This window comes from Conexibacter sp. JCM 18997 (genome assembly GCF_055391915.1).
Genome location: NZ_AP043885.1, coordinates 4,029,838 through 4,139,356, shown reverse-complemented (window position 1 = coordinate 4,139,356; position 109,519 = coordinate 4,029,838). Strand labels below are relative to the sequence as shown.

The 109,519-nt window shown below is 71.5% G+C and carries 110 protein-coding genes, 3 tRNA genes and 1 pseudogene (2 of these 114 running past the window's edge); 59 read left to right on the top strand and 55 right to left on the bottom strand.

Features of this window, described 5'->3' with window-relative positions; genetic code table 11:
• Nucleotides 1–201, top strand: the end of a protein-coding gene (locus ACZ5UI_RS20850) for a flagellin N-terminal helical domain-containing protein (RefSeq protein WP_464190590.1). The gene continues 603 nt to the left of window position 1, outside the view; the window shows 201 of its 804 coding nt (coding positions 604–804); its start codon lies beyond the left edge, outside the window; its stop codon occupies nt 199–201.
• Nucleotides 202–382: 181 nt separating this feature from the next.
• Nucleotides 383–1,900 (top strand): protein kinase domain-containing protein, encoded by a 1,518-nt coding sequence (locus ACZ5UI_RS20845; RefSeq protein ID WP_464190588.1) that lies wholly within the window; start codon nt 383–385, stop codon nt 1,898–1,900.
• Between the two features lie 291 nt (nt 1,901–2,191).
• Here the strand turns inward: ACZ5UI_RS20845 and ACZ5UI_RS20840 are convergent, their stop codons facing one another.
• From ACZ5UI_RS20840 to ACZ5UI_RS20805, 8 genes are read right to left on the bottom strand one after another with little or no spacing between them, the layout of a single operon-like run.
• Entirely contained in the window at nt 2,192–3,166 is a 975-nt protein-coding gene (locus ACZ5UI_RS20840) for a D-alanine--D-alanine ligase family protein (protein ID WP_464190586.1), read from the bottom strand.
• Nucleotides 3,163–5,091, bottom strand: a complete 1,929-nt coding sequence (locus ACZ5UI_RS20835) for a Stk1 family PASTA domain-containing Ser/Thr kinase (protein ID WP_464190584.1) — start codon at nt 5,089–5,091, stop codon at nt 3,163–3,165. Before ACZ5UI_RS20835 ends, ACZ5UI_RS20840 begins: the two co-directional genes overlap by 4 nt.
• On the bottom strand, nt 5,088–6,542 hold the full coding sequence (locus ACZ5UI_RS20830; protein WP_464190582.1) for a peptidoglycan D,D-transpeptidase FtsI family protein: 1,455 nt from the start codon (nt 6,540–6,542) through the stop codon (nt 5,088–5,090). Before ACZ5UI_RS20830 ends, ACZ5UI_RS20835 begins: the two co-directional genes overlap by 4 nt.
• Entirely contained in the window at nt 6,539–7,840 is a 1,302-nt protein-coding gene (locus ACZ5UI_RS20825) for an FtsW/RodA/SpoVE family cell cycle protein (RefSeq protein WP_464190580.1), read from the bottom strand. The genes ACZ5UI_RS20830 and ACZ5UI_RS20825 overlap by 4 nt, the downstream gene beginning before the upstream one ends.
• A complete protein-coding gene (locus tag ACZ5UI_RS20820; RefSeq protein ID WP_464190578.1) occupies nt 7,837–9,027 on the bottom strand; it encodes a Stp1/IreP family PP2C-type Ser/Thr phosphatase in 1,191 nt (396 codons plus the stop codon). The genes ACZ5UI_RS20825 and ACZ5UI_RS20820 overlap by 4 nt, the downstream gene beginning before the upstream one ends.
• Nucleotides 9,028–9,029: 2 nt before the next feature.
• Nucleotides 9,030–9,521, bottom strand: a complete 492-nt coding sequence (locus tag ACZ5UI_RS20815; protein WP_464190576.1) for an FHA domain-containing protein — start codon at nt 9,519–9,521, stop codon at nt 9,030–9,032.
• A 6-nt stretch (nt 9,522–9,527) separates the two neighbouring features.
• Nucleotides 9,528–10,325, bottom strand: coding sequence for an FhaA domain-containing protein (locus ACZ5UI_RS20810; protein ID WP_464190574.1), 798 nt, complete (start codon nt 10,323–10,325; stop codon nt 9,528–9,530).
• Between the two features lie 43 nt (nt 10,326–10,368).
• Complete coding sequence (locus ACZ5UI_RS20805) at nt 10,369–12,234, bottom strand: serine/threonine-protein kinase (RefSeq protein WP_464190572.1); 1,866 nt, start codon at nt 12,232–12,234, stop codon at nt 10,369–10,371.
• 135 nt (nt 12,235–12,369) lie between these two features.
• Between ACZ5UI_RS20805 and ACZ5UI_RS20800 the strand changes: the two genes are divergently transcribed.
• The 4 genes from ACZ5UI_RS20800 to ACZ5UI_RS20785 all read left to right on the top strand — a co-directional run bounded on the left by ACZ5UI_RS20800 (nt 12,370) and on the right by ACZ5UI_RS20785 (nt 15,560).
• The gene (locus ACZ5UI_RS20800; RefSeq protein WP_464190570.1) at nt 12,370–13,503 is read left to right on the top strand and encodes a hypothetical protein; all 1,134 of its coding nucleotides are present in this window, start codon (nt 12,370–12,372) and stop codon (nt 13,501–13,503) included.
• Between the two features lie 51 nt (nt 13,504–13,554).
• A complete protein-coding gene (locus tag ACZ5UI_RS20795) occupies nt 13,555–14,088 on the top strand; it encodes a DUF4446 family protein (protein WP_464190568.1) in 534 nt (177 codons plus the stop codon).
• A complete protein-coding gene (gene pheA, locus ACZ5UI_RS20790) occupies nt 14,088–14,933 on the top strand; it encodes a prephenate dehydratase (RefSeq protein ID WP_464190566.1) in 846 nt (281 codons plus the stop codon). The genes ACZ5UI_RS20795 and pheA overlap by 1 nt, the downstream gene beginning before the upstream one ends.
• Nucleotides 14,934–15,065: 132 nt before the next feature.
• The gene (locus ACZ5UI_RS20785) at nt 15,066–15,560 is read left to right on the top strand and encodes an HNH endonuclease (protein ID WP_464190564.1); all 495 of its coding nucleotides are present in this window, start codon (nt 15,066–15,068) and stop codon (nt 15,558–15,560) included.
• Here the strand turns inward: ACZ5UI_RS20785 and ACZ5UI_RS20780 are convergent.
• A complete protein-coding gene (locus ACZ5UI_RS20780) occupies nt 15,557–16,552 on the bottom strand; it encodes a GNAT family N-acetyltransferase (RefSeq protein ID WP_464190562.1) in 996 nt (331 codons plus the stop codon). The genes ACZ5UI_RS20785 and ACZ5UI_RS20780 overlap by 4 nt on opposite strands.
• Nucleotides 16,553–16,857: 305 nt before the next feature.
• On the opposite strand from ACZ5UI_RS20780, the gene ACZ5UI_RS20775 reads away from it, so the two are divergent.
• On the top strand, nt 16,858–17,157 hold the full coding sequence (locus ACZ5UI_RS20775; protein ID WP_464190560.1) for a hypothetical protein: 300 nt from the start codon (nt 16,858–16,860) through the stop codon (nt 17,155–17,157).
• Here the strand turns inward: ACZ5UI_RS20775 and ACZ5UI_RS20770 are convergent.
• The 7 genes from ACZ5UI_RS20770 to dnaA all read right to left on the bottom strand — a co-directional run bounded on the left by ACZ5UI_RS20770 (nt 17,154) and on the right by dnaA (nt 27,525).
• A complete protein-coding gene (locus ACZ5UI_RS20770; RefSeq protein ID WP_464190558.1) occupies nt 17,154–18,206 on the bottom strand; it encodes a hypothetical protein in 1,053 nt (350 codons plus the stop codon). The genes ACZ5UI_RS20775 and ACZ5UI_RS20770 overlap by 4 nt on opposite strands.
• Before the next feature lie 30 nt (nt 18,207–18,236).
• Nucleotides 18,237–20,840, bottom strand: coding sequence for a DNA gyrase subunit A (gyrA, locus tag ACZ5UI_RS20765; RefSeq protein ID WP_464190556.1), 2,604 nt, complete (start codon nt 20,838–20,840; stop codon nt 18,237–18,239).
• Nucleotides 20,841–20,872: 32 nt separating this feature from the next.
• The gene (gyrB, locus tag ACZ5UI_RS20760; protein WP_464190554.1) at nt 20,873–23,284 is read right to left on the bottom strand and encodes a DNA topoisomerase (ATP-hydrolyzing) subunit B; all 2,412 of its coding nucleotides are present in this window, start codon (nt 23,282–23,284) and stop codon (nt 20,873–20,875) included.
• A gap of 157 nt (nt 23,285–23,441) precedes the next feature.
• Nucleotides 23,442–23,741: a DciA family protein gene (locus tag ACZ5UI_RS20755; RefSeq protein ID WP_464190551.1), complete on the bottom strand. Its 300-nt coding sequence runs from the start codon at nt 23,739–23,741 to the stop codon at nt 23,442–23,444.
• Nucleotides 23,742–23,746: 5 nt separating this feature from the next.
• Nucleotides 23,747–24,868, bottom strand: coding sequence for a DNA replication/repair protein RecF (gene recF / locus ACZ5UI_RS20750; protein ID WP_464190549.1), 1,122 nt, complete (start codon nt 24,866–24,868; stop codon nt 23,747–23,749).
• A gap of 4 nt (nt 24,869–24,872) precedes the next feature.
• Nucleotides 24,873–26,006 carry a DNA polymerase III subunit beta gene (dnaN, locus tag ACZ5UI_RS20745; RefSeq protein ID WP_464190547.1) on the bottom strand — a complete coding sequence of 378 codons (1,134 nt, stop codon included), beginning with the start codon at nt 26,004–26,006 and terminating at the stop codon, nt 24,873–24,875.
• Between the two features lie 151 nt (nt 26,007–26,157).
• The gene (gene dnaA, locus ACZ5UI_RS20740; protein ID WP_464190545.1) at nt 26,158–27,525 is read right to left on the bottom strand and encodes a chromosomal replication initiator protein DnaA; all 1,368 of its coding nucleotides are present in this window, start codon (nt 27,523–27,525) and stop codon (nt 26,158–26,160) included.
• A 234-nt stretch (nt 27,526–27,759) separates the two neighbouring features.
• Between dnaA and rpmH the strand changes: the two genes are divergently transcribed.
• From rpmH to ACZ5UI_RS20710, 6 genes are all read left to right on the top strand, one after another.
• On the top strand, nt 27,760–27,894 hold the full coding sequence (rpmH, locus tag ACZ5UI_RS20735) for a 50S ribosomal protein L34 (protein WP_464190543.1): 135 nt from the start codon (nt 27,760–27,762) through the stop codon (nt 27,892–27,894).
• Between the two features lie 2 nt (nt 27,895–27,896).
• Complete coding sequence (gene rnpA, locus ACZ5UI_RS20730; protein WP_464190541.1) at nt 27,897–28,265, top strand: ribonuclease P protein component; 369 nt, start codon at nt 27,897–27,899, stop codon at nt 28,263–28,265.
• Nucleotides 28,262–28,525, top strand: a complete 264-nt coding sequence (gene yidD, locus ACZ5UI_RS20725; RefSeq protein WP_464190539.1) for a membrane protein insertion efficiency factor YidD — start codon at nt 28,262–28,264, stop codon at nt 28,523–28,525. The genes rnpA and yidD overlap by 4 nt, the downstream gene beginning before the upstream one ends.
• 3 nt (nt 28,526–28,528) lie before the next feature.
• Nucleotides 28,529–29,581, top strand: coding sequence for a YidC/Oxa1 family membrane protein insertase (locus tag ACZ5UI_RS20720; protein ID WP_464190537.1), 1,053 nt, complete (start codon nt 28,529–28,531; stop codon nt 29,579–29,581).
• Nucleotides 29,578–30,048 carry a Jag family protein gene (locus ACZ5UI_RS20715; protein ID WP_464190535.1) on the top strand — a complete coding sequence of 157 codons (471 nt, stop codon included), beginning with the start codon at nt 29,578–29,580 and terminating at the stop codon, nt 30,046–30,048. Before ACZ5UI_RS20720 ends, ACZ5UI_RS20715 begins: the two co-directional genes overlap by 4 nt.
• A 62-nt stretch (nt 30,049–30,110) precedes the next feature.
• Complete coding sequence (locus ACZ5UI_RS20710; RefSeq protein WP_464190533.1) at nt 30,111–30,479, top strand: hypothetical protein; 369 nt, start codon at nt 30,111–30,113, stop codon at nt 30,477–30,479.
• Between the two features lie 21 nt (nt 30,480–30,500).
• Here ACZ5UI_RS20710 and ACZ5UI_RS20705 read toward each other — a convergent pair whose 3' ends face one another.
• Nucleotides 30,501–30,905 carry an ACT domain-containing protein gene (locus ACZ5UI_RS20705; protein WP_464190531.1) on the bottom strand — a complete coding sequence of 135 codons (405 nt, stop codon included), beginning with the start codon at nt 30,903–30,905 and terminating at the stop codon, nt 30,501–30,503.
• Between the two features lie 28 nt (nt 30,906–30,933).
• On the opposite strand from ACZ5UI_RS20705, the gene rsmG reads away from it, so the two are divergent.
• The 9 genes from rsmG to ACZ5UI_RS20660 all read left to right on the top strand — a co-directional run bounded on the left by rsmG (nt 30,934) and on the right by ACZ5UI_RS20660 (nt 38,187).
• Nucleotides 30,934–31,638, top strand: a complete 705-nt coding sequence (gene rsmG, locus ACZ5UI_RS20700; RefSeq protein ID WP_464190529.1) for a 16S rRNA (guanine(527)-N(7))-methyltransferase RsmG — start codon at nt 30,934–30,936, stop codon at nt 31,636–31,638.
• Between the two features lie 80 nt (nt 31,639–31,718).
• A complete protein-coding gene (locus ACZ5UI_RS20695; RefSeq protein WP_464190527.1) occupies nt 31,719–32,477 on the top strand; it encodes a ParA family protein in 759 nt (252 codons plus the stop codon).
• Complete coding sequence (locus tag ACZ5UI_RS20690) at nt 32,470–33,390, top strand: ParB/RepB/Spo0J family partition protein (RefSeq protein WP_464190525.1); 921 nt, start codon at nt 32,470–32,472, stop codon at nt 33,388–33,390. Before ACZ5UI_RS20695 ends, ACZ5UI_RS20690 begins: the two co-directional genes overlap by 8 nt.
• 34 nt (nt 33,391–33,424) lie before the next feature.
• Nucleotides 33,425–33,498, top strand: a tRNA-Ile gene (locus ACZ5UI_RS20685).
• 42 nt (nt 33,499–33,540) lie between these two features.
• The gene (locus tag ACZ5UI_RS20680) at nt 33,541–35,379 is read left to right on the top strand and encodes a glycoside hydrolase family 97 protein (protein ID WP_464190523.1); all 1,839 of its coding nucleotides are present in this window, start codon (nt 33,541–33,543) and stop codon (nt 35,377–35,379) included.
• 19 nt (nt 35,380–35,398) lie between these two features.
• Nucleotides 35,399–36,016 carry an HD domain-containing protein gene (locus ACZ5UI_RS20675; RefSeq protein ID WP_464190521.1) on the top strand — a complete coding sequence of 206 codons (618 nt, stop codon included), beginning with the start codon at nt 35,399–35,401 and terminating at the stop codon, nt 36,014–36,016.
• Between the two features lie 42 nt (nt 36,017–36,058).
• A complete protein-coding gene (locus tag ACZ5UI_RS20670) occupies nt 36,059–37,042 on the top strand; it encodes an NAD-dependent epimerase/dehydratase family protein (protein WP_464190519.1) in 984 nt (327 codons plus the stop codon).
• A 45-nt stretch (nt 37,043–37,087) separates the two neighbouring features.
• Nucleotides 37,088–37,558, top strand: a complete 471-nt coding sequence (locus ACZ5UI_RS20665; RefSeq protein WP_464190517.1) for a hypothetical protein — start codon at nt 37,088–37,090, stop codon at nt 37,556–37,558.
• 98 nt (nt 37,559–37,656) lie between these two features.
• The gene (locus ACZ5UI_RS20660) at nt 37,657–38,187 is read left to right on the top strand and encodes a hypothetical protein (protein WP_464190515.1); all 531 of its coding nucleotides are present in this window, start codon (nt 37,657–37,659) and stop codon (nt 38,185–38,187) included.
• On the opposite strand, the gene ACZ5UI_RS20655 is transcribed toward ACZ5UI_RS20660, so the two are convergent.
• Nucleotides 38,184–38,567: a hypothetical protein gene (locus ACZ5UI_RS20655; protein ID WP_464190513.1), complete on the bottom strand. Its 384-nt coding sequence runs from the start codon at nt 38,565–38,567 to the stop codon at nt 38,184–38,186. The two genes, ACZ5UI_RS20660 and ACZ5UI_RS20655, sit on opposite strands and share 4 nt — an antisense overlap.
• 88 nt (nt 38,568–38,655) lie before the next feature.
• On the opposite strand from ACZ5UI_RS20655, the gene ACZ5UI_RS20650 reads away from it, so the two are divergent.
• Nucleotides 38,656–39,114, top strand: a complete 459-nt coding sequence (locus ACZ5UI_RS20650) for a nucleoside 2-deoxyribosyltransferase (RefSeq protein ID WP_464190511.1) — start codon at nt 38,656–38,658, stop codon at nt 39,112–39,114.
• A gap of 159 nt (nt 39,115–39,273) precedes the next feature.
• Here the strand turns inward: ACZ5UI_RS20650 and ACZ5UI_RS20645 are convergent, their stop codons facing one another.
• The gene (locus tag ACZ5UI_RS20645; protein ID WP_464190509.1) at nt 39,274–39,576 is read right to left on the bottom strand and encodes a DUF3817 domain-containing protein; all 303 of its coding nucleotides are present in this window, start codon (nt 39,574–39,576) and stop codon (nt 39,274–39,276) included.
• A 104-nt stretch (nt 39,577–39,680) separates the two neighbouring features.
• Here ACZ5UI_RS20645 and ACZ5UI_RS20640 point away from each other — a divergent pair, with 104 nt between their 5' ends.
• Entirely contained in the window at nt 39,681–40,163 is a 483-nt protein-coding gene (locus ACZ5UI_RS20640; protein WP_464197850.1) for a bifunctional nuclease family protein, read from the top strand.
• Nucleotides 40,164–40,178: 15 nt separating this feature from the next.
• On the opposite strand, the gene ACZ5UI_RS20635 is transcribed toward ACZ5UI_RS20640, so the two are convergent.
• Both ACZ5UI_RS20635 and ACZ5UI_RS20630 read right to left on the bottom strand, forming a co-directional pair.
• Nucleotides 40,179–41,120 (bottom strand): D-alanine--D-alanine ligase family protein, encoded by a 942-nt coding sequence (locus tag ACZ5UI_RS20635; protein ID WP_464190507.1) that lies wholly within the window; start codon nt 41,118–41,120, stop codon nt 40,179–40,181.
• Nucleotides 41,117–42,412, bottom strand: a complete 1,296-nt coding sequence (locus tag ACZ5UI_RS20630; RefSeq protein WP_464190505.1) for an aminotransferase-like domain-containing protein — start codon at nt 42,410–42,412, stop codon at nt 41,117–41,119. The genes ACZ5UI_RS20635 and ACZ5UI_RS20630 overlap by 4 nt, the downstream gene beginning before the upstream one ends.
• A gap of 139 nt (nt 42,413–42,551) precedes the next feature.
• Here ACZ5UI_RS20630 and ACZ5UI_RS20625 point away from each other — a divergent pair, with 139 nt between their 5' ends.
• Genes ACZ5UI_RS20625 through ACZ5UI_RS20605 form a run of 5 tightly spaced genes read left to right on the top strand, consistent with a single transcriptional unit; the run spans nt 42,552 to nt 48,418 of the window.
• Nucleotides 42,552–43,142, top strand: a complete 591-nt coding sequence (locus ACZ5UI_RS20625) for a DUF4126 family protein (RefSeq protein WP_464190503.1) — start codon at nt 42,552–42,554, stop codon at nt 43,140–43,142.
• A gap of 17 nt (nt 43,143–43,159) precedes the next feature.
• A complete protein-coding gene (locus ACZ5UI_RS20620) occupies nt 43,160–44,617 on the top strand; it encodes an alkaline phosphatase family protein (RefSeq protein ID WP_464190501.1) in 1,458 nt (485 codons plus the stop codon).
• The gene (locus ACZ5UI_RS20615) at nt 44,614–45,462 is read left to right on the top strand and encodes an alpha/beta hydrolase (protein WP_464190499.1); all 849 of its coding nucleotides are present in this window, start codon (nt 44,614–44,616) and stop codon (nt 45,460–45,462) included. The genes ACZ5UI_RS20620 and ACZ5UI_RS20615 overlap by 4 nt, the downstream gene beginning before the upstream one ends.
• A 26-nt stretch (nt 45,463–45,488) precedes the next feature.
• Nucleotides 45,489–47,252, top strand: a complete 1,764-nt coding sequence (locus ACZ5UI_RS20610) for a hypothetical protein (protein ID WP_464190497.1) — start codon at nt 45,489–45,491, stop codon at nt 47,250–47,252.
• Entirely contained in the window at nt 47,249–48,418 is a 1,170-nt protein-coding gene (locus ACZ5UI_RS20605; protein ID WP_464190495.1) for a hypothetical protein, read from the top strand. Before ACZ5UI_RS20610 ends, ACZ5UI_RS20605 begins: the two co-directional genes overlap by 4 nt.
• Here ACZ5UI_RS20605 and ACZ5UI_RS20600 read toward each other — a convergent pair.
• Complete coding sequence (locus ACZ5UI_RS20600) at nt 48,339–49,133, bottom strand: TIGR00282 family metallophosphoesterase (protein ID WP_464190493.1); 795 nt, start codon at nt 49,131–49,133, stop codon at nt 48,339–48,341. The genes ACZ5UI_RS20605 and ACZ5UI_RS20600 overlap by 80 nt on opposite strands.
• Nucleotides 49,134–49,172: 39 nt before the next feature.
• On the opposite strand from ACZ5UI_RS20600, the gene ACZ5UI_RS20595 reads away from it, so the two are divergent.
• From ACZ5UI_RS20595 to ACZ5UI_RS20585, 3 genes are read left to right on the top strand one after another with little or no spacing between them, the layout of a single operon-like run.
• Complete coding sequence (locus ACZ5UI_RS20595) at nt 49,173–49,871, top strand: ABC transporter ATP-binding protein (RefSeq protein ID WP_464190491.1); 699 nt, start codon at nt 49,173–49,175, stop codon at nt 49,869–49,871.
• Nucleotides 49,871–51,214 carry an ABC transporter permease gene (locus tag ACZ5UI_RS20590; RefSeq protein ID WP_464190489.1) on the top strand — a complete coding sequence of 448 codons (1,344 nt, stop codon included), beginning with the start codon at nt 49,871–49,873 and terminating at the stop codon, nt 51,212–51,214. Before ACZ5UI_RS20595 ends, ACZ5UI_RS20590 begins: the two co-directional genes overlap by 1 nt.
• A 2-nt stretch (nt 51,215–51,216) precedes the next feature.
• Nucleotides 51,217–51,777 carry a GNAT family N-acetyltransferase gene (locus ACZ5UI_RS20585; RefSeq protein ID WP_464190487.1) on the top strand — a complete coding sequence of 187 codons (561 nt, stop codon included), beginning with the start codon at nt 51,217–51,219 and terminating at the stop codon, nt 51,775–51,777.
• Nucleotides 51,778–51,858: 81 nt separating this feature from the next.
• Here the strand turns inward: ACZ5UI_RS20585 and ACZ5UI_RS20580 are convergent, their stop codons facing one another.
• Together ACZ5UI_RS20580 and ACZ5UI_RS20575 are read right to left on the bottom strand one after the other, a co-directional pair.
• Nucleotides 51,859–52,260 carry a hypothetical protein gene (locus tag ACZ5UI_RS20580; protein WP_464190485.1) on the bottom strand — a complete coding sequence of 134 codons (402 nt, stop codon included), beginning with the start codon at nt 52,258–52,260 and terminating at the stop codon, nt 51,859–51,861.
• 12 nt (nt 52,261–52,272) lie between these two features.
• Entirely contained in the window at nt 52,273–52,674 is a 402-nt protein-coding gene (locus tag ACZ5UI_RS20575; protein WP_464190483.1) for a hypothetical protein, read from the bottom strand.
• A gap of 38 nt (nt 52,675–52,712) precedes the next feature.
• On the opposite strand from ACZ5UI_RS20575, the gene hemB reads away from it, so the two are divergent.
• The 9 genes from hemB (at nt 52,713) to ACZ5UI_RS20530 (ending at nt 60,347) form a co-directional block, all read left to right on the top strand.
• Nucleotides 52,713–53,678 (top strand): porphobilinogen synthase, encoded by a 966-nt coding sequence (gene hemB, locus ACZ5UI_RS20570; RefSeq protein ID WP_464190481.1) that lies wholly within the window; start codon nt 52,713–52,715, stop codon nt 53,676–53,678.
• Nucleotides 53,663–54,739, top strand: coding sequence for a siroheme decarboxylase subunit alpha (gene ahbA, locus ACZ5UI_RS20565; RefSeq protein ID WP_464190479.1), 1,077 nt, complete (start codon nt 53,663–53,665; stop codon nt 54,737–54,739). The genes hemB and ahbA overlap by 16 nt, the downstream gene beginning before the upstream one ends.
• Entirely contained in the window at nt 54,739–56,022 is a 1,284-nt protein-coding gene (gene hemL, locus ACZ5UI_RS20560) for a glutamate-1-semialdehyde 2,1-aminomutase (protein ID WP_464190477.1), read from the top strand. The genes ahbA and hemL overlap by 1 nt, the downstream gene beginning before the upstream one ends.
• Nucleotides 56,019–56,456: a hypothetical protein gene (locus ACZ5UI_RS20555; RefSeq protein WP_464190475.1), complete on the top strand. Its 438-nt coding sequence runs from the start codon at nt 56,019–56,021 to the stop codon at nt 56,454–56,456. The genes hemL and ACZ5UI_RS20555 overlap by 4 nt, the downstream gene beginning before the upstream one ends.
• A gap of 128 nt (nt 56,457–56,584) precedes the next feature.
• A complete protein-coding gene (locus tag ACZ5UI_RS20550) occupies nt 56,585–57,166 on the top strand; it encodes a QcrA and Rieske domain-containing protein (RefSeq protein WP_464190473.1) in 582 nt (193 codons plus the stop codon).
• Nucleotides 57,163–57,960 (top strand): cytochrome b, encoded by a 798-nt coding sequence (locus ACZ5UI_RS20545; RefSeq protein WP_464190471.1) that lies wholly within the window; start codon nt 57,163–57,165, stop codon nt 57,958–57,960. Before ACZ5UI_RS20550 ends, ACZ5UI_RS20545 begins: the two co-directional genes overlap by 4 nt.
• The gene (locus ACZ5UI_RS20540; RefSeq protein WP_464190469.1) at nt 57,957–58,691 is read left to right on the top strand and encodes a c-type cytochrome; all 735 of its coding nucleotides are present in this window, start codon (nt 57,957–57,959) and stop codon (nt 58,689–58,691) included. Before ACZ5UI_RS20545 ends, ACZ5UI_RS20540 begins: the two co-directional genes overlap by 4 nt.
• A 64-nt stretch (nt 58,692–58,755) precedes the next feature.
• Nucleotides 58,756–59,400, top strand: coding sequence for a class I SAM-dependent methyltransferase (locus ACZ5UI_RS20535; protein ID WP_464190466.1), 645 nt, complete (start codon nt 58,756–58,758; stop codon nt 59,398–59,400).
• Nucleotides 59,397–60,347, top strand: a complete 951-nt coding sequence (locus tag ACZ5UI_RS20530; RefSeq protein ID WP_464190464.1) for a polyprenyl synthetase family protein — start codon at nt 59,397–59,399, stop codon at nt 60,345–60,347. The genes ACZ5UI_RS20535 and ACZ5UI_RS20530 overlap by 4 nt, the downstream gene beginning before the upstream one ends.
• Here the strand turns inward: ACZ5UI_RS20530 and ACZ5UI_RS20525 are convergent.
• On the bottom strand, nt 60,344–60,760 hold the full coding sequence (locus tag ACZ5UI_RS20525; protein ID WP_464190461.1) for a hypothetical protein: 417 nt from the start codon (nt 60,758–60,760) through the stop codon (nt 60,344–60,346). The two genes, ACZ5UI_RS20530 and ACZ5UI_RS20525, sit on opposite strands and share 4 nt — an antisense overlap.
• 107 nt (nt 60,761–60,867) lie before the next feature.
• On the opposite strand from ACZ5UI_RS20525, the gene ACZ5UI_RS20520 reads away from it, so the two are divergent.
• The 6 genes from ACZ5UI_RS20520 (at nt 60,868) to ACZ5UI_RS20495 (ending at nt 66,654) form a co-directional block, all read left to right on the top strand.
• Nucleotides 60,868–61,134 (top strand): Sec-independent protein translocase subunit TatA/TatB, encoded by a 267-nt coding sequence (locus tag ACZ5UI_RS20520; RefSeq protein ID WP_464190459.1) that lies wholly within the window; start codon nt 60,868–60,870, stop codon nt 61,132–61,134.
• Nucleotides 61,135–61,143: 9 nt separating this feature from the next.
• On the top strand, nt 61,144–62,151 hold the full coding sequence (tatC, locus tag ACZ5UI_RS20515; RefSeq protein WP_464190457.1) for a twin-arginine translocase subunit TatC: 1,008 nt from the start codon (nt 61,144–61,146) through the stop codon (nt 62,149–62,151).
• Nucleotides 62,151–62,861 (top strand): hypothetical protein, encoded by a 711-nt coding sequence (locus ACZ5UI_RS20510; protein ID WP_464190455.1) that lies wholly within the window; start codon nt 62,151–62,153, stop codon nt 62,859–62,861. The genes tatC and ACZ5UI_RS20510 overlap by 1 nt, the downstream gene beginning before the upstream one ends.
• 42 nt (nt 62,862–62,903) lie before the next feature.
• Nucleotides 62,904–62,976, top strand: a tRNA-Lys gene (locus ACZ5UI_RS20505).
• 140 nt (nt 62,977–63,116) lie between these two features.
• Entirely contained in the window at nt 63,117–64,853 is a 1,737-nt protein-coding gene (locus ACZ5UI_RS20500; RefSeq protein WP_464190453.1) for a hypothetical protein, read from the top strand.
• A gap of 1 nt (nt 64,854) precedes the next feature.
• Nucleotides 64,855–66,654, top strand: coding sequence for a CHASE2 domain-containing protein (locus tag ACZ5UI_RS20495; RefSeq protein ID WP_464190450.1), 1,800 nt, complete (start codon nt 64,855–64,857; stop codon nt 66,652–66,654).
• Here ACZ5UI_RS20495 and ACZ5UI_RS20490 read toward each other — a convergent pair.
• Complete coding sequence (locus ACZ5UI_RS20490) at nt 66,628–67,443, bottom strand: hypothetical protein (RefSeq protein WP_464190448.1); 816 nt, start codon at nt 67,441–67,443, stop codon at nt 66,628–66,630. The genes ACZ5UI_RS20495 and ACZ5UI_RS20490 overlap by 27 nt on opposite strands.
• The gene (locus tag ACZ5UI_RS20485; protein ID WP_464190446.1) at nt 67,440–69,572 is read right to left on the bottom strand and encodes a PI-PLC domain-containing protein; all 2,133 of its coding nucleotides are present in this window, start codon (nt 69,570–69,572) and stop codon (nt 67,440–67,442) included. The genes ACZ5UI_RS20490 and ACZ5UI_RS20485 overlap by 4 nt, the downstream gene beginning before the upstream one ends.
• Nucleotides 69,573–69,616: 44 nt before the next feature.
• Here ACZ5UI_RS20485 and ACZ5UI_RS20480 point away from each other — a divergent pair, with 44 nt between their 5' ends.
• Complete coding sequence (locus ACZ5UI_RS20480) at nt 69,617–70,294, top strand: hypothetical protein (protein WP_464190444.1); 678 nt, start codon at nt 69,617–69,619, stop codon at nt 70,292–70,294.
• A 7-nt stretch (nt 70,295–70,301) separates the two neighbouring features.
• On the opposite strand, the gene ACZ5UI_RS20475 is transcribed toward ACZ5UI_RS20480, so the two are convergent.
• The 7 genes and pseudogenes from ACZ5UI_RS20475 to rpsF form a co-directional block, all read right to left on the bottom strand.
• The gene (locus ACZ5UI_RS20475; protein WP_464190442.1) at nt 70,302–71,618 is read right to left on the bottom strand and encodes an adenylosuccinate synthase; all 1,317 of its coding nucleotides are present in this window, start codon (nt 71,616–71,618) and stop codon (nt 70,302–70,304) included.
• A gap of 6 nt (nt 71,619–71,624) precedes the next feature.
• Nucleotides 71,625–72,329 (bottom strand): ATP-binding protein, encoded by a 705-nt coding sequence (locus ACZ5UI_RS20470; RefSeq protein ID WP_464190440.1) that lies wholly within the window; start codon nt 72,327–72,329, stop codon nt 71,625–71,627.
• Nucleotides 72,326–75,508: a replicative DNA helicase gene (gene dnaB / locus ACZ5UI_RS20465; protein ID WP_464190438.1), complete on the bottom strand. Its 3,183-nt coding sequence runs from the start codon at nt 75,506–75,508 to the stop codon at nt 72,326–72,328. The genes ACZ5UI_RS20470 and dnaB overlap by 4 nt, the downstream gene beginning before the upstream one ends.
• Nucleotides 75,509–75,657: 149 nt before the next feature.
• Entirely contained in the window at nt 75,658–76,110 is a 453-nt protein-coding gene (gene rplI, locus ACZ5UI_RS20460) for a 50S ribosomal protein L9 (RefSeq protein WP_464190436.1), read from the bottom strand.
• Between the two features lie 84 nt (nt 76,111–76,194).
• Nucleotides 76,195–76,455: pseudogene (gene rpsR / locus ACZ5UI_RS20455) on the bottom strand (30S ribosomal protein S18); the annotation flags it as partial.
• Between the two features lie 236 nt (nt 76,456–76,691).
• Entirely contained in the window at nt 76,692–77,186 is a 495-nt protein-coding gene (locus ACZ5UI_RS20450) for a single-stranded DNA-binding protein (protein ID WP_464190434.1), read from the bottom strand.
• A 145-nt stretch (nt 77,187–77,331) separates the two neighbouring features.
• Nucleotides 77,332–77,703: a 30S ribosomal protein S6 gene (gene rpsF, locus ACZ5UI_RS20445; protein ID WP_464190432.1), complete on the bottom strand. Its 372-nt coding sequence runs from the start codon at nt 77,701–77,703 to the stop codon at nt 77,332–77,334.
• Between the two features lie 62 nt (nt 77,704–77,765).
• Here rpsF and ACZ5UI_RS20440 point away from each other — a divergent pair, with 62 nt between their 5' ends.
• Complete coding sequence (locus ACZ5UI_RS20440) at nt 77,766–78,200, top strand: hypothetical protein (RefSeq protein WP_464190430.1); 435 nt, start codon at nt 77,766–77,768, stop codon at nt 78,198–78,200.
• A 7-nt stretch (nt 78,201–78,207) separates the two neighbouring features.
• Here the strand turns inward: ACZ5UI_RS20440 and ACZ5UI_RS20435 are convergent, their stop codons facing one another.
• The 4 genes from ACZ5UI_RS20435 to ACZ5UI_RS20420 are packed head-to-tail and all read right to left on the bottom strand — an operon-like array spanning nt 78,208 to nt 83,081.
• Nucleotides 78,208–79,683, bottom strand: coding sequence for an alpha,alpha-trehalose-phosphate synthase (UDP-forming) (locus ACZ5UI_RS20435; protein WP_464190428.1), 1,476 nt, complete (start codon nt 79,681–79,683; stop codon nt 78,208–78,210).
• Nucleotides 79,683–80,921 (bottom strand): glycosyltransferase, encoded by a 1,239-nt coding sequence (locus ACZ5UI_RS20430; protein WP_464190426.1) that lies wholly within the window; start codon nt 80,919–80,921, stop codon nt 79,683–79,685. The genes ACZ5UI_RS20435 and ACZ5UI_RS20430 overlap by 1 nt, the downstream gene beginning before the upstream one ends.
• Before the next feature lie 31 nt (nt 80,922–80,952).
• Complete coding sequence (locus ACZ5UI_RS20425; protein ID WP_464190424.1) at nt 80,953–82,362, bottom strand: sensor histidine kinase; 1,410 nt, start codon at nt 82,360–82,362, stop codon at nt 80,953–80,955.
• Nucleotides 82,359–83,081: a response regulator transcription factor gene (locus ACZ5UI_RS20420; RefSeq protein WP_464190422.1), complete on the bottom strand. Its 723-nt coding sequence runs from the start codon at nt 83,079–83,081 to the stop codon at nt 82,359–82,361. The genes ACZ5UI_RS20425 and ACZ5UI_RS20420 overlap by 4 nt, the downstream gene beginning before the upstream one ends.
• 27 nt (nt 83,082–83,108) lie before the next feature.
• Between ACZ5UI_RS20420 and ACZ5UI_RS20415 the strand changes: the two genes are divergently transcribed.
• A complete protein-coding gene (locus ACZ5UI_RS20415; RefSeq protein WP_464190420.1) occupies nt 83,109–84,866 on the top strand; it encodes a M28 family peptidase in 1,758 nt (585 codons plus the stop codon).
• Entirely contained in the window at nt 84,863–85,567 is a 705-nt protein-coding gene (locus ACZ5UI_RS20410; RefSeq protein ID WP_464190418.1) for a sortase, read from the top strand. The genes ACZ5UI_RS20415 and ACZ5UI_RS20410 overlap by 4 nt, the downstream gene beginning before the upstream one ends.
• 147 nt (nt 85,568–85,714) lie before the next feature.
• Here the strand turns inward: ACZ5UI_RS20410 and thiL are convergent, their stop codons facing one another.
• The 3 genes from thiL to ACZ5UI_RS20395 are packed head-to-tail and all read right to left on the bottom strand — an operon-like array spanning nt 85,715 to nt 89,218.
• Nucleotides 85,715–86,680 carry a thiamine-phosphate kinase gene (gene thiL / locus ACZ5UI_RS20405; protein ID WP_464190416.1) on the bottom strand — a complete coding sequence of 322 codons (966 nt, stop codon included), beginning with the start codon at nt 86,678–86,680 and terminating at the stop codon, nt 85,715–85,717.
• Nucleotides 86,681–86,686: 6 nt separating this feature from the next.
• Nucleotides 86,687–86,905, bottom strand: a complete 219-nt coding sequence (infA, locus tag ACZ5UI_RS20400; RefSeq protein WP_464190414.1) for a translation initiation factor IF-1 — start codon at nt 86,903–86,905, stop codon at nt 86,687–86,689.
• A 27-nt stretch (nt 86,906–86,932) separates the two neighbouring features.
• Nucleotides 86,933–89,218, bottom strand: coding sequence for a transglycosylase domain-containing protein (locus ACZ5UI_RS20395; RefSeq protein WP_464190412.1), 2,286 nt, complete (start codon nt 89,216–89,218; stop codon nt 86,933–86,935).
• 110 nt (nt 89,219–89,328) lie between these two features.
• On the opposite strand from ACZ5UI_RS20395, the gene ACZ5UI_RS20390 reads away from it, so the two are divergent.
• The 7 genes from ACZ5UI_RS20390 to ACZ5UI_RS20360 all read left to right on the top strand — a co-directional run bounded on the left by ACZ5UI_RS20390 (nt 89,329) and on the right by ACZ5UI_RS20360 (nt 94,145).
• On the top strand, nt 89,329–90,495 hold the full coding sequence (locus ACZ5UI_RS20390) for a mannosyltransferase family protein (protein ID WP_464190410.1): 1,167 nt from the start codon (nt 89,329–89,331) through the stop codon (nt 90,493–90,495).
• Nucleotides 90,488–91,180, top strand: a complete 693-nt coding sequence (locus ACZ5UI_RS20385) for an HAD family hydrolase (protein WP_464190408.1) — start codon at nt 90,488–90,490, stop codon at nt 91,178–91,180. Before ACZ5UI_RS20390 ends, ACZ5UI_RS20385 begins: the two co-directional genes overlap by 8 nt.
• A gap of 10 nt (nt 91,181–91,190) precedes the next feature.
• The gene (locus ACZ5UI_RS20380) at nt 91,191–92,060 is read left to right on the top strand and encodes a lysostaphin resistance A-like protein (protein WP_464190406.1); all 870 of its coding nucleotides are present in this window, start codon (nt 91,191–91,193) and stop codon (nt 92,058–92,060) included.
• A 38-nt stretch (nt 92,061–92,098) separates the two neighbouring features.
• Nucleotides 92,099–93,133 (top strand): L,D-transpeptidase family protein, encoded by a 1,035-nt coding sequence (locus ACZ5UI_RS20375; protein WP_464190404.1) that lies wholly within the window; start codon nt 92,099–92,101, stop codon nt 93,131–93,133.
• On the top strand, nt 93,130–93,693 hold the full coding sequence (gene pyrE / locus ACZ5UI_RS20370; RefSeq protein WP_464190402.1) for an orotate phosphoribosyltransferase: 564 nt from the start codon (nt 93,130–93,132) through the stop codon (nt 93,691–93,693). The genes ACZ5UI_RS20375 and pyrE overlap by 4 nt, the downstream gene beginning before the upstream one ends.
• 21 nt (nt 93,694–93,714) lie before the next feature.
• Nucleotides 93,715–93,786: transfer RNA gene (locus tag ACZ5UI_RS20365), tRNA-Arg, on the top strand.
• Nucleotides 93,787–93,788: 2 nt separating this feature from the next.
• Nucleotides 93,789–94,145: a hypothetical protein gene (locus ACZ5UI_RS20360; protein WP_464190400.1), complete on the top strand. Its 357-nt coding sequence runs from the start codon at nt 93,789–93,791 to the stop codon at nt 94,143–94,145.
• On the opposite strand, the gene ACZ5UI_RS20355 is transcribed toward ACZ5UI_RS20360, so the two are convergent.
• The 10 genes from ACZ5UI_RS20355 to ACZ5UI_RS20310 form a co-directional block, all read right to left on the bottom strand.
• Nucleotides 94,142–95,290 carry an ABC transporter ATP-binding protein gene (locus ACZ5UI_RS20355; protein ID WP_464190398.1) on the bottom strand — a complete coding sequence of 383 codons (1,149 nt, stop codon included), beginning with the start codon at nt 95,288–95,290 and terminating at the stop codon, nt 94,142–94,144. The genes ACZ5UI_RS20360 and ACZ5UI_RS20355 overlap by 4 nt on opposite strands.
• Nucleotides 95,287–96,324: an ABC transporter ATP-binding protein gene (locus ACZ5UI_RS20350; RefSeq protein ID WP_464190396.1), complete on the bottom strand. Its 1,038-nt coding sequence runs from the start codon at nt 96,322–96,324 to the stop codon at nt 95,287–95,289. Before ACZ5UI_RS20350 ends, ACZ5UI_RS20355 begins: the two co-directional genes overlap by 4 nt.
• Before the next feature lie 2 nt (nt 96,325–96,326).
• Nucleotides 96,327–97,280: an ABC transporter permease gene (locus tag ACZ5UI_RS20345; protein ID WP_464190394.1), complete on the bottom strand. Its 954-nt coding sequence runs from the start codon at nt 97,278–97,280 to the stop codon at nt 96,327–96,329.
• Nucleotides 97,280–98,323, bottom strand: coding sequence for an ABC transporter permease (locus tag ACZ5UI_RS20340; RefSeq protein WP_464190392.1), 1,044 nt, complete (start codon nt 98,321–98,323; stop codon nt 97,280–97,282). The genes ACZ5UI_RS20345 and ACZ5UI_RS20340 overlap by 1 nt, the downstream gene beginning before the upstream one ends.
• Nucleotides 98,324–98,389: 66 nt before the next feature.
• Nucleotides 98,390–100,072 (bottom strand): ABC transporter substrate-binding protein, encoded by a 1,683-nt coding sequence (locus ACZ5UI_RS20335; RefSeq protein ID WP_464190390.1) that lies wholly within the window; start codon nt 100,070–100,072, stop codon nt 98,390–98,392.
• Nucleotides 100,073–100,304: 232 nt separating this feature from the next.
• Nucleotides 100,305–100,919 (bottom strand): hypothetical protein, encoded by a 615-nt coding sequence (locus ACZ5UI_RS20330; protein ID WP_464190388.1) that lies wholly within the window; start codon nt 100,917–100,919, stop codon nt 100,305–100,307.
• A 12-nt stretch (nt 100,920–100,931) separates the two neighbouring features.
• Nucleotides 100,932–101,351, bottom strand: a complete 420-nt coding sequence (gene dtd / locus ACZ5UI_RS20325; protein ID WP_464190386.1) for a D-aminoacyl-tRNA deacylase — start codon at nt 101,349–101,351, stop codon at nt 100,932–100,934.
• Nucleotides 101,348–102,277, bottom strand: coding sequence for an AEC family transporter (locus tag ACZ5UI_RS20320; RefSeq protein ID WP_464190384.1), 930 nt, complete (start codon nt 102,275–102,277; stop codon nt 101,348–101,350). The genes dtd and ACZ5UI_RS20320 overlap by 4 nt, the downstream gene beginning before the upstream one ends.
• A 9-nt stretch (nt 102,278–102,286) precedes the next feature.
• Entirely contained in the window at nt 102,287–103,273 is a 987-nt protein-coding gene (locus tag ACZ5UI_RS20315; RefSeq protein ID WP_464190382.1) for a galactose-1-phosphate uridylyltransferase, read from the bottom strand.
• On the bottom strand, nt 103,266–103,853 hold the full coding sequence (locus tag ACZ5UI_RS20310) for a TlpA family protein disulfide reductase (RefSeq protein ID WP_464190380.1): 588 nt from the start codon (nt 103,851–103,853) through the stop codon (nt 103,266–103,268). Before ACZ5UI_RS20310 ends, ACZ5UI_RS20315 begins: the two co-directional genes overlap by 8 nt.
• 199 nt (nt 103,854–104,052) lie before the next feature.
• Between ACZ5UI_RS20310 and ACZ5UI_RS20305 the strand changes: the two genes are divergently transcribed.
• On the top strand, nt 104,053–107,148 hold the full coding sequence (locus ACZ5UI_RS20305) for a DEAD/DEAH box helicase (protein WP_464190378.1): 3,096 nt from the start codon (nt 104,053–104,055) through the stop codon (nt 107,146–107,148).
• Here ACZ5UI_RS20305 and ACZ5UI_RS20300 read toward each other — a convergent pair.
• The 4 genes in view from ACZ5UI_RS20300 to ACZ5UI_RS20285 are tightly spaced (at most 37 nt apart) and all read right to left on the bottom strand, a layout consistent with a single transcriptional unit that may run on beyond the window.
• The gene (locus ACZ5UI_RS20300) at nt 107,145–108,380 is read right to left on the bottom strand and encodes a protein kinase domain-containing protein (RefSeq protein WP_464190376.1); all 1,236 of its coding nucleotides are present in this window, start codon (nt 108,378–108,380) and stop codon (nt 107,145–107,147) included. The genes ACZ5UI_RS20305 and ACZ5UI_RS20300 overlap by 4 nt on opposite strands.
• Before the next feature lie 14 nt (nt 108,381–108,394).
• On the bottom strand, nt 108,395–108,859 hold the full coding sequence (locus ACZ5UI_RS20295; RefSeq protein WP_464190374.1) for a nuclear transport factor 2 family protein: 465 nt from the start codon (nt 108,857–108,859) through the stop codon (nt 108,395–108,397).
• The gene (locus ACZ5UI_RS20290) at nt 108,859–109,332 is read right to left on the bottom strand and encodes a nuclear transport factor 2 family protein (RefSeq protein ID WP_464190372.1); all 474 of its coding nucleotides are present in this window, start codon (nt 109,330–109,332) and stop codon (nt 108,859–108,861) included. Before ACZ5UI_RS20290 ends, ACZ5UI_RS20295 begins: the two co-directional genes overlap by 1 nt.
• Before the next feature lie 37 nt (nt 109,333–109,369).
• Nucleotides 109,370–109,519 carry the end of a biotin--[acetyl-CoA-carboxylase] ligase gene (locus tag ACZ5UI_RS20285; RefSeq protein ID WP_464190371.1) on the bottom strand. 543 nt of this gene lie beyond the right edge of the window, so the window shows 150 of its 693 coding nt (coding positions 544–693); its start codon lies beyond the right edge, outside the window — the gene reads right to left on this strand; the stop codon is at nt 109,370–109,372.

Sequence of the window (109,519 nt, the reverse complement as noted above, 5' to 3'; positions counted from 1 at the left end):
AACCGCCTCGAGCACTCCGTCAACGCCGCCGCGGCGTACTCGGAGAACCTGGTCGCCGCCGAGTCGCGCATCCGCGACGTCGACATGGCCGAGGAGATGATCGACTTCACCCGCCTGCAGGTGCTGCAGCAGGCCGGCACGTCGATGCTCGCTCAGGCCAATCAGTCCACGCAGAGCGTGCTGTCGCTGCTGCAGGGCTGACCCTGACATGACGAACATCACAGGCCCGGGCCGGGAGCGCGTCACGAACATCGTGATCGTTCCCGGCCCCCCGGGGCCCGCCTGTTCGTCGGCGCGCAAGACCGCGCCCTAACGTAGGTGTTCGTCGGCCCACCGACGAACCACTTCGCATCACGTCGTCTCCCGTCAACATAGAAGGCGAATGACGACCCTCGTCGGCACGCTGCTCTCTGACCGCTACCGCCTCGACGCCGAGATCGGCGCCGGTGGGATGTCGACGGTCTATCGGGCCTTCGACACGGTCCTCGAGCGGCCCGTGGCGATCAAGCTCATGCACCGCGAGACGGCGCGTGACTCCGACCAGCTGGAGCGCTTCCGCCGCGAAGCGCGCGCGGTGGCCCAGCTCAACCACCCGCACGTCGTCCAGGTGATCGACGCCGGCGAGGAGGGCGACGACGCCAACCCGACGCCCTACATCGTGCTCGAGTACGTCGAGGGCGAGACGCTCAAGCAGCGCATCCGCCGCCTGGGGCGCCTGCCGGTCACCGAGGCCGTGGCCTACGCGATCGAGATCGCCCGGGCGCTGGGCGCCGCGCACGACCGCGGGATCGTCCATCGCGACATCAAGCCCCAGAACGTCCTGATCGACCCCGAGGGCTCGGCCAAGGTCACGGACTTCGGCATCGCCCGCATGCTGGTCGACGAGGGGCTGACCGTGGACGGCCGCGTGCTGGGCACCACCGACTACGTCTCCCCCGAGCAGGCGCTCGGTCACGCCGTCAACGGGCAGTCCGACATCTACTCGCTGGGCGTCGTGCTCTACGAGATGCTGACCGGTGAGGTCCCGTTCCGGGGCGAGAACCAGGTCGCGGTGGCCATGAAGCACGTGCGCGAGGACCTGCCCGACGTGCAGATGCGCCGCCCCGAGGTGTCCGCCGCGCTGGGCGCCGTGCTCGACCGGGCCACCGACAAGGACCTCGGCCGCCGCTACCCCGATGCCGCGTCGTTCGCGATGGACCTCGAGGACGTGCTGGCCATCGAGAGCTCGCGCGCCGGCCAGATCACCGGCGAGGCGACGTCGGTGATCCGCTCGCTGCCGGCCAAGACGCGCCGCCGGGTCCCGCTGCGCGCCCGCGTCCCCCACCTGCTGGTGATCCTGGCCCTGGTGCTCGTCGTGGGCGCGGTCGCCGCGGTGATCCTGCTGGCCCGCGACCACACCACGCGCGGCGTGCAGGTGCCCAACGTCAAGCCGACCACGCCGAACACCGAGGTCGTGCCGCTGAAGACCAAGGCGGCCGAGGACTTCGACCCCGAGGGCGGCGACGGCGAGCACCACGCCGAGGCCTCGGCGGCGATCGACGACGACTCGAAGTCCGCCTGGTCGACCGAGACCTACGAGAACGGCGTGCTGAACAAGAGCGGCGTCGGGCTGTACGTCGACGCCTCCCCGGGCGTCGCGGCCACCCAGATGGAGGTCCGCACCACCACGCCGGGCTGGAGCGGCGAGATCTACGCGGCCAAGAGCGGCCCGCCCAAGGACAGCCTCGACGGCTGGACCAAGGTCGGCTCGATCGCCGACGCCAAGAAGTCCCAGCAGGTCGAGCTCGACACCGCCGGCGAGAAGTTCCGCTACTACCTCGTGTGGATCACCCAGCTGCCCGAGGGCGAAGAGCGCGCGACGATCAGCGACCTCGCGCTGCTGTCCAAGCAGACGGGCTGAGCGCGGCGCCCGCTCCAGCGCCGCGTGGCACGTTCCCGCTCTCCGCGCGCGCCGTTGTCCGCTTGAGCCCGCAGTGCGGGCTCGAGACGACAACGGCGGCGGCAAACGAGCGGCCCGCGGCGCCTCCCAGGGCGAATTGCGTCTCAGTTGCGCTCAGCGCCACCCATTCGCGTTTGGGTCCCGCTGGGCGGGACCAAAATGCGGCTCGGCGCAGTGAGCCGCGGTTTCCGCCGATGCGAAGGCCCGCTCGCCTTCGATGCCGCCGTAAACGCTGGAACCGCGGCGGCGAACCTAGTGGGAGTAGCGCGCGAGCGCTACGGCGCGCTCGATGCCCAGCTCGCAGAGCTGCTCGACCAGGCGGGGGTATGTCACGCCGGAGGCGGCCCAGAGCTTGGCGTAGACGCTGGTCGGCGTCTGGCCGGGCATCGTGTTGAGCTCGTTGACGATCACGTCCTCGCCGTCGACGAAGAAGTCGACGCGGGCCAGGCCCTCGCAGCCGACGCGCACGAAGGTCTCGACGGCCAGCTCGCGCACGCGGTCGCGGGCGGTGGCCGAGATGCGGGCGGGGATCACCAGCTCCATGCCGCCCGGCGTGTACTTGGCCTCGTAGTCGTACCAGCCGCTGGCGCTGGCGTTGAGCTGGATCTCGCCCGGCTCGCTGGCCTGCGGTGCGGCGTTGCCCAGCACCGAGCACTCGATCTCCAGGCCGTGGGCCATCGCCTCGACGATCACCACCGGGTCATGGGTGAAGGCCTGCTGAAGCGCCGCGTCGAGGTCCTCGGCGCGGTCGACCTTGACGATCCCCACCGACGAGCCCAGCCGCGCCGGCTTGACGAACACGGGCAGCCCGAGCGCGTCGATCGCCGCGCGGTCGACGGCGCCGTCGCGGACCGCGGCGTAGGCCACCTGCGGCATCCCGGCGGCGGCCAGCACGTCCTTGAACAGCACCTTGTCCATGCACAGCGCGGCGGCGAGCACGTCGGCGCCGACGTAGGGCACCGACAGCATCTCCAGCAGCCCCTGGACCGTGCCGTCCTCGCCGAACGGCCCGTGCAGGACCGGGAAGACGCAGTCGGCGCCGAGCAGCCCGCCGCCGGCGCGCAGCGCGACCTCCGCGCCATCGAACCACCAGGTGCCGTCGCGCTCCAGGCGCACGTCGAGGACGTCGTGGCCGCCCTCGGCCAGGCCCGCCCGCACCGCGGCACCGGAGGAGAGCGAGACCTCGTGCTCCGACGAGCGCCCACCGGACAGGACCGCGATCCTCATGGCGTGGGCGTGGTGGTGGTCGGCGTGGTCGTGGGCGCCGTCGGCGTGGTGGTCGGCGTGGTGGGCGTCGTCGTCGGGGTCGTCGGGGTCGTGGTCGGCGTCGTCGGCGTGGTCTGCGGCACGTAGCGACCGACCGTGATCGTCACGCGCGCCCCGGTGTCGGAGGTCGTGCCACCCGACGGGTTCTGGGCCAGCACCTTGCCGTCGTCGGCCCGGGTGGTCACCGTCTGGGTGACCTGGTTGGGCACGAAGCCCGCGTCGGAGAGCAGGTTGGCCGCCTCGTTGACGCCCTGGCCGACGACGTTGGGCACGGCCGCGGTGGTCGGCTCCTTGGCCACGGTGATCGTGATCGTCTCGCCCTCGGCCAGCTTGGTGCCGGCCGCCGGGTCCTGGCTGAGCACGGTGCCCGGGTCGGCGGTGTCGTTCTCCTCCTGCTTGGCGTCGACGACGAACCCGGCCCCCTCCAGCTGCGAGCGCGCGTCCTCTCGATCCTGGCCGACGACGTCGGGCACGTCGACCTTCTCGGGCCCGGTCGACACCATCACGATCACAGTCGCGCCGACGTCCAGCGGCGTGGCCGCGTCCGGGCTGGTGGAGATCACCCGCCCCTTGGCGATGTCGGCGCTGGGCTCCTCGCGCTGCTGCACCTTGAACCCCGCCTCGGTCAGCGTCTTGACCGCCTGCTTGACGGGCTGGCCGGTGACCTCGGGCACCGGTTTGGTGCCCGGCCCGTCGGAGACGACGAGCGACACCTCGTCGCCCTCCTGGGCCTTGACGCCCGGCTGCGGGTCCTGGCGCAGGACCGTGCCCTCGTCGGCGTCGGCCGGGGTGCGCTCGACGTTGGGGTCGAAGCCCGCGTTCTGCAGGATGGCCAGCGCGGCCTGCACCGGCTTGCCGGTGACGTTGGGCACCTCGCGCTTGTCGGGGCGCGTGAGCGCGTAGGCCAGGCCCGCGCCGCCGATCAGCAGGACCAGCACCAGCAGCGCGATCCACCAGGCGCGCCCGTTGCCGCCGCTGTCGACCACCTCGTGGGTGCCGGTCGGCGGGCCCACCGGGGCGAACGCGGCGGTCATCGAGTCGGGCGAGCCCTCGAGGATGTTGTTGCGCGCGCGGTCCAGCGCGAGGATGAACTCGTCGGCGTCGGAGAAGCGGTGCGCCGGGTTCTTCTCCAGCGCGTGCAGGACGACGCCCTCCAACTCGGGCGTGACCGCCGGGTTGAACGCGCTGGGCGGCAGCGGCGCCTCGTTGACCTGCTTGAGGGCGATCGTCACCGCCGACTCGCCGTCGAACGGCAACCGGCCGGTGAGCATCTCGTAGAGGATGATCCCGATCGAGTACAGGTCGGACTGCGGGGTGACGGCGTGACCCTGGGCCTGCTCGGGCGACAGGTACTGCGCGGTGCCCATGATCGAACCGGTCTGCGTCATGTCCGACGCGCCGGCCCGGGCGATGCCGAAGTCGGTGACCTTGGCGCGGTCCTCGGCGTCGACCATCACGTTGTGGGGCTTGAGGTCGCGGTGGATGATCCCGCGCTTGTGGGCGAAGCGCGCCGCCCGCAGGATCTGCACGGTCAGGTCGATCGAGCGCACCGGATCCAGCGGCGCCTCCTGGATGATCAGCTCCTTGACCGTGCGCCCGTCCAGGTACTCCATCGCGATGTAGCTGGTGCCGTCCCACTCGCCCCGGTCGAACACGCCGACGACGTTGGGGTGCGACAGACCGGCCGCGCTGGAGGCCTCACGGCGGAAGCGCTCGACGAACTCGCGGTCCTCGGCGAACCGCCGGTGCAGCAGCTTGACCGCGACCTGGCGCCCGAGCTGGGTGTCCTGCGCCAGGTACACGTCGGCCATGCCGCCCGAGCCGACGCGCTCGACCACGCGGTAGCGCTCGTCGATCAGGGTGCCGGCCGGGACGTCGCGGATCATCCGCCGGCCTCCGCGCCCAGGAGCTGCTCGAGGACCGCCTTGGCGATCGGGGCGGCGACCGTGCCGCCGAAGCCGCCGTCGCTGCGCTCGACCGTCACCGCGATCGCCATCTTCGGGTCGTCGGCCGGCGCGTAGGCGATGAACCAGGGCTGGGTGATGTTGCGGTCCGGGTCGATCTGCGCGGTGCCCGTCTTGCCGGCCACGTCGATGCCCGACAGCGCCGCCGCGGTGCCGGTGCCCTCGCGCACGACGTTCTGCATCATCTCGCCGAGCTCGCGCGCCGCCTTGGACGACATCACGCGCTCCTCCTCCTGGGGCTCGATGCGGTCGACCACGCGCCCGTCCGGATCGACGATCTTGTCGGTCAGCCGGGGCGCGACGCGCACGCCGTCGTTGGCCACGGTCGCCGCGACCGTGGCCATCTGCAGCGGCGTGACCTGCAGCTTGTCCTGCCCGATCGACATGCGGCCGACGTCGACGCGCGGCGAGGTGGTCGGCAGCAGCCGGCCGGTCTTCAGGTCGTATTCGCCCGACGCGAGCATCTGATCAGCGGGGTAGTCGAGAGGGGGTTTCGCGTCGAAGCCGAAGCGCTTCATGTACTTCGCCATCGTGGCCTTCCCCAGATCCTCCCCGATCTGGGCGAACGCCGTGTTGACCGAGTGGGTGAGCGCGGTGGTGAGCGTGATGTCCCCGTAGCTGACGTCGTCGTCGTTGGCCAGCGGCACGCCCGAGACGACCTTCGGCGAGTCGCCGTCGACGATCGTGTCCGGCGTGTACTGGCCGCTGTCCAGCGCCGCCGCCGCCGTCACCACCTTGAACGTCGAACCGGGCGGATAGGAGGCCTGGGTGGCCCGGTTGAACAGCGGCGAGTCGCCGTCGCGGTTGAGCTGGCGGTAGGTCTTGGGGTCGCGCACGCTGTTGGCGTCGAAGCCGGGGACGCTGACCATCACGCGCACCTTGCCGGTGTCGGGCTCCATCGCCACGACCGCCCCCTTGCGCCCGGCCAGCTGCTGGAGGGCGACGCGCTGGGCGTCGAGATCCAGCGTCGTGGTGACGTCGTTGCCGACCTGCTCCTTGCCCAGCACCTGGTCGACGAACGACTCGATCCCGTTCGTCTCCCCCACCAGCTCGTCGTTGCGGTACTTCTCCAGTCCGACCTGGCCGAGGTTCGTGTAGGAGTAGCCGACCGCGTGCGAGGTGTCGTTGTCGTCGGACGTGTAGCGGCGCGTCCAGGTGCCGCCCGGGCCAGGGATCGACCGGGCCAGCACCGTGCCGTCGGCGGCGCGGATCGTGCCGCGATGGATGCGCTGCTGCTCCAGCAGCGCCCGCTTGTTCTCCGTGTTGTCGCGCAGCTGCTCCGGGCGCGCGACGGTCCACCACGCGGTCGCGAAGACCAGCAGCGCGAACAGCGCGCTGATGAAGATGTAGAGGCGGCGGGCCGGGGCGTTCACGCCTGGCGCCGAGCCTTGTCGGAGACGAGCAGCAGCAGGGCGAGCAGCACGAAGTTGGCCAGGATCGACGACCCACCGTAGGAGACGAACGGCAAGGTCACGCCGGTCAGCGGGATCACCTTGGTGACGCCACCGACGATCACGAACACCTGCAGGCCGAACACAGCGCCCAGCCCGGCGGCCAGCAGCTTGGAGAACGAGTCGCGCGCCATGATCGACGTCTTGATCGCCCGCTCGACGATCAGCAGGCACACGCACAGCAGCCCGACGGCGCCGGCCAGGCCGAGCTCGTTGACGATCACCGCGTAGATCAGGTCGGTGTGCGCGGCGGGCAGCAGCTGGCTGTCGGTCCCGGGGATGTCGAGGATCGACTGGCCGAAGCCGCGCCCGAACAGGCCGCCGTCCGCCTGGGCGAACAGGGACTGGGCGATCTGGTAGCTGCCGCCGACGCGGTTGTAGAGCTCGGGGTCGAACGGGTCGCGCCAGGCGTCGAAGCGGCTGGCGATGTGGCTGGTGGCGTGACCGACGAGCCAGGCGCCGATCGCGAAGGCGACCAGCCCCACGGCGACGAACGTGAACCGGTTGGTGGCCACGTAGACGAGCGCCAGGAACGCGCCGAAGAACATCACCGAGGTGCCGATGTCGCGGATCCCGAAGAGCAGCAGCATGGCCAGCACCCAGATGGCCAGCATCGGCCCCCAGTGCTTCAGCGGCGGGAGCATCACCGGCCCGATCCGCCGGCCCGCGCTGACCAGCAGCTGGCGCGTGTCGCGCAGGTAGCTGGCCAGGAAGATGACGATGCCGATCTTCGCGAACTCGGCGGGCTGGAAGGCGATCGGGCCGAGCTTGATGCCCAGGTAGGCGCCGTTGACCTGCGCCGAGATGCCGGGCACCAGCGGCAGCACGAGCAGCAGCAGCGAGACCGCGGCGATCGTGTAGCGGTAGCGCTCCAGCACCGCGATGTCGCGCACCAGGATGATCGTCGCCGCGAACAGGATCAGCCCGAGCACGAACCACTGGGCCTGCTCGCGGGCCAGCGTCTCGTCGATCCGGTAGATCATCACCAGGCCGAAGCACGACAGCGTGGCGGCCAGCGGGAACAGGTACGGGTCCGCGTCGGGCAGCGTCAGGCGGATGACCAGGTGCCCGGCCACGCACAGGCCCAGGAAGATCGCGCCGTAGGTCAGCGACACGTTGGACAGCACGTCCTCGCGCTGCACGAAGACGGCCGCGAACCCGGCCGTCAGCAGCAGCGAGGCCGGCACCAGCGCCAGCAGCTCGCGGTTGCGCGCGGTCACGAGCCCTGCAGCTGGCCGAGCTCGAGCTGGCGGACCAGGTCGACCGCGTCCGCGTGCGAGCGCAGCTTGTGGTCCAGCAGCGTCTGGCGCCGCTCCTCGGTCAGGGACGCGGCGGGGATCCCGGAGCGGTACTGCGTCGTGTAGAGGTCGACGCCGAGCGGCAGCTCGTAGGGCAGGCCGCGGAACAGGGCGACGCGGCCCTCGTCGTCGGTGCCGACGAAGTAGACGGAGTTGATGCCCGCGTAGACGCCCAGCGCGATCGCGAACACGATCACGCCGAGGATCAGCGAGACGGTCAGGCGCTTGCCCCAGTTGCGGCGCTTGCCCTCCGGAGCGACGGGGGTGCGCGGACGGGCGACGCGCTGCTGCACCGCGGCCGGCCCGACCGGCTCCGCGTCGACGATGTCGTGGGAGGTCGTGTCCTGGTCCAGCGGCGCCTGCGCGGTCAGCGGACCGGTCGACAGCTCGTCGACCTCCTCGACGCGGAACAGGACGACGGTGATGTTGTCGCGCCCGCCGGCCTCGTTGGCGGCGGCGATCAACGCGCGGACCATGTCGCGCAACGTCCCGCCCTGAGCCAGCACGCGAGCCAAGCCGGCCTCGCCGATCATGCCGGTGAGCCCGTCGGAGCAGAGCAGGAACAGATCGCCGTCCTTGGCCGGCGCGGTGCGCGTGTCGACCTGCACGTCGGGCTCGGGACCCAGTGCGCGCGTGATGATCGACCGCTGCGGGTGCTCCTCGGCCTCCTCGGCGGTGAGCTTGCCCTGCCGGATCAGCTCCTCGACCAGCGAGTGGTCGTCGGTCAGGCGCTCGAGCTCGCCCTCGCGCCAGCGGTAGGCGCGCGAGTCGCCCACGTGCGCGATCGCCACCCCGTCCACGTCGACGTAGGCGGCGGTCACGGTCGTGCCCATGCCCGCCTGCTCGGCCGTCGTGCGCGAGCGCTCGTGGATCGTGCGGTTGGCGGAGTGGACGAGCTCGGCCAGGCGGTACTCGGGCCCGTCGCCGCCGTCGGGCAGACCGCCCCGGAAGGTGTCGACGGCGATGCCGGAGGCGACCTCGCCGGCCTGCGCGCCGCCCATGCCGTCAGCCACGACGAACAGCGGCGGCTGGACGAAGAAGGCGTCCTCGTTGCCGCGGCGCTGCTGCCCGCGATCGGTGTCGGCGTACTTGTCGGCGACCCTGAGCACGTCTACCGATCCTCGAAGGTGAACTCGGAGTCGCCGATGCGGATGCGGTCGCCGGAGTGCAACGGCTGCGGGCCCTGCAGCAGCTCCTCGTTGAGGTAGGTGCCGTTCGTGGAGCCGAGATCTTCGAGCACGATGATCGAACCCTGACGCACGAGGCGGGCGTGACGCGAGGAGGAGAACGGGTCCTGCAGGCGGATCTCGGCGCTGTCGCCGCGCCCCATGACCGCGCCGTCGCCGATGTCGAAGGCCATGCCCGGCTGCTGGCCCGGACCGCGCTCGACCACCAGCTGCGGCTCCGAGCCGTCGCCCTCGGGCGTCAGCGAGTGCAGGCCGGTGGCGTCCATCGGGGTCGCCGCCGGCACCGGGGCGTACCCGGTCGCCCCCGCGCGCTTGCCCCGCAGGTCGCGCAGCGCGTTGCGCGACACCCAGGCCAGGAACAGGAAGAGGATGATCAGGAAGCCGTACTTCAGCAGGACGGAGGCGGGTTCGACCATCGCTCGTCAGTCGATCTCGAAGGTCATCTGGGCGGTGCCGAGCTCGACCTGGTCGCCGTCGTTGAGCGGCGCAGGCGATCCCGTGACCGGCCGGCCGTTGACGCGCACGCCGTTGGTGCTGCCCAGATCGGCGATCATCCATCCGTGACTGCCGGGACGGACCTCGGCGTGCTTGCGCGACACGTTGGCGTCGTCGACGACGATGTCGCACTCGCGCGAGCGCCCGAGCGTGGCCCCGGCAGCGCCGACCAGCATGCGGCGCCCGTCGAGCACGATGATCGCCCGGCCGGCCCGGTTGGCCCGCACCTCGGAGAGCTGCTCCTGGTGGCGGTCGGAGGTCGAGTAGACCATCGTGTTGCCGTGGCCGGCGGGCTCGACGGGCGGCGGCGGAGGAGGCGCGGCGGCCGCCGGACGCGGGGCAGCGGGCGCCTCGGCCTCGCGCACGAGGCGGGCCTGGATGCCGAACTCGCCCAGCGACAGGCGCTCGTCGGTGCGGAACTCGATCTGTGGCCGCGACACCAACGCCAGCCGCTCGCGGCGCGCGTGCTCGAGCAGGTAGGCCGACAGCTCGTCGGCGATCTCGTGCTCGACGCCGTCGTAGCGCTCGCGGTCCTGGGCCGACAGCCACACGGTGTACTCGTTGGGCACGTAGGTGCGCGAGACCGACACCGTGCGGTGCTCGTCCATCTCCTTGGCCAGCTTGCGGGCGAGCTCGACCGGGCGCACTTCGGACTTGAAGACGCGACCGAACGTGCCTTCGACCAGGCCAGCGAGGCGGTTTTCGAGGTTGCGAAGGACGCTCATGACCGTGGATCCCGCTCGTCCGGGGTCGCGACGGTGCGGGCTGTCATGGTAGGCGAGGCGCGGCCGGACGGGCGGCACGGCGCGCCGCACGAAGCCCGACCGCTCCAAGCGCCCCGACCACAGCACCCAGCGCCAGGCCACGCGGCCCGTGCGCGGGATGCGGCGCGACCGCGTCCAACATGGCCTGCGTGCCCACCGCCAGCGCCGCGGCCCACACCGCGGCGGCGCCCAGGTCCAGGGCGGCGCTGCGCCCGCGCACGACCCACGGGAGGATCGCCGCGGCGACCGCCCACAGCACGGCGACGGCGATCGTCCCCGAGGTGATCATCGGCCCGAGCGCGTCGCTGATCGCCCGGCCGGCGCTGTCCTCCCATCCGGGGCGCTGGCCGGTGCCCTTGGGCAGCCCGACCAGCAGCTGGTGTCCGCTGAGCAGCTCGGCCACGCACACCCACCAGAACCCCAGGGCGCCGAGCGCGGCCCGGCGCGTGACCGTGGCGGCCTGTCCGGCCAGCACCGGGAAGGCGGAGGCCAGGCCGATCGCCCCCAGCAGCGGCCCGCCGGCGGGCAGCGACCACAGCCCCCCGGCCAGCGGGAGCATCAGCGGCACGGGCGCCAGCGCGGCGGCCAGCACCAGCGCGGTGCCGTAGCCGCCGGCGGCGACCAGCCACAGCTCGATCGCCCAGGCGCACAGCAGCCAGCCGGCGCGGGGCAGCACGAGGACGAGCGCGGCGGCGACCAGCGCGGCCAGGCCGGTGCCGATCGGGGCGGCGTCGCCCGACGGGCCCAGCTGCGCGACGGCCAGCGCGGTCAGCGGCGCGGCGGTGGCCGCGGCGAAGCCCCGCAGCAGCAGGCGCCGGGGCAGCGGTGGCGGCGCGTCGTCGAGGACCGCGGGCGGCGGTTCGGGGGCGAACGGCGCGTCGGCGGCCTCCTCCCAGTCGGCCGCGCCGGCCCGGGTCAGCCCGGTGCGCAGGCCCCGCAGCCAGCCGGTCTCGCCGGGATCGCGGTAGCGGCGCTGGACGGCGGTCCAGGTCTGGGCCAGCCCGCCGATCGCCGAGCCTTCGACCACGCCGGGCTCGTCGTCGACCAGGTCGCGGGAGGCGACCAGCGCGGCGCGCAGCCGTGCCGGGGTCGGGCGGTCGCGCGCGTCGACGCTGACCGCGGCGTCGATCGCGGCGCACAGCTCGTCGGGCAGGTCGCGGCGCAGGCGCGACAGCTCGGGCAGCTCCATGCCCACGCGCCGGGCGGTGTCGGCCGGACCGCTGCCGCGCACGGGGTTGGTGCCGCTGAGCGCCTCGTAGAGCACCAGGCCGAGCGCGTAGACGTCGACGGCCGCGGTGATCTTGCGCCCTTCGGCCTGCTCGGGGGCCATGTAGGCCAGCGTCCCGACGACGTCGCCGGTGCGCGTGAGCGCCTCGCTGCCCACGATGCGGGCGATGCCGAAGTCGCAGATCTTGGCCACGGGCGCGTCGTCGGCGTGCTGCTCGCAGACCATCACGTTGCCGGGCTTGACGTCGCGGTGGATGACGCCGCGCGAGTGTGCGTGGCTGAGCGCCTCGCACAGACCGGCGCCGATCACCACGACGTCGCGGTCGGAGACGGCGCCCGCGTCGAGCAGCTCGCGCAGCGTCTCGCCGCGCACCAGCTCGGAGACCAGGTAGCAGGCGTCCTCGTCCGCTCCGGTCTCATACAGGGCGACGATGCCCGGGTGGCTCAGGCGGGCCGCGGCCTGGGCCTCGCGCTGCGCCCGGTCGGGATCGGTGTCGTCCAGCGGGATGCGCTTGACGGCGACGTCGCGCTGCAGCCGCTCGTCGTGGGCGAGCCAGACCGTGCCGAATCCGCCCGAGCCGAGCCGGCGGACAAGCCGGTACCGTTCGAGCAGCAGATCGGCCTGTGAAGCCGATTCACGCATCGTTTCCGCGTGCTGCACCGGTTTCTCTTTCGCCCACAGGGAAGGAGATCCCGCGTGTGAAGGGAATCGTGCACGTGGCATCTGCCGCCATACTGGCGATCAGAGGCCCCTTCGCACGGAGCTTCACCAACTGCGATGTCGTTCTTCGACGACGACGAACCACCCACCCGCACCTCGCGCACACCCCGGCCCCGCCGGGCTGCTGGCGGTGCCCCGAGCACGGGCGGATCGGGCGGCGGGCGCAGCGGTCCGAGCGACAGCCAGCAGCTGATGATCCGCCGCGCGGGCGCGCTGGCCGTGCTCGTGGTGGTCCTGATCATCATCGTCCTGGGCTTCCGCAGCTGCCAGAACAACGCCAAGAAGAACAGCCTGCGCGACTACAACAGCAGCGTCGCCACGCTGATCCAGGACTCCGACTCGCAGGTGTCCAAGCCGTTCTTCGACCTGCTCAACTCGCAGGACCAGCAGTCCCCCGTGACGCTGGAGACGCAGATCAACCAGTACCGCGTCGTGGCCGAGGACCAGGCCAAGCGCGCTCGGGGCCTCAGCGTGCCCGACGAGATGGTCGGCGCCCAGCGCGACCTGCTGCTGGTGCTCGACTTCCGGGCCGAGGCGCTGGGCGCCGTGGCCGACAACATCCGCACCGCGCTGGGCTCGGCCGAGGCCTCCCAGGGCGCGACGAGCCAGATCGCCGGGCAGATGCAGAAGCTGCTGTCCTCCGACGTCGTCTACTCCCAGCGCGTGGCGCCGCTGATCAAGCAGGAGCTCGACGCCAACGACATCACCGGCCAGACGATCGCCGGCTCGAAGTTCCTGCCCAACCTGGGGTGGCTGGCGCCCGACACGGTCGCCGCGCGCATCGGTGGCACCTCGACGACCGGCACCAAGACGCCCACGACGCCCGGCCCGCACGGCCACGGGCTCGTCTCGGTGGCGGTGGGCGACGTCACGCTGCAGCCCCAGCCGGCGGTCAACCGGATTCCCGCGGGCTCGGACACGACCTTCCTCGTCACCTTCCAGAACCAGGGCGCGTCGGATGAGACCGACGTCAAGGTGACCGTGCGCATCACCGGCGCGGGCGACCCGATCGTCGTCAACAAGACCGTCCCGCAGACCGTGGCGGGCGCCAACGCCGAGGTCGAGATCCCGCTCGGGCAGTCGCCGCCGATCGGCACCCCGGTGACGATCAAGGTCACCGTCAACAAGGTGGCCGGCGAGCAGAAGACCGACAACAACACGGCCGACTACACCGCGCTGTTCACGCGGTAGAGCCACGCCGGCACCCCGAGAAATGCCGCTCCGCGCGGTACGGTGAAGCCCGTGGACGACCTGTCGACGACCACGGGGATCGTCGCGCTCATCGCGCTGATCCTCGCCGCCGCCGCGCTGATCGTCGGCGTCGTGCTCCTGGTGCAGCTGCGCCGCCTGCGCGCCGCCCAGCGGATCGTGCTCGGCGGGGCCCAGGCCCGCGACCTGGTCGGCCACGCCGCCGACCTGGGCACCGCGTTCGAGGCCCTGCGCTCCTACATGGAGGAGGCCGCGCTGCGCCTGGACGGGCGCCTGGGCACGGCCGAGGATCGCATCGACCGCGCGATCTCCTACCGCGGCGTGCTGCGCTACGACGCCTACAACGAGCTGTCCGGCCGCCAGTCGGCCTCGATCGCCCTGCTCGACGCGACCCGCTCGGGCGTCGTGCTGTCGTCGATCCACCACCGCGACCAGGCGCGCCTGTACGTCAAGCAGGTGCGTGACGGCGCCGCGGAGATCGCGCTGTCGCCCGAGGAGGAGGAGGCGGTGCGGCTCGCCTTGTCCGGCGAGGTGCAGGAAGCGCCGCGCGGGGTTCCCCAGGACTGATGCGCGTCGGCTACTTCGGGCCGCCGGGCACGTTCACCGAGGAGGCGCTGCTGTCCAGCGCCGCCGAGGGCAGCGAGCCGGTGCCCTTCCCCACGATCCACGCGACGATCGCCGCGTTGGCCGACGGCACGGTGCGCCGCGCGGTCGTGCCCATCGAGAACGCGCTGGAGGGCTCGGTCGACGCGACGCTGGACGCGCTCGCCGTCGACTTCGAGGGCGTGGTGATCGTCGACGAGGTGGTCCGCCCGATCACGCACTGCCTGATCGCCCGGAGCGCGCTGGCGCTGGACCAGGTCGAGCTCGTGACCTCGCATCCCCAGGCGCTGGGCCAGTGCCTGCAGTTCCTGCGCGGCGAGCTGCCCGCGGCGCGGCTGCAGCCCGCCGAGGGGTCGACCGCCGACGCGGTCCGCCTGGTCACGACGCCCGGGCACGAGCGGTCGGCCGCGATCGGCACGCGCCTGGCCGCGCAGCTGTACGGCGCGACGGTCCTGCGCGAGGCGATCGAGGACCACCCCGGCAACGAGACGCGGTTCGTGTGGCTGGCCCGCCGCGGCGACGAGCCCGCCGGCGCCGCCGAGCGCTGGAAGTCCTCGGTGGTGTTCTGGGGCGGCGGCGACGCCTCGCCGGGCTGGCTGGTGCGCTGCCTGTCCGAGCTGGCCTTCCGCGGCATCAACCTGACGCGCATCGAGTCGCGCCCCCGCCGCATGGGCCTTGGCCACTACATGTTCTTCGTCGATCTCGAGGGTGCCGCCGACGCGCCAGGCGTCGCGGAGGCGCTCACCGCGCTCGAGGTGCACTGCCAGGGCCTGCGCACGCTGGGCAGCTATCCGGCCGCACGTCGGTAACAGGGAATCGTCCGGGCCGTCGCTAGACTCCGCCGCAGATCAGCGATGGCAGGAGTCGTAGAGACGATCCCCCCAGCGCCGTCCACGCCGCCCGACGAGCACCAGCGGCGTGGACAGCAGTCTGCTGGCCGGGTGCTCGTGCTGAATGCGACCTATGAGCCGATCAACGTCTGCACGGTTCGGCGCGCCGTCGTCCTGCTGCTGAAGGAGAAGGCCGAGCTGGTCGAGCGGTCCACCTGGGACCTGCACGCCGAGTCGGTGACCTTCGCCCGCCCCGTCGTCATCCGCCTGGTGTCCTACGTGAAGGTCCCGCGCGACACCCACAAGCGCAAGATCACCCGCCGCGCGGTGTTCGCCCGCGACGGCTGGATGTGCCAGTACTGCGGGTCGCGCTCCAACCTGACCGTCGACCACGTGATCCCTCGCTCCAAGGGCGGCGGCTCATCGTGGGAGAACATCGTCGCCGCCTGCGCGCCCTGCAACCGCCGCAAGGGCGACCACATGCCGACGGCGATCGGCATGGTCCCGCGCAACGCCCCGCGCACGCCGCATCCGGCGATCTTCATCCACGTGGCCAGCCCGACGATCCCCGTCGGCTGGCGCCAGTACCTGCCCGAAGCCGCTTAACCGCTTAGCCAGCCGTCGCGCAGGAGCGAGAGCAGCAGCAGGTCGTGCCGGCGCCCGTCGACGAGCATGGCGCTGCGCAGGATCCCGTCGGTGCGGAAGCCCACCGACGTGTAGAGGCCCCGGGCGCGCTGGTTGTCGATGCGCACGTCGAGCCAGATGCGGTGGGTGTCGTGCTGCTCGAAGGCCCGGCGCACCACCAGCTCGACCGCGGCGCGGCCGATGCCGACGCCGGGCCGCGTGACCACGATCCGGCGCAGCTCGACGCCCGTCCCGGCGTCGCCGAGCCCGGCCAGCAGCACGTAGCCGGCGAACGCCCCCGCCGCGTCGACGACCAGCAGCTCCTGCGTCGGGTCCGCGATCGCCGCGGCGTGGCGCTCCCGCGTGGACTGGCCGACGAACGGCCGGGCGGCGTCTGAGCGCTCGGCCGCGACCACCGCGTCGAGGTCCGCGTCGGTGGCCGGGCGCAGCGTGACGCCGGACGCGCGCGACGCCGGGTGCGGCTCCAGGCGGACCTGCTCCATCAGCAGCGCGTCGTGCCAGCGCGCGCCGTGCGGCTCGCGCTCGTAGGCCTGCAGCACGCCGACCGGCGTGAAGCCGACGCCCGCGTAGCAGGCGATCGCCGCCGCGTTGTCCAGCGCGGGATCGATCGTGACGCGGTGGTGGCCGCGTTGCTCGAAGAGGTGCGCGACCAGGATCCTCAGCGCCTCGGTGGCCACGCCCTGGCGATGGTGGTCGGGGCCCACGAACAGGTCGATCGCCGCGTAGCGGTAGCGCGGGTCGGTCTCCTCCCAGAACTGGATGAACCCGGCGATCGCCCCGTCCCGCCACATGGCCAGCAGCGTCAGGCCCGGCTCGTCTTCCTCCAGCGGCCAGCCTGGCTCAGGCGAACCCCACCAGCGGGCGACCGCCTCGGTGGCGTGCAGCGCGCGCAGCGCCGGCACGTCGGCCGGAACCACCTCGCGCAACGTCAGTCGCGGGCCGCGGATCTCCATGCGCTGATTGTCCCCACAACGCACGAAGGGCGCCTCTGGAGAGACGCCCTTCGCGGTGAATCGAGACTGGATTTGGATCGTGGGCAATGCTGCGCGCGAGGTGATCGCGTGCGCCGGGGGGACCAGCTCCGGCCTGCCTTCCGACGGTGTCCCGGGTTGGATTCCGCAAGGCGGTTCCAGCCTGTACCGGTCCTAGCGGCCGGTCACCTCCAGGGTCCCGAAAATACTGTCGCTACAGATACGGACCACCTCCTTTCTCTGGTGAAACCAGAGTATCGAAGGAGCAGGACGGGGAAAAGGGGACCGTGGGCTATCGCCATCCGACCCTGTGGATGCTCGCGATGCACGTGCCGCTGCCGGCCTTGGCGATCGTCCTGCTGGCCGGCGGCAGCGCCGGCGACGGGTGGCTGCTGGCCGGCGGCCTGGTGTCCGTTCTGGTCGGGCTGCGGGCGATCGCCGACCTGTGGACGTCGGACGCCGTGGACGAGGAGCGACGACCACTCTGGGTCGCCGCGATGTTCCTGGTCGCGCCGCTCGCGCTGCCGGCCTACTGGTGGCTGCACGTGCGCCACCGCGCGCCGACCCGCTTCGCATCGCAGCACTAACCGCGGGGGGACAACGCAACGGCTTCGGCGGTTCCGATCGGGTCGACCGTCGGCAACGGGCCGTCGGGCAGCTCGATCACGGCGGCCGGGCCGGGTCTGGACACCTTCGCGGCGCCGATCCGCGCACGCACCGACGGCGTGTCGACGGCGGCGAGCACCGCGTAGCTGTGGTCCTCGGTCCGCACCGCACCCGCCGCCACGGCACCCTTCCCGCCCGGCGAGAAGCCCGCACCCAGCAGCTGCGCGCCGCCCGGGTGGCCCACCGCGATCGCGTCGTAGCCGCCCCGGCCGAAGTTCACCACGACGTCCTCGTTCACGTACGGGTCGAAGTCGAGCACGTGCAGGAAGCGGACCTCGGAGCGCAGCGGCTCGCCCTTGCGGTCCAGCGCCGCATCCGCGGTACGCACCGCGTCCCACACCGGCCCCGCCATCGGGCCGGCGAACACGCGGGCGAGTGTGCGCGCCGTCTGCAGGTCGACACCGACGGGCCCGATCCCGACGCCCCACATGACCGAGATGTCGGCCGGGCCGGGCGGCGATCCGCGCAGGAACCCGCGGGTGCCGGCCACCGCGAAGAGCCCGTCGTTCTCCAACGGCTCGGGACTGCCCGCAGCGCCACGCCAGGCGTACAGGTCGTTGTCGGGGACCACGACGCTGTCCCCCACCCCGACGGGCGTGCCGGCGTCGGACGCGCTGCCGTCGTAGGCCGTGGCCCGCACAGTCCAGTCCGCGCCTCGGCGCACGAGCTCGCTGACCAGCCGGCCGCCGCCCAGCACTGCGACGTCTTCGCGCCGGCTGCGGCCGATCCACACGACCGTGACGTCGTCGTCCGCGCCCAGGCGATCCTCCGCCCCGCGCCAGGCCGCGACCGCGCCTCCGATGGCGTCCTCGTCATGCGCCAACGACCCGCGCAGCGGGAAGCCCCGGGCCGCGTCCCCGCGGACGGTCTGGCCCGAGCCGTCGTCACCCCCGGTGAGCAGGACCACGCCCACAACGACGACGAACGCCACGAGGGCGGTCGTCAGAAGCAGGAGGACTCGGCGGGACATGGGAGCGCCCATACCCGCCGAGTCGGGAGATCACTGCTGATCCGGCTCCTCGGTCTCAGGCTCGGCGTCCTCGGGGCCGTCGTCGACGGGCTCATCGGACTCGACCATCGGCGGATCCAGCGAGAACGTGGGATCGCTGTCGGGGCCGGTCTGCACGGGCAGCTCGTCGGCCGAGTCGTTGCTGCCGGAGTCGACGATCAACGCGACGGCGGAGACGACGTCGTCCTCCTTCATGTTCATCACGCGCACGCCCTGCGACAGGCGGCCGTAGCGGCTGATGCCGCGCACCGCGGTGCGCTGGACCATGCCGCCCACGGAGATGAACACGAGCTCCTGGTGCTCGCGCACCACGAGGGCGCCGGCCAGCGCGCCCTTGGCCTCGGTCAGCTTGATCGTGCCGACGCCCTTGGCGCCGCGGTTCGTCTTGCGGTACTCGCTGATCGAGGTGCGCTTGCCGTAGCCGTTCTCGGTCACGACCAGCAGCTCCTGGTCGTCGCGGGCGACGTCCATGGCCAGCACCGCGTCGTCCTTGCCGCTGACGTCCATGCCGCGCACGCCCGACGTGTCGCGGCCCATGGCCCGCGCGCCGTCCTCGTGGAAGCGGACGGCCTGGCCCTTGCGGGAGACCATCAGGATGTCGTCATCGCCGGAGGTCCGGCGCACGGCGACCAGCTCGTCGTCGTCGCGGATGTTGATGGCGATGATGCCGTCGGCCTTGATCGGCGTGTTGTAGGCCTGGAAGTCCGTCTTCTTCACGACGCCCTTCTTCGTGGCGAAGATCAGGTAGGGGCCCTCGTTGAAGTCGCGTGTCGACAGCACGGACTGGATCCGCTCGCCTTCGCGCAGGGGCAGGACGTTGACCAGCGCGCGGCCCTTGGCCGTGCGCTGCGCCTCGGGGAGGTCGTAGACCTTGGACCGGTAGACCTTGCCGCGGTTGCTGAAGAACAGCAGGAAGTCGTGGGACGACGTGACGAACAGGTGCTCGATGTAGTCCCCGTCCTTCATGTCCATCCCCGTCACGCCCCGTCCGCCGCGTTGCTGCTGGCGGTAGGTGACGAGCGGCAGCGACTTGATGTAGCCCGACTTGGTGATCGTGATCACCATCTGCTGGTCGGGGATCAGGTCCTCGATGTCGATCTCGTCCTCGGAGTGCGTGATCAGCGTGCGGCGCTCGTCGCCGTAGGCGTCCACGATCTCCGTGAGCTCGTCCTTGATGATGTCCAGGACGCGCTGCTCGGACCCCAGGATCGCCCGGAACTCGGCGATCTGCTCGACCAGGTCGTCGTACTCGGCCTGGATCTTGTCGGCCTCCAGGGCGGTCAGGCGACCGAGGCGCAGGTCGACGATCGCCTGGGCCTGACGACGGGTCAGGTCGAAGCGCTCCATCAGGCCGGCGCGGGCCGCGTCCGTGTCGCGCGAGGCGCGGATCAGCGCGATGACCTCGTCGATGTTGCCGATCGCGATCAGCAGGCCCTCGAGGATGTGCGCACGCTCTTCGGCCTGCTGCAGGCGGTACTTCGTGCGCCGCACGATCACGTCGCGCTGGTGGTCGACGTAGTTCTTGATCAGCGAGAGCAGCGACAGCGTGCGCGGCACCCCGTCGACCAGCGCCACGGTGTTGACGCCGAACGTCGTCTGCATCGCCGTGTGCTTGTAGAGCTTGTTCAGCACGACCTTGGGGATCGCGTCGCGCTTGAGCTCGATGACGATCCGCATGCCGGAGCGGCCGTCGGTGTAGTCCTGGATCTCGGTGATCTCCGGGATCTTCTTCTCCTCGACCAGCTCGGAGATCTTCACCAGCAGGCCGTTCGGGCCACCCTTCTTGACCATGAAGGGCAGCTCGGTGACGATGATCGCCTCCTTGCCGCGCCCGATGTCCTCGATGTGGGCCTTCGCGCGCACCCGGACGCGGCCGCGGCCGGTCTCGTAGGCGTCGCGGATGCCCTGGCGGCCGAGGATGATCCCGCCGGTCGGGAAGTCCGGGCCCTTGACGTGCTCCATCAGGCCCTCGACGCCGATCTCCGGATCGTCGATGAACGCCTTGACCGCGTCGACCACCTCGCGCAGGTTGTGCGGCGCGATGTTCGTGGCCATGCCCACGGCGATGCCCGAGGAGCCGTTGACCAGCAGGTTCGGGAAGCGCGCCGGCAGGACCGTCGGCTCCTGGCTGCGCCCGTCGTAGTTGGGCGTGAACGTGACGGTGTCCTCGTCGATGTCACGCAACATCTCGGTGGCCATCCGCGAGAGACGGGCCTCCGTGTAGCGCATCGCCGCCGCGGGATCGTCATCGATCGAGCCGAAGTTGCCCTGCCCGTCGGCCAGCTCGTACCGCATGGAGAAGTCCTGCGTCATGCGGACCAACGTGTCGTAGATCGACGAGTCGCCGTGCGGGTGGTACTTGCCCATCACGTCGCCGACGATGCGGGCCGACTTCGAGTAGGGCCGGTTGGGCTGCAGGCCGGCCTCCTGCATGGCGAACAGCACGCGGCGATGGACGGGCTTGAGGCCGTCGCGCACGTCGGGCAGCGCGCGCCCGACGATCACCGACATGGCGTAGTCGAGATACGCGGTGCGCATCTCGTCCTCCAGCGCGCGCGGCTCGATGTTCCCGCCGCCGATCAGGTCAGTTCCCATGCGTCACCTCCTTCGCGTAAGCGTCGTGAAACTCAGACATCGAGGTTGACGACCTGGCGGGCGTTCTCCTCGATGAACGCGCGCCGGGGCTCCACGACATCGCCCATCAGCATCGAGAAGAGCAGGTCGGCCGCGGTCGCGTCCTCCATCGTCACCTGGGCCAGCGTGCGCGTCATCGGGTCCATCGTCGTGCTGCGCAGCTGCTCGGGGTTCATCTCGCCCAGCCCTTTGAAGCGCTGCAGCTGAACGCGCTTGCTGCACAGGTCGAGCACCGCCCGGCGCAGCGCGTCGAACGACAGCGCCTCCTGGCTGTCCTCGCCGAACGAGATGTTGAACGGCGCCACGCCGGCCTGCTCGAGCAGCTGGGTGTGCACGCGCACGAACTGGCGGTACTCGTTGGCGTCGAACAGCGCCCGCGGCAGCTTGTGCGTGCGGGCCAGGCCGGTCTTCGTCTCGACCGCGCGCACGACGAGCGAGTCGGGCGCGGCGTCGATGATCTCCATCTGGAAGGGCTCGTTCTCCAGGCCCTCACGGGACAGCAGCGCGATCGCCGCCTCCGGGGTCATGGCGCCCTCGTCGAGCAGCGACGACTCCTCCAGGAACCCGACCGTGTCGTGGCCGAAGCCGGCGCGCAGCGCCGAGGACCAGCCCTCGTACTGCTTGAGCAGGCGCGTGAAGCGCTGCCAGCGCGTCTCGGTCAACGAGAAGCGCTTGCCGTTGCGATCGAGGACCTCGACCTTCTCGAGCTTGTCGCCGAGCAGGATCTCCTCCAGCTCGGACTCCTTCTCGATGTAGCGCTCCTGGTTGCCCTGCTTGATCTTGTAGAGCGGCGGCTTGGCGATGTAGATGTAGCCGGCGTCGATCAGCTCCGGCATCTCGCGGAACAGCAGCGTCAGCGCCAGGGTGCGGATGTGCGCCCCGTCGACGTCGGCGTCCGTCATGAGGATGATCTTGTGGTAGCGCGCCGACTCGATGTTGAACTCGTCGCGCACACCGGTCCCGATCGCCTTGATCAGGGCCTGGATCTCCTCGTTCTTGAGGACCTTGTCGATGCGGCTCTTCTCGACGTTGAGGATCTTGCCGCGCAGCGGGAGCACCGCCTGCGTGTTGCGGTCGCGGCCCTGCTTGGCCGAGCCGCCGGCGGAGTCGCCCTCGACGATGAACAGCTCGGCCAGCGACGGATCGCGCACCGAGCAGTCGGCCAGCTTGCCCGGGAGGCCGGCGCCACCGAGCACCGACTTGCGGCGCGTCAGGTCGCGGGCCTTGCGGGCGGCCGCGCGGGCCTGGGAGGCCGAGATCGCCTTGTTGACGATCGCCCGGCCCTCGGTCGGATGCTCCTCGAGGTACTCGGCCAGGCCCTTGTTGACGACCTGCTGGACCAGGCCCTCGATCCCGGGGTTGCCGAGCTTGGTCTTCGTCTGGCCCTCGAACTGCGGGTCGGCCAGCTTGACCGAGATGACCGCGGTCAGCCCCTCGCGCACGTCCTCGCCGGAGAGGTTGTCGTCCTTCTCGCGCAGACGCTGCTGGTCGCGCGCGAAGGCGTTGAGCGTGCGCGTGAGCGCCGAGCGGAAGCCCGACAGGTGCGAGCCGCCCTCGTGCGTGTTGATGTTGTTGGCGAAGCTGTGGATCGACTCCTGGTAGGTCGTGTTCCACTGCATCGCCACTTCGACCGCGCCCTCGTCGGACTCCGCGGTGAAGTAGATGACGTCCTTGGTGATCGGCTCCTTGGAGTCGTTCATGTAGGCGACGAAGTCGGCGATGCCGCCCTCGTACTGGAACTCGACCTTCTTGCCCTCGCCGCGCTCGTCGATCAGCGTGATGTGCAGGCCGGCGGTCAGGAACGCCGTCTCACGCAGCCGCTGCTCGAGCGTGGCGAAGTCGTAGTCGGTGGTCTCGAAGATCTCGGCGTCGGGCAGGAACGTGATGGCCGTGCCCGTCTCGCTGGTGGGCTCGCCCTTGACGACCGGCCCCTGGGGCACGCCGCGCTTGAAGGACTGCGTCCAGGTGAAGCCGTCGCGCCGGACCGTGGCGGTCAACTCCTCCGACAGCGCGTTGACCACCGAGACGCCGACGCCGTGCAGACCGCCGGAGACCTTGTAGCCGCCGCCGTCGCCGAACTTGCCGCCGGCGTGCAGGACCGTGAGGACGACCTCGAGGGCGGACTTGCCCTCCTTCTCCATCGTCGCGACCGGAATGCCGCGGCCGTCGTCGACGTTGGTGATCGAGTTGTCCGGATGGATCGTGACCTCGACCTTGGTCGCGTTCTTGGCCAGCGCCTCGTCGACGGAGTTGTCGAGCACCTCGTAGACGAGGTGGTGCAGGCCGCGGACACCCGTCGACCCGATGTACATGCCCGGCCGCTTGCGCACCGCCTCGAGCCCTTCGAGGACGGTGATGTCCTGAGCGTCGTAGCTGTTCGCAGGGTTGGGATCGTCAGCGGCCAAAAGTCCTCCGATTACGCGAGAACGCCCCGGTCGCGCATTCGCCTGCGGCGGCCCGGGGCGACAAGAAGTAGTTGACAGAATAATAGCACAAACCGGGGTTGGAACCCCCGGTCGCGCGCCCGTTTATCTCCTGCAAATGACGTATTTCCTGGGCACCTCAACGGGGCGTTGCGGTGGTCCGGATCTCGCGCACAAGCTCATCCCCGAGCGCGGTGTTCAGACGCGCCGTCAATTCCACTCCCATCAGCGTGATCTCCTGGGCCCACACCGACTGGCGGCAGTAGACCGTCAACACGCCTCCGCGCTCGCGCAACGGCTCCGCGTTCTCGGCGATCACCGCACCCACGGCCTCCCCCCAGGCGGCCTGGATACGGGCCAGCGGCGTCAGCGGCGCGACGCTCGAGGCGAGCGAGTCCAGCGCGTGCGTGAGCGGACGCGGGCCGCGGCGGCGCTGCATCCCGGTCAGGCCGCGCGCGCTTGGGTGGCGTCCAGCAGATCCGGTTCGAGCTGCCCGTCGGCCACCGCCACGCGCGTGACCGCCGCGTCGTCCGCGCCGGGCACGAACGACAGGTCCGTCGTGGTGATCACCGTCTGGCCCTGGCGAGCGATGCGCTCGGCCAGGCGGCCGCGGCGGTCGGGATCGAGCTCGCTCATCACGTCGTCCAGCAGCAGCAGCGGCACCGCGGAGCGCACCTGGGCCAGCGCCTCGCGCTCGGCCAGCAGCAGCGCCAGCAGGCCCAGTCGCTGCTCCCCTTGTGAGCCGTAGGCGCGCAGCTCGCGGCCGTCGCGGCGGAACAGCAGGTCGTCCCGGTGGGGGCCGTGGCCGGTGAAGCCGCGCTCCAGGTCGGAGTCCGTGCGCTCGGCCAGCTCCGCGGCCAGCTCGTCGGCCGTCGCCGCCGTGGAGCGCGGCCGGAAGCGCAGCGTCGCATCCCCGGTCAGCCCCAGCTCCGCCGCCAGCACGCCGAACGGCTCCTGGATGCGCTCCACCGCGGCGGCCCGATCGTCGCGCAGCGCCACCCCGTGGCGGGCCACCTCGGCGTCCCAGGCCGGCAGCGAGGCGCGAGAGGCGCGCCCGGCGCGGATGCGCTGCAGGAGCGCGTTGCGCTGGGCCAGCGCGGCGCTGTAGGCCCGGCGGGTGTCGGTGCGGGCCGGCCACAGCGCCGAGACCAGCTGATCCAGGTGCGCGCGGCGCAGCGACGGCGCGCCCTTGACCAGCTCCAGTCGATCGGGCAGGAAGACCGACACCAGCGGGCGCGTGCTGACGTCGACCAGCCGCTCGACCGGTGCCCCGTCGGCCTTCAGGCGCTTGGCCTCGCCGGGCTGGAATCCGACGCTCAGCGAGTGCGGCCCGTCCGCGTCGTGGCCGTCGACCTCCACGCGCGTGGCGCCGGCGCCGAAGCGGATCAGCTCCCGCTCGTTGCTCGTCCGGCACGACCGGCCGGTGCACCCGAAGTACAGGCCCTCCAGCAGGTTCGTCTTGCCCGCGCCGTTGCGTCCATGCAGCACCGTCACGCCGGGTCCCAGGGCCAGGTCGGCGGCCGCGTAGGAGCGGAAGTCCCGCAGGCGCAGGCGCTCGACGATCACGCGATCAGACGTTGAGGCGGATCGGCATGATGAGGTAGAGGAAGCCGCTGCCGTCGGCGGACTCGATCAGGCCAGGGCGCAGCGGGCTGATCAGCTTGAGCACCAGGTCGCCGTTCTCCACGCTCTCCAGGCCGTCGCGCAGGAACTCCGGGTTGAAGCCGATCTCGAACGGCTCGCCGGAGAAGGCCACGGGCAGCGTCTCGCTCGCCTCACCGACGTCCGGCGTCTGCGCCGAGACCGTCACCTCGCCCTCGCGGAAGGCCAGGCGCAGCGGCGCGTTCTTCTGGGCCAGCAGGCTGATGCGCCGCACCACGTCGGTGAGCTCGTCGCCGGCGATGCGCAGCTCGTGCTCGTAGGCGTCGGGCAGCAGCTGGCGGAAGTTCGGGAACTGACCATCGATCAGCCGCGACGACAGCACCGCGCCGCCGGCCTGGAAGACGATCTGGTTGGCGCGCACCCCGACCGTCAGCGACGCCTCGGGCGCGTCGTCCTCTCCCCCACCGCCGCCGGCGGGCACGATGCGCACCAGCTCCTGCAGCGCGCGGGCCGGGACGTTGGCCTCGAACGCGCCCACCAGCTCGCGCTCCAACGGGGTCTCCTTGACCGACAGGCGATAGGAGTCGGTGGCGACCATGCGCAGGTCCGAGCCGGAGGCCGACACGAGGATGCCGGTCAGGATCGGGCGCGTCTCGTCGCGCGAGGCCGACCGGGCCACGCGGGAGACCGTCTCGACGAACGCGGCGGCCGGGACCTCGACGGTGGTGTCGCCACCCGGCTCGGGCAGCGGCGGGAAGTCCTCGGAGCGCAGCGTGCGGATGTGGAAGGTGGCCGAGCCCGACTTGATCTCGACGTCCTGGTCCGCGGGGCGCAGCTCGAGCGTGACCTGGGCCGCGGGCAGCGCACGGACGACGTCGAGGGTCAGGCGGGCGGGCAGGACGGTCGAGCCGGTGCGCTGGACCTCGGCGGTCAGCGGCACGCGCAGCGCGACCTCCATGTCGGTCGCCCGCAGTTCGACGCCGTCATCGCTGACCGCCACCTGCACGCCCGAGAGCGCCTGGACGGCGCTGCGCGTCGAAGCAACGCGGGAGACCGTCTGCAGCTGAGCCAGCAGCTCGGCGCTGGAGCAGGAGATCTTCACGATGAATGCCTCTCGATGGGGATCAATGTCATAAGGCCGGTGGAGATGTGGACAGCGGGTGTGAACATCCCGTTGCCATCGCATGAATGACGGTGGGAAGCCGGTGGACGGACTGTGGGCGGACGGTGGAGCATCGCACGCCGGGCGGTCGTCACGACCGGCTGCGCAGGCGCTCGGTCAGGTCCCGAACCACCTGGTTGGCCTCGGGGTCGGACGCCATCCGCTCGGCCGTGCGCTTGCACGCGTGCATGACCGTGGTGTGGTCGCGTCCGCCGAACGCCCGGCCGATGGCCGGCAGCGTCTGGTCGGTCAGCTCGCGGGCCAGGTACATGGCCACCTGCCGGGGCCACACGAGGCGCTGGGACCGCACGCCGGAGACGAGCTCCTCGATCGTGATGTCGAAGGCCTCGCACGTCGTCTGCTGGATCTCGTCCAGCGAGCGACGCACGGCCCGGGGCTGGCGGTAGAGCCCGTCGAGGACCTCGTGGGCGACGGCGGCGTCCAGCGGGCGACCGGTCAGCGAGGCGAAGGCGACGACGCGGATGAGCGCGCCCTCCAGGACCCGGATGTTGTCGGTGATGCGCTCGGCGACCACCTCGAGCGCGGACTCGTCGGGCAGGTCGAGGGCGTCGTGGCGGGCGCGCTTGCGCAGGATCGTCAGGCGCGTCGCGTGGTCGGGCGCGCGGATGTCGGTGAGCAGGCCGGCCTCGAAGCGCTCGCGCAGGCGCGTCTCCAGCGCATCCAGGTCGCGCGGCATGCGGTCGCAGGTCAGCACCAGCTGGCTGCCGGTGTCGTGAAGCGCGTTGAACGTGTGGAAGAACTCCTCCTCGGTCTTGGCCTTGGAGGCCAGGAACTGCACGTCGTCGATGAGCAGGACGTCGACGTGGCGGAACCGCGACTTGAAGGCGTCGATGTGGCCGCGCTGGAGGGCGCCGACGAACTCGTTGGTGAACGACTCCGCGGTGGCGTAGCGCACGGTCAGCCCGCCGCCGTAGGCGCGGACGTAGTTGCCGATCGCGTGCAGCAGGTGCGTCTTGCCGTTGCCGGGCGGCCCGTAGATGAACAGCGGGTTGTAGGCCTGGCCGGGCATCTCGGCGACGGCCAGCGCGGCCGCATGGGCCAGGCGGTTGGCGTCGCCGATGACGAACTGCTCGAAGGTCAGCTTGGGCTGGAACTCGGTCTCGGGGAGCTCGGGCGCGGCGGCCGGCGCGGCCTCGGGCTGCGCCGATCCGCGGCGGGACGATGCCGCCGGTCGCGCGGCGCGCGGGCTGCCGGCCAGGATCACGTCGACCCGCATGTGCTCGCCCAGCACGGCCCGCACGCTGGCCTGCAGGACCCGGCCGAAGCGGCCGGTGGCCCAGCTGCGCCGGCGTTCGTCGGGCGCGGCCAGGACGATCGCGTCGTCGGTCAACTCGACCGCGGCCAGCGGCTCGAGCCACAGCGCGTAGGTCGACTCGGGCACCGCGCGGCGCAGATGGGCGCGGACGTCGGGCCAGGCGTGTTCGAGCGATGTGGTCACGGACAGGAGGGGGCCTGCTCCTCCGAGCAAGTGGGGCGAACCGATTTGGAGGGGGAGCCGAGGGTGCTTCCGGCTCCGTCCAGCGACCGTACCACCAGGCTCGTGGAGCGGCCCGGGCGGGGCTCGCGCGAAGCCCGCAAATGCCGGGGAAATCCATGATCCGTCCGCTGTGTGTGCTGTGGACAGCCTGTGGACGGCGATGTGGATTTCGGAGGCGGTAGACTGCTCCATCCCATGAAGCGCACCTACCAGCCCAAGAAGCGCAAGCGCGCCCGCACCCACGGGTTCCGTTCCCGTATGCAGACGAAGGCCGGGCGCATTGTCCTCAAGCGCCGCCGCGCGAAGGGGCGCAAGCGCCTCACCGTCTGACCGTGACCGGCCGCGCCAAACGTGGCCGCCTCACCCGGAGCGCGGACTTCGAGCGGGTCTACCGCCAGGGGCGCTCCCACGGCAACCGGTACTTCGTCCTCTACGCTTTCCCCCGCTCGGGTGAGGGCGAGGCCCGCCTGGGCGTGTCCGTGTCGCGCAAGGTCGGCGGCGCCGTCGATCGCAACCTCGTGAAGCGTCTGCTGCGCGAGGCGTTCGTCGTGGCCGAGCCGGCGTTGCCCGACGGCGTCGACGTCGTGGTCGTCGCCCGTCCCGACGCTCGTGAGCTGGCCGAGCGCGAGGGCCTGGGCGGCGTGCAGACGGCGCTGGACGAGCTCGTCGAGAAGGCCTCTGCGGCGGAGAAGACGGCGTGAGCATCGCCCGCAGCGTGGTCATCGCACCGATCCGCGTCTACCAGCGCGTGATCTCCCCTTTGCTGCCCCGGCGCTGCAAGTACCACCCGACCTGCTCGGCCTATGCCGTCGACTCGGTGCGGGAGTTCGGCATACTGCGGGGCCTCGTGCTCGCGGGTTGGCGTCTGCTGCGTTGCAATCCCTGGTCACACGGCGGTTATGACCCCGTCGAGGCGCAGCGTCTGTTCGCTGCGTCAGGCCACGCGCCCCACGAGACCTGAGACATGCCTATCTTCGCCAACGTCCTCCAGCCCCTCATCGATGTCTTCGAGTGGGTTCTCGTCAACATCCTGCACGACGGGATCGGCCTTTCCTGGGGCTGGTCGATCGTCGGCCTGACGATCGTCGTCCGCGCGGTGCTGCTGCCGCTGGCCATCCGCCAGTACAAGTCGATGAAGGCGCTGCAGCGCCACCAGCCTGAGCTTCAGGCGCTCCGCAAGAAGTACGGGGACAACAAGGAGCGCCTCAACCAGGAGATGATGAAGTTCTACCAGGAGAACAAGGTCAACCCGTTCGGGGCCTGTCTCCCGCTGGTCTTCCAGCTGCCGGTCTTCATCTCGCTGTTCTACATGCTGCGCCACGACCTGCGCCTGGACATCTGCCCGATCCTGTCCAACGGCACGGTCAACCCGCCCAGCGACCCACAGGCCTGCGGCAACATCCCGGACGCCGCGTTCCTGGGCATCGGCGACATCACCAGCAAGGCCACCGGGACCACGCTGATCATCCTGATCGTCCTGTACGTCGGCACGCAGCTCGTCTCGACGCTCGTGATGGCGCAGCCGACGATGGACCGCAACCAGCGCTACCTGATGCTGGCGCTGCCGGTCGTCTTCGTCCCGTTCGTGATCGGCTTCCCCGCCGGCCTGCTCGTCTACTGGATCACCACGAACGTGTGGACGCTCTTCCAGCAGTTCACGATCAGAGAGACCCTGGGCCGAAAATGGGATCGCCAGTTCGAGGCCGAGAAGGCGCTGAAGGCAGCAGAGCTCGAGGCGTCCGGGGGCAAACGGCGGCCCGATAGCGGCTCCCCCGCGATCGCCGGCCTGCCCGGCAGCGACGGCGGAGGGTCCGCGCAGTCCGCCGGCGGCGGGATGTTCGGCCGCATCATGGCCCGCGCCCAGGAGGCCCAGCAGACGCAGAAGGACAAGGGCACCGGTGCGACCGGGAAGCCCGCTGCGGCCGGCGCGGACGACAGCGCACCGGCGCCGCGCGCGTCCTCCGGCCCACCGCCGTCAGCGCGCAAGAAGAAGAAGCGATCGGGGCGCCGTCGATGAGCAACGTGGAAGAGATCGAGGACGCGGTCGAGGACCTCTTGGAGCTGTTGGTCGAGGCGCTCGGCCTCGAGGCGGAGGTCGAGGTGGCGACCGAGGGCGACACGGTGACGGGCACGCTGGTCGGGGACGACTTCGGCCTGTTCATCGGCCGTCACGGCCAGACGATCGACGCCGTCCAGCACCTGGCCCAGCGGATCGTCTTCAAGGGCGCGCCGAGCGACCTGCGCGTGGTCATCGACGCGGCCGGCTATCGCGAGCGGCGGGCCACGGCGCTGCGGCGCCAGGCCGACGAAGCGGCCGACGAGGCGCTGCGCTACGAGCGCCCGGTGTCGCTGGATGCGATGGTGGCCAGCGAGCGGCGCCTGGTCCACGAGCACCTGCGCGAGCGCGGTGACGTGGACACCTACAGCGAGGGCGACGAGCCCAACCGCCATCTCGTCGTCGCCCCCGCGTCCGACGCGTCCTGAGGGGCTCGCGCCGGGCGGGCGCGTTTCACGTGTCTCCTGACGGTGAAACACTGCACGGGTAGATGCCGCATCTCGACGACTTCGACGAGGGACTGTTCGTGGGGATCCTCGTGGGCGAGGGCAGCTTCGGCGGCGATGGCCGCCAGCCGCAGGTGACGTTGCGCATGCACACGCGTCACCAGGCGCTGTTCGAGTGGATCATGGCCCGGTTCCCGCGCACCAAGCTGTACGGGCCCTACCACCACGGCGGCCGCTCGTACTACCAGTGGATGGCCCGAGGCCGGGCGCTGGTCGAGGACGTCCTGCCGGTGTTGGAGGCGCGTCTGACGCCGGCCATCGATGCGCACGCGGCGGAGCGCTTCGCCGACATGGTGGCGCGTTACGGCGACGTCATCGCCCGCGAGCGCGAGCGGATCGCCCGCCTGGGCTGATCGCCGCGGTGTGTTTCACCGTCAGGAAACACGTGAAACGTCGACCGCGTGGCCTTCGGCCTGGAGAGCGCTCGCCGCCACCGTGAGCATCGTGGTGCGGACGAGCACGATGTCGGTGTCGTACGTGCTCAGCGCGTAGATCGACACGCCGGACTCGGCCAGCGGCGCGGCGATCGACGCGAGGATCCCGGTCAGCGAGAAGTCCAGCGGCCCCTCGACCTCGAGCGCGGTCCAGCCGTCCTCCTTCGTCGTCTCCCCGGCGGGGACCCGATCGGTGGCGCAGACCACGCCCAGCTCGCCGGCGCGGCGCACGGCGGCGGCGATCCCGGGCCCGGAGAAGGCCCACGTCGGCGGCGGCGTCTCGCCGGGAAGGCGGACGATGGACAGCGCTTCGGGCAGCGCGCGCAGGCGCAGGGTGTCGGCCATGGGCACGAGCCTGCCAGGATGCGCCCCGATGAGTCCTCCTGCCTGGCCCGCCGCGCTCAGCCGCACGCTCGCCGATCACGGCGTCGATGCGGCGCTGGCGCCGCGGTTCGCGGCGCTGCTCGAGCTCGTTCGCGACGACCCGACCGCCCCGACGACGGTGACCGACCCGCGGGACGGCGTCGCCGCCCACATCGGCGATTCGCTGGACGGGCTGGCGGTGGCGGCGGTCCGTTCCGCGGACCGGATCGCCGATCTGGGGGCCGGGGCGGGGTTCCCCGGGTTGCCGCTGGCGCTCGCCCTGCCCGAGGCCCACGTCGACCTGGTCGAGAGCCAGTCGCGCAAGTGCGCCTTCCTGGAGCAGGCGATCGAGGTGGCAGGAGCGGAGAACGCCAGCGTGGCCTGCGCGCGGGCCGAGGACTGGCCGGCGCGTGAGCTCGACGTGATCACCGTTCGCGCCGTGGCCTCGCTGGCCGTCCTCGTCGAGTACGCGGCGCCGCTGCTGCGGATCGGCGGGACGCTGGTCGCGTGGAAGGGCCGTCCCGAGCCCGACGAGGTCCGCGACGGCCAGGCCGCCGCAGCCATCGTCGGGCTGGAGATGGGGGAGACCGTCGTCCTGGAGCCGCGTCCCGGAGCCGAACATCGGGCCCTCTACCTCTACTCCAAGGTTCTGGATACGCCGTCGCGGTTTCCTCGCCGCGCGGGAATGGCCCGCAAACGGCCGCTCTCAGCCTGAAGTCCAGCGTTCGTTCGCGAACGAACGGTTCGCGACAGGCCCCGGCGCCGACCGAGCAGGCCGGTACCGTGGACACGTCTATGGGCGAGATCTACGCGGTGGCCAACCAGAAGGGCGGTGTCGGGAAGACCACGACCGCGGTCAACCTGGCCGCGTGCATGGCCGAAGCCGGCTATCCGTCGCTGCTGGTCGACATCGATCCGCAGGCCAACGCCACGGTGGGGCTGGGGCTGGCCAAGGATCTCCAGCCCAGCATCTACGACGTGCTGGCCGGAAGCGCATCCGCCGAGGCGGCGCTGCACGAGACGAACATCCCGGGCCTGCACATGCTGCCCGCCAGCGCGGACCTGGCCGGCGCGAACATGGAGCTGCCGCGCCTGCAGGGCTCCGAGACGCGCCTGCGCGAGGCGCTGGCCCCGATCCGCGACCGCTTCGGCCTGATCCTGATCGACTGCCCGCCCTCGCTCGGGCCGCTGACCGTGAACGCGCTGGTCGCGGCCGATCGGGTGATCATCCCGGTGCAGACCGAGTACTTCGCGCTCGAGGGGCTGGCCGGCCTGCTGGACACGCTCACGCTGATCCAGCGCGAGCTGAACCCCAAGCTGACCGTCGGCGGCATGCTGCTGACGATGCACGACGGTCGCACGCGCCTGGCCCGCGACGTCGAGAGCGAGGTGCGCGAGCACTTCCCGTCGCTGGTCTTCGACACGGTCATCCCGCGCAACGTGCGCATCGGCGAGGCGCCGAGCTACGGCCGGCCGGTGATCCACCACGACCCGCACTGCGTCGGGGCCGACGCCTACTTCGAGCTGGCCAAGGAGGTCGCGGCCCGTGCCTGAGCGCGGGATGGGCCGGGGGCTCTCGGCGATCCTGTCGGTCAGCCCGCCGCCGCAGCCGGGGCCGGGAACCGCGGGCGCCGAGCAGGCCGGATCGGCGGCCGCCGACGAGCTGCGCGAGCTGCCCGTCGCGCTGATCTCGCCCAACCCCAAGCAGCCCCGCCGCCGCTTCGAGGACGAGCCCCTGCAGGCCCTGGCCGACTCGATGCGCGAGCGCGGCATCCTGCAGCCCGTGCTGGTCCGCCCGGTCGAGGGCGGGCGATTTGAGCTCGTGGCCGGCGAGCGCCGCTGGCGCGCCGCCCAGCTGGCCGAGCTCGAGCAGATCCCGGCGCTGATCCGCCCGCGCGACGACGCCGAGACGCTCGAGGCCGCGCTGATCGAGAACATGGCCCGCGAGGACCTCAACCCCGTCGAGGAGGCGCGCGCCTGCGCGGCGCTCGTCGAGGAGCTGGGGCTGACCCGCGAGGAGGTCGGCCGCCGCGTCGGGCGGTCGCGCGTCGCGGTGTCCAACCTGCTGCGCCTGCTGGACCTGCCCGACGAGGCGATCGAGCTGCTCGAGGCCGGGGACCTGAGCGAGGGCCACGGACGGGCTCTGCTGCTGGCCGAGGACCACGCCGATCGCCGCTCGCTGGCCCGCAGCGCCGCGGTCGAGGGCTGGTCGGTGCGCGTGCTCGAGACGCGCGCCCGCGAGGCCGCGCAGCGCGAGCGCCCCGGCGCGGCGACGTCGACACCCCGCCCCAGCGGACCGCGCGTGCATCCCGACCAGGCGGCCGCGGCCCGGGAGATCGCCGACGCGCTCAGCACGGCGCTCGGCCACGACGTCTACGTGCATCCCCACGGCGACGGGTACCGCGCCGAGCTGCGTCTGGACTCGCTCGACGACGCGCTCGAACTGGCCCGCACGATCACCGCCTGACCAGCCGTCGGCGCTCGCTATCATTCCCCGCCGCGGGCGATTAGCTCAGTCGGTTAGAGCGCTTCTCTGATAAGGAAGAGGTCCCAGGTTCGAATCCTGGATCGCCCATCACGAAAGCCCCGCCTGAGCGGGGCTTTCTGGTTCCTGCGCATGCGCCGCGCGTCGCTCATCTCCCTCGTCGTCGGACTGTCGGTGGCCGCCGCCGCGCAGGCCCAGGCCGCCCAGGTCGCGTCTCCCGACGGCCGCCTGGTCGCCCAGGTGACCGTGAGCCGCGGCGCGCCCGTGCTGAGCGCGCGCCTGGACGGCGCGCCGCTGCTGGCGCCCAGCCGTCTCGGGCTGCGCCTCCAGGGCACCGACCTGCGTTCCGGGCTGCGGCTGAGCGGCGTGCGTCGGGCCACCGTGGCCGAGCGCGTGCACACGGTCACCGGACCCCGGCAGGACCGCACGCTGCGGGCCCGGGATCTGATCCTCACGCTGCGCGGCCCGCGCACCCTGCGTCTGCGCGTGCGGGCGGCCGACGACGGTGTGGCCTACCGCTACGAGCTCCCCGGGAGCGCCACCACGCTGCTGGAGGAGCAGGGCGGGTTCGCGCCGGTGGGCGTCCGCGGCACCTGGAGCGCCGCGCACCGGCCCGACGGCGAGTCGCTGTGGCAGCCCCGCGCGCAACCGGTCGCGCTGCCCGCCGAGCTGCTGCGGGTCGGCCGCGGCGATCGCTACGCGCTGGTCACCGAGTCGGGCGTCGACGGGCGCAACGCCGCCGCCCGCCTGGTCCAGGACGGCGGGCTGATCCGCTTCGGCCTGGCGCCGCACGGCACCACCACGGCGGACGGGCCGGTCGAGGCCGGCCCGATCCTGCCCGTGCAGCTGGGTCGCGACTGGGCCAGCCCGTGGCGGCTGCTGATCGCCGGGACGCTGGCCGAGGTCAGCGGCTCCACGCTGGTGGCCGACCTCGCGGCGCCGCCGCGGGGCGACTTCTCCTGGGTCACGCCCGGCACCGCGGCCTGGTCGTGGTGGTCGGACAACGACTCGCCGGCGTCGCTGGAGCGCCAGCGCCAGTACGTCGACTTCGCCGCCGCGCACGGGTGGGAGTACGTGACCGTCGACGCGGGCTGGGACAAGCTCGGCGACGACATCGCCACGCTGTCGGCCTACGCCCGCGCGCGCGGCGTGCGCCTGATCGTGTGGTTCGCGCAGTGGCAGCTGGGGGACACGGCCGACCGCGCCCGCCAGCTGGACCGGCTGGCCGCGCTGGGGATCGCCGGCGTCAAGGTCGACTTCTTCGACGACGAGACGCAGCCGACGATGCAGCTGGTCGACGCGATCCTGCGCGACGCGGCCGCGCGGCGGCTCGTCGTCGACCTGCACGGGTTCACCGTGCCGCGCGGCCTGGAGCGGACCTGGCCCAACCTGCTCAGCTACGAGGGCGTGCGCGGCGCCGAGTACTACCCGCTGGCCGCGCGCGAGCCGGACCGCTTCGCCGCGCCCACCCCCGAGCACAACGCGATCCTCCCGTTCACGCGGGCGGTGGCCGGCCCGCAGGACATCACGCCGGTCACCTTCACCGCGCCCGGCCGCCGGACCAGCGACGCCCACGAGCTGGCGTTGGCGCTGCTGCTGCCCACCGGGCTGCTGCACCCGGCCGACTCGATCGAGGCCTACGCGGAGCGCCCGGCGGCCACCGCGGTGCTCGACGCGCTCCCGGTCACCTGGGACGCATCGCAGCTGATCGAGGGCGCGCCCGGTCGGGGGGCGACGGTGGCCCGTCGGCACGGCGACACCTGGTGGGTCGGGTCGATCACCGCGGGTCCGGCCCGCTCCGTGCGCGTCCCGTTGCGCTTCCTGGGCCCGGGGACCTGGCAGGCCCAGGTGACCGAGGACGCCGACGGACCGGACGTGGCCACGCGCACCGTGTCGGTCACGCGCGCGAGCACGCTCCTGCTGCCGGTGCCGGCCGATGGTGGGTTCGTCGTCCGGCTGGGCCACGGCTGAGGCTGCGACCATGGGGCGGGTGCCCGGACGCCCGCATGACCTCACGCTGGACGACCACGGCCGCGCGCGGCTGGACTTCCTGGTCACCGCGCACGGCCTGACGATGATCGAGCGGGTCAACCGCCTGGTCGACGGCTCGCGCTCGGAGACCAGCGCCGAGCACTCCTGGCATCTGGCGCTGACCGCGGTGGTCCTGGCGCCCGAGCACGCGCCGGACGTTGACCTCGAGGAGGTGCTGATCATGCTGCTGGTCCACGACATCGTCGAGGTCGACGCGGGCGACGTCCCGATCTACGACACCGCCGCCCGTGAGGCGATCGAGGCGGTCGAGCGGGCCGCGGCCGAGCGGCTGTTCGGCCTGCTGCCCACGGAGCAGGGCGCTCGCCTGCGCGCCGCGTGGAACACCTTCGAGGAGGCCGAGACGCCCGAGGCGCGCTTCGCCCGGGCCATCGACCGCATGCAGCCGATGCTGCTGCACTGGGCGGGCGACGGCGACGCCTGGGCCGAGCGCGGCGTGACGGTGGCCCAGGAGCGCGCGTTCGTCGAGAACATCACGGCCTGGTGGCCGTCGCTGCGGCCGGTGGCCGAGGCGATCGTCGACGACGCGGTCACCCGCGGGATGCTGCGCGACGGGTGAGCCCTTTCATGGCGATCCGTCATACGTAATACTACGGCCATCATGCGCGTCCTCGTCACCGGCTCGGCGGGCCATCTCGGCGACGGCCTCGTCCGCGTGCTGCGCGGCGACGGCGCCGACGTGATCGGCCTGGACATCGTCGCCTCACCGACCACCGACGTCGTCGGCTCCGTGGCCGATCGCGCCGTCGTGCGCGAGGCGCTGACCGGCGTCGACGCGGTGCTCCACGCCGCGACGCTGCACAAGCCGCACGTGGCCAGCCACACCCGCCAGGACTTCGTCGACACGAACCTGACCGGCACGCTGACGCTCCTGGAGGAGGCGGTCGCCGCCGGCGTGGGGCGGTTCGTCTTCACCTCGACCACCAGCGCGTTCGGCCGCGCGCTGGTGCCGCCACCCGGCGCCCCGGCGACGTGGATCACCGAGGACGTCGCACCCAGGCCACGCAACATCTACGGCGCCACGAAGGTGGCCGCCGAGGACCTGTGCGAGCTGGTGCATCGCGACCACGGCCTGCCCGTGCTGGTGCTGCGCACGTCGCGCTTCTTCCCCGAGGAGGACGACCGCGACGACGTTCGCGCCGCCTATCCGGCGGCCAACGCCAAGGTCAACGAGCTGCTCTACCGGCGCGCCGACCTCCAGGACATCGTCGCGGCCCACCGGCTCGCGCTCGAGCGCGCCCCCGAGCTCGGCTTCGGCCGCTTCATCATCAGCGCCACCACGCCGTTCACCCGCGAGGACCTCGCGGAGCTGCGCGTCGACGCGCCCGCCGTCGTGGCCCGCCGGTTCCCGGACTACCCGGAGCTGTACGAGCGCCTGGGCTGGTCGATGTTCCCGCAGATCGAGCGCGTCTACGACAACGCGCGGGCCCGCGAGCTGCTCGGGTGGGCGCCGCGCTGGGACTTCGCCACGGCGCTGCAGCGCCTGGGGCGGGGGGAGGACGCCTTCAGCGACCTGACCGCCGCGGTGGGCGCCAAGGGCTATCACGCGGTGGCCACCGGCGTGTACACCCGGCGCGACCGCTGAGATTCGGGCATCCTTGGCCCAACACCCCCGAGCGGGAGGCCAGCGATGACCGCAGTGTGGAGACGGACCTCGGTGCTGGGACTGCTGATGGCCGGCGTGCTGACGCTCAGCGCATGCGGCGGTGACGACGGCTCGTCGTCGACCGGCACGCAGTCCGCAGCGGCGGAGACCACGGCGACGGCGGCCGACAGCGGCGGCTTCTGCGCCGACTTCGCGGGCGTGGCCGACGCCATCGACGTCAAGCTGGACGCCGCCGACCCGTCGGGGTTGGGCGGGCTGTTCACCAAGGGCGCCGACGCGCTCAAGTCGGTCCAGCCGCCGGCCGAGATCGCCGACGCCTGGAAGCAGCTGACCGACTTCTACGAGCAGTTCGGCGTGGCCTTCGACAACATCGACCTCAACGACGCCGCGGGGCTGGACAAGGTCGGCGACGCGCTGAGCAAGCTCGAGGAGAACGCCAAGACCATCGCCGAGGCGTCGGAGTCGATCGGCACCTACGCGACCGAGCACTGCTAGCGCGCAGCCGGTTCACATCGGAGGTTCGTGGACCCTCCACGATGCGGACGGCGCGCGGCTGCGAGAGTCTCGCCCGAAAACCCACACAAGGAGGAAGCATGACCATCACGTGGCGGGGGCCGCTTCTGGTCTTCTCGCTGGTTGCCGTGCTCGTCTTCGCCGGCTGCGGCGGGGGCGACGACGACTCGAGCACCGGCTCGGCGAGCGCGACCCAGGCGGCGTCCACGGTCGACAGCGGGAGCGCGACGACCGAGGACACCGCCGAGGACTCGGGCGACGACTCGGGCGGCGGCGGTGACTTCTGCGAGGAGCTCAAGAGCATCGGCGAGGACCTTCAGGACCAGTCGGCCTCGTCGGATCCGGCCGCGCTGGGCGAGGCGTTCAGCCACCTGGCCGACGCGCTGAAGTCCGTGGATCCCCCGTCGGAGCTCTCCGATCAGTGGGCCACCCTGACCGACCTGTACTCGACGTTCGCCAAGGTCTTCGCGAACGCCGACTTCAGCGATCCCGAGTCGCTGGCCGGTCTGCAGGACGACCTCCAGCAGTTCCAGGACAAGCAGGACGAGATCGCGGACGCGACGACCGCGATGGCCAAGTACGCCGCCGACAACTGCGGCGGCGCCTTCTAGCGCAGCTGATCCGTCTCGGCCGTCGAGCGCGTCTGCTCGGCGGCCGCGGGCGGATCGCCGACGATCTCGCGGTCGCGCTCGAAGCGCCCGTCGTCGTCGGCCACGGGCAGGTCGTCGTCGGCCATGCCGCGCTCGTGCAGGTCGGCCCGCGACTCGTGCATGCCCGCCTCGGCGCGGGCCCGCTGGGCCTCACGCTCGGCTGCCGCGGCGCGGGCCCGCTGCGCCTCGGCCTCCTCGCGATGACGGTCCGCCGCCATGGTGCGCCGCTCGTCCATCCGGCGCTCGGCACCGCGCCGGCGCAGCTGCGGGGCCATCACCAGCAGCGCCAGAACCACCACGGCCACGATCACGACGATCGCCACGATCACTGCGGTACCCATCACGTTCCCCCTCTCGGAACGATTGCCTGCCGTCTGCGCTACCCGGCCGGCGGCGACGCCAAGCCGCCGGATCGGCGAGCATGTGCGCATGCTCCGCTGCTACGTCGCCAGCCCGCTCGGCTTCTCCGACGCCGGCCGGCACTACTACAACGCGGTCTACCTACCGGCGCTGCGCGAGGTCGTCGACGTGATCGACCCGTGGGCGATGATCGACCCGCAGGAGTGGATCGACGCGGCCGCGTCCGTCAGCCGGATGGGCGAGCTGGCCGCCGAGGTGGGCGCGCGCAACGTCGCGGCGATCCGCTCGGCCGACCTGGTCGCCGCCAACCTCGACGGGCAGGAGGTCGACTCCGGCACCGCTTCGGAGATCGGCTTCGCGGCCGGCGTCGGCGTGCGCACCTTCGGGCTGCGCACCGACCTGCGCCAGTCCGGTGAGGTCGGCGTCCACGTCAACCTGCAGGTCGAGGCGTTCATCGTGGCCAGCGGCGGCCGCATCGTGGGGTCGCTGGACGAGCTGGTCGAGGCGCTGCGCGCCGCGTCGACCTAGTGCCCTGAGTCAGAAATTCGCCCGCATCTGGCGGCGCCGGAATCGTGTCTGCCGGCACCCGCCATCACCACCCGTACCACCAGTACGACAGGTGATGGCGATCACCGGCAGACCCGCCCCGGCATCCACCAGCTGCACACGAATTGCCGACTCACGACACTAGGCGGGCTGCTCGTTCAGCCGGCGGCGGAGGATGACCTCGCCGATCAGCGAGCCGGGCGGGCCGAGGGTGACGATCGTCACGATCAGGAACCACCAGCCCCACAGCTTCTCCAGGCAGCCGATGCCGATCAGCACGCACAGGAGGATGAAGCCGCCGCCGTGGACGGGCCCGAGGATGCTGACGATGCCGTCGCGGTCGCTGAACGCGGCCCACAACAGGACGACGAGGGCGACGGCGTCGATGATGGCCACCCAGGTGACCCAGTTGAGGCGTCGGCGGATGGTTTCTCGGTTGTCCATGGAGGCCGCACCCTAGTGACCGGCGGGCGCCCGGCGCCCCACTGACCCGGCGCTATCCTCGATTGCAGTGCGCCCGGCAACCGAGGAGCCCTGACGTGCAGGAGATGGTGATCTACGGCGTGAGCTTTGACATGGTCGGCAAGCAGCCGATCGTGTTGCTGAAGGCCGTCGACTCGAACAAGTTCCTGCCCATCTGGATCGGGCACCCTGAGGCCGCCGCGATCCTGATGAAGCTGCAGGGCGCGTCGACGCCCCGGCCGATGACGCACGACCTCCTGTGCGACATGCTCGGCGAGCTCGACGTGAAGTGCACGCAGGTCTCCGTGACGGAGCTGCGCGAGAACACGTTCTTCGCGTCGATCACGCTCAACGTGAACGGCCGCGAGCTGGAGATCGACTCGCGCCCGTCCGACGCGCTGGCGCTCGCGGTGCGCTCCGGCGCGCCGATCTTCGCGGCCGAAGATGTGATCGCCGAGTCGGCGATCGAGTTCGAGCACGACGTCGAGGACACCGAAGAGGTCGTCGAGAAGTTCAAGGACTTCCTCGACCAGGTCACGCCCGAGGACTTCGCCGCGGGCGAGCAGTAGCCGGGCGGACCGCGATCAGGCGGTGACGCTGGGGAGCGCGAGCTCCACCAGTCGGGCGACCAGCTCGTCGAAGCCGATCCCGGCCTCGTCGGCGGCCTGGGGCAGCAGCGACGTGTCGGTCAGCCCCGGCACGGCGTTGACCTCGAGCACGCACAGCTCGCCGGTGACCGAGTCGCGCATCAGGTCGACGCGGGCGAAGCCGCGGCAGCCGAACAGCGACCACGCCTCCAGCGCGAGCTGCTGCGCCCGCGCGGTCTCCTCGTCGCTCAGCGCGGCCGGGCACAGGAACGTCGTGCGGCCGATCTCGTAGCGCGCCTCGAAGTCGTAGAAGTCCTCGTCGTTGGGGACCGCCTCGACCACCGGCAGCGCGCGCCCGTCGACCACCGACACGGCAAGGTCGTGCCCGGCGACGTGCTTCTCGAGCAGGACCTTGCGGTCGTAGGAGAACGCGGCGACCAGCGCGCCCGGCACCTGCGTGGCCGAGGAGGCGAACTTGATGCCCAGCGCCGACCCGCCGCGCGCGGGCTTGACGACGATCGGGAAGGCCAGGCGCTCCTCGATGGCCGGCAGCGCCTCGGCGGCGCCCAGCTCGCGGAAGGCGGTCTCGCTGAACGCGTAGAAGTCGGGCGTCGGGATGCCGCCGTCGATCATCAGGTGCTTGGCCAGGACCTTGTCCCAGCAGCGGGCGCAGGCGGAGGGCCCCGACCCGGTGTAGGGGATCCCCAGCACCTCGAGCAGCTCCTGGACGGTGCCGTCCTCGCCCTCGCGCCCGTGCAGGGCGATGAAGGCGACGTCGGGCTCCAGCTCGCGCAGCCGGCGCACGAGGTCGCCGCGCACGTCGATGCCCGTCACGTCGTGGCCGAGACGCTGCAGTGCGTCCTCGACGCGGGCGCCCGAGCGCAGCGACACCTGGCGCTCCAGCGAGCGACCGCCCTTGAGCACCGCGACGCGGCTCATCGGGAGCCTCGGGCGCGTCCGTCGTCGGGATCGCGGCGGGGCAGCTGGAACACGTCGGCCAGCGGCTCGCTCGACGGTTCGTCCCGACCGGACTGCACCACGTCGGCGGCGGCCGGGGCGTGGCCGGTGAGCGTGCCGTACAGGGCGATCTGCTCGCGGATGACCTTGCCGATGCGCCGCACGCCCTCGCGGATCTCGTCCTCGCTGACGCCCGAGAAGTTCAGGCGCATCGACGATCCGCCGCGGCCGTCGAGGTAGGCGCCGCGGCCGGGGACGAAGGCGACGTCGTCGTCGAGCGCGCGCACCAGCAGGTCGCTGGTGTCGATGTAGTCGGGCAGCGTGGCCCACAGGAACAGGCCGCCCTGCGGATGCGTCCACGTCGCCTCGGGGCCGAAGAACTCGGCCAGCGCGTCGAGCATCACGTCGCGCCGGCGGCGGTAGATCTCCTTGTAGGTCTCCAGCTGCTGCTTCCACAGGCCGGTGCGGAAGTAGTAGGAGATGAACATCTGCGACAGCGACGACGAGCACAGGTCGGCGGCCTGCTTGCCGATGTTCAGCTTCTGGAAGACCGGCCCGGGGGCGACGGCCCAGCCGACGCGCAGGCCGGCGGCCAGGATCTTGGAGAACGTGCCCAGGTAGATGACGAAGTCGCCGCCGTCGAGCTCGTACAGCGTGGGCAGCGGCTCGCCCTCGTAGCGCAGCAGGCCGTACGGGTTGTCCTCGACGATCAGCAGCTCGTGCTCGCGGGCCACCTCGACCAGGCGCTTGCGCCGGGGCAGCGACATCGTCACGCCGCCCGGGTTGTGGAAGGTGGGCACCGTGTAGATGAACTTCGGGCGCTTGCCGTCGCCCTTCAGGCGCTCGAGCGTCTCCTCCAGCTCGTCGATGCGCATGCCGTCGGCATCCATCGCGATCTGGACGACGTCGGCCTCGAAGGAGCCGAAGCAGGGCACCGCGCCGGGGTAGGTGGGCGCCTCGGCGATCACCACGTCGCCGGGATCGACCAGCGTGCGGCAGACCAGGTCGATGGCCTGCTGGCCGCCGGAGGTGACCAGGATGTCGTCGACCTCGAGGTTGTGGATGTTCTCGGCGGCCATCACCTCGACGATCGCCGCGCGCACGTCGTCGATGCCCTCGGTCGGCCCGTACTGCAGCGCGCGCACCGAGTCCTCGGCCGCCACCTGGGAGACGATCTTGGCCAGCAGCTCGGCCGGGAAGGCGCTCACGTCGGGCAGGCCGCCGGCCAGGGAGATCACCTGCGGCTGCGCCGTGAGCGCCATCAGGTCGCGCATGGCAGAGCTACGCGTACTCATCGCACGCGAGGAGAAGAGCCCTGCATAACGCTCGAGATCGCGGGCCGAGCGGGAACCTGTCGGTGGACGTGAAGACATGACGCGGGGGCCGCCGGGTAGCTTGACGGTACCGAACCCGATGCGTCTCTTCCTCGACATCTGCACCGGCGCCGGACTTTCTGCTTCGGCCGGCGTCCGCCCGTTCCTGCCCGCACTGGTCACCGGCGCGCTCGCCGCCGGCGACGTGACGATCGACTTCGAGGGCACGGACTTCGCCTTCCTGGAGGGCTTCCCGTTCCTGTTGGCGGTCCTCGTGGCCATGCTCGCGGTGGTGTTCATCCAGCGCCGCTACGGCGCGGAGGCGGTTGAGTCGGGCCCCGTGGGCGCGGCGGTGGCCGGCATCGCGATCGGCTTCGGCGCCCTGTACTTCTCGGCCGCGCTGGCCGACCACACGAGCACCTGGTGGCCGGGCATCCCCGCCGGCGCCGCCTGCGCGCTGCTGGGCCAGCTGGCCTCGCGCTCGCTGTTCTCCCGGGTCCGCGCCCGCGTCGACCAGGCGGTCAAGGAAGCGCTCGTCGTCTACCAGGACGCGGCCTCGCTGGTCGGCGCCGCCCTGGCGATCCTCGTCCCGCCCGTCTCGATCATCATCCTGGCCTTCCTGGGCTGGCTGCTGATCGGCGGCCGGCGCCGCGCCGGCGAGAAGTACGCCGGGCTGCGCATCCTTCGCTGAGGGAGGTGGGCGGGGCGATGTCCGCAAAGAAGCTCGTTCTCTCGGTGATCGACGGCTGCAAGCCGTCGATGATGGAGCGGGCGATCGCCACCGGCCGCGCGCCCGCGCTGGCCGCGATCCTCCAGCGCGGCGTCTACGTCGACGACCTGGTCGCCGCCTTCCCGTCGGTCACGCCGGTGTGCGCCGCGTCGATCGCCACGGGCACCGGGCCCGACCAGCACCACATCCCGTCGATGAACTGGTACTCCCGCGAAGAGCAGCGCTACGTCGAGTACGGCTCCAGCTTCAGCGCGTCGCGGCGCTTCGGCATCACCCGCCAGCTGACCGACACCGTCTACAACATGAACGGGCACCACCTGTCGCCCAACGTGCAGACCGTCTTCGAGACGCTCGACGACGCCGACATCCGCACCGCCGGCACCACGTACCTGATGTACCGCGGCCGCCACCGCCACGAGGTGGCCAAGGACAACCTGCTGTCGCGGGCCGCCGGCGCGCTGTTCCGCCATCCGGTGCTCGGGCCCCGCGAGCTGTTCTACGCCGACATCTTCTCCAGCCGCAAGACCCCGTGCCGCTCCCAGTTGGGGATGCCGGGCGTGCGCGACAAGCACACCGGCTGCGTGGCCGAGTTCATGGTCAAGGAGGACCTGTTCGACTTCCTCCTGCTCTCGCTGCCCGACAACGACGCCTACTCGCACAAGCACGGACCGCACGCCCAGGTCGAGTCGATCGCCGCCGCCGACCGCCAGATGGTGCGGATGATGGACGCCGCGGGCGGCATCGACGCGTTCCTGGACGAGCACGCGGTGATCGTCTGCGCCGACCACTCGCACGCGGGGGTCGAGCGCGTGACCGAGTTGCACGAGGCCTTCTCGGACTACACGATCCTGCACCCGTCGACCGACAACGCCGACGAGGCGGAGATCGCCGTGTGCCCGGCGCAGCGCTCGGCCGGCATCTACGCGCTGGTCGAGGAGGGCCGCGGCGCGCTGCTGCCCCGGATCGTCCGCACGGCCCGCCAGACGCCGGGCGTCGACCTGACGATGTGGCGCACCTCCAGCGGCGAGGGCGCGATCGCCGCCGCGATCGGCGAGCTGCGCTTCTCGCCCGGCACCGACGTGGCCGACCGCCGCGGCGAGCGCTGGTCGGTCGAGGGCGACCTGGACGTGATCGGCGCGCGTGTCGAGGATGGCCGGTTGATCAGCGCCGCCTACCCCGACGCGCTCGGGCGCGCCTGGGCCGCGCTGACCGCCCCGACCTCCGGTGACGTGCTGCTCAGCGCCGCGCCCGGCTACGAGTTCGCCGACTGGGGCGGCCAGGCGCACGTCGGCGGCGGCAGCCACGGCTCGCTGCACGCGTCCGACTCGCTGGGCGTGATGGCCTGGTGCGGCACCGGCCCGGACACGCGCGAGGCGCGCGACGAGTGGGGCCTGCGCGACATCGCCCCGATGGTCGTCGGGCACTTCGGCCTGTGACGCGCGCGCTCGTCGCCGTGTTGGTCGCGCTGGCGCTGCTGCCCGCCGCCGCCCAGGCCGGTGTCACCGTGCGCAGCGCGATCCCGTACGGCAGCGGCCAGACCGCGGCCGGATCGACGCCGCTCCTGCTCGACGTCTACGCGCCCAGTGGGAAGCGTGCCCGGCAGCCGCGGCCGGTCGTCGTCCTGATTCACGGCGGCGGCTTCACGAAGCAGTCACGCACCGACGAGGGCATCGTGCGCACCGCGCGCGGGCTGGCCGGCGAGGGGATCGTCGCGGTCTCGATCGACTACCGCCTGCTCGGCCAGGCGCCCGTGCCCTCGGCGCGCGTGGCGCCCTTGGTCGCCGCGTTGCCGGACAGCGCGTTGCGCCCGGCGGTCGCCGCCGCGGCCGACGACACGCTGACGGCGCTGGACTACCTGCGCGCCCACGCCCGGCAGCTGCACATCGACCTGGACCGCGTCGGGCTGGTCGGCTCGTCGGCCGGCGCGATCACCGCCGACCAGATCGCCTACGCGTTCGACGACCTGGGCATCGCGGTGCCCAAGGTGCGCTTCGTGGCCAGCCTGTGGGGCGGGATCCTGGTGCCGCCGGGCGCCGCCCAGCTGGGCCCGGGCGAGCCGGCGCTGTTCGCGGTGCACGGCGACGCGGACCCGACCGTGCCGGTCACGCTGGACGACGATCTCGTGGCCCGGGCCCGGGCGCAGGGGGTGCGCGTCGTCTACCACCGGATTCCCGGCGGCGTCCACGGCTACGACGGATCGCAGTTCTTCACGGCGAAGGTGGTGGGCGAGCAGACGCCCTACGACCGGCTGCTGCTCTTCGCCAAGCAGCAGCTCCGCTGAGCGCCACCTCGTCTACGCTGGCGGCGATGGCGCAACGCTGGACGTGGCTGCTCGCGACCGTCGTCGCGCTCACGCTGGCCGCTCCCGCTGCCGGTGCGACGAGCTCCGCGTCGACGCCCGGCTCGACCACCGCCGCCCCGGTGCCCGGGATCGGCACCGGCGTGCCGACGATCTCCACCGCGCTGGATCCCAACGCGCTCACGCGACCGTCCTCGCTGGACGAGAAGCCGCCGCTGCACCAGCTCACCGGGCGCGAGGCCCAGAAGATCGCCGAGGCGGTCCCGAAGGTCGTCAAGGAGCGCAGCAAGCACGGCGACGACACGACCGTCGACGTGTTCCAGAAGGGCGCGTCGCGCTGGCAGATCTCCTTCTACGACGGCGAGCATCACGAGATCGCCCAGGTCCTGATCGACGACGCCACGGGCACGGTGACCGAGGCGTGGACCGGCCCGCAGGTGGCCTGGACGATGGCCCGCGGCTACCCGGGCGCGTTCGGGCGCAAGGCGGCCGCCGCGTACGTGTGGATCCCGCTGCTGGTCCTGTTCTTCCTGCCGTTCTTCGACTGGCGCCACCCCTTGCGCATGCGCCACCTCGATCTGCTGGCGCTCTGCTCGCTGTCGATCTCGCTGGCCTTCTTCAGCCACGGCAACCTGGCCTGGTCGGTGCCGACGACCTACCCGCCGCTGCTCTACCTGCTGGGCCGATTGCTGTGGATCGGGCTGCGCCGGCGCGACGTCAGGCCGACGCGGGGCTTCCTGCTCGTGCCGGTGACCTGGCTGGCCATCGCCACCGTGTTCCTGGTCGGCTTCCGCATCGGTCTCAACGTGACGGACTCCAACGTCATCGACGTGGGCTACTCGGGCGTGATCGGGGCCGACAAGATCAGCCACGGCACCGACCTGTACGGCAACTGGCCCAAGGACAACGAGCACGGCGACACCTACGGGCCGGTCAACTACCTCGTCTACGTGCCCTTCGAGCAGATCTGGCCCTGGCACGGGACCTGGGACGACCTGCCCGCCGCACACGGCGCCGCCGTCCTCTTCGACCTGCTGTGCCTGGGCGGGCTGTTCCTCCTCGGCCGCCGATTGCGTGGCCCGACGCTCGGCGTCGTGCTGGCCTACGCGTGGGCCTCGTTCCCGTTCACGCTGTTCGCGCTGGCCACGAACTCCAACGACTCCCTGGTCGCCGCGTTCCTGATCGGTGCCTTGCTCGTGGCCACCAGCGCGCCCGCGCGCGGCGTGTTCGCGGCGCTGGCCGGCCTGACGAAGTTCGCGCCGCTGGCGCTGGCGCCGTTGCTGGCCACGCACGGCACGGCGGGCAGACCGCTGCGCGAACGCGTGCGCTCGACCGCGTGGTTCGTGCTGGCCTTCGCCGTGACCGCGGGGATCGTGATGCTGCCGATCTGGCTGCAGGGGGACTTCCGCACCGTGTGGGACAGCACGCTGGGCTTCCAGCTGGATCGGGGCGCGCCGTTCTCCGTGTGGGGCTACTACGGCGGCCTGGGCGGGCTGCAGCTGGCCGTCCAGATCGGCACGGTGCTGTTCGCGCTGGCCGCCGCGCTGATCCCGCGGCGCCCGGACGTGATCGGCCTGGCGGCCATCGGCGGCGTCATCCTGCTGCTCCTGCAGCTGGGCACGACGTACTGGTTCTACCTCTACATCGTGTGGGTGATCCCGTTCGCGTTCGTGGCCATCTTCGGCCGCGACGCCGAGCCCACCGACCTCGACGAGCCGCCGGTCGCGCCGCCGCCACCGTCCGTGGCCGAGCCCCAACCCGCGCTCGCGTGATCGCCGGCGCGCTCCTTCGCGCGCTGACGCTGGTCGCCGTCTTCGCGCTGGCCACGACGGTCGGACCGACGAGCGACACGACGGTCAACGACCTCTACGTCTACTCGGTCTACCACGACCTCCTGGCCCAGGGCTACGCGCCGTTCAGCGGCTTCGGCTTCGAGTATCCGCCGCTCGCGCTGTACCCGATCGCCCTGGCCGGCGGGAGCGCGTGGAAGCTGGGGATCGGCATGCTCGCCTGCCTGCTGGTCACGCAGTGGTGCTGCGAGCGCCTGGCCGGCCCGAAGGCGGGCTGGCTGATGGCGGCCACGCCGCTGCTGCTGGGGGCGATGGTGCGCACGCACTTCGACGCGCTGCCGGCCGCGCTGACCCTGCTGGCCATGGTCGCCTTCGCCCGCGAGCACCCGCGGGCCGGGTTCGCGCTGCTGGCCTTCGGCGGGATGGTCAAGCTGTGGCCGCTGATCCTCGTGCCCGTGGCCATCGTCTGGCTGGTCGCCCGGGGCCAGCGGATGCCGGCGCTGCAGGGGGCGGCGATCGTCGCGGCGATCTGCCTCCTGGTGCTGGCCCCGTTCCCCTTCAGCGGACTGCGTGACGTCGTGCGCTTCCACCAGGAGCGCCCCGTGCAGATCGAGTCGACGCCCGCGACCGTGCTGTGGCTGGCCGACGACTCCTACGTGACCGGCGACCCGGTGCGCCCGGATCGCTTCAAGTCCAACGGCCTGGACGGCGGTCCGGCGGGCCTGGTCTCGGTGCTGTTCACGATCGCCGAGGTGCTGGCCATCCTGGGTGCCGCCGCGCTGGCTGCGCGCCGGCGCGACGCCCAGCACCTGGTGCTGTGCTGCTTTCTGGCCGCGATCGCCTTCGTCGCGCTGGGCAAGGTCCTGTCGCCGCAGTACCTGGTGTGGCTGACGCCGTTCGCGGCCGTGGCCTGGGCCTGGGGGGCCCGCTGGCCCGCGGCGCTGATCGCCGCCGCCTGCGTGTTCACCCAGCTGGAGTTCCCGCGGCGCTACTTCGACCTGGTCGCGGGCGACTCGACGACCTTCGCGATCGTCGGGATCCGCAACGCGCTGCTGGTGGCCGCGGCGATCAGCCTGGCCGCAGCACTGGCTCGATCGCCGTCGCCCGGGCGGGTGCCGTCCGCTGCGCCGTCACCAGCACGCCCATGAGCCACGGGTCGTCCTCGGAGGTCTCGAAGCGCACGGGCAGCTGCGACTTCATCGACTCGATCGCCTGCTCCTTCTTGACGCCGATCACGCCGCCGCGCGGGCCGGTCATGCCCACGTCGGTGATGTAGGCGGTCCCGCCGGGGAGCACGCGCGCGTCGTTGGTGGGCACGTGCGTGTGCGTGCCCACGACCGCGGTCACCCGCCCGTCGAGGTACCAGCCCAGGCCGACCTTCTCGCTGGTCGCCTCGGCGTGCACGTCGACCAGGATGTGGTCGACGCGGCCGCGCAGCTCGGTCAGGGCGGCGTCGGCCTCCTGGAACATCGGCCGGCCGGCCTGCACGAACAGGTTGCCCGACAGGTTCACCACGCCCAGGCGCAGGCCGTCGCGCTCGACGACGGTGACGCCGCGGCCCGGGTGGGACTTCAGGTAGTTGGCCGGGCGCACGATGCGCGGCTCGCGATCGAGGTAGGGGAAGATCTCGCGCCGCTTGTAGGCGTGGTTGCCCAGGGTGATCGCGTCGACGTCGTTCTCCAGCAGCTCGTCGGCGATCTTCGGCGTGATCCCCAGGCCGCCGGCGCTGTTCTCGCCGTTGACCACGACGAACGTCGGCTGCAGCTCCTCGCGCAGTCCGGGCAGCAGGCTCAGCAGCGTGCGTCGGCCCAGGCCGCCGACCACGTCGCCGATGAAGAGGATGCGGATCTCGTCGTCGCTCACTGGGCTTGATCATCGCAGTGCGGCTATAGGGTCCCCGCCGTGGCAGCGGTGGCGACAGGAGTGACGAAGCGCTTCGGCGAACGGGTGGCGCTTCGTGCGGTCGACGTCGAGGTCGAGGCCGGCGAGCTGCTGGCCATCATCGGGCCCAACGGCGCGGGCAAGACGACGCTGCTGTCGATCCTGGCCGGGATCCTCGCGCCCGACGCCGGCCAGCTCGGCCGCCCGGCCCGCGAGATCGGCTGGGTGCCGCAGCAGGCGGCGGTCTACGGGAAGCTGTCCGTGCGGGAGAACCTGAAGCTGTTCGCGCGGCTGGAGAAGGTCCCCGATCCCGACGCGGTCGTCGGGCGGATGCTGGAGCAGACCGGCCTGGCCGACCGCGCCGACGACGAGCTGGGCACGCTGTCGGGCGGCAACCGCCAGCGCGTGAACATCGCCGTCGGCCTGCTCGCCGATCCCCCGGTGCTGCTGCTGGACGAGCCCTCCAGCTCGCTGGACCCGCGTCAGCGCGAGCGCCTGTGGGAGTTCGTGGCCGCGCGGGCCCAGGCCAACGGCACCGCGGTGATCTTCACCACGCACAACGTCGCCGAGGCCGAGCGCTGGGCCGACCGGGTGCTGGTGCTGGCCGACGGCGAGGTGATCTTCACGGGCACGCCCGCGGATCTGCGCGCCGCGGAGAGCTCGGTCTCCGAGGACTTCGAGGGCGCCTTCGTGCGCTTCCTGCGGGAGCGGGGTCATTGATGAGCGCCATCCGCTGGCTGTTCGTCAAGGACCTGCAGATCCTGCGGCGCTCCAAGCTGCTGGTCGCGCTGCTGGTCATCTACCCGATCGCCATCGCGCTGCTGATCGGCGTCGCCCTGTCGCGCGGGCCCGACAAGCCGAAGGTCGCGTTCCTCAACGAGGTCGGCCTGGGCCAGTCGGTCACGAACATCGGCGGCGAGGACGTCGACTTCGCCAAGTACGCCGACCAGTTCTTCGGGGCGATCGACCCGGTCCGGGTCAAGAATCGCGAGCAGGCGATCGAGAAGGTCAAGGACGGCGAGGCGCTGGCCGCCCTGATCATCCCGGCCGACACCGTCGACAAGCTCAACGGCGGGCTCGGGCAGGCCCAGATCGAGGTCCTCTACAACGGCGACGCGATCAAGCAGTCGTTCGTGCAGTCGACGATCGAGGCGGAGCTGGCCAAGGCCAACGCGGCGCTGTCGGCCAAGATCCGCGACGTCGCCGTCGAGGACCTGAAGGTGCTCACCCAGGGCGGCAAGATCACCACGCCGCTGGGCGCGCAGGACCTGCTGGGCCTGAAGGCGGCCAAGGAGCGATTGCAGCAGGCGCTGGACGAGCTCCCCGCCGACTCACCGGCCCGCTCGGGCCTGGAGGCGGTCGACGACTTCGCCGGCCAGGCGCTGATCGGCCTGGAGTTCGCGACCCCCGCGCTCAACGCCGTCAGCCAACCGGTGACGGTCAAGGAGACCGTGCTGAGCGGCAACCGCACGGCGCTGGACGACTTCGCGGTCGTGCTCGCCGTCGCCGTCTCCCTGCTGTTCATCTCCGTCCTGCTGGCCAGCGGCGTGCTCGCGCTCGAACGCGAGGAGCAGGCCTACGGCCGCCTGGTGCGCGGGCTGGTCAGCAAGACCGGGCTGCTGGCCGAGAAGGTCGTGCTCGCCGCCGTGTGCTCGGCCGTGGTCGCGTTGGTGATGCTGTGCGGCATCGGGGCGCTGACCGGGGTGGAGTGGAGTCGGATCGGCCAGTGGGTCGCGGCGCTGGCCGCGGGCGCGCTGGGCTGCAGCGCGCTGGGGGTGGCGATCGGGGCTCTGGCCCGCGAGGTGCGGGCCGCCTCGCTGCTCGGGCTCCTGCTGGCGCTGCCGCTGGCCTTCCTGGCGCTCGTGCCCGCCGGCGCCGTCTCCACCGGGCTGTACGACGTGATCCGCGTGGTCAGCGCGGCGTTCCCGTTCAAGCCGACGCTGCAGGCGCTCGACGCCGCGGTCAACGGGTCCGACCCGGGGCTGCTGGTGCCGGTGCTGCACCTGCTCGGCCTGGCGCTGGCCTTCGGCGCCCTGGCCCGCTTGGCCCTGCGACGATTCTGAGCATGCGGCTGCCCGAGCGGCTCGACGGCGACCAGGTGGCGATCCGCGCCTTCGGGCTGCGCGACGTCGACGAGCTGGTGGAGCTGCGCCGCCGCAACCGCGAGTTCAACACCCCGTTCGAGCCGCGCCGCTCCGACGGGTTCTTCACCGCGTCGGGCCAGCGCGCCGAGATCGTGCGCGACCGCGACGAGTGGGCGGCCGACCGCATGTACGCCTTCGCGGTGATCGAGCGGGCCACCGAGCGCATCCGCGGCCGCGTCGGGCTGGCCAACATCGTGCGCGGCGCGTGGGACAACGCCACGCTGGGCTACTTCGTCGACGAGGGCGTCAACGGGCGGGGCTTCGCCACCGAGGCGGTCGCGCTCGCGCTGGCCTTCGCGTTCGGCCCCGGGCGCCTGCACCGCGTGCAGGCCGCCGTCATGCCCCACAACGAGCGCTCGGCCCGGGTGCTGGCCAAGAACGGCTTCCGGCGCGAGGGCTTCGCGCCGCGCTACCTGCGCCTGGCCGGCGGCTGGCGCGACCACGACCTGTTCGCGATCACCGCGGAGGAGTACGCGCCGTAGGCCGAGCCTGGACGTGACGGACGGCTCGCCGACCGTGGCGGCGCGAACGAACGGCGGGCATCGCGCGAAGCGGCTCGGCCGCTAGTGCTTGGTGATCGAGATCTCGTCGAGCAGGAAGCCGTGGTTGCTGGCGTTGTTGCAGTTCAGCCCCATGGACCCGTAGGAGCAGACGATGCCCTTCCACACCCAGCGGTCACCGGGCAGGATCGTCTTTGGCCGGCCGTTGTAGCCGCCGTAGTCGCTGCGGGCGACGATCCGCGTGGAGCCCGTCGACTTCAGCTGCGCGTAGCGCGGCGCCCCGTGGCTCTTTCCCAGGCCGGGGCTGTTGCAGTTGACCATCTTTCCCTCGGCGGGAACGCTGCCGTAGCAGGAGATCCGTCCGTCCTTGGAGAGGATCGACGTGGCGTGGATCGTCTTGGCCTGCGCCGCCGCCGGGATCAGCAGCGCCGCGGTCAGGAACGAGACAACCGTGAGTCGAAACATGACCGAATCGTGTCAGAGCGGCCGGTAGCCCGTCGGCCCGATGTTGAACCCCTTCTGCTGTCGGTTCAGGCAGGTCATGCCGTCCTTGCCGGCCGTGCAGGTGATCCCGTGCCAGACCCAGCGATCGTGCAGCTTGAGCCGGGCCGGGTGGCGCACGTCGTAGCCGCCGTAGTCGCCGCGCTGGCCGAGCTTGGACGGGCCGGTCGGCTTCAGGCTGACGAACGGATCGAGCCCGCCGGTGTCGGGCAGGGAGTCCGACGAGCAGACGATGCCGCGCCCTTCCAGCGGGATCGTGGCGTAGCAGTCGATGCCGGCGTAGGTGATCGCCTTGGCGGTGGTCGTCCGGGCCTGGGCGGCAGGGGTGAGGAGCAGGAGCGCGCCGAGCAGCGCTGCGGCGAGCAGGCGGGGGGTCATGGCGCGAGATCGTGGCAGACCCGCACTAAGGTCAGTGCATGGCCTTTCCGCAGACCCGTCTGCGCCGGCTGCGTCGCACCGCCGTCCTGCGCGACCTCGTTCGCGAGACGGTCGTCCTGCCCCAGCAGCTGCTGTTGCCCCTGTTCGTCGAGGCCGGTCTCGACGGTTCGCGCGAGATCGGGGCCATGCCCGGCGTCAGCCGTCACGGCGTCGCCTCCGCGGTCGCCGAGGCGGCCGAGGTGCAGCAGCTCGGGCTGGGCGGCGTCGTGCTGTTCGGCATCCCCGCCCACAAGGACGAGGAGGGCTCGGAGGCCTGGGACGACGAGGGCGCCGTCCAGCTGGCCACGCGCGCCATCAAGGCCGCGCACCCCGACGTGACCGTGATCACCGACGTGTGCCTGTGCGAGTACACCAGCCACGGGCACTGCGGCCTGCTGCGCGCCGACGGCAGCGTCGACAACGACTCCTCGCTGGAGCTGCTGGCCCGCACCGCCGTCTCCCACGCCCGCGCCGGCGCCGACATGGTCGCGCCCAGCGACATGATGGACGGCCGCGTCGGCGTGATCCGGGCCGCGCTGGACGCCGAGGGCTTCGCCGACACGGCGATCATGGCCTACAGCGCCAAGCACGCCTCGACCTTCTTCAGCCCGTTCCGCGACGCCGCCGGCTCGACCCCGGCGTTCGGCGACCGCCGGGGCTACCAGATGGATCCGGCCAACGGCGACGAGGCGGTCCGCGAGACCCTGCTCGACGTCGAAGAGGGCGCGGACATCGTCATGGTCAAGCCGGCGCTCAGCGCGCTGGACCTGATCTGGCGCATCAAGCAGGAGACGCGCATGCCCGTCGCCGCCTACCAGGTGAGCGGGGAGTACGCCATGATCAAGACCTCGTCGATGGACGATCGGGCCCTGGCCTTGGAGACGTTGACCGCGATCCGTCGCGCCGGCGCCGACATCGTCATCACCTACTTCGCGAAGGACGCAGCACGATGGCTGGCAACCTGAAGATCCGGGCGCGCAAGGATGGCGCCGCGGTCCCCCTGTCCGATCAGGACAAGCAGCTCCTCAACGCGATGCAGGGCCGCTTCCCGCTGGACCCGCGCCCCTACGCGCACGTCGCCGCGGACATCGGGATGACCGAGGACGCGGTCATCGCCCGCGTCCAGGAGCTGCTCACCGACCGCATCATCCGCCAGGTCACGCCGATCTACGACACGCGCGCCTTCGGCTACGGCTCGATGCTCGTGGCCGCCAAGGTCGACGCCGAGCACCCGTGGGGTCCGGCCAAGATCATCAACAGCCACCCCGGCGTGTCGCACAACTACCTGCGCAACCACGAGTTCAACATGTGGTTCACGATCGCCGTGGAGGAGGACTCCAAGCTCGGCCTCCAGGGCACGCTGGACCTCCTGCAGGAGCTCACCGGCGCCGAGTCGATCCGCCAGCTGCCGACGCTGGAACTGTTCAAGATCCGCATGGACCTCGAGATGAGCGGCGACGCCAAGTCGCTCTCCTCCCAGGGCGAGATCCAGGAGCCCGCGCCGTCGCTGCGCGTGGCCTACGACGAGTTCGACCGCGAGGTCGTCCGGGCCACCCAGGGCGACCTCCCGGTGGTGCCCGAGCCCTACGCGCCCGCGGCCGCGGCGCTGGGCATCAGCCAGGAGAAGCTGCTCGAGCACCTGGCCGGGATGAAGGAGCGCAACCTGCTGCGCCGCGTCGCGGCGATCCTCTTCCACCGTCGCGCCGGCTTCAGCGCCAACGGCATGGGCGTCTGGCAGGTGCCCGAGGACCGCATCGCCGAGGTCGGGCCGCGCATGGCCGCCTTCCGGGGCATCTCGCACTGCTACCAGCGCCCGACCTACGCCGACTGGCCCTACGCGCTGTTCACGATGGCCCACGGTCGCTCCAAGGAGGAGTGCGACGGGATCCTCGACGCGATCGAGGCCGAGATCGACTGCATCGAGGACCGCGCGATCCTCTACAGCTCGACCGAGTTCAAGAAGATCCGCCTGCTCTACTTCACCGACGACTTCAAGCGGTGGGAGCAGGAGTACGCGGGCGTCTGATGCCCGCTTCCATCCGTGACACCCGCTCGGCGGAGCTGTACGCCCGAGCGGTCGCCGTGCTGCCCGGCGGCGTCAACTCGCCGGTGCGGGCCATGCGGGCGATCGGCCGCGACCCGCTGTTCGTCGTGCGCGGCGAGGGCGCGGAGCTGATCGACGCCGACGCCAACCGCTACGTCGACTGGGTCTGCTCGTGGGGCCCGCTGATCCACGGCCACGCGCATCCGCAGATCCTCGAGGCGATCGCCGCCGCCGCGCAGAACGGGACGAGCTTCGGCGCGCCGACTCTGGGCGAGGTCGAGATCGCCGAGGAGGTCGCGCGTCGCATGCCGGCGGTGGAGATGCTGCGGATGACGTCGTCGGGGACCGAGGCGGCGATGAGCGCGATCCGCCTGGCCCGCGCGGCCACCGGCCGCGAGAAGCTCCTGAAGTTCGCCGGCGCCTACCACGGCCACTCCGACGGCCTGCTGGCCGAGGCCGGCTCGGGCCTGGCCACCCAGGGGCTGCCCGCCAGCCCCGGCGTCCCCGCCGCCTCGACGGCCAACACGATCACGGTGCCCTGGAACGACCCCGAGGCGGTACGCGCGGCCTGCGCCGCCCACGCGTTCGCGGCGATCATCTGCGAGCCGCTGCCGGGCAACATGGGCCTCGTGCCGCCCGCGGACGGCTTCCTGGACGTCCTGCGCGCGCAGGCCGACGCCAACGGCGCGCTGCTGATCTTCGACGAGGTGATCAGCGGCTTCCGCGTGGCCCGCGGCGGCGCTCAGGAGACGCACGGCGTGCTGCCCGACCTGGTCGTGCTCGGCAAGGTCATCGGCGGCGGTCTGCCCGCGGCGGCCTACGGCGGGCCGCGCACGCTGATGGAGCGCATCGCCCCGGCCGGCGACGTCTACCAGGCGGGCACGCTGTCGGGCAATCCGCTGGCCGTGGCCGCCGGCCTGGCCACGCTGGAGCTGCTCGACGACGCCGCCTACCTGCGCCTGGGCGCCACGACCGACGCGCTGGCCCAGGGCCTGCGGGACGCCGCCGGCGACCGCCCCGTCCAGGTCCAGACCGTCTGCGGCCTGGTCACCACCTTCTTCAGCGGCGAGCCCGTCCGCGACTACGAGGGCGCCAAGCGCTGCGACCTGGAGGCCTACGGGCGCTGGTGCCGGGCGCTGCTGGCCCGGGGCGTCTACCCGCCCGCCTCGCAGTTCGAGGCCTGGTTCGTCTCGACCGCGCACACCGAGGAGCAGCTCGACCGCACGCTGGCCGCCGCGACCGCCGCCTTCGAGGAGGCCTGGTGAGCCAGGCGCTGGCCGCGACGCTGCGCGCCGAGGGCGGCCTGCTGGCCGGCGCCCTGCGCACCGACGTGGCGCCCGAACCGGCCGCGCCGGCCGCCCGCGCGGCCGCCGGACCGCGCAGCGCCGGCCGCGCCGCGGAGGTCGAACTGCTGGTCGAGGCGATCCACGAGGGGCACCTCCTGCACTACGCCACGGGCCGCACGGTGAGCCAGTCCGATCCCGACCTGGCGCTGCTGGCAGGCGACCGCCTCTATGCTCTCGGCCTCGACCGGCTGGCTCGCCTCGGCGATCTGGTCTCGGTCGGAGCCCTCGCCGGAGTGATCGCGGAATGTGCGCAAGCGCATGCCGCGGGCGATCCGGACGGTGCTGACACGGCCTGGCAGGCCGGTGCCGACACCGTCGGATGGGGGATAGACGAACGCGGCCTGACGCCGTAGAACCAGCCTGAGGAAGTACGATCCGCATCGCCGTGGCCAAGGACCGCAGACAAACCAAGAGCAAGTACACCGCTGACCGGAACATCCCGGGGGCGTTCGAGGGTGAGACCGTCACCCGTCGTCGCTTCATGACCGGGACGGTCCATGCGGGTGGTGCGATCGCGACCGCCGCGTTCGCGCTTCCGGCCCTGGGCTTCGCCCTCGGGCCCGTCTTCGAGAAGAAGGAAGTGCGGTGGGAGGCCGTTGGCCCCGTCGCCGACTTCGGACCGTCGACCTACGTCCCGAAGGTGTTCACCGAGGCCTACGGCATCGGTGACGTCGGCAAGACGACCGTGTACGTGCGCCAGCACGACGAGGCCGTCGACGGTCCGCAGAAGGACGAGTACGACGGCTTCATCGCCATCTCGACCCGCTGCATGCACCTGGGCTGCCCCGTGCGCTTCGTGCCGGCCTCCGAGCGCTTCATCTGCCCGTGTCACGGCGGCGTCTACGACTTCCAGGGCAAGCGCACCGGTGGACCGCCGGTCCGCCCGCTCGATCGCTTCTACACCCGTGTGCGTGAGGGCCAGGTCGAGATCGGCCCCCGCTTCTCGGTGAACTCCGAGCTGCGCCGCTTCTCGCCCCGCTTCCCGGGTGAGCCGCTGGACGGCATCGGCCAGTACCTGTACCCGTCGCGTCCGACGGCCCGCAAGCTCCCCGGAACGTCATGAAGCTGAAGCTCCCCGCACCGCCGATCCCGTCCGCCCTCAAGGGGCCGCCCAAGCGTCCCGGCGAGAAGAAGCTGGGTCCGGTCGGCGCCGCCAAGGAAGGCGGCATCTCCGCCGTCGACTGGGTCGACGAGCGCACCGCGCTGTCCGGCGGCGCGCGCTGGATGATGTTCCGCAAGGTCCCCAAGGGGACCAACTGGTTCTACACCCTGGGCTCGGCGACGATGTTCGCCTTCCTCAACCAGGCGGTCACCGGCGTCTTCCTGGCCATGTACTACGACCCGTCGGCGACCAACGCCTACGAGTCGGCCCGGTACATCACCAACGAGGCGTTCCTGGGCGAGTTCGTCCGCGGCATGCACAAGTGGGGCTCGACCGTGATGGTCGTCCTCGTGTTCCTGCACATGGGACGAACGTTCTTCTTCGGGGCCTACAAGTACCCGCGCGAGCTCAACTGGGTGGTCGGCGCGGTGCTGCTGGTGCTGACCATGCTGATGTCGTTCACGGGCTACCTGCTGCCCTTCGATCAGAAGTCCTACTGGGCCACGATCGTCGGCGTGAACATCAACGGCACCGGCCCGCTCGTCGGTCCGTACCTGAACGACTTCCTGCTGGCCGGCCCAGAGTTCGGGGCAACGACGCTGTCGCGCTTCTATGCGATCCACATGCTGCTCGTCCCCGGGTTGATCGCGGCGCTGATCGGCGCCCATCTGTACCTGGTCGCCCGGCTGGGCACCACGGCGCCGCCGTGGATCAAGGCCGAGAAGGACCCTGATCTGCGCAAGGAATCGACGTGAATCGCCAGGAGAAGGAGGAGTACCTCCGCGAGTACGCGATCCTGAAGTCGCAGGGGAAGCCGTTCTTCCCCTACGCGGTGGCCAAGGACTCGATCATGGCCGTGATCGTCATGGCCGTGATCATCGCGCTGTCGATCGTCATGGGCGCCGAGCTCGGGCCCAAGGCGGATCCGACGACGACCACGTACGTGCCGCGTCCGGAGTGGTACTTCTACTTCCTCTTCGAGCTGCTGCGCGTGATCAAGCCGGACTTCCTGGTCCCGCTGGCCACGCTGGGCATCCCGACGATCTGCCTGATCTTCCTGTTCCTGCTCCCGTTCATCGACCGGGGGCCGGAACGCCGTCCTGAGCGCCGTCCGCTGGCCACCACGTTCGGCATCTTCGTGATCGCCGCGATGGCCTACCTGACCTACCTCGGGGCCAGCGCCGGCTCGCCGACCTCGATCGACCTGGAGACGCCCAAGGGCGTGTCGCAACAGGGCGGCACCGTTCTGGCCCAGTTCGAGGCCGGCCGGGCCGTGGCCGCCCAGTCGGGCTGCCTGGCCTGCCACAAGTTCGGCGAGAACGGCAACGACGGCCCGGGTCCGGACCTGACGGACATCGGCGAGCGCCTGAAGGCTCAGGCGATCGCGCGGACGCTGATCAACCCGACCGCGCCGATGCCGTCGTTCAAGGACCTGCCGGAAGACAAGTTCAACAACCTCGTCGTCTTCCTGTCGAACCTGAAGTGACCGCATCCGGGCACGGCCACTCGTGACCGCGTCCGGGACCCTGCCGGAGGGGCAGGTCCGGGCCATGTTCGACCGCATCGCGGGCGTCTATGACCTGATGAACTCGGTCATGACCGCGGGCCTGCACCATCGCTGGCGCCGGCGTGCGGTCGATCTGGCCGAGGTCGGACCGGGCTCGAAGGTCCTCGACGTGGCCACCGGCACCGGCGACCTGGCCATCGAGGCCGCGTCGCGCGGCGCCGAGGTGATCGGCAGCGACTTCTCCCCGGGCATGCTCGAGCGCGCCCGCGTCAAGGCGCCCGGCATCACGTTCGAGCAGGGCGATGCGCTGGCCCTGACCTACGGCGACGACCAGTTCGACGCCGCCACCGTCGGGTTCGGCGCGCGCAACTTCGCCGACCTGGAGCAGGGCCTGCGCGAGATGACCCGCGTCGTGCGGCCGGGCGGCAAGGTCGTCGTGCTGGAGATCACCACCCCGCAGCGCCCTCCGCTGTCGACCTTCTTCTCCCTGTGGTTCGACCGCGTCGTGCCGCTCGTCGGGCGCGTCGCCGGCGATCCCGACGCCTACAGCTACCTGCCGAGCTCCGTCAAGCGCTTCCCCGCCCCCGATGGGCTGGCGGCCACGATGCAGCGCGCCGGGCTGCGCGACATCCGCTGGATCCTCACGGCCGGCGGGATCATCGCCCTCCACGTCGGCACCGCGGAGTGAGCGCGGAGGTCGAGGCCCTCGTCGCGACGCGCGGTGATGCGCTGCGCGAACGTCTGGAGCGTGTCGAGGAGCGGCTGCGGGCGATCGCCGCGCAGGCGCGGGCCCCGCTGGACGCGCTGGCCGGCGACACGATCGCCGCGGGCGGCAAGCGCCTGCGCCCGCTGCTGGTGCTGCTGGCCGCCGGAGAGCCGACGGACGATGACGCCGGCCTGATCCGCGCGGCGGTCGCCGTCGAGCTGGTGCACTCGGCCACGCTCGTGCACGACGACGTGCTGGACGCGGCGCCGCTGCGCCGCGGCCATCCGACCGTGTGGGCGATCGCCGGACGCGAGGGTGCGACCGCGACGGGCGACTACCTGTTCGCGCGGGCCTTCTCCGAGCTCGTGGCCAACGAGCGCATCGACGAGGTCACCGTTCTGTCGACGGCCAGCTCCGCGCTGGCCGAGGGCGAGCTGCTGCAGCGCGAGGACGCCTTCGACGCCTCGATCACGCTGGAGCGCTACCTGCTGCGCTGCGAGCTGAAGACCGCGCGGCTGTTCGAGGCGGCCTGCCGGCTGGGCGCGCTGGAGGGCGGCGCGGCCGGCGACGCCGACGCGCTCGCGCTCTTCGGCCGGCGCATCGGCCTGGCCTTCCAGCTGCTGGACGACGTGCTCGACGTCTCCGGGCCGGTCGAGCGCACCGGGAAGCCGCGCGGCACCGACCTGCTCGACGGCACGGTCACGCTGCCCTACATCCTGGCCCGCGAGCGCGACCCGGGGATCGGCGACGTGCGCGTGTCCGACGCCGCCCAGGCCGAGGCGCTGTGCGACCGCATCGCCGCCACGGGCGCGCTGGACGAGGCCCGCGCCCGAGCGCTGGCCATCGTGGCCGACGCGAAGGCCGAGCTGCCGGTCCGCGACGAAGCCCTCGAGCTCGTCGCCGACAACGTCGTCGCCCGATACGCCTAGAAGTCTTCGGGGAGGATCAGCCCGGCGCGGAGGGCGTCGACGAACCGGTCGATCTGCTCCTCCATGTTGGCCTGGACCATCCGCTTGAGGTCGCGCACGACGGCCTCGGTCCCGCGATCGAGCGTCTCGTCGAAGCGCTCGACGACGTTCTGCTCGAAGACGCCCGTGCCGGTCCACTCGCAGTTGGGGCAGCGCAGCGTGACCTGCCAGTGCACCGAGCCGGCCTCTTCCCAGTCGACGGGGTAGACGAGCTCGCTGGAGCAGCTGCCGCACACGTGCAGATCGGTGTGGGTGGAGCTCATCGAGGCGTGGTCGGGATGCGCCTGCTCGAAGTAGACGACCTCGATCGTCTTGCCCGAAGGCAGCACCACGCGCCGCACGAACTGCTGGCGGTGATCAGGCTGGGCACTCACGGACGCATCTCCTTCATGACCCGTACATCGGCGGGGGCGAGATGGTCCTTGAGCCCCACTGGCCAACCTGGCGGATGTGTCCAGCACAGACCGGTACCCTGAGGGGCATGTTCAACCAGATCGGTCCTCTGGAGATCGGCATCGTCCTCGTGATCGTGCTGCTGATCTTCGGCCCCAAGCGGCTCCCCGGGTTGGGCAAGCAGCTGGGGACCGGCATGCGCGAGTTCAAGGACTCGATCACCGGCAAGGACGACGACGGCGACAACAAGGACGCCAAGGACGCGTTTGGCGAGACGGCGACCCTGGCTTCGGCCGAGGAGACGCCGCCGGTCAGCGAGACCAAGCCTGCCGGCACGGCTGAGCCGCGCAGCTAGCGGAGCGCCATGGCCGCTTCGACGGCACTTCGTCGCCCGGTCAGCCATGAAGACCACCTGAGCCTCGTCGAGCACCTCGACGAGCTTCGCTCGCGCCTGGTCATCTGCCTCGTCGCGGTGGTCGTCCTGTTCGGGCTCTGCCTGTGGCAGAACGATCGGCTGCTGAGCATCGTCAACCACCCGTTGACCTCGCAGACCGAGAAGCAGATCAACAGCGGCAAGGGGACGCTCGGCGGCATCTCCAAGACGCAGAAGGCCCTGCTGGCCGTCGCGGTGTCCGATCGCGCGACGCTCGCCGCGCTGGCCAAGCCCGACTCGGGGCTGTCGGCCTCCACCCGCGCCGCGCTCCGCGTGCGCATCGTCGCGATCGACCAGGCGATCGCGGACATGCCCAAGACGATCACCGGCAACAAACCGGTGACCCTGGGCATCGGCGAGCCGTTCACTATGACGCTGGCCGTCTCGTTCATGTTCGCGCTGATCCTGGCCATGCCGATCCTGCTGTTCCAGGTGTACGCGTTCATCATCCCGGCCTTCACGCGCGAGGAGCGAAGAGCGGCGGTCCCGCTGATGTCGCTCGTGCCGATCCTGTTCGTGCTCGGGGTGGCCTTCGGCTACTTCCTGGTGCTGCCACCGGCGGTGCGCTTCCTGCAGAACTTCAACACCGACGAGTTCAACGTCCTGGTCCAGGCCAAGGACTACTACAAGTTCGTGGCCATGACGCTGCTGGCCACCGGCCTGGTCTTCCAGGTTCCGGTCGGCATCCTGGCCCTGACCCGGCTCGGCGTCCTCAACGTGCGGATGCTGCGCAAGAACCGTCGCTACGCTTGGGTCATCGCAGCGGTGGTCGCGATGCTGCTTCCGGGCACCGACCCGATCACCATGCTGATCCTGATGGCCCCGCTCGTGCTCCTGTTCGAGCTGAGTATCCTGCTCGCCGTCGTCTTCACGCCCAAGCACGTGCCTGGGATCGCTGACGAGGACGAAGACGACGACCCCCACGACCGAGACGACTGATGCTGTTCGACCTTCGCGGCCGCGGCCGCAGACGCACCGTCAAGGTGATCTACCTCGGCCTCGCCGTGATCATGGCCGTGGGCCTGGTCGGCTTCGGCATCGGCGGAGCCACCAACGGCGGCTGGATCGACTCCCTGTTCGGCAGCGGCGGCTCGAGCAACTCGAGCAACGACGTCTTCCAGAAGCGCGTCGACCAGAACGTGGCCAAGCTGGAGGCCAACCCGAGCGACCAAGCCGCGCTGGCGGCGCTGGTCAGCGCCCGCTACCAGCTGGCCCAGGAGTTCGCCGCGGACCCCGACAAGGCCAAGGACTCCAACGCGCAGCTGAACCTGGCCGCGCGCACGTGGACGCGCTACCTGGCCACGAACCCCGATCCGGTCGACGACTCGGCGGCGCGCACCGCCGTCAACGTCTTCGCGGTGCTGCAGAAGCCCGAACAGGCCGTCGCGGCGCAGGAGTTCGTGATCGACGCTTCCGGCGACGCGGCCACGTACAACCAGTACGAGGCGCTGTTCAACTACGCCTACGCCGCCGGCCAGACGCGCAAGGCGGACCTGGCCTACGACAAGACGCTGGAGCTGGCGCCGTCCAAGGACACCAAGGCGCAGGCCAAGGCGCGCATGGACCAGGTCAAGACGCCGGCGAGCGGTGACACCACCGGCACGACCACCACGACCACACCGGCGACGACCAGCACCACCGGCGAGTAGCCGGGATTGACACAGCGGGGCGGCTAAACTGTCCCGCGTCCCGGGCCGTTAGCTCAATTGGCAGAGCAGGGGACTCTTAATCCCAAGGTTGAAGGTTCGATTCCTTCACGGCCCATAGCGATCGACGCCCCGCAGTGCGGGGCGTCGCGCGTTGTCGACGAATATCGACGCGCAAACGGGCGCGAATTCGCCAGACTGTCGCCGGAACAGCACGCAGCGAAGGAGCGCAGTGTCGAAGTCGGCTGGGTTGACGTCGTGATCGGCAGGGGGTGGGTGGTCGCCGCCGTGGCGTTGGTGGGCGGCCTCGGCGCGGGCGCGCTGGCCACGGTGGTCCCCGCGGCCGAGGGCGAGTGCGATTCGATGAGCTCGACGACCGGCTACGTGATCGTCAGCTGCGACGCCTCCGGCGGCGACGTGACCGTGCCCGGCGGGCGCACCGTCACGGTCGAGCTGGCCGGTGGCTCCGGCGGCAACGCCGGCGACCAGGCCGGCGGGCCTGGCGCGGTGGTCAACGGCTACTGGGTGCCGGACGCGGACACCGTCGTGCGCGTCGCGCCCGGCTCCCGCGGCGCCGACGGGCATGCCGAGGGCGAGGCCCGCAGCGGCGGTGGCGGTGGCGGCGGCTCGTGGATCCTCCTGCCCGTGGGCGACGGCGAGGGCGGCGTGGAGCGCGCGCCCGACCCGTGGCTGTTCGTCGCCGGTGGTGGCGGCGGCGCCGGCCTGAACGACAGCTTCGGCGGCGCCGGCGCGGGCGGCACGCCCAGCGGCGGCAACGGTGGCGGTGGCGCGACCGGCGCGACGCTCGACGGCCCGGGCGCGGGCAGCGGCGGCGGTGCCGCCGGCAAGGGCACCGAGGGCGGAGAGGGCGTCTACGGCGGCGGCAGCGGCGGGAGCGGCTACTACGGTGGCGGTGCCGGCGGCGAGGACGGCGGCGGCGGGGGCGGCGGCTCGTCCTACGCGGGCGTCGGCGATGCGTTCTACACCACGGCCTCCCTGCCCGGTGACGGCTGGGCGCGGCTCAGCTGGCGGGCGGACGAGCGCACTCCGCCCGCGTTCACCAGCGCCCCCAGCGCCGCGTTCGTGGCCGGGACGCCCGGCAGCTTCACGGTGAGCGCGACGGGCACGCCGGCGCCGGCACTGCAGCTGGCCGACGGCGCGTTGCCCCCGGGGCTCACCTTCATCGACGACGGCGATGGCCACGCGGTGATCAGCGGGGTGCCGGCGGCCGGGTACGGCGCGACCTCGGTGGTCACGCTGCGCGCGGCCAACGGCGTCGAGCCCGACGCCACCCAGCAGCTGGCGATCACCGTCACGGTGCCGCCCGGCCCCCCGCCCACCGATCCGCCGCCAGCGCCGCCGTTCACCCCCGACTTCACCGCCGGTCAGACCACGGAGACCCAGCAGGACCCCGATCTGGTCCCGGTGGCCGACGAGACGGTGGTCGTGACGCCGGTCTCCGGCACCGTGCTGATCCGCCGCCCCAACGGCGAGGTGACCGAGCTCAAGGCGGGCGAGGTGATCCCGATCGGCTCGATCATCGACGCCCGCAACGGCGTCGTTCGTCTGACCGCGGCCCGCGACCAGAGCGGCGTGGTGCAGACCGCGATCTTCTGGAACGCGATCTTCAAGGTCACCCAGCAGGCCGATGGCGGCGCCGGAGGCCGCGCGCGAGCGGCGGCGACCGCGCCGAAGAAGCTGCTGACCGAGCTGACGCTCACCCAGCACGCGACGGGCTGCAACGGCAGGGCACGCGCCGCGGCGGGCAAGAAGGCCGGCGGCCTGTGGGGCGATGGCAAGGGGCGCTTCCGCGTGCGCGGCGAGTCCAGCGCGGCCACCGTGCGCGGCACCAAGTGGTACGTCGAGAACCGCTGCGAGGGCACCTACACCCGCGTCGTGCGGGGCATCGTCGCGGTCAACGACTTCGTCAAGCGCAAGACGATCATCCTGCGCGCCGGCGGCACGTACACCGCCAAGCCGAGGAAGCGCGGGTGAGGTGAGCTCGCGGCGCCTCACCGTGCTGCTGCTCGTCGTGGCAGCGGTCGGGGCGGCCGGGCTGGGCGTGCTCGGGTACGCCACGGGAGCGCTGAAACGCGCGGACCTGTCGACCGTCGACCTGCGCTTCAAGGTGCGCGGGAGTCTGTCAGCACCCACCCCGCCCCCCGACGTCGTGCTGGTGGCCATCGACGACCCGTCGATCCAGCAGGTCGGCGAGTGGCCGTTCCCGCGCGGCAAGCACGCGCAGGTGATCGACCGGCTCTCCGAGGCGGGCGCCAAGGTGATCGCCTACGACGTCCAGTTCACCGAGCCCAGCGACAAGCCCGCTCAGGACGACCAGCTGATCGAGGCGGTGCGCGGCGCTGGGAACGTCGTGCTGGCCACCACGCTGGTCGACCGCAACGGCCGCACCCCGATCTTCGGCGGCGGAGAGGGCCTGCGCTACAGCAGGGGCCATCCGGCCTCGGTCGACTTCCCCAACGATCCAGGCGGGATCGTCCGCCGCATGGTGCTCTCGACCAGCGGCCTGGAGAGCTTCCCGATCGTCGCCGCCCGCCTGGCCCGCAACGGCCAGCTCGACCTGCCCTCCGGCACCCCGTGGGTCGACTTCCCCGGCCCCACCAACACGATCCAGCAGATTCCGTTCGCGCGGGTGCTCAACGGCCGCTTCGACCCCGAGGACGTGCGCGGCAAGATCGTCGTCGTCGGCTCGACGGCGCCGTCGCTGCAGGACTTCCACACGACCTCGACGACGAGGCTGGCCAAGATGCCCGGGCCGGAGCTGCAGGCCGACGCCATGCAGACCGCGCTGGACGGGTTCCCGCTGCACTCGGCGCCCGGCTGGATCGACATCGCGCTGATCGTCCTGCTCGGCGTGGCCGCGCCGCTGCTGGCCATCCGCTTCAAGGTCCTGTGGGCGCTGCTGGGCACCGCGTTGCTGGTCGCGCTGACCGCGGTCGGCGCCCAGGTCGCCTTCGACGCCGGGGTGATCGTCAGCGTCGTCTACGGCGCCGTGGCCGCCGCGCTGAGCACGATCGCCATGATCGCCCTGAAGGGCATGGCCAGCGCGTTCGAGCGCGAGCGCGTGCGCGAGCTGTTCGGGCGCTTCGTGCCCGAGTCGGTCGTGGGCCAGGTGCTCTCGCAGGCCGAGGGGTTGCGGCTGGGCGGCACGCGTCTGGAGGCGACGCTGATGTTCACCGACCTGCGCGGCTTCACCTCGTTCTCCGAGCGGCGCGAGCCGGACGTCGTCATCGACGTGCTCAACCGCTACCTGACCGAGATGAGCGACGCGATCCTCGACCACGGCGGCACGCTCGTCTCCTACATGGGGGACGGCATCATGGCCGTGTTCGGCGCGCCGCTGGCCCAGCCCGACCACGCCGACCGCGCGCTCGACACCGCCCGCGACATGCTCGGCCGCCTGGACCGGTTCAACCGCCAGCTGGAGGCGGAGGGGCTCGGCCACGGCTTCAAGATGGGCATCGGCCTGAACACCGGCTGGGTGATGTCGGGCAACGTCGGGTCGCAGCGGCGCCTGGAGTACACGGCGATCGGCGACACGACCAACACCGCGGCGCGCATCGAGGGCCTGACCAAGGGCACGCCGTACCAGCTGTTCCTGTCGGACTCGACCTACGCGCAGCTCACGCGCGGGCGCGACGACCTGGTCGAGATGGGCGATGTCGAGGTGCGCGGCCGCGACGCCCACATCGCGCTGTGGGCGCTGCGCCCGGTCGACGTGCTCGTCCCGCCGCCCCCGCGGCCCGCCGCCTCAGCGGGCGGCGTCGCCGGAGCCTGACTCGTCGGCCGCCTTCATCTGCGGCTCCTTCTCCGGCGCCTGGTAGGGCGGCGGCGGATCGGGGAGGCTCGGAGCGCCGCCGATCGCGTTGAGGAACTTCTGGCCGAAGCGCGCGCCCGGGCGGTCGGCGCGGAAGCGCTCCTGGGAGCGCTCCAGCTTGTGGCCGGTGTAGCGCTTGCCGAACGGCGAGTTGGGCTTGCCCAGGCGGATCGCGCCCCAGATGCCGAACAGCGGGATGAACAGGCCGAGCACCCCGAGGATGATCCGGCCCTTCATGAACGTGATGCCGGCTAACCCGACGTCGAGGATGACGAACAGGCCCGTGCCGAAGATCGACCCGCTCTCGTCGAAGCCCCACGGGCGCACGCCGACGACCACGAGGCCCGCGAAGACCGCCGCCATCACCACGGCGTCCAGCGACGAGCGGCCCTCGTCGGACCAGTACACGTCCTGCAGGCGCACCCACAGCGCGAACTCGTCCAGGGTGAACCCGGCGCCGATGCCGAAGCCGATCGAGGTCAGCTGCCACCACGGGCTGCTCAGCTCGGTGGCGAACGCGGTGAAGCCGCAGACCAGCAGCAGGACGATGCCCCACACGAGGTGGTGCAGGTGCACGCCGCCCTCGGTCTCGACGCCGCCCGGCCACCAGGAGACCGAGCGCGTCATGCGCGCGCTGGTGCGGATGAAGCCGAAGGAGCACAGGAAGGCCAGCAGGACCAGGAAGGCGGCCTCCCGCCCCGGCTCGGGGACGTCCTTGACCAGGTCGACGGTGATGAGCTCGGCGATCACTTCGACGGAATTCGGTTCAACGTGTCCACGACCTTCAAGACGTCTCCGGTCTTGTAGAAGTCCACCGCGATGATGTTCGGAAGCTGACCACGTTCGCGCTGGCATTCGCGGGCTCGTCCGAGCAGCGCGTCGTAGGTGTTGACCTTGGCCGCGTTGGACGGGCGCGGCGCCGGGCTGGTGTCGATCCAGTGGTTGAGCAGGAACAGCGGCGCGCCCTTGGGCCCGCGGTTCTCGGCGCACGAGAACTGGGCCGGGTCGGTGAAGTGGAAGGGCGTCTCCTGGGTGACGTCGTAGGCGTTGTGGATCCACGGGACCGCCGGGTCCGCGGCGTGCTTCTCGACCATCACGACGACGCGCTGGCCGGAGTCGATCAGCTCACCCAGCGTGGGCCAGCCCTCGCCCGAGGTCGGCAGCTCGCCCTGGTAGACGTAGGGCGTCAGGCCCGCGTCGTCGAACGCGGTGGCCAGGTCGGCGGGCGTCGGACCCTCGTCCTGGATGACGATCAGCACCACCTGGCGCGGGTGCTTTACGACGAAGTCCGTGACCTCGCTGAGACCTTGGGTCAGCGGGATGACGCCGACCTCGCAGAAGCCGTGGCACAGCCACATCTCGCGCGGCCCGCGTGGGGCGTTGCCGCCCAGGAGGCTGTCGCGCACCCGCATCGCCGCCGCGAAGCCCTCCGGTCCGAGCGACTGCTCCGCCGCGGCGCGCTCGTCGCGGCCCTCGAGGTCGGTCAGCACGCGGTTGCCCACCCTGTTGCCGAAGTGGGCGTCGATCAGCAGCGCGTGGATGCCGCCGTCCAGCTGCCCCTCCAGCCCCTTCTCCTGCTGGGCGAACAGCCAGTTCGGATAGGTGGGCGACGACATCGCGTTGTGGGTCGCGGCGAAGGCGACCTCGTTGAGCGGGCGGTCACACAGCTCGACGTGGCCGTTGCAGGTCACGTTGTCGGCCGAGGCGTCGGCCGGCTCGGTGGCGCCGCTGCCCACCAGCGTGCCGCCCAGCGCGATCAGCAGCAGCGCGGCGACGCCGCCCGCGATCCAGGGGGCGGCCCGGCGCCGCTGCGTGCGTTGCGCGGGTTCCGGCGCGGCCGCGTCCTCCCGCGTGCGCGTCTCGGTCAGCAGGCGCAGCAGCTCGGCGACGCCCTGGTAGAGGATGTACACGCCGACCAGCACGAGCGCGATGTCCAGCAGCGCCTGGCGCCAGGCGATGAACAGCACGCCGGCGACGATCAACGCGACCGCGCGGCCGACGCGGCGCCAGGGCGTGGTGGGCGCGACCGCGATGACCGCCCAGGTCCGCCGCAGGGGCACGCGCACGTCCACGGGGCGGAGCACCGAGGCGGCGGCCGCGGCGATCACCGTGCCCGCCCCCACCGCGACCAGGGCCCAGGTGCGCAGATCCAGCAGGAACGCGTCCCAGATCGCGCTGGCCCCCGCGTGGTTCTCGGGCGACGCGTACCGGGCCAGCACCGCGCTCCGGGCGATCTGGTAGACGATCACCACGAACGCGCCGGCCACCGCGATGCCGATGCCGCTGTGGGCGATCGCCCGGGTCCGCTGCGGCGCCAGCGCGATGCCCGCGCCGAACAGCAGGACGGTGAGGATGCCGAAGATCCAGGCGTAGCGCTGGATCCGCTCGCCCGCGCTGGCCAGCCGGACCGAGGTCAGCGCCGTCTCGCCGGCGTCGAGCTTGGCCGAGAAGTCCGCGGGCAGCCGGTCGGCCGCGCCGGGCGCGAACTGCTGCAGCGCGCTGGACAGCAGCACGCCGACGTTGAGCAGCGTCAGCGTCGCGGTCGAGCGGTCACGGCTGAAGACGGTGCGGTGCAGATCGCGTGCGGCGGAGTGGAAGAGGCTCTTGAACGCGCCGGTGCTGACGATCGCCTCCGCGGCGGTCTCGACCACCGGGCGGACCGCGATCAGGTCGCGGTTGGCCCGCAGCACGGCCTGGTCGGTGATCTCGCGCGCGACCAGGTCGCGCACCGGCTGCTGGGCGAGCGCGTTGGTGGCGCGATCGGCGAACTGGTCGGAGTCCAGCACGGTCGTGCGCGCGTAGCCGGCCAGCAGCGCCACGACCAGGCAGGCCGCGGCCAGCACGAGGCAGATGTTCGAACCGATGCGGCGACCGCTCACGGCGGGCAGGCTACATCGCTGCGACGAATAGGCTGCCCGTGCAGATGGCCCGTCCCCGCCGCCTACCGGGCGCTGTCGAGCTGCCGTGGGCTCGCCGCCGCCGACTGCGCGCCGAGCGTCCCACCGTCCTGCTGGGCGTCGTCGCGCTGGCCGCGACCGCGCTGGTCGCCGCCGACGAGGTGCGCCGGGTCGCGCGCCGCTCGCCCGAGCCGCTGCCGCCGGGCGAGGTGGTCAGCCAGGCGGTCGGCGTGGCCGTCGAGGGCTACCGCGTCGCCTCGCCGTTGGAGACCCGCCTGATCAACCTGCTCGGCGCGTTCTCGCTGACCTTCTTCTTCGTGCGCACCTCGACGTGGGCGATCCGCCGGCGGGGCACGTTCGGCCCGTTCCGCGACCTGCGGGTCGGCCGCCGCCACGTGCACCACTTCGTGCCCGGGATCGCGCTCGCGCTGCTGTCGGGCGGCGCGTCGGTGCTGACGAACAACGAGGACATCGAGGCCTGGCTGGCCATCCCGTTCGGGGTCGGCACCGCGCTCACGCTCGACGAGTCGGCGCTGCTGCTGACGCTGGACGACGTCTACTGGACCGAGGAGGGCATCGTCTCCCTCCAGGTCAGCCTGACCGCGCTGCTGACGCTCGCGCTGGCCGCGATCGGCGTGCGCCAGCTGCGCCGGGGCGAGCGCGAGGTGCTGGTCGAGGCGGCCGAGGCCGCGCTGCGCGGCTGAGCGACCGTCAGGCCGCGGCGGCGGGTGCCGCGACCGAGTCCGCGCCGGCCTGCATCCAGATGATCTGCTCGCGGCCCGGGCCGACCCCGACGATCGCGATCGGCACGCCGACGAACTCGGACACGTACTGCAGGTAGTCGCGCGCCGCCTGGGGCAGCTCGGCCTCGCTGCGGGCCTGGCTGATGTCCTCGCTCCAGCCCGGCAGCTGCTCGTACTCGGGCGTCGCGTGGTGCAGGACCGACTGGTGGTAGGGGAAGCGGTCGAAGATCGCGCCCTCGTGGCCGCGGTAGCGCGTGCACACGTTGAGCGTGTCGAAGCCCGACAGCACGTCGAGCTTGGTGATGGCCAGGTGCGTGAGCGTGTTGATGCGCACGGCGTAGCGCAGCGCGACCAGGTCCAGCCAGCCCGTGCGCCGCGCGCGGCCGGTGGTGGTGCCGAACTCGCCGCCGCGCTGGCGGATCTCCTCGCCCAGGTCGTCGTCGAGCTCGGTCGGGAAGGGCCCGGCGCCGACGCGCGTGACGTACGCCTTGGCGATGCCCCAGATCTCGTCGATGTCCTTCGGCCCGATGCCCGCGCCGGTGGTGGCCGCGCCGGCCACCGGGTTGGAGCTGGTCACGAACGGATACGTGCCGTGGTCGATGTCCAGCAGGACACCCTGGGCGCCCTCGAAGATCACGTTGCGCCCGCGGTCCAGGAAGTCCCACACGAGGCTGGACGTGTCGGCGATGTACTGCTCGAGCCGATGGCCGTAGGTCAGGTACTCCTCGGTCATCGCGTGCAGGTCCAGCGACGGGTCCTTGGCGAACGGCCGCAGCGACAGGCGCTTGGGGTCCATCGCCGCGGTGATCTTCTTCTTGAGGATCTTCTCGTCGAGCAGGTCCTGGACGCGGATGCCCAGCCGCGCGGCCTTGTCGGCGTAGCAGGGGCCGATGCCGCGGCGGGTGGTCCCGATCTGCAGCTTGCCCAGCCGCGCCTCGCCGGCGTGGTCGAGGAGCATGTGGTACGGCATGATCATGTGCGCGTTGGCCGACACGCGCAGGCCGGACGGGTCGATGCCGCGGGCCTTCAGGCCGTCGAGCTCGTCGGTCAGCACCTTGGGGTCGATCACGACGCCGTTGCCGATCACGCACTTCTTGCCCGGGTACAGGATCCCGGACGGGATCAGGTGGAACTTGAAGGTCTCGCCCTCGCGGATGATCGTGTGGCCGGCGTTGTTGCCGCCCTGGAAGCGCACGACGGCGTCCGCCCGCTCGGCCAGGAGGTCGACGACCTTGCCCTTGCCCTCATCGCCCCACTGGGCGCCAACGATGACGATTCCGGCCATTTCCGATCAGAGTGTAGGGTCGAATTCGCGGCGGCGGTCATGCCCGAACAGGGCGAGCGGATCGCCGCACATCTCCACGAGCCGCGAAACGGTGCGGGCGCCGATCTGCTCGGCCAGCTGATCGTCGGTCGAGTTCGTGGTCAGGATGATCGAGCGCTGCTCCTCATACCGCGTGTTGACGATCGTGTAGAGCTGCTCCAGCACCCAGTCGGTGCGGTGCTCGACGCCCAGGTCGTCGAGGTGCAGCAGGTCGACCGTGGCCAGGCGATCCAGCAGCGAGAGCAGGCCGTCCTCGGAGTCGATCGACTCGCGCAGGACGCCCATCAGCCGGGGCAGGCTGTAGATCGCCGTGGTCCGGCGGGCCTCGATGGCCGCCTTGGAGACGAGCATCGCCAGCGTCGTCTTGCCCGTTCCCGGATCGCCCTCCAGCCACAGGCCGCGGCCCGCGTCGAGGTTGGCCTCGATGTCGTGGCTGAAGCGGCGCACCATGTCGACGACCGTCGGCTCGATCTCGGTGACCGGGAAGCGGTCGAAGGCGACGTCGCGGTAGCGCTTGGGGATCCGCGCCTCGAGGCTGCGGGCCCGCGCGCCGGCCATGCGGCCCGCGCGGCAGCGGCAGTCGCGCGCGGTGTTCGTCTCGGGGTCCTCGACGAACCCCGACCCGTCGCAGATCCGGTACGGGCAGGGCGCCGGCTCGGTGTCCGTGCTCATTCGTAGCGGTCCCCGGCGTAGTTGAGGAACTTCGGGTACTCCTTGCGGAAGGTCAGCGTCACATCGCCCAGCCCGCCGTTGCGGTGCTTGGCGATGAGGATCTCCGCCAGCCCCTGCGCCTCGGACTCGTCCTTCTCGTAGTACTCGTCGCGATAGATGAACATGACCATGTCCGCGTCCTGCTCGATCTGGCCCGAGTTGTGCGTGACGATGCCGTCGGCCAACCAGCACGCCGGGCCGGGGACCGTCAGGTCGTACACGTCCTCCTCACCGTCGGGCTCGACGGCCACGACGCGGTCCCAGAACAGGTCGCTCTCGGCGATGTCACGCAGCCCTTCGTCGGCCAGGGCGTCCGCGTAGGTGAGCAGCGTGGCGCGCGACGGCGCGAACGCGAAGTGCGCGGCCCCGCCGTAGGACGTTCCTCGCCGCTTGGCCATCGCGCGCTGCGTGATTCCTTGCGCGGCCATCGCGGCGCGAACGCCGGCCCAGGCCTCGGCGGGAAGTGTGTCGACGTTCGTGGCGGCGACCCGTTGGTGCAGTGCGGCCGCCAGCGCAACGGCCTGCTCACGCCGAGGCCCGAATGATCCGACGGTGTCGAGGAAGCGCAGCTGCGCTTGCAACCCGGAGACGATCACGTGGTGTGTCGGACGCTCGTCCGCTCGCGTCGGAGCGATGTTGATCCGCGCGACGATGCCGAGCCGTAGGAGCAGCGCGGCGACATCGGCCGCCAGGCCGGGGCTGATCGTCGAGTAGGCGACGCGGCGCACAGCTCGGCCGTCGGTCGAGCGCGCGCCGCTCCAGATCGACCCATCACTGGCCCACAGGTGGCGCAACAGGAGCGCGACCTGGCGGTCGTCGAGGGCGAAGGCCTCGGCGGGCACGCGCTTCTGGTGAGACCGCTGGTTGAAGATGCCCAGGCGCCGCAGCCAGGCGTTGACGCCGGCCGGAGCCCAGCGGTTGCCGTTGCCCGAGATGACGAGCTGGTGCCAGGTCCTCCGCCCGCGGTGCCGATTGACCGTGGCGCCGAAGCCGCGTTCGGCAGCCTGTTGGACGGCGGCGCTGTTCTCCTCGCTCGCTGTCGTGTAGCGCATCGGCTGACCGGAGAGGTAGCTGCCGTCGCCGATCATCTGGCCGAGGAGCACGACGTGGTCGTCGGGCCACACGACCGGCTCGACCGGTTCGGGGAGATGACGACCGAGGGCGACCCGGTCACCGGCCACCAGCTCTCCCAGAACCCGCCATCCGTCGAACGCGCGGACGCGGTGGTCGCTGGTCGCCCGGAGGCTGCGGCCTGACGCGAGGGCGAGTTTGAACACCGGCCGCCTGCCGACCTTCCAGACCCGGTCGCTGGAGGCGCTGATCAGCCGATCACGTTCGTCGACGGCGACCACCTCGGGCGTCGTGCCGACGAGGTCGGCGATCGGCAGACGGCGACCGTCGGCGAGGACGACCAGGGTGTCACCCGTCACGCATTCGCGGAGGTCCGACAGAATCGGCTTCTTGTCGTGGCGCTGCTCGACCGCACGGCTCAGCTGTGAGAGCGCGATCACCGGGACCTTCAGCTCCTGGGCCAGGATCTTCAGGCCTCGGGACATCTGACCGACCTGTTCGACGCGGTTGTCGGTGCCGGAGTCCGGCCGCATCAGCTGGAGGTAGTCGACGATGATCAGCCCGAGGCCGGTGGGCGACTGCTGATGCAGCCTGCGGGCCTTCGCCCGGATGTCGAGGATGCCGATGTCGGAGGAGTCGTCGACGTACAGCGGCGCGGCGCTGAGCTTCTTCGTCGCGTCGAGGATCTTCGGCCACTCGTTGGCCGCGACGCGACCCTTGCGCAGCTTGTCGCCGAAGATGCGCCCCTGGGAGGCCACGAAGCGCTGGGCGAGCTCCGTCTCGGACATCTCGAGGCTGAACAGGGCGACGGCCTTGCCGTAGTCGATCGAGGCGTTCTCGGCGATGTTCGTGACCAGCGCGCTGTTGTGGACGACGATGCCGTCAGCAACGAAGCTGTGGTCGCCCGGCACCGTGAGGTCGTAGGTCTGCTCGTCGCCCAGGAACTCGATCGACGCCACGGTGTCCCACCACACGTCGGCGATCGCCAGTGACTCGCGGCGCTGGGGCAGGATCAGCAGCCGCCCGTCACCGACGGAAGCGGCCGGTGTCGGCGCGGGAATCGCCGCCGCGGGCCGAGCCGACGGGCGCGGGACGGCGATCCTGTCGTCCGCGCATAGCTGGTCGAGTCGCTTCCATCCACGCAGGGTCAGCAGTGGATGGTTGGCGGTCGCGCCCAGCGAACGACCCGAAGTGGTGTGCAGCAGATAGACATGCTGGACGCCGCTGCGGCGGGCGGCGCTCACTCGTGTGCGGCGCAGTCGGAGATCGGGGCCGATGGACGCCACGAACACGTCGTCGCCCTGCTCGACGGCGCCGACGATCTCGTCGATGCGACGCGCTCCGCCGAGCGCATCGTCCACCAGGGTCGAACCGCGCAGGCACTTGCCCATCGAGGGGCGCGCGGCGAGGATGATCAGGTTGCCGGGCTGGAAGCCGCCGGTGATCTCGTCGAGGTCCTTGAAGCCCGACGGCGTGCCGGTCAGGGAGGTGCCCTCGCGCGAGAGCTTCTCCATCTTGTCCAGCTCGTCGTGGAGGATCGACTCGATCGAGCGGAAGTCCTGCTGGCGGTCGTCGTGGGCGACCTCGAGGATCGCCTTCTCGGCCTGCTCGACCAGGTTGCGGGGCACGTCGGCGTGCTCGGCCACCGAGGCCTGGATCTTGTACGTCGTGTTCAGGAGGCGGCGCAGGAGCGCGTTCTCCTTGACGATCTGCGCGTAGCGGCGCGCGTTGCCGACCAGCGGGACCGACGCGGTCAGCTCGTCGATCGCCTCGGCACCGCCGGCCGAGTCCAGCTCGCCCGACTGGCGCAGCGCCTCGGCGACGGTCAGCGGGTCGATCGGCTCGTTGGCCGCGTAGAGCTTGAGCATCGCCGCGTAGGCGACCTTGTTGCGCTCGCGGTAGAAGTCCTCGGGCTGGAGGCCCTCCTCGATGATCAGCGCGTAGAGCGAGCGCTCCGACAGCAGGATCGCGCCCAGGACCGACTGCTCGGCCTCGATGTTGTGGGGCGGCCCACCGCTTCCGTTGAAGGGCGAAGGAGGGCTGGTCGCGGCGTCGGACGTGAAGGTCATCGGGGCTGATCGACGCTAGCGCGGGGCGCGGCGTTATGAACCAAAAGTTGCCGCTTTGTGCGCAAGACGTGTGCAAGACGGCGCAGAACGACGACCGCCGGCACGAGGCCGGCGGCGGTCAACAGCGAATGCGGTGCTCGGAGGCGGTGCTACTTGGCCTCGACGACCATCGTCTTGACCGACGCGGTGGCGCCGTCGGCGATCTCCACGTCGACCATGTAGGTGCCGATGTGCTTGATCGGCTCCTCGAGGTTGATCTTGCGGCGGTCGACCTTCAGCCCGCGCGCCTCCTTGATGGCGTCGGCGATGTCCTGCGAGGTCACCGAGCCGAACAGCCGGCCGTCGTCGCCGGCCTGCTGGGCGATCGTCAGCACCGTGCGCGACAGCGTCGCGGCGTTCTCCTTGGCGCGCTCGATCGCGTCGGCCTTGGCCTTCTCCAGCTGCGCCATGCGCACCAGCGCCTGCTCGACCGCGCCCTTGGTGGCCGGCTGGGCCAGCTTGCGCGGGATCAGGTAGTTGCGGAGGTAGCCCTTGGAGACGTCGACCACGACGCCGGCCTCGCCGACACCCTCGACGTCCTTGAGCAGAATCGCCTCAGGCATGGCTCAGCGGTCCTCTCGGTCGCGCCCGCGACCGCCACGGCCACCGCGGCCGCCCTCTTCCTCGCGACCGCCGTTGGGGTCGACGTAGGGCAGCAGGGCCAGCTCACGCGCGTTCTTGACCGCGCTGGCGATCTGGTTCTGATGACGGCGGCAGGCGCCGGTGATGCGACGGGAGCGGATCTTGCCCTTCTCGGACACGAACTTGCGCAGCGTGCCGATGTCCTTGTAGTCGACCTGCTCCTGCTTGTCGCGGCAGAACGGGCAGGGCTTGCGACGGCCGCTGCCGGGTCCACCCTTCTTGTCACGCCGGCGGGTGGGCTTCCCGCGGCCTCGAGCCTTCGCCAAAGTTCTCCTGGTCCTTCTCGAATCGAAGATGTCTGCGGCCACGCAGCACGACGAACGGCGCACGGCCCCGACCACTCATTGTGACACAACCGCCCATTAGCACGACCGGCGGCGGAATCCGGTGAGTGAACCCGGACGCCTTGAGGGTAGCCACCCAGGCCCAGCGGGCCCGAAACGACCGAGCGCCCCGGCGGAACCGGGGCGCTCGAGTGCGGCAAGACCGAAGGGTCGCTGACCTAGAACGGGATGTCGTCGTCGGCCGCGCTGCTGGAGCCGCCACCGCCGTAGCCACCGCCGCTGTTGCCCGCGCCGACCGGCGCGAAGTCGTCGGTGGAGACCGGCACGTCGCTGCGGGGGGTGAACCCGCCGCCCCCGCCGCCGTTGCCGCCGTCCGGGCCGCTGAGGAACTGCAGGTTCTCGGCGATGATCTCGACGGCCTCGCGCTTGTTGCCGTCCTTGTCGGTGTACTCACGCCACGACAGGCGGCCGTCGACGGCGACGCCGCGGCCCTTGGACAGGTACTGCGCGGCGGTCTCGCCCTGGCGACCGAAGACGGTCACCGAGAAGTAGTTCGGCTGGTCGACCCACTCGCCGGACGCGTTGTCCTTGCGGCGGGTGTTCGTCGCGATGCGCAGTGAGCAGACGGCGAGGCCGCTGCCCGTCGCCCGCATCTCGGGATCCTTTGTGAGGTTGCCGGTGAGGATCACCCGGTTGATGTTCGTGGCCGCCATGTCAGGCGCTCCTTTCGGGGCTGAACGATCTTGCGGCGAGCCTAGCGCGGCGTTCGGAGGCCACCGCAAAACGACGCGGAAACTCCGGGCATTTGTTGCAGAGACGTTGCAGATCGCGCCGCGCGAGCGGCGCGAGGTCCGTCGTCTAGCGGTCGATCGCGGGCTCGTAGTCCGCGTCGACGGCCGGCGTGGCGCCGGGGTCGGGCGGGGGCGGAGTGCCCGGAGCGAGCTTGATGATGCGATGGCGCAGGAGGCCGTCGGCGATGCTCAGCGTGCGGTCCAGCTCGGACAGCGTGGCCACGTCGTTGACGTGGAACTGGAACAGGCGGTAGTCCGCGGAGTCCTGGTGCTGGATCTCGTAGGCGAGCTCACGCACGCCCCACTCGTAGGTGCCGAGCAGCTCGCCGCCCTCGGTGAGCCGGCGCTCGACGTCGGCGAGCACCTTGTTGCGCTGCTCCTCGTCGGACTCGACGTCGAGCAGGAGCATGAGGTCGTACGTGGGCTGAGGCTGAGACATGCGGCAGAAGAAGATAGCAGCGCTTGGGGGGCGAGTTCCGCGCGCACCGCCCTAGGACGGTCATGGAGCCGCTCGTCCACCGCATCCGCTGGCCCAACGTGGCCGCCGCCACCGCCGTCGCGTTGCTGCTCGTCGCGGTGATCGCCTGGCCGCGCTCGGGCGGCGGCGGGCCGGCGCTGCCGCCGATCCAGGCCCAGCCGGTGGTGCAGCGGTCGACGCCGGCGGTCGAGCCGTCGTCGACGCCGTCGCCGTCGCCGTCGCCGACGCCCCGGCCCGAGGTCCGAGCCAAGCCGCGCCTGCGCGCGCATCCCAGCCGCCGGCCGAAGCGCAAGCCGCCCCAGCGCCAGCGGGTCCGCCCGCCGCGCCCGGCGCCGGACCTCCCGGCACCCACGCCGATCGCGCCGGCTCCGCGGCCGGCGCCCGCCGCGACCGGCAGCGCGCCACCCGCACCCACACCCGCCCCGGCGCACGGCCCGAGCGAGTTCGTGTTCGGATGAGCGCGCGCTACCGCTTGGCCCGCGCGGTCTCGCGCTTGCGCGCGATGTCCTCGATCTGGTCGTCGATCCAGTCGCCCGGGTTGCGCGCGGTGATGATCTCGCGCAGGCCGTCCAACCGGCGGGCGCGCTCGCCACCCGACATCGTCAGCGCGGCGTGGATCGAGTCCGCGAGCTCCTGGATGTCGAACGGGTTGACCGACAGGGCGAACTCGCCGAGCTCCTCGTGGGCGCCGGTGTTCTCGCTGAGGATCGACACGCCGGAGCGCTCGTTGACCACGGGCCCTTCCTTGGCCACCAGGTTCATCCCGTCGAACATGGCGTTGACCAGCAGCACGTCGTAGTGCTTGTAGGCGGCGACGGCCTCCTCGAGGTCGTCGCGCAGCTTCAGCTGGATCGGCATCCAGTCGGGCGTGCCGTGGCGATGGTTGACGACGGCCACGAGCGCCTCGATGCGCTCCAGGTACTCGGCGTACTCGGGCACGTCGGTCCGCGACGGCATCAGCTGGGCCACGAACGTGACGCGCTCGCGGAACTCCGGATGCTGCTCGAGGAACAGGTCGTAGCCGGTGAACCCGCGCAGGACGTTCTTGGACAGGTCGGCGCGGTCGACGCGCAGGATCAGATGGTCGCGCCGCCGGCGCAGCAGCTCGGCCTCGAAGCCCGCGGTGCGGTCGGACTGGGCCACGCGGCGGGTGGCCTCGGCGTCGATCGGCAGCGGGTAGGCGCGGACCCACACCTCGTGGCCCTCGAACTCCACGACGCCCGCGTCGAAGTCCACGTCCAGGCCCATCAGATCGCGGCAGCACTGCAGGAAGTTGCGCTTGTAGGCCTGCGTGTGGAAGCCGATGATGTCGTTGGCCAGCAGCCCCTCGTACAGCTCGCGGCGGATGCGCGAGGGCAGCACGCGCCAGGCGTCCGGCTGCGTCCACGGGATGTGCACGAAGTGATGCAGGAAGACGTCGGGCCGCGCGCGGCGGACCAGGCCCGGCAGCGTGTACAGGTGGTAGTCGTGGACCATCACGACGGCGTTCTCGACGCCCTCGATCTGGTCGATGACCGCGAGCGCCAGGTCCTCGTTGACGACGTTGTAGCCGTACTCGAACGCCTCGACCTCGTTGCGGCGGATGTCCGGCGCGTTGCTGAGGTCCCACAGGTAGTGCTGGATGAACCACAGCATCGGGTTGGCGAAGATGTTGTAGAAGCGATCGAAGGCGTCGGGATCGCTCTCCACGAAGCGCACCTGGTACTCGCCGCCGTTGGCCGCGTCGACCGTGAAGGGCCGGCCGTCGTGGTGGCGGGCGCGCTCGGCGTCGCCCTGCGTCATCGACGAGGCGATCCACACCGCCTCACGGTGCGAGGCCAGGCCGGTCAGCGCGGTGACCAGGCCGCCGCCGCCCCGCTTGAAGGTGCCGTCGTCGGAGAACGTCACCGGGCCGCGGTTGGATACCAGGATCAGGGGTGCTCGGTCGCTGCTGTCGCCCATCAGGCGGCCTCCGCCAGGTCAGTGAAGATGCGCAGGTAGTCGCGCAGATACCGCGGGGTGAGGAAGTGCTTGCGCACGTGCTCCTTGCCGCGGCGGCCCAGCGCCTTGCCGAGGGCCGGGTCCTCGAGGATGTCGATGCTGCGGCTCGCGCAGGTTTCCACGTCGTTGACCAGATACCCCGATACGCCGTTGTCGACCTGCAACGGGATGCCGCCCGCGTTGCCGCCGATGAACGGCCGCGCCTTCCACAGCGCCTCGCTGACCGTCAGCCCGAAGCCCTCGCGGATCGACTTCTGGATCACCACGTCGGCGTGCGACTGGAACGCGTTGACCTCGATCGCGCCGACGTTGTTGAAGTTGTTGAGGATGTGGATGTCGTCGTCGCCGCCCGCGTGGGCCATCGTCGCGTTGAAGAAGTCCCAGCCCTCGGGGTCGTCGCTGGCCATCGAGCCGACCAGCGCCAGCTGCACCTCGGGCACGCGCTCCTTGACCTGGCGGTAGGCGTCGATCACGCCCAGCGGGTCCTTCCACGGGTCAAAGCGCGACACCTGGCACATCAGCGGCCGGTCCACGTCGATGCCGAACTGCCGGCACACGTAGGCGGCGTCCTCGGGCGAGAGCGCCATGTTCTTCGGCGCCAGCGGGTCGATCGCCGGCGGGACGATGTTGACGTGGCCCTCCATCCCCTCGGGGACGTAGGCCGCCGTGTGGAACAGCGACTGCGGGTAGTGGCTGATCGACGGCAGCAGCCGCTCGATCGTCGCCGGGTTGGGCGTCGACAGGTCGATGTGGCAGCGCCACACCCAGCTCTTGGCCTTCTCGGGCACCAGCGGGTACAGCGCCGCGGGCTGCGGGTCGTGGACGATGCACACGTCCCAGCCCGGCGACAGCTCGCGGGCGTTCATCTCGTTGTAGGACGCCCACGTGCGCCACTGCTCTTCGGTCAGGTCCTGCGGGTTGCCCTGCAGCGCGTTGTGCATGACCTTCGTCGCGGTGAAGAACTCCTCGCGGCCGTAGATCACCTGCCACTCGCAGTCCAGCCCGACGTCCTTCATCAGCGGCACCAGCGTGTAGAGGATCTCCGACACGCCGCCCCCGAACGCGGTGGCCGACAGGTGCACCACGCGCAGCCCGGCCAGCGGCTCGGCCAGTGCCCGGATCTCCTCGGCCAGCTCGCGCCCGACGATGTGCGTGTAGTCGGCCAACGGCTTGGTCCCGACGTTCACCGGTTGCAGCACGAGCGGGACGCTACCCCTTCGCCCGACCGGACTACCCCGCGGGCTCGGCGGGCAGGTCGAAGGAGAACGTCGTGCGCCCGGGCGTCGACTCGACCGTCAGCCGCCCGGACATGCGCTCGGCCAGCTCGTGGGCGATGGCCAGGCCCAGCCCGGAGCCTCCGACGTCATCGGAGGTGTAGAACGGCTCGAAGATCCGCGACACGTCGGAGTGACGGATGCCCGGGCCGCTGTCGCGCACCGCCAGCGACACGTGCCCGTCGACCTGGGAGGCGGCGACGATCACGTCGGTGCCCTGCGGCGTGTGCACGAGCGCGTTGTCGATCAGGATGCGCAGCACCTGGGCGACGCGCTCGGGATCGCAGGTGGCCTCCAGCGTCGTCGGCGGCAGGCGCAGCTCCAGGCGCGACCCGTGCGTCGACAGCGCGGGCAGGAACTCCGAGGCGACCGCGCGGGCCAGCAGGCCGACGTCGGTCGGCTCCGGCCGCAGCTCCAGCGAGCCGGCCTCCAGGCGCGACAGGTCGAGCAGCTCGACGGTCAGCGTGCGCAGCCGGGCCACCTGGTCGCGCACCTGCACGAGGAAGGCCGTGCGCGTCTCCTCGTCGAGGTCCTCGTCCAGCAGCAGCTCCACGAACCCCGACAGCGAGAAGATCGGCGTGCGCAGCTCGTGCGAGGCGGTGGCGATGAACCGCTTGCGGGCCGAGTCGAGCTGGCCCAGCTGACGCTGCATCTCGTCCAGCGTGCGGGCCAGCTGGCCCAGCTCGTCGCGCGAGCCGATCGGGAAGCGCGCGCTGAAGTCGCCCTCGGTGACCTGGCGCGCGCCGCGCTCCAACCGGCGGATGCGGCGCGACAGCGGCCGCGACACGAGCAGGCCGACGAACAGCGCGATGACCACGGCGGCCACGCCGGCCACGAGGATCCGCCGCTGGATCAGCGCCACCGTCTCGGCCACGTCGCTCAGCGGCGAGCTGAACACCACCACGCGCGCGACGCGGCGGTTGTAGACCAGCGGCCGCGCCGCCTCGCCCAGACGCCCGTCGTCGCTGGCCTCGGTCGCGGTCTGCGGCTCGCCGGAGCGCGCCGCCTCCAGCGCGACGTCGAGCGACAGGTCGGAGATGTCGACCTCCTCGGTCGAGTCCGAGATCACGTAGGTGGCCAGCCCCTCCGTGCCGCGCGACACGCCCAGCAACGTCACGCGGGCGTTGGCCCGGTCGGCCGCCGCGCGCACCTCGGCGTCGACCGCCTTCTCGTCGAGGTTGGAGCCGATCGCCTCGCGCAGCGGTCGCGAGTAGACCCGGGCGGTGACGGCCAGCGAGTCGAGCTTCTGCTCCTCCAGCCGCGTCTGCAGCGACGGCAGCACGTACAGCGTGACCACGCCCACCGCGACCAGCGCGACGACGAGGAAGGCCAGGGCCAGTCGAGCGCTGATCGACCGCAGGATCACTCGCGACCGCCGGCGCGCTCCTTGTCGCGGAAGCGGTAGCCGACGCCGCGCACCGTGAACAGGTACTCGGGATCCTTGGCCTCGACCTCGAGCTTCTCGCGCAGGTGACGGATGTGGACGTCGATGGTGCGCGGGTCGCGGAAGGCCGAGTCGCCCCAGATGCGGGTCAGCAGCATGTCGCGCGTGAACACCCGGCCCGGGTTGCGGGCCAGCGCGGCCAGGATCTCGAACTCGACGAAGGTCAGGTCGACCTTCTCCTCACGCACGGTCACGGAGCGCTTGGCGAAGTCCATGTGCAGGTCCAGGACGGTCAGCGGCGTCTCGTCGTCGAGCTCCTCCGAGCGCGACATCGCGCCGCGCCGCAGCGCCGCCCGCACGCGCGAGCGGAACTCGCGCATCGAGAAGGGCTTGGTGATGTAGTCGTCGGCGCCCAGCTCGAGGCCGACGATCTTGTCGACCTCCTCGGCCTTGGCCGTGAGCATGATGATCGGCACCGTCGAGCGGGCCCGCAGCCGGCGGCAGACCTCCAGGCCGTCGACCTGCGGCAGCATCACGTCGAGCACGACGAGATCGAACGGCCCCTCGTCGAAGCGGGCCAGGGCCTGGCGGCCATCGGTGGCGTTGACGACCTCGTAGCCGTCCTTCTGCAAGGGGTAGGACAGAAGGGTCTGGATCGACTGCTCGTCGTCCACCAGCAGGATGCGGGGTGAGCGTTCCATTGCGCGGTGCGGTCAATATGCCAGTGAATGCTGGACCTGCGCATCTATCGCGCCGCGTTCGTGCCGATCCTGTTCGTGCTCGTCGTGGCCGCGTTCTCGCTGCAGTCACGGGCGAATCCCATCTCGACGGCGCTGCCGCCGGATGCCTTCGACGCGTCGCGCGCCTTCCGTCTGCTCGACGATCTGGCCCAGCGCTTCCCCGATCGCGCACCCGGATCGGCGGGCGACATGGACCTCGCCGCGTCGGTCCAGCGCGCCTTCGCCGCGACCGACTTCGAGGTCACGACGACCGACACGACGGCCGAGACGGTCGACGGCGAGCGCACGCTGCGCAACGTGATCGCGGCGCGTCCCGGCCGGCTGAACCGGGCGATCGTCGTCGTGGCCCATCGGGACGCGGTGGGGTCCCCGGCCAAGGCGCAGCTGTCGGGCACGGCCACGCTCCTGGAGCTGTCGCGGCTGCTGAACGGCCGCACGACGCGCCGCACGATCGTGCTCGTCTCGACCAGCGGCGGCAGCGGGGGCGACGCGGGCGCGGCCGAGTGGGCCAAGCGCGTCCAGGCGCCGGTCGACGCCGTGCTGGTGCTCGGCGACATGGCCTCGGTGGTGGAACGGCGCCCGCAGGTCGTGGGCTGGTCGAACGTCAGCGGGAGCGCCCCGCGGCGCCTGCAGCGCACGGTCGAACAGGCGGTGACCGAGGAGGCGGGCCCACCGGGTACCACCCGCACGACGATGCAGGCCCTGCGACTCGCCTTCCCGTTCACGGTCTCCGAGCAGGGCGTGATCGGCGCCCAGGATCTCCCGGCCGTGCTGCTCAGCGCCTCGGGCGAGCTCGGCCCGGCGCCCGACGCCGCGGTCAGCGAGGAGCGCATGGAGGCCATGGGGCGGGCGGCGCTGCGCTCCCTGACCGCCCTGGACGAGGGGCCCGACGTGCTGCCCACCGGGGTGCAGTCGACCGTCCAGGTGCGCAACCAGCTGCTGCCGCTGTGGGCGGTGCGGCTGCTCGGCGCCGCCGCGTTCCTGCCCGCGCTGCTGGCGGCGATCGACGGCCTGGCCCGCGTGCGGCGCCGGCGCGAGCCGATCCTGGCCTGGATCGGCTGGGTCCTGGCCATCGGCTCGCCGCTGCTGGCCGCCGGCCTCGTGCTGATGCTGCTGCGCGTGCTCGGGCTGGTCACCGCGCCGGCCGCGCCCGTGGCCCCAGGGGTGATCAGCGTCTCCGCGGGCGTGCTGGCGGTCGCGCTGGCCGTGGTCGTGCTCGGCTACCTGATGGTGTGGCCGCTGCTGCGGCGGATGACGCCGACCGCGGGCGACGGCGGTGCCGGGATCTCGCTGGCCCTCGTCACGCAGGTGCTGGCCTGGATCGTCTGGCTGTCCAACCCCTACGCGGCGCTGTTCCTCGTGCCCGCCGTGCACCTGTGGCTGCTGGCCGTGGCGCCCGAGATGCGCGGCGGCCGGGCCTGGCGCCTGGCCTTCGTCGTGCTGCCCGCGGTCCCGTTCGCGCTGGCCGCGGCGGCCTACACGATCGCCCTGGACACCAACCCGGTGCAGCTCGGCTGGACCGGCGTGCTGGCCATCGCGGGCGGGCACGTGTCGCCGCTCTCGCTCGTGCTGTGGTCGCTGCTGATCGGCTGTGGCCTGTCGGCGCTGGTGATCGCCCTGCTGACCGTGCCCGCGAGCCCGGCGCGCAAGGGCCTGGGCGGAGGCGGGCAGGTGCTCTCGCGCGGGCCGATGACCTACGCCGGTCCCGGCTCCCTGGGCGGTACCGACTCGGCGCGGCGCCGATGAGATCGGCGCTGCGCTTCCTCTCGACGGTCCTGATCGCCGCGGGCATCCTGCTCGTGGCCGACGCGGTCGTGACGGTCGTGTGGCAGGAGCCGGTCTCCGCCCTGATCGCCAAGCGCAGCCAGGACCGCCTGGCCGGGCAGCTGAAGATCCTCGAGAAGGGAACGCTGCGGCCCGCCGAGCTGCAGGCGATGCGGCAGCTGCCCGACACGGACAAGCGCCTGGACTACGCGGCGCGCAAGCTGCAGGAGCAGACGCCCCTGGGCGACGCCGTCGGGCGCATCGAGATGCCCACGATCGACAAGTCGTTCGTCGTCGTCGCGGGCGACGACCCCGAGGAGCTGCGCAAGGGTCCGGGCGCCTACCCGGACACGCCGCTCCCGGGACGCGGCGGCACGACGGCGATCGCCGGCCACCGCACGACCTACCTGGCGCCGTTTCGCGACATCGACGACCTGCACCGGGGCGACGAGGTCGTGGTGAAGATGCCCTACGGCACCTTCACCTACTCGGTGCAGGGCCAGGAGATCGTCCCGCCCACCGATCTGTCGGTGATCCGGCCCGTCGGCTACGAGCGGCTCGTGCTCACCGCGTGCCACCCGCTGTACAGCGCGGCAAAACGCATCGTGGTGTCGGCGCGGCTCATTCGGGTGGTCCCGGCTCAACGGATTGCCGATGTGGAGACCCCCGCCGCGCGCCGATAGATGCCGCGGGCATGGGGAACAGCCATCAGGAAGTGAAGGGACAGGTCGCGGGCGCGGCCTACCGGGTCGACGCGGGTGCGGTGGCGGAGGCGATGCTCCGCCACCCCGGCGTCCGGCGCCTGCTGGGCGCCGACCGCGACGACCGGTTCAGCCGGCCCGGCGGTGCTCGAAGCCCCGAGCCGGGGCCACCGCGGCCCCGGCTCGGGTGAGCGTCAGCTCGGCCGGGCCCGCGACCGCCCTTCCGACCCAGGCGATCACGCCGGCCGCTTCGGCGGCGGCGCGTTGCGCCGGGTCCACACAACACAACAGCTCATAGTCCTCGCCGCCGGTCGCCGCCAGCTGCGCAGGGTCCGCACCGATCGCCTCGGCCACCGCGTCGAGGCCGTCGGGTCGTGGAAGCGCGTCCAGGTCGATCTCGATGCGCACGCCGGAGGCCTCGGCCACGTGGCGCGCGTCGGAGGCGATCCCGTCGGACAGGTCGATCATCGCGTGCACACCGGGCGTGGCGGCCAGCGCGGGGCCGACGTCCAGGCGCGGCGTCGGGCGCAGGTACGCCGCCACCAGCGCGGCGCGATGGTCGGCGCGCCCGTCGAGGATCGCCAGGCCGGCGGCGGACCCGCCCAGCGGCCCAGTGACGCCGACGAGGTCGCCGGCCCGGGCGCCGTCGCGGCCGGCCAGCGCCGCCGGATCGTCGGTCCAGCCGACGACGGTCACGGCGATGGCCAGCATCGGCCCGGAGGTGATGTCGCCGCCGATCACCGAGGTGCCGGTGGCCCGGGCCAGGTCGCCCAGGCCCGCGGCCAGCTCGAGCACCGCGTCGTCGGCGAGGTCGGCGGGCAGGATCAGCGCGACGTAGGCCTCGCCGGCGGACACGCCCATCGCGGCCAGGTCCGACAGCGCGCCGGCCAGCGCCCGGTGTCCGATGTCGCGCGGCGCCGCCTGGGCGCGGCGGAAGTGGACGCCGTCGACCATCGTGTCGACCGACGTGACGGCGAAGCCGCCCGCCCGCACGACCGCGGCATCGTCACCGGAACCGCGCACCACCTGTGGACCCGGGGCGCCGAGGCGCTCGCGGATCGCGTCGATGAGAGCGAACTCGCCGAGCGAGCTCACCGATCGCTACCGGTGGCGGTAGACGATGCGGGCGCGGTCGAGGTCGTACGGCGACAGCTCGACGCGAACGCGGTCACCGGGCAGGATGCGGATGCGGAAGCGGCGCATCTTGCCGGCGACGTGACCGAGGACGTTGTGGCCGTTGTCGAGCTGCACCCGGAACATTGCGTTCGGGAGTGCCTCGACGACCTCGCCCTCGAATTCGACTTTCTCTTCCTTGGCCATTCGCCCGTAGAGAGTAGCCGCTGACCGCTATGGGGTCGCGCCGCCGGCCTCCGCGCCGCCCGGGGTGGGTGTCGGCGTGGGCGTCGGTGTCGGCGCCGGGGTGGGAGTCGGCGTCGGCGTGGGTGTCGGCGTTGGCGTGGGTGTCGGCGTCGGGGTGGGAGTCGGCGTTGGCGTGGGCGTGGGCTCCGGCGCCGGCTCCGGGGTCTTCGTCTCCGGCGCCTTCTGCGGCGGCGACTCGTACTCGTCGGGGTCGTAGTTGGGGTCGGTGCCCGTTTCGGGCTTCTTCTTCGGCTTGGCCTTGCCGGTCTCGAAGTCCGTGGCCGCGTCGGCGTCGGTGCTGACCTCGTCGCCGGGCGCGCCCGTGGTCGCGTACTTGCCGAAGAACGGCGAGGACTCGAACGGCTCCTTGGGCGCCGCGAAGTCGCCGCAGTAGGAGCCCTTGGCCTGCTTCATGTACGCGCCCCAGATCTGCGCGGGGAAGGTGCCGCCGGCGACCGCGATGCCGTGCACGGAGAACATCGAGGTCTGCTCGTTGGGGTAGCCGACCCACACGGCCGTGGCCAGCTTGGGCGTGAAGCCGACGAACCAGGCGTCGCGGAAGTCGTCGGTGGTGCCGGTCTTGCCCGCCACCGGGCAGCCGATGTTGGCCGCGGTGCCCGTGCCGGCGAGCACGTTCTGGCGCAGGATCTCCGTCGCCTCGGAGGTGACGCCGTCGCTGAACACCTTCTCGCGCTTGCCCGCGTCGGGCTCGTCGACCTTGCCGTCGCGGAAGGTGACCTTGGTGATCATCGTCGGCTCGTTGCGGGTGCCGCCGTTGGCGATCGTCGAGTAGGCGTTGGCCATCTCCAGCGGCGAGACGCCGTACTCCAGGCCGCCCAGGCCCTCGGCCGGGTAGCCGTTGAGCTTGGAGGTGATGCCCATGTCCTGGGCGGTCTCCTTGACCTTGTCCGGTCCGACGTCGAGATCGAGCTGCTCGTAGATCGCGTTGTCGGAGCTCAGCGTGGCCTGGACGAGGTTGGCCGAGCCGATGTAGGAGTTCGAGTAGGTGGCCACGTCGATCGGCCCGTAGATCGGGTCGTCGAACTTCAGCGGCTTGGAGACGTAGTAGGTCGACTTCGGATCGACGCCCTGGCGCAGCGCGGTCATCAGGACCATCGTCTTGAAGGTCGAGCCCGGCTGGCGGTGGCCCTGGGCGGCGAGGTTGAACTTCGACTGGCCGTAGTTGCCCGACGAGGCCATGGCCAGGATGTGGCCGTTGGCCGGATCCATGGTGACGATCGCCGATGCCGGGTCGGTCGACTGGTTGAGGATCGAGGACATCGCCTCGCGCGCCTGCTCCTGCTTCTCCAGGTCGATCGTCGTGTAGATCTTCAGGCCGCCCTTGCGGACCTCGTCGACGCCGTACTTCTCGATCAGCTCGGAGCGCACGTAGTCGAAGACGTAGTTCTCGCGGCGCTCGGTGTAGTAGCCGGACTGCTCGACGCCGAGCGGCGCGTCCAACGCCGCGGTCAGCTCGGCCGGCGTGATCATGGCCTGGGCCGCCATCGCCCGCAGCACCTCGTCGCGCCGGTCCTTGGCGCCGCGCGGGTTGAGGAACGGGTTGTAGTCCGTGGGCGCCTGGGGCAGACCGGCCAGCAGCGCGGCCTCGGGCAGCGTCATGTCGATCGCGGGCTTGTCGAAGAACACGCGCGCCGCGGCCTGCACGCCGAGCGCCTCCTGGCCGCCGACCGTGCCGTAGGGCACGTTGTTGAGGTAGCGGTCGAGGATCCACCCCTTGGTGTGGATGTTCTCGAGCTCCTCGGCCAGCTTGGCCTCGCGGATCTTGCGCTTGTAGCCCTCGATGCCGTCGCGGACCGTGTCGCCGGTGTACATGTTGCGCACCAGCTGCATGGTCAGCGTCGAGCCGCCCTGGACCGTCTTGCCCTTGCTGGTCAGGTTCTTGACGCCGGCCCGGACGATGCCCTCGAGGTCCACGCCCTTGTGGTCCCAGAAGCGCTTGTCCTCGATCGCCACCGTGGCGTCCTTCATCACGTCGGGGATCAGCGTCGAGCGCACGGGCGTGCGCAGGATGTCGGCCTGGATGAAGCCCAGGCGTGAGCCGTCGGCGGCGTAGACCACCGAGGACGAGCCGGGATCGACCGGCTTGAGCTCCTCGATCGTCGGGCCCGACGTGGCCACGCTGACCACCCAGCCGACGGCCGCGGCGGCGCCCAGGGCGACCGCGACGACGGCCAGACCAAGGGTCAGGAGGAAGATTTTCGCGCCGCCGTGGCGATGACCACGGCGCCGCTTCTGTCGATCGCGACGCGTCATGAGCTCTGGGACAGGACCGTGCGCCAACGCTCCCGAGCGAGCGCACGAAGAGCGGATTCTAGGGAAGGTGGCGCTTTCCTCGCGCACGTTCCTGCCACCATCGGCTGCGGATGCCTCGTGACCTGCGCGACGCCTGGATGGCGCTGTGGACCTCCAGGCTCCTGGTGTGGGCCGCCGGCATGGGGGCGGTGTGGATCTGGGGTCTGAGCGTGCGCGCGCCAGGCTTCGATCCCGGCGGGCTGGGATCGGCCACGTGGACGGCGCCCGCCGTGCGCTGGGACGCGATCTGGTACCTCGACATCGCCCACACCGGCTACGACGACGGGCCGACCGCCGCGTTCTTCCCGCTGTACCCGATCGTCATCCGCGGGTTCGGGGGCTCGGCGCTGGCCGCGATCCTCCTGTCGCTGATCTGCTTCTTCGGCGCGCTGGTCGCGCTGCAGAAGCTCACCGAGCTCGAGTTGGGCGCCGAGGCCGCGCGCTGGACGGTGTGGGCGCTGGCCTTCTCGCCGATGGCCTTCTTCTTCTCGGCGGTCTACAGCGAGTCGCTGTTCCTGGCCCTGACCGTGGGCAGCGTGCTGGCCGCGCGGCGCGATCACTGGGCCTGGGCGGGGATCCTGGGGGCGCTGGCCGCGGCCACCCGATCGACCGGCGTGGCGATCGCGTTCGCGCTGGTGCTGCTGGCCTTCGCGGGCGGGAGACGACCGAGGCCCTCGCAGCTGGCCTGGGTGCTGCTCGTGCCCGTGGGCCTGGCCGTGTTCCCGGCGGGCCTGGCGCTGGCGCACCTGGACTGGCACGCGCCGTTCAAGGCCCAGGACGTCTGGTACCGCGAGTGGGCCGGGCCGCTGGGCGGCGTGTGGGAGGGCGCGAAGACCGCGTGGGCGGGCGTGCGCCAGCTGGTCGCCGGCGACGCCCCGGGCACCCGCCTGTACTTCCCGATCGCCGGCGGCGACCCGCTGGCCATCGCCCGCATCAACGTCGGCCTGTTCCTGTGGGTCCCGCTGGTGGCGATCGCCCTGGTCGGCGTGCTCCGGCGCCTGCCGCTGGCCTACGCCGCCTACGTCGTCGCGTCGCTGGCCGTCCCGCTCTCCTATCCGGTCATCCCGCAGCCGCTGATGTCGTTCCCGCGCTTCGTGCTCGTCTGCTTCCCGCTGTGGATGTGGCTGGGCTGGCTGCTGTCGCGCCACCGGCGCTGGCGGATCCCCGCGCTGGTGGTCAGTGCGATCCTGCTCGCCGTGTCCGTCGCCCAGTTCGCCACCTGGCATTTCGTTGCCTGACCGCGCGGTGCTCCTGGACGCGCTGGGCACCCTGGTCACGTTCGACCCGCCGGCGCCACGGCTGGCCGCGCTGCTGAGCGAGCGTCACGGCGTGGCGGTCAGCGAGGACGAGGCCGCCGTGGCGATGCGGGCCGAGATCCGCCACTACCGCGCCGCGCACGACCAGGCCGTCGACGCCGCGTCGCTGGCCGCGCTGCGGCTCGCGTGCGCCGGCACGCTGCGCGCCGCGCTGCCCGCGCGGGTCCACGCCGCGCTGGATCCCGAGACGCTGGTGGGCACGCTGGTCGACGCGATCGTCTTCTCGCCGTTTCCGGAGACCGTCGGCGTGCTCGAGGAGCTGCGCCGCCGCGGCCATCCGCTGGCCGTCGTCTCCAACTGGGACGTCTCGCTGCACGAGGTGCTGGAGCGCACCGGGTTGGCGCCGCTGGTCGACGCGGTGGTGATCTCGGCCGAGCTGGGGGCGTCCAAGCCCGACCCGCTGCCCTTCGTGCGGGCGCTGGAGATCCTGGGGACGCCGGCGGCGGGCGCGCTGCACGTGGGCGACACCTACGCCGAGGACGTGCTCGGCGCCCGGGCCGCGGGCGTCACGCCGGTGCTGGTCGTGCGCGACGGCTCGCCACCGCCCGACGACGCAGCCCTCGTGGTCGTCCCCGATCTACGCGGCGTGCTCCACCTCGCCACCTAAGCTGACGACCGTGTCCAACCCGTTCGGCCACCCGCCCGAGTTGCCCGAGGATCCCGAAGCGCCGTTCGCGCCCCCCGTCGCACCGACGCCCGCGCCCGCGCGCTGGCCGATGTGGACGGCGTTCGTGGCCGTCTTCACGGCGCTCATCGTGGGCAACATCCTGGGCGGGATCGTGCTGGCCATCGCCGCGGGCACCGGCGCCGACACCGACGACATCCCGGTGGCCTGGACGATGGTGGCCAACGGCTTCTTCCAGCTGTCGCTGCTGGGCACCGCGCTGTTCTTCGCGCGCACCTACGGCGGCGCCACCGCCGAGCGCTTCGGCCTGCGCGCGATCCGCCTCGGTCCCGCGCTGGGCTGGTCGGCGCTGGCACTGGTCGGCTACTACGCCTTCCAGGCCGCGTGGGTCTCGCTGCTCAGCCTGCAGAACGAGACCGACGACATCACGAACAAGCTCCAGGACGACCCGACGACGGCCACCGTCGCGCTGATCGCCATCTTCGCCGTGGTGATCGCGCCGATCATCGAGGAGACGTTCTTCCGCGGCTACGTGTTCACCGCGCTGCGCTCGTCGCTGCCCACCGGCTGGGCCGTCGTCGTCACCGGACTGATCTTCGGCGCGGTCCACGGGTTCGGCTCGCCGATCGGGTTCCTGCCGCCGCTGGCCGTGCTCGGGATGGTGCTGTGCCTCGTGTACTGGAAGACGGGATCGATCCTCCCGTGCATCGGCCTGCACATCACGAACAACGCGATCGCGCTGTCGGTCGCGCTGGGCTGGACGTGGCAGGCGCCGGTGCTGTGGGCGGGCGCGCTGCTGGCCGCGGCGGGGCTCGTGCTGCCCTTCGTCGTGGCCAGACGGCGCGTTCCCGTCACCGCCTGAGGGAATTCGCGGCGGCGCTGACTAGAATTCCGCGCGCCATGCGCCCGGTCTTCATCGCCTTCATCGCCACCCTGTTGCTCGTGCCCGCGACCGCCGCGGCGCAGGACCCCACGGTCCCGCCCGTGCCGACGCCGGTTCCGACGCCCACCCCGACGCCCACCCCGACGCCGACTCCGACGCCGACCCCCACGCCGACGCCGACCCCCACGCCGGCGCCCGCACCGGCCAAGGCCAAGCTGTCGCTGAAGGTGGCCGACGACGAGGTGCTGGCCGGCGCGCGCATCCGCGTCGAGGGCAAGCTGACCCCGGCCACGCGCGGGGAGAAGGTCACGATCACCTTCAAGCGCGGCGGCCGCACGCTGCGCAAGGTCACCACGGGCGCCGGTGACGGCGACTTCGTCGTCGGCCTGAAGTCGACGGGCGACGGCACGATCAGCGTCAGCGCCAAGCACGCGGCCAGCGACACGCTGCGTGCCGCGACCGCGAAGACCGAGCGCATCACGGTCATCAAGCCGTTCGCGCACTCGGGCGAGCGCAGCAAGTCGGTCGACTGGCTGCAGGACAAGCTGGCCGCCAAGCACTACTCGGTCTCCCGCGACGGCGTCTTCGACGACGCCACGGCCCGCGCGGTGATGGCCTTCCGCAAGGTCACGGGCATGGCCCGCACGTACGAGGCCAACTCCGACGTCTTCCGGCGGCTGGACGCCGGGATGGGCGACTTCAAGGTCCGCTACCCCGAGCACGGCCGCCACGTCGAGGGCGACATCACCAACCAGGTGATCGCGCTGATCAACCCGGGCGGCAAGGTCTACCGGATCTACCCGACCTCGTCGGGCTCGTCGGCCACGCCGACGGTCACCGGCCACTTCAAGGTCTACATGAAGACGGTGGGCACCAACGCGAAGGGCATGGTCGACTCCAGCTACTTCATCCGCGGCTACGCCGTGCACGGCTACCCCGACGTGCCGCCCTACAACGCCAGCCACGGGTGCTTCCGGATCCCGATCCCCAACGCGGCGTTCGTCTACAGCTGGATGACGATCGGCACGCCGGTCGACGCGTACTACCGGTGAGCGCCGGCTCGGACGCCCACGATCGCCTGATCGCCGCGCTGCGCGAGCACGCGCTGGTGATCGGCGAGGTGGTGCTGACGAGCGGCGCGACCGCGCAGTACTACGTCGACGCCAAGCGGGCGATCCTCCGCCGCGACGGCTTCCAGGCGCTCGGCGAGCTGGTCGCCGCGCAGGCCACGCAGTGGAACGCGACCGCCGTCGGCGGCATGACGATGGGCGCCGATCCGGTGGCCTGTGCCGCGCTGGCCGGCGGCGCCGACGTGAAGGCGTTCTTCGTGCGCAAGGAGGCCAAGGACCACGGCCTGCACCGCCGCGTCGAAGGCCCGTTCCTGGACGCGGCCGACCGCTGCGTCGTGGTCGAGGACGTCGTCACCACCGGCGGCTCGACCCTGGCCGCGATCGAGGCCCTGCAGGCGGAGGGCCGCACGATCGTCGGCGTGATCTCCGTGCTCGATCGCCTGGCCGGCGGCGGCGAGCGCATCGCGGCCGCGGCGGGCGCGCCCTACGTCGCGCTGACCACGATCGACGACGTCTACCCCGATCGTCCGGACCGGAAGTAGCCCTAGAGTGGGCCGGGACAGGCCCTCGTAGCTCAGTGGATAGAGCGCCGCTCTCCTAAAGCGGGTGCGCAGGTTCGACTCCTGCCGGGGGCATCGTGGCGTCCTACGTCGTCAACCCGGCCGGAGTGCAGCGCGCGCAGGAGCTGATCGACGCGCGCCAGTACGTGCTGCGCTCGGAATGGGGCGAGGTGCAGCCCAACGCCGAGGCCGAGAACGCGTACCTGGCCAAGCACTCCTGGGCGGAGTACGCGGGCTGGCATCTGGGCCTCACCGAGGGCGCCAACGACGAGACGAAGGCGCGCTACGCGTTCGTCTACGGCGACTTCCGCCGCATCCACCGGATCGGGCTGATCGCCTGCCTGTACCGCGCCGCCGAGTGGCGCCACAAGCAGGTCGAGCTGGCGGCGCACGACCTGCTCCAGCGCCTCGACGGGCGCGCCGGCTTGGCTTAGACCACGGTCTCCTGGCCCTCGCCCTTGGGCGCCAGCGCGTCGCCGCCCTGGCCGGCGGGGACGAAGTCGGGCTTGTCGTCGCCGGCGGCCAGCGGGCTGGCCGGCGAGATCATCGAAGCGGCGATCTCCTCCGGGGTGACGTTCTGCGGGTGGTGGCAGGCGGCCAGGTGGCCGTTGGCGTACTGGGTCAGCGGCGGGATGACCGTCCGGCAGATCTCCGTCGCGCGCGGGCAGCGGGTGTGGAACACGCAGCCCGGCGGCGGGTTGATCGGGTTGGGCGGCTCGCCGGAGACGACGATCCGCTGGCGCTGGCGGTTCTCGCGCGGATCCGGGATCGGGATGGCCGACAGCAGCGCCTCGGTGTACGGGTGGATCGGCTTGTCGTACAGCTCGCCGCCGGGCGACAGCTCCATGATCTTGCCCAGGTACATCACCGCGATGCGATCGGACACGTGGCGCACGACGGACAGGTCGTGGGCCACGAACAGGTAGGTCAGGCCGAGGCCGTCCTGGAGCTCCTCGAGCAGGTTGATGATCTGGGCCTGGATCGAGACGTCCAGCGCCGAGACCGGCTCGTCCAGCACGATCAGCTTCGGGTTCATGGCCAGCGCGCGGGCGATGCCGATGCGCTGGCGCTGGCCGCCGGAGAACTCGTGCGGGTAGCGGTTGACGTGCTCGCGGTGCAGGCCGACGCGGTCCAGGAGATCCTGGGCCCGGGTCTCCACCTCCTTGCCCTCGACGCCGCGCGCCTTCAGCGGCGTGGCCAGGATCTGGCTGACGCGCTTGCGCGGGTTCAGGGAGGCGAACGGGTCCTGGAAGACCATCTGCATCTCGCGCCGGTAGGGGCGCATGTCGCGCCGCGATGCGCGCGTGATGTCCTCGCCGTGGAAGCGGATGGTCCCCGACGTCGAGTCCAGCAGCCGCAGCACGGTGCGCGACAGCGTCGTCTTGCCGCAGCCCGACTCGCCCACCAGCCCGAGCGTCTCGCCCTCGTTGAGGCCGAAGGTCACGTCGTCGACCGCGTGCACCTTGGCCACCGTGCGGTCGACGATGATCCCCGACTTGACCGGGAAGTGCTGGGTCAGGTGCTCGACCTCGAGCAGCGGCGTCTTGCCGTTCGTCGGAGTCGGCGTATCCGTGCTCATCCGACCGCCACCTCCTTCGTGGCCAGGCCGACCTCGCCCTCGCTGACGTAGCGCTTGGTGCGCTTCTGCTCCAGCGTGAGGAAGCACCGGTCCGGATGCCCGGCGCCGCGATCCTCGAGCTGGGGCACCTCCAGGCAGGCGGCGAACTCGTGCGGGCAGCGGGCCCGGAAGTGGCAGCCCTGGGGCGGGTCCAGCAGCGAGGGCGGGAGCCCGGCGATCGAGGGCAGCTTCTCGGAGCGGTCGCGATCGACGCGGGTGATCGAGCCCAGCAGGCCCCACGTGTAGGGGTGCTGGGGGTCGTAGAAGATCTCGTCGGTCGTGCCCTGCTCGACGATGCGCCCGCCGTACATGACGGCGATGCGGTCGGCGATGTCGGCGACGACGCCGAGGTCGTGGGTGACCAGGATGATCGCCGTGCCCGTCTGGTCCTTGAGCTCCTTCATGCGCTCCAGGATCTGGGCCTGGATCGTCACGTCCAGCGCGGTGGTCGGCTCGTCGGCGATCAGCACCTTGGGCGAGCAGGAGAGCGCGAGCGCGATCATCACGCGCTGGCGCATGCCGCCGGAGAACTCGTGCGGGTAGGAGCGTGAGCGCTCCGCCGCCCGCGGGATGCCCACGCGCTCCATCAGCTCGACGACGCGATCGTGGACCTGCGCCTTGTTGAGCTTCTCGTGGGCCAGGATCTGCTCGGCGATCTGGTCGCCGATGCGCTGGACCGGGTTCAGCGACGTCATCGGGTCCTGGAAGATCATCGCCATCTCGGCGCCGCGGACCTTGCGCAGGTCGTTCTCGCTCATCGTCAGCAGCTCTTGGCCCATGTAGGTGGCCGAGCCCCGGAACCGCGCGTTGGGCGAGCGGTTGAGCCCGAGCAGCGACATCGCGGTGACGGACTTGCCGGAGCCGGACTCGCCGACCACGGCCAGCACCTCGCCGGCGTTGAGGGTGAGGGACACGTCGTCCACCGCGTGGACGATGCCCTCGTCGGTCTGGAAGTCGACCTGCAGGTGGTCGATGACCAGGATCGGTTCGGCCATGTTCAGCTTCCCAAGCGGATTCGGGGGTCGAGCAGCGCGTAGACGATGTCGACGAAGGTGTTCAGGATCACGATGAAGCAGGCGCCCAGCAGCGTCACGGCGAGCACCGGCGGCACGTCCAGCCGCCCGATCGCCTCGGCGAAGTACTGGCCGACGCCCTGCAGGTCGAAGACCGACTCGGTCAGCACGGCGCCGCCGGCGATGACCAGGCCGAAGTCCAGGCCCCACAGGGTGATCACCGGGATCAGCGAGTTGCGCAGCACGTGGCGCGTGAGCACGCGCCACTCGGAGATGCCCTTGGCCCGCGCGGTGCGCACGTAGTCGTCGTTGATCGTGTCCAGGACGTTGGACCGCACGATGCGCGAGTACACGCCGATGAACAGGATGGCCAACGCCGTCCAGGGCAGGATCAGGTGGTAGAACCACTGCCACAGGCCGCTGGCCGCGATCTCCTCGTATCCGCCGTTGGGGAACCAGCCGAGCTTGTAGCCCAGGTAGTAGGTCATCAGCGCGCCGACCCAGAAGACCGGCATCGAGACGCCGATCAGCGCGAGCACGGTCAGTATTCGATCGGAGAACCTCCCCGCGCTGACCGCGCTGTACAGACCCAGGGCGATGCCCAGGACCATCCAGATGATGGCCGCGCCGATGGCCAGCGCGAAGGTCCGCGGCAGCCCCATCTTGATCTGCTGCCAGACGTTCGTCTGGTCGCTGTAGGAGACGAGCTCGCCGGTGAAGACCTGCTTCATCATGTAGACGTACTGCTGCGGCAGGCTGTCGTTGAAGTGCCACTGCCGGCGGATCGCCTCGATCTGCACGGGCGTCGAGTTCTTGCCCGCCATGCGCACGGCGGGGTCGCCGTTGGGGATGACGTTGAAGATCAGGAACGTCAGGATCGACACGGCGAACAGCACGAGCACCATGCCGATCAGGCGGCGGAGAATGAACCGGGCCATCAGTGATCCAGCCGAATCTTGGCGCGGGGATCGAGCGCGTCACGCACGCCCTCGCCGAAGATGTTCAGCGAGAGGACGGTGAGCACGAGCATGACGCCCGGCGCGATGGTCAGCCAGGGCGCGGAGGTGAGCAGCTCGATGCCGTCGGAGATCATCACGCCCCAGGACGGCTCGGGCGGCTGGACGCCGGCGCCCAGGAACGACAGCGCCGCCTCCAGCAGGACCGCGTTGGCCACGATCAACGGGAAGAAGACCAGCAGCGTCGAGGCCAGGTTTGGCAGCAGCTCGGTGAACATGATCCGCCACGGACCCATGCCCTGGGCGCGCGCGGCCTCGATGAACTCCTTCTCGCGCAGGGCCAGGACCTGGCCGCGGATCGGTCGGGCCAGGTACACGACGTAGGAGATCCCGATGATGAACGTCGGGATCCACAGCGAGCCGCCCTCGAGGTGCAGCGGCCCGAGCGACAGGCCGCCGAGGTTCAGCGAGACGCCGAGGGCGACGCCGAGCAGGATCACCGGGAAGGCCCACATCACGTCGAACACGCGCGAGATGATCCAGTCGATCCAGCCGCCGAAGAAGCCGGCCAGCAGGCCGAAGATCGTGGCGAAGATCATGGTCAGGACGGAGGCGCCGATGCCGATCAGCAGCGAGTTGCGCCCGCCGTAGAGCAGGCGGACCATCACGTCGCGGCCGTTGCGATCGGCGCCGAGGAAGTACTCGCCGTGCCACGTCGGGCCGGTCGGCGTGCCGTCGTAGTCGACGACGTTGCGCTCCTCACCGCCGATGTTGATCGTGCCGGTGATGTTGTTCTTGAAGGGGGTGGTGTGCGCCACGTGGTCGGCGTACAGGGGCGCGGCGAGCGAGACGAGTACCAGCAACAGGAAGAGGACGCCGAAAGCGAGGGCGACCTTGTTGCGAAGCAGACGGCGCAGCGCGATGCGCCACGGCCCGGTACCCGCTGCGGCCTTGCGCTCCTCGGCAGCGATCTCGGGAGGGAGATCGGTGGAGAAGCCAACTTCGGCGGAGTCGGTGCTAGCCATGAGAAAAGGTGTCGTAGGAGACGAGTGGGGGGTGTCCAGATGGACACCCCCCGAAACGTCACGCGGCTACTTCAGCTTCAGAAGCGAGAAGTCGCCGTTGTAGACCGGGTGGGCCACGTAAGACGCGAAGTCCACCTTGTCCGAGACGAGCTTGGTCAGCTCGCGGTTGCCATACGGCGCGATGTACGCGTGGTCGACGACCAGCTTGTCGGCCTTCGCGTAGTCCGGCGCGACGGCATCCAGATCCGGGTTGGCATCCGAGGAGTCGATCAGCTTGTTGACCTCGGGATCGTTCACGTTCCCGAAGTTCTGGTTGTTCGTCTCCTGGATGGACGCCCCGTTGACCAGGAACATGAAGTTCGCCGGGTGCGGGAAGTCCTGGAACCAGTTGGCGAAGCCGGCCTGGGCCTTCGTCTTCTGGTTGCCGATGGTCTGGAAGTAGACCGAGCCCTCGACGATCTTGGGCGTCGCCTTCAGACCGATCTGGTTCATCGCGTCAGCGATGTACTCGGTGACCGGCTTGGACGGGTCCTCGTCATTGCCGAACACGGTGACCGGAGCACCTTCGGCGCCGGCCTCCTTGATGAGGGCCTTGGCCTTCTCCAGGTCCGGCGCCTCGTTCGGATCACCGTAGGGGCACGGCTCGACCTTCTCGTAGCCCTTCATGCCCGGGGGCAGGAAGTTGCACGACGGCGCCAACAGGCCACCGAAGATGCGCGCCAGGGCGCGCTTGTCGATGCCGTAGTTGACCGCCTGACGAACCTTCTCGTCGTCGAACGGCGCGATGTCGTTGTTGAGGAAGATGTAGTACGTCGAGTTGGTGACGTACTTCTCGAAACGACCCTTGGCCTGATCCTCGACCTCGCGCAGACGGTCGGCGGGCGGCGGATCCTGCAGGTAGTCCACCTCGTTGCGCAGGACGTCGTCGACCTGGCGCTGCTGGTTCTTCACGATCGTGATGTCGATCGTGTCGAGGTTGCCGAGGGGGATCTCCGGAATGGCGAACTTCTCGAAGTCGGCGTTCTTCTCCAGCGTGATGCCGCGGTTGGGCACCGACTTCGTGATCTTGTACGGACCGACGCCCGGGGGCGGATCCGTGGTCATGTTCTTGAACGGCGTGGACGACGGCACCAGGCCGGCGAAGTCCATCGCCAGCACGTAGTCGAACGACCCGACCTTGTCGGTCAGCTTGATCGTGATGTCGCCGGTCTTGTCGTCGGTGACGATGCCCTTGATGTCGCCATCGGGATCGCCCTTCTTGACGTAGTCCTCCGCGCCGACGATCGGCAGGTAGAAGGACGAGCCACCCGACTCCAGGTTGAGCACGCGCTTGATCGTGTGCTCGAAGTCCGACGCCTTGACCGGCGTGCCGTCGGAGTACGTCAGGCCGTCACGCAGCTTCAGCTTGTACGTGAGACCGTCCTCGGAGACCTCGGGCAGCGCTTCCGCGAGGCCCGGGATCAGCGTGGCGCCTTCGGCGCCTTCCGCGTGCTTGTACGTCAGCAGCGGGGTGTACACGTTCCAGAGGGCGGTCCAGCCCTCCTGCGTGTAGGACAGCGCCGGATCCATGTAGTCCGGGCTCGACGTGTAGTCCACGCGAAGCGTGCCACCCGTCGTGCCGCCACTGTCTTCGGTGGCGGCATCGGTCGCGGCACCACTCGTGGTGCCGGCGGCCGCGCTGGTGGACGTGTCAGAGCTGTTGTCGCTGCCACAGGCAGCGAACACCAGCGCCGAGACGGCGACCAGCATGAGGGCCGCGAGGGCCCTACGGATCTTGCTCAACTGAGTAAACCTCCTCCAGGGGGTTTAGGGCGCCCCTGCCGGGGACGAATCCCGACATGCGGGCGTGGAGAGAGCCTCCCAAGTGGCCGACACGGTACTCCCTCCGCGCATCGGCAGCGCTATACCGAAGGTCCAAACATGAACGCTTTGGTTCACCGCAGGCGCGAAATGCCTGCGAAACCGCGCATTTGAACCCCGTTCAGCTTTCGTCCTCGTCGCCGTCGTCGTCGTCCGCATAGAGCGATTCGCGCGCCAGCTCGCGGCCCGCGGCGTTGAACAGCTTGATGTCCAGGAGGTCTCCGCCGTAGTCGTCCGGGGCCAGCAGAGTGAACCGCCCCTCAGCGCTCAAGGTGCACTGATCGACGGCCAGATCGGCCAGCTCCGCGGTGGCCACGGCGCCGCCGCGGACCAGCGGCGTGCCCCACACGAGCGTCATCGCCGCGACCTGGCCGTGCTCGCCCCGCCAGCCGCCGACGACCTCGTCGCACAGGTCGAGGGTCCAGTCGGGGTTGTTCTCCGCGATCTCCTCGGAGACGCCGGCCACGGCGCGCATGCCCGAGGGCTCGCCGTCGTCCTCGGCGGGGCGGTAGGAGACGACGCCGAAGACCTCCTCGCCGTCGGCGGTGCGGGCGATGGCCGGCACGTAGGTGCGCCCGTGCCAGGTCCGATCGGGGTACCAGGCGATCTCGCCGAAGTCGACGTCGATCGCGCCGCGCAGCTCCGCGGCGAGGGTCTCGGCCCAGCGCCCGTAGGGAGCGACCTCCTGGGGCGGCTCGGCGGCGAATCGGGGAACGACGCGTGGTTCAGGTGGCATGTGCGGCGCAGGCTACGTGACGTCGAGGAGAATCGTCACCGGACCGTCGTTGACCAGCTCGACCTCCATGTGCGCGCCGAACACGCCGCGCTGGGCGCCGAGGGCCGCGCAGACGCGCTCGTACAGGGCGTTGGCGCGCGTCGGCTCGGCCGCGTCGACGAAGCTCGGGCGGTTGCCGCGACGGGTGTCGGCCATCAGCGTGAACTGGCTCACGCAGAGCACCTCGCGCTGGCCCAGGGCCTCGTTCATGCGCCCCTCGGCGTCGGCGAAGACGCGCAGCGCCCGCACCTTGGCCGCGAGCTTGTCGGCCGTCGCCTCGTCGTCGTCGTGCCCGACCCCGAGCAGCACCAGCAGGCCTGGGCCGATCGCGCCGGTCGTCTGGCCATCCACGCGCACGGCCGCGCGCGTGACCCGCTGGACGAGGGCCCTCATAGGAGGAACGGGGCGACGACGACGGCGGTCACGAGCACGATCATCGTCGACCAGGCCACGGCGGACGAGGCGATCTTCAGGTCCAGGCCGTACAGGTGGGCGACCACCACGGCGTTCGCCCCGCAGGGCATGGCGGCCTGCAGCAGGTAGGCGTCGGGGACGTCGATGATCAGCGCGGACAGGCCGATCATCAGCAGCGGCGCGGCGATCAGACGCAGGCCGAGCGCCAGGAGCACGGGGGCGCTGAGCGCGGGCGGGAAGGTCAGCGCGCCGTCCTCGGACTCCGCGCCCAGCGCGAGGCCGACGATGAAGAAGCCCAGCGGGATGATCGCGTAGACGCAGGCGTGGGCCACGTCCAGCAGCAGGTCGGGTGCCAGCGCGTTGGGCGCCAGCAGACCGGCGATCACCGCGATCAGCGGCGGGTTGCGCACCAGGCTGACGATCACGTCGCGGCGCGACCCGCTGTCGTGCGTGCCCATCACGGCGCCGATCGTCATCGCGACGATCAGGAACATCGGCGCCGACACGGCGGAGTCGTAGGCGACGGCGAAGCCGAGCTGGTCGCTGCCCAGGAGCGCGGTGACCAGCGGGAGCCCGAGGTAGCCCGTGTTGGCCAGGATCACGCAGAGCAGGACCGCGCCGGTCTGGGGCTGGGACAGGTGCAGCACCCGGCGGCAGACCACCCAGGCCACGAGGCCGACGATCGTCAGCTCCAGGTAGCCCAGCAGCGCGCCGGCGCCGACGCCGACCGTGAGGTGCAGGCGGGCGACGACGAAGAAGTAGATGACCGGGATGAACCCCCACAGGATCACCTTCGACAGCGCGCTGGCGATCGGGCGCCCGCCGTCGGCCAGGCGCGGCTCGGCCAGGATGCCCGCGGCGATCGAACCGGCGATCAGGCCGGCGACGAGCAGGACCTCGATCATCGCGCCGGCTCAGGCGTCGCGCAGCTGCGCGGCCGCCCGCTCGGGCGCGACGACGTTCAGGTTCACGCCCGTGCCCAGCTCCAGGCCGGCGAGGTGGGTCAGCCGGGGGAGCACGTCGATGCGCCAGCCGAACTGGTCGGCGCCCGCGGGCGCGGTGCGCACCCACAGGTTCAGCGGCGGGCTGGCGCCGAGCGCTCGGGCCAGGCGGCCCAGCACGTCGTGCAGCAGCGCCGCGGCCAGCGGGCCGTCGTCCTCGAAGCGCGCCGTCGGGCGGCGCGGGGCGATCATCAGCTGGTAGGGCACGCGGCTGGCGTAGGGCGCCAGGCAGACGGCCTCGTCGTCGATGGCCACGATCCGCTCGCGCCGGCGCACCTCCTCCTGCACGAGGTCGCCGAGCAGGTTGCCGCCCATCGTGCGCAGCGCGTGGGCCCCGAAGCGCTCGCGTTCGCGCGCGATGGCCGCGGGGACGAAGGGCAGCGCGTACAGCTGCGCGTGGGTGTGGGGCAGCGACGCACCGGCCACCGCGCCCTCGTTGACCAGCAGGTGCACGCAGGCGGCGCCGCCGGCCACGTGGTGGGCCATGCGCGCGCGCCACATGGTCATCGCCCGGGTCAGCTGCTCGGGACCGAGCTCCAGCAGCGTGGTCGCGGCCTGCGGGGCGTTGACGATCACCTCGTGGTGGCCGGTGGCGGCCGCGGCGCTGAACAGGTCGGGCGCGGACTCCGGCGGCGGCTGCGGGGCCTGCGGATCCAGCGCCGGGTACCGGTTGGGCACCACGCGCACGAGCCAGCCCGGCGTGTCCGGCGCGCTGCCGTCGACGCGCTGCGCGGTCAGCTCGGGCGGGGTGCGGTCCTCGTGACCCTCCAGGAACGGGTCGGCCTCGGCGTCCAGCGGCGGCGCGGCCTGGGCGCGCAGCTCCCCGCCGGGGCGCGTCGCCCGGTCGGTGGCGACGATCGTCCGCAGTCCGGTCAGCGCGTCGACGCGGACCTCAGGCATCGGCGCCGACGGCGTAGCGCTGGATGTCGGAGGCCAGCTGCTCCTGCGACGCGTAGCCGCCCTGGTGCACGTACTGGAGCTTGCCCTGGGCGTCGTAGAAGAGCATGAACGGCAGGCCCCGGATGGCGCCGAAGTCCTTCGTCGGAATGCGGGGCAGCTCGTAGCTGGGATAGCTGACCGGGAACTCCTTGAGGAAGCTCAGCGCGTCGTCGTGGACGTCCTCGGAGTCCAGGCCGATGAACGCGACCTGCTTGCCCTGGGAGACCGACAGGTTCTGCAGGTAGGGGAACTCGGCTCGGCACGGGCCGCACCACGAGGCCCAGCCGTTGACCACGACCGGGTGGCCCTTCAGTTCCTTCAGGCGCGCCTCGAAGGCGTCGCTGCCGCCATCGAGCAGTTGGTTGGCCTGCTCGTGCAGCGCGGCCAGCGGCGCCGGCGACCCCGCCAGCGACGCGCGGGCCTCCGCGGCGGAGACGGTCGAGCTCTGGGGCTTGTCGTTGCTCCCCTTGCTCTGCGTGAGTCCGATGACCACGACGGCCACGAGACCCAGGCCGATGACGGCGAAGACGAGCTTGCGCACGCCCTCAAGCTAACGGGCCAGCAGCGTGATCGGCCGACCAGCCGCTCCATCCGGCCATGCGATAGACTGGCGGCTACCCGTCGCGAGGGGCCGACTGGGAAGTCAGCCTTCGCTGCAAGTCCGGGTGGGTCCCGGCACCTCGGGTCGCGAGCCGTTTCGTTTCGATCGCGACTCCCATCTCCATTTCGTTCGAGCCAGCATGGCTGATTCCACGCCAGCGGCGGTCGTCGCGGCCGCTCCCCTTCCGTCGCCCACGGACATTGCTCAGGCTGAGAGGTTCACCCGCGAGCGCTTCGTCCACGAGGGCGAGGACCCCGTCGTCGCACTGGGTCCCGGGAGCGCACGCCGGCGGGCGCTCGACGCGGCGCTGGCCGAGCTGGCCCAGGGCCTGGACGCGCCGTCGACCGAGTGGCGCCGCGCTTACTCGCTGCTGCTCGGCCTCGAGCGCCTGCTCAGCGAGGACGAGCCGCACCTGGCCGACGGCACGCTGCTCAACCCCCACCAGGTCGACGCGCTCTCCGGCACGCTGACCGCGCTGCTGGCCGCCGCCCAGGCGGCGCCGGCGCCCGCCCCGAACGGCAACGGGCATGCCGCGATCGCCCCGCCCGTCGCCGCCCCGCCGGCCGAGGACGCTTTCGAGGGCTCCTCCGCGGTGCCCGGCGAGGAGGAGATCGACGAGGAGCTGCCCGACGACGAGGAGCCCCAGGACTGGGACGAGCCCGAGGCGGCCGGCGACGACGAGCAGCTCGGCGAGGCGCCCGAGGATCCCAACGCGCACAAGCGCTTCTGGTTCGAGCACGCCACGGGCGCCGGCAAGACCGTCGCCGCGCTGGGCTTCGTCGAGGCCTCGCGCACGGGCGGCACGCTGATCCTCACCCACCGCCGCAACCTGGTCGACCAGTTCCTCGGTGAGCTCAAGGATCGCGGCTACCAGGACCGCATCCACCGCCCGCTGATGCAGGGCGAGCCGGGGCCGGCCACCGGCCCGGTCACCGTCGAGACCTACCAGTGGTTCGTGCGCAACGCGGGCAAGATCTCCTCGGCCTACACCGTCGTCATCTGCGACGAGGCCCACACCGCGCTGGGCGAGAAGACGTCGGAGGCGATCCGCGAGTGGACCGGCCCGATCTTCGTTGGCATGACCGCCACGGGCGCGCTGATCGCCCGCCACGTCACCGACCTGTTCCCCACGCAGACCTCGCGCTTCGACCTGGCCCAGGCGGCCCGGCGCGGCGTGATCGCCCCGCTGCGCGGCATCCGCATCCCGCCGGGCGCGGGCGTGCGCTCGATCGCCAAGGTGCCGCTGCGCCGCGGCGAGGTCGACGTCGAGTTCGACCAGGAGATGCTGGCCGAGCTGCTGGACCAGCTGCCCTTCAACCTGGCCATCGCCAACCTCTACAAGACGCGCTTCAACAACGTGCCCGGCGTCGTCTACACCGCCGGCGTGCGCCACGCCTACAACGTCGCCGAGGCCTTCCGCGACGAGGGCCTGAAGGCGATGGCCGTCTCCGGCGAGACGCCCAAGCGCGAGCTGGCCGACATCCTGGCCCGCTACGAGCAGGGCGAGATCGACGTGCTGGTCAACGCGCAGCTGCTGGCCGAGGGCTGGAACTCGCCGCGCGCCACGGTCTGCATGCACCTGGCGCCGACCGCGTCCAAGCGCATCTACCAGCAGCGGGTAGGCCGCGTCACGCGCCGCCATCCGGGCAAGGAGTCCGGCGTCGTCGTCGACTTCGTCCATCCCGCGACCAAGCACGACGACCCGGTCATCACGCTGCACTCGCTGCTCGATCGCGACGTCTACCGCGGCGGCGCGATCGTCGTCGGCCCGGTGCGCCGCGGGCGCGGACGGCGCGTGCGCGTCGAGCGCCGCGTGCTGCCCGTCACGGCCGATCCCGACCGGCGCGCGCAGGTCTTCGAGCGCGAGCTGTGGCGCATCGCCGTCGAGCACCTCGACTGGGGCGAGCAGCACGTGTGGGCGGCGCTGGCCGGCGCCCGCGTCCAGCCCAGCGGCTGGCGCCGGGCCCGGGCGATGCTGCACTTCGACAAGTCCGGCGAGCTCAAGCGCCGCTTCCTGCTCACCGCCGTGCAGCGCAACAAGTCCTCGCAGCTGCGCATCCGCGCGCTGCAGGAGATCGCCGCGGCCAAGGACGCCGAGGCCTTCGACCTGGCCATCGACGAGATCGGCGGTTGGTCGCGCGAGGAGCGTCGCGAGGCGGTCAAGGTCTGCCTGCAGGCGCTGGCCGAGAAGCGCATCGGCCGTCGTGACCAGGCCAACGCCTGGATCTGGCGCCTGGCCGAGTACACCCGCGACGTGCACGAGGAGTACGCCGCCCAGCGCTGGCCCGAGACCAAGCGCCTGCTCGGGCTGCTGGTCAACTCGTCGGGCGGCGCGCACGCCCGCAACGCCCGCCGGCTGGTGCACGCCACGCGCAAGCAGGATCGCCGCCTGAGCGCGGCGCTGCTGGCCGCCGCGCTGGCCCACACGCCCGAGGCCGAGGAGGTCCTGCGCGGTGCCCGCACGCGCATGGCCCGCAAGCCCAACTCGCTGGCCCGCGACCTGCTGCGCAACTTCCCCAAGAAGCGCACGCGCGGATCGCGCCGCAAGAAGCGCACGGGCGAGGAGGCCGCGGTCGAGGTCGAGTTGCTGGAGACCACCGACATCGAGCTGCTGGACGACGACGATGACGGGGACGCCGACGACCTCGAGGTCGCCGAGGTCGAGATCTCCGCGGCCGAGGCGGCGGAGTTCGACGAGGAGGCCGCGGCCGAGTCGGTCGCCGCGGCCGCCGCGCTGCTGCACCGTCCGACGGCGCTGATCGACGAGGACGGCGAAGGACTCGACGACGCCGAGCCGGCCGAGACCGCGCCCAAGCCGCGTCGGCGCCGCGCGCCCCGGCGCCGCAGGAGCGAGCCGGTCGTGGTCGAGGCGCCGGTCGAGCCGGAGTCGGAGCCTGAGCCGGAAACCGAGCCCGAGCCGGAAGCCGAGACGCCCAAGCCGAAGCGCACCCGGGCACCGCGCAAGAAGCCCGAGGCCGAGACCAACGTCGTCGCCCAGGCCGAAGTCCTCGCCGAGGAGCCCAAGCCCAAGCGCACGCGGCGGACCAAGGCGCAGATCGAGGCCGACAAGGCTGCTGCTGCGGCGGAGGTCGTCGAGGAGGCCCCCAAGCCCAAGCGCACGCGGCGCACGAAGGCGCAGATCGAGGCCGACAAGGCCGCTGCTGCTGCCGAAGCGGAAGCACCCGCGCCCAAGCCCAAGCGCGCGCCCCGCAAGAAGCCGACCGAGGCCGTCTAGATCCCGATCGTCCCGCCCTCGGTCTCGCCGAGGGCGACGGCCGCGACGGTGGCCAGATGCTCGGCCCGCGGCGCGTCGGCGTCGCGATAGGGCTGGCCGTCGCGCCGGTCCAGCAGCTCGAGGACGCCGATCGTGCGCCCGTCCAGGCGCAGCGGCACGGCCAGCAGCGTGTGCGGCACGTAGCCGGTGCCGGCCGCGACCGCCGCGGCGAAGCGCGCGTCGGACCGGCAGTCGGCGATGGCCTGCGACCGTCCGCTGACGGCGACGCTGCCCGCGATCCCCGCGCCCGCGTCCAGGCGCACGCCGACGATCTCGTCGGCGCCCGCGCCCCACGCCGCCTCGAAGCGCAGGGCGCCGTCGGGCTGCTCCAGGGCGATCGACGCCGCGGCGGCGTCGAAGATCCCCGCGGCGGCCCGGGCCACGGCCTCCAGCACCGGGCGCGAACGGCGCGCGTGCGGGACGCTGGCCACCAGCGGCTCGCCCCGCTCGGGCTGGGTGGTCACGCCGAGCAGCGCCGCGAAGGCCGCGGCCGACGGCGCCCGGCGCGAGGGATCCAGGGCCAGCCCGGCGCGCAGCGCGTCGGTCACGTGCGCCGGCACGCCGGGCACCGAGACGGCCAGGTCGCCGTACTCGACCGCGTGCCCCGTGAGCAGCGCGAACAGCGTCGCCGCGGCGCCGTACACGTCGCTGCGGGGTGACGGCGCGCCGCCTGCGCTGACCTCGGGCGCCATGTAGCGCGGCGTCCCGACCGCCTGCGTCGCGGTCCCGTCGACATCGAGGTCGCGGGCCACCCCGAAGTCGACCAGCACCGCGCCCGCCGGCCCGACGACGACGTTGGACGGCTTGACGTCGCGGTGCACCACGTGCGCGTCGTGCACGTACTGCAGCGCCTCGCACAGCTCGACGGTGCGCGTGACCGCCTCGCTCCAGGGCAGGCCGCCGCCCGCGGCCAGGATCCGCGAACGCAGGTCCTCGCCGTCGACCAGGTCCATGACCAGGTAGCGGTCGCCCTCCTCGGAGAACGCCGCCAGCACCCGGACGACGCGCGGGTGGCGCAGCCGCATCAGCAGCCGCGCCTCGATCTCGAAGCGCGCCGCGTGGCGCACGTCGAGCAGCCGCTTGACCGCTACCGGCGCTCCGGTCTGCACGTCGCGCCCGCGCGACACCGACCCCATCGCGCCGTCACCCAGGCCCGCGACGATCTCCCAGCGCTCGGCGAGCCGGTGCGCCATGGGCCCATCATCGTCTACTTGGGGATCGCGGCGAAGTTCGCGTGCATCAGCAGCCGCCAGGCGCCGTCACGCCACACGAAGGTCGACAGCCGCGGCGCGGGATCCTGGGCGATCTCCTTGCCGTCGATCTCGATCGTGGCCACCAGCGTGTAGCGCACCACCCGCACGTTGCCGGTGTGCCGGCCGTGCACGTCGGACAGCTGGTAGGCGTCGATCTTCGACGGGCGCGTCAGGTACTGCGCCTTGGTCAGGAAGGTGCCGTCGGAGCGCTGGATCAGGAAGGCGGGCGCCAGGAAGCGCTCGAGCGCAACCGCGTCGCCGGCCATGTTGATGCGCAGGAGCTCGGCCGCGAGCCGCTCGCTGGACACGGCGCGTTGGGCCATCTCCGGCGAGCTGGGCGGCGTGGCGGCGTGCGTCGTCGCGGTCACCGCGCCGCTCAGGACGAGCGCCGCGACGAGGCTGCCGATCAGACGCCGCATCAGGCCGCGGGCTTGGGCACGGCGGCGAAGTTCGCGTGCGCCACCAGGCGCCAGGCGCCGCCGCGGTAGACGTAGGTCGAGATGCGCGGGACCGGATCCTGCGTGACCTGCTGGCCGTCGATGAACTGCACCGCGGTGACCGTGTAGCGGATCACGCGCACGTCGCCGGTGCGGGTGCCGACCACGTCGCTCAGCGTGAAGTCGTCGACCCGGGCGGGGTTCAGCAGGTACTGGTCGCGCGTCAGGAAGGTCCCGTCGGGACGCTGCAGGAGCAGCTGCGGCGAGAGGAAGCGGGCCAGCGCGTCCTGGTCCTTGGCCTTGAGGATGCGCAGGAACTCGGTGGCCAGGACCGTGTCGGACACGGTCTTGCTCGTCATCTGCGGCGAGCTCGGTCGGGGGGCGGCCACGGCCGGTGCCGTGGCGATCAACAGCGCGACGACCGCGCCGGTCAGCAGCTTCCCTGCAGTCCTCATCCGTCTCTCCTTGGGCGACCCGTGTGCGACCGAGACCCTAGCGACCCAACAGGTGGATCTCCCCCGCATCGAGCGCCACGCGCGCACCGTCCGCGCGCTCGACCAGCAGACGCCCGCCGTCGTCCAGCCCGGCTCCCACCCCCTCACCGTCGGCCCAGCGCACGCGTCGGCCCAGCAGCGCGTCGCG

Bases quoted from the DNA above. Each gene is read 5' to 3' on its own strand.
- rsmG (WP_464190529.1), top strand. From the start codon at position 30,934: ATGAGTCCTCCTGCCTGGCCCGCCGCGCTCAGCCGCACGCTCGCCGAT.
- ACZ5UI_RS20625 (WP_464190503.1), top strand. From the start codon at position 42,552: ATGCGTCTCTTCCTCGACATCTGCACCGGCGCCGGACTTTCTGCTTCG.
- gyrA (WP_464190556.1), bottom strand. From the start codon at position 20,840: ATGGGAACTGACCTGATCGGCGGCGGGAACATCGAGCCGCGCGCGCTG.
- ACZ5UI_RS20475 (WP_464190442.1), bottom strand. From the start codon at position 71,618: ATGGCCGGAATCGTCATCGTTGGCGCCCAGTGGGGCGATGAGGGCAAG.
- ACZ5UI_RS20780 (WP_464190562.1), bottom strand. From the start codon at position 16,552: ATGGAGATCCGCGGCCCGCGACTGACGTTGCGCGAGGTGGTTCCGGCC.
- ACZ5UI_RS20815 (WP_464190576.1), bottom strand. From the start codon at position 9,521: ATGGTCGAACCCGCCTCCGTCCTGCTGAAGTACGGCTTCCTGATCATC.
- ACZ5UI_RS20295 (WP_464190374.1), bottom strand. From the start codon at position 108,859: ATGCGGCGTCTGATCGGCAGCCTCGTCGCGGCGCTCGTCCTGAGCGGC.
- ACZ5UI_RS20630 (WP_464190505.1), bottom strand. From the start codon at position 42,412: ATGCGCGACCTGATGGCGCTCACGGCGCAGCCGCAGGTGATCTCCCTG.
- rpsF (WP_464190432.1), bottom strand. From the start codon at position 77,703: ATGTCTCAGCCTCAGCCCACGTACGACCTCATGCTCCTGCTCGACGTC.
- ACZ5UI_RS20510 (WP_464190455.1), top strand. From the start codon at position 62,151: ATGCTGTTCGACCTTCGCGGCCGCGGCCGCAGACGCACCGTCAAGGTG.
- ACZ5UI_RS20395 (WP_464190412.1), bottom strand. From the start codon at position 89,218: ATGACGCGTCGCGATCGACAGAAGCGGCGCCGTGGTCATCGCCACGGC.
- ACZ5UI_RS20835 (WP_464190584.1), bottom strand. From the start codon at position 5,091: ATGATCCGCGACGTCCCGGCCGGCACCCTGATCGACGAGCGCTACCGC.
- hemL (WP_464190477.1), top strand. From the start codon at position 54,739: ATGCCCGCTTCCATCCGTGACACCCGCTCGGCGGAGCTGTACGCCCGA.
- ACZ5UI_RS20585 (WP_464190487.1), top strand. From the start codon at position 51,217: ATGCGGCTGCCCGAGCGGCTCGACGGCGACCAGGTGGCGATCCGCGCC.
- ACZ5UI_RS20440 (WP_464190430.1), top strand. From the start codon at position 77,766: ATGGAGCCGCTCGTCCACCGCATCCGCTGGCCCAACGTGGCCGCCGCC.
- ACZ5UI_RS20645 (WP_464190509.1), bottom strand. From the start codon at position 39,576: ATGGACAACCGAGAAACCATCCGCCGACGCCTCAACTGGGTCACCTGG.
- dnaB (WP_464190438.1), bottom strand. From the start codon at position 75,508: ATGACCTTCACGTCCGACGCCGCGACCAGCCCTCCTTCGCCCTTCAAC.
- rpmH (WP_464190543.1), top strand. From the start codon at position 27,760: ATGAAGCGCACCTACCAGCCCAAGAAGCGCAAGCGCGCCCGCACCCAC.
- ACZ5UI_RS20550 (WP_464190473.1), top strand. From the start codon at position 56,585: ATGACCGGGACGGTCCATGCGGGTGGTGCGATCGCGACCGCCGCGTTC.
- dtd (WP_464190386.1), bottom strand. From the start codon at position 101,351: ATGAGGGCCCTCGTCCAGCGGGTCACGCGCGCGGCCGTGCGCGTGGAT.
- ACZ5UI_RS20415 (WP_464190420.1), top strand. From the start codon at position 83,109: ATGCTGGACCTGCGCATCTATCGCGCCGCGTTCGTGCCGATCCTGTTC.
- ACZ5UI_RS20635 (WP_464190507.1), bottom strand. From the start codon at position 41,120: ATGAGCCGCGTCGCGGTGCTCAAGGGCGGTCGCTCGCTGGAGCGCCAG.
- ACZ5UI_RS20390 (WP_464190410.1), top strand. From the start codon at position 89,329: ATGCCTCGTGACCTGCGCGACGCCTGGATGGCGCTGTGGACCTCCAGG.
- ACZ5UI_RS20315 (WP_464190382.1), bottom strand. From the start codon at position 103,273: ATGCCTGAGGTCCGCGTCGACGCGCTGACCGGACTGCGGACGATCGTC.
- ACZ5UI_RS20640 (WP_464197850.1), top strand. From the start codon at position 39,681: ATGGTGATCTACGGCGTGAGCTTTGACATGGTCGGCAAGCAGCCGATC.
- ACZ5UI_RS20810 (WP_464190574.1), bottom strand. From the start codon at position 10,325: ATGAGCGTCCTTCGCAACCTCGAAAACCGCCTCGCTGGCCTGGTCGAA.
- tatC (WP_464190457.1), top strand. From the start codon at position 61,144: ATGGCCGCTTCGACGGCACTTCGTCGCCCGGTCAGCCATGAAGACCAC.
- ACZ5UI_RS20355 (WP_464190398.1), bottom strand. From the start codon at position 95,290: ATGAGCACGGATACGCCGACTCCGACGAACGGCAAGACGCCGCTGCTC.
- ACZ5UI_RS20470 (WP_464190440.1), bottom strand. From the start codon at position 72,329: ATGAGCACGGACACCGAGCCGGCGCCCTGCCCGTACCGGATCTGCGAC.
- ACZ5UI_RS20650 (WP_464190511.1), top strand. From the start codon at position 38,656: ATGCTCCGCTGCTACGTCGCCAGCCCGCTCGGCTTCTCCGACGCCGGC.
- infA (WP_464190414.1), bottom strand. From the start codon at position 86,905: ATGGCCAAGGAAGAGAAAGTCGAATTCGAGGGCGAGGTCGTCGAGGCA.
- ACZ5UI_RS20655 (WP_464190513.1), bottom strand. From the start codon at position 38,567: ATGGGTACCGCAGTGATCGTGGCGATCGTCGTGATCGTGGCCGTGGTG.
- ACZ5UI_RS20420 (WP_464190422.1), bottom strand. From the start codon at position 83,081: ATGGAACGCTCACCCCGCATCCTGCTGGTGGACGACGAGCAGTCGATC.
- ACZ5UI_RS20610 (WP_464190497.1), top strand. From the start codon at position 45,489: ATGGCGCAACGCTGGACGTGGCTGCTCGCGACCGTCGTCGCGCTCACG.
- ACZ5UI_RS20305 (WP_464190378.1), top strand. From the start codon at position 104,053: ATGGCTGATTCCACGCCAGCGGCGGTCGTCGCGGCCGCTCCCCTTCCG.
- ACZ5UI_RS20590 (WP_464190489.1), top strand. From the start codon at position 49,871: ATGAGCGCCATCCGCTGGCTGTTCGTCAAGGACCTGCAGATCCTGCGG.
- ACZ5UI_RS20480 (WP_464190444.1), top strand. From the start codon at position 69,617: ATGGCCCGTCCCCGCCGCCTACCGGGCGCTGTCGAGCTGCCGTGGGCT.
- ACZ5UI_RS20535 (WP_464190466.1), top strand. From the start codon at position 58,756: ATGTTCGACCGCATCGCGGGCGTCTATGACCTGATGAACTCGGTCATG.
- ACZ5UI_RS20720 (WP_464190537.1), top strand. From the start codon at position 28,529: ATGCCTATCTTCGCCAACGTCCTCCAGCCCCTCATCGATGTCTTCGAG.
- ACZ5UI_RS20710 (WP_464190533.1), top strand. From the start codon at position 30,111: ATGCCGCATCTCGACGACTTCGACGAGGGACTGTTCGTGGGGATCCTC.
- ACZ5UI_RS20715 (WP_464190535.1), top strand. From the start codon at position 29,578: ATGAGCAACGTGGAAGAGATCGAGGACGCGGTCGAGGACCTCTTGGAG.
- ACZ5UI_RS20845 (WP_464190588.1), top strand. From the start codon at position 383: ATGACGACCCTCGTCGGCACGCTGCTCTCTGACCGCTACCGCCTCGAC.
- ACZ5UI_RS20705 (WP_464190531.1), bottom strand. From the start codon at position 30,905: ATGGCCGACACCCTGCGCCTGCGCGCGCTGCCCGAAGCGCTGTCCATC.
- ACZ5UI_RS20805 (WP_464190572.1), bottom strand. From the start codon at position 12,234: ATGCGTGAATCGGCTTCACAGGCCGATCTGCTGCTCGAACGGTACCGG.
- ACZ5UI_RS20330 (WP_464190388.1), bottom strand. From the start codon at position 100,919: ATGCCACCTGAACCACGCGTCGTTCCCCGATTCGCCGCCGAGCCGCCC.
- ACZ5UI_RS20290 (WP_464190372.1), bottom strand. From the start codon at position 109,332: ATGAGGACTGCAGGGAAGCTGCTGACCGGCGCGGTCGTCGCGCTGTTG.
- ACZ5UI_RS20320 (WP_464190384.1), bottom strand. From the start codon at position 102,277: ATGATCGAGGTCCTGCTCGTCGCCGGCCTGATCGCCGGTTCGATCGCC.
- ACZ5UI_RS20840 (WP_464190586.1), bottom strand. From the start codon at position 3,166: ATGAGGATCGCGGTCCTGTCCGGTGGGCGCTCGTCGGAGCACGAGGTC.
- ACZ5UI_RS20545 (WP_464190471.1), top strand. From the start codon at position 57,163: ATGAAGCTGAAGCTCCCCGCACCGCCGATCCCGTCCGCCCTCAAGGGG.
- ACZ5UI_RS20800 (WP_464190570.1), top strand. From the start codon at position 12,370: ATGTCGTTCTTCGACGACGACGAACCACCCACCCGCACCTCGCGCACA.
- ACZ5UI_RS20575 (WP_464190483.1), bottom strand. From the start codon at position 52,674: ATGACCCCCCGCCTGCTCGCCGCAGCGCTGCTCGGCGCGCTCCTGCTC.
- ACZ5UI_RS20620 (WP_464190501.1), top strand. From the start codon at position 43,160: ATGTCCGCAAAGAAGCTCGTTCTCTCGGTGATCGACGGCTGCAAGCCG.
- ACZ5UI_RS20680 (WP_464190523.1), top strand. From the start codon at position 33,541: ATGCGCCGCGCGTCGCTCATCTCCCTCGTCGTCGGACTGTCGGTGGCC.
- ACZ5UI_RS20665 (WP_464190517.1), top strand. From the start codon at position 37,088: ATGACCGCAGTGTGGAGACGGACCTCGGTGCTGGGACTGCTGATGGCC.
- ACZ5UI_RS20345 (WP_464190394.1), bottom strand. From the start codon at position 97,280: ATGGCCCGGTTCATTCTCCGCCGCCTGATCGGCATGGTGCTCGTGCTG.
- ACZ5UI_RS20410 (WP_464190418.1), top strand. From the start codon at position 84,863: ATGAGATCGGCGCTGCGCTTCCTCTCGACGGTCCTGATCGCCGCGGGC.
- ACZ5UI_RS20670 (WP_464190519.1), top strand. From the start codon at position 36,059: ATGCGCGTCCTCGTCACCGGCTCGGCGGGCCATCTCGGCGACGGCCTC.
- ACZ5UI_RS20770 (WP_464190558.1), bottom strand. From the start codon at position 18,206: ATGTCCCGCCGAGTCCTCCTGCTTCTGACGACCGCCCTCGTGGCGTTC.
- ACZ5UI_RS20435 (WP_464190428.1), bottom strand. From the start codon at position 79,683: ATGGGCGACAGCAGCGACCGAGCACCCCTGATCCTGGTATCCAACCGC.
- ACZ5UI_RS20300 (WP_464190376.1), bottom strand. From the start codon at position 108,380: ATGGCGCACCGGCTCGCCGAGCGCTGGGAGATCGTCGCGGGCCTGGGT.
- ACZ5UI_RS20450 (WP_464190434.1), bottom strand. From the start codon at position 77,186: ATGGCGGCCACGAACATCAACCGGGTGATCCTCACCGGCAACCTCACA.
- ahbA (WP_464190479.1), top strand. From the start codon at position 53,663: ATGGCTGGCAACCTGAAGATCCGGGCGCGCAAGGATGGCGCCGCGGTC.
- ACZ5UI_RS20350 (WP_464190396.1), bottom strand. From the start codon at position 96,324: ATGGCCGAACCGATCCTGGTCATCGACCACCTGCAGGTCGACTTCCAG.
- ACZ5UI_RS20755 (WP_464190551.1), bottom strand. From the start codon at position 23,741: ATGCAGCGCCGCCGCGGCCCGCGTCCGCTCACGCACGCGCTGGACTCG.
- rplI (WP_464190436.1), bottom strand. From the start codon at position 76,110: ATGCCTGAGGCGATTCTGCTCAAGGACGTCGAGGGTGTCGGCGAGGCC.
- ACZ5UI_RS20660 (WP_464190515.1), top strand. From the start codon at position 37,657: ATGACCATCACGTGGCGGGGGCCGCTTCTGGTCTTCTCGCTGGTTGCC.
- ACZ5UI_RS20520 (WP_464190459.1), top strand. From the start codon at position 60,868: ATGTTCAACCAGATCGGTCCTCTGGAGATCGGCATCGTCCTCGTGATC.
- ACZ5UI_RS20580 (WP_464190485.1), bottom strand. From the start codon at position 52,260: ATGTTTCGACTCACGGTTGTCTCGTTCCTGACCGCGGCGCTGCTGATC.
- ACZ5UI_RS20375 (WP_464190404.1), top strand. From the start codon at position 92,099: ATGCGCCCGGTCTTCATCGCCTTCATCGCCACCCTGTTGCTCGTGCCC.
- hemB (WP_464190481.1), top strand. From the start codon at position 52,713: ATGGCCTTTCCGCAGACCCGTCTGCGCCGGCTGCGTCGCACCGCCGTC.
- ACZ5UI_RS20335 (WP_464190390.1), bottom strand. From the start codon at position 100,072: ATGCTGGTCGCCGTCTCGGCGCTGGTGTTCGCTGCCTGTGGCAGCGAC.
- ACZ5UI_RS20340 (WP_464190392.1), bottom strand. From the start codon at position 98,323: ATGGCTAGCACCGACTCCGCCGAAGTTGGCTTCTCCACCGATCTCCCT.
- ACZ5UI_RS20695 (WP_464190527.1), top strand. From the start codon at position 31,719: ATGGGCGAGATCTACGCGGTGGCCAACCAGAAGGGCGGTGTCGGGAAG.
- pheA (WP_464190566.1), top strand. From the start codon at position 14,088: ATGCGCGTCGGCTACTTCGGGCCGCCGGGCACGTTCACCGAGGAGGCG.